Annotated in this window: 111 protein-coding genes, 2 tRNA genes, 5 pseudogenes and 1 riboswitch (2 of these 119 running past the window's edge); of the genes and pseudogenes, 60 read left to right on the top strand and 58 right to left on the bottom strand. The window is 58.1% G+C overall.

Features of this window, described 5'->3' with window-relative positions:
- From dapF to C816_RS07485, 3 genes are all read right to left on the bottom strand, one after another.
- Positions 1–604, bottom strand: partial view of a diaminopimelate epimerase gene (gene dapF / locus C816_RS07495; protein ID WP_016321790.1) — the 5' portion only. It extends 236 nt beyond the left edge of the window; 604 of the gene's 840 nt are visible here — the first part of the coding sequence; it begins with the start codon at positions 602–604; its stop codon lies beyond the left edge, outside the window.
- A gap of 678 nt (positions 605–1282) precedes the next feature.
- Entirely contained in the window at positions 1283–4552 is a 3270-nt protein-coding gene (locus tag C816_RS07490) for a M14 family metallopeptidase (protein WP_016321789.1), read from the bottom strand.
- A 636-nt stretch (positions 4553–5188) separates the two neighbouring features.
- Positions 5189–6169, bottom strand: a complete 981-nt coding sequence (locus C816_RS07485; protein ID WP_242832175.1) for a recombinase family protein — start codon at positions 6167–6169, stop codon at positions 5189–5191.
- Between C816_RS07485 and C816_RS24830 the strand changes: the two genes are divergently transcribed.
- The 8 genes and pseudogenes from C816_RS24830 to C816_RS22570 all read left to right on the top strand — a co-directional run bounded on the left by C816_RS24830 (position 6134) and on the right by C816_RS22570 (position 15068).
- Positions 6134–6436: a hypothetical protein gene (locus C816_RS24830; protein ID WP_051147064.1), complete on the top strand. Its 303-nt coding sequence runs from the start codon at positions 6134–6136 to the stop codon at positions 6434–6436. The genes C816_RS07485 and C816_RS24830 overlap by 36 nt on opposite strands.
- A 219-nt stretch (positions 6437–6655) precedes the next feature.
- A complete protein-coding gene (locus C816_RS07480; RefSeq protein WP_040655096.1) occupies positions 6656–7123 on the top strand; it encodes a recombinase family protein in 468 nt (155 codons plus the stop codon).
- 11 nt (positions 7124–7134) lie between these two features.
- Positions 7135–7863 (top strand): recombinase family protein, encoded by a 729-nt coding sequence (locus tag C816_RS22575; protein ID WP_016321787.1) that lies wholly within the window; start codon positions 7135–7137, stop codon positions 7861–7863.
- Between the two features lie 210 nt (positions 7864–8073).
- A pseudogene (locus C816_RS07470) lies at positions 8074–8607 on the top strand (IS1595 family transposase); the annotation flags it as partial.
- A gap of 212 nt (positions 8608–8819) precedes the next feature.
- Positions 8820–9152: pseudogene (locus tag C816_RS07465) on the top strand (transposase); the annotation flags it as partial.
- A 73-nt stretch (positions 9153–9225) separates the two neighbouring features.
- Positions 9226–11214: an NACHT domain-containing protein gene (locus tag C816_RS23555; protein WP_016321784.1), complete on the top strand. Its 1989-nt coding sequence runs from the start codon at positions 9226–9228 to the stop codon at positions 11212–11214.
- A 150-nt stretch (positions 11215–11364) separates the two neighbouring features.
- On the top strand, positions 11365–13710 hold the full coding sequence (locus tag C816_RS23550) for a hypothetical protein (protein WP_207636905.1): 2346 nt from the start codon (positions 11365–11367) through the stop codon (positions 13708–13710).
- A gap of 56 nt (positions 13711–13766) precedes the next feature.
- Positions 13767–15068, top strand: coding sequence for an FRG domain-containing protein (locus C816_RS22570; RefSeq protein ID WP_016321782.1), 1302 nt, complete (start codon positions 13767–13769; stop codon positions 15066–15068).
- A gap of 173 nt (positions 15069–15241) precedes the next feature.
- Here the strand turns inward: C816_RS22570 and C816_RS07450 are convergent, their stop codons facing one another.
- Together C816_RS07450 and C816_RS07445 are read right to left on the bottom strand one after the other, a co-directional pair.
- A complete protein-coding gene (locus C816_RS07450; RefSeq protein WP_371254366.1) occupies positions 15242–16183 on the bottom strand; it encodes a recombinase family protein in 942 nt (313 codons plus the stop codon).
- Complete coding sequence (locus tag C816_RS07445; RefSeq protein ID WP_016321780.1) at positions 16170–16373, bottom strand: hypothetical protein; 204 nt, start codon at positions 16371–16373, stop codon at positions 16170–16172. Before C816_RS07445 ends, C816_RS07450 begins: the two co-directional genes overlap by 14 nt.
- Before the next feature lie 403 nt (positions 16374–16776).
- Between C816_RS07445 and C816_RS07440 the strand changes: the two genes are divergently transcribed.
- The 4 genes and pseudogenes from C816_RS07440 to C816_RS07425 all read left to right on the top strand — a co-directional run bounded on the left by C816_RS07440 (position 16777) and on the right by C816_RS07425 (position 19978).
- Positions 16777–17634, top strand: coding sequence for a GNAT family N-acetyltransferase (locus C816_RS07440; RefSeq protein WP_016321779.1), 858 nt, complete (start codon positions 16777–16779; stop codon positions 17632–17634).
- Positions 17627–18952 carry an MATE family efflux transporter gene (locus C816_RS07435; protein WP_016321778.1) on the top strand — a complete coding sequence of 442 codons (1326 nt, stop codon included), beginning with the start codon at positions 17627–17629 and terminating at the stop codon, positions 18950–18952. The genes C816_RS07440 and C816_RS07435 overlap by 8 nt, the downstream gene beginning before the upstream one ends.
- 391 nt (positions 18953–19343) lie before the next feature.
- Positions 19344–19784, top strand: coding sequence for an RNA polymerase sigma factor (locus tag C816_RS07430; RefSeq protein ID WP_016321777.1), 441 nt, complete (start codon positions 19344–19346; stop codon positions 19782–19784).
- Positions 19774–19978 (top strand): annotated as a pseudogene (locus C816_RS07425) (helix-turn-helix domain-containing protein). The gene C816_RS07430 and the pseudogene C816_RS07425 overlap by 11 nt, the downstream one beginning before the upstream one ends.
- Positions 19979–20417: 439 nt before the next feature.
- On the opposite strand, the gene C816_RS07420 reads toward C816_RS07425, so the two are convergent.
- A complete protein-coding gene (locus tag C816_RS07420) occupies positions 20418–21050 on the bottom strand; it encodes a DJ-1/PfpI family protein (RefSeq protein WP_016321775.1) in 633 nt (210 codons plus the stop codon).
- 296 nt (positions 21051–21346) lie between these two features.
- On the bottom strand, positions 21347–21688 hold the full coding sequence (locus C816_RS23540) for a hypothetical protein (protein WP_051147062.1): 342 nt from the start codon (positions 21686–21688) through the stop codon (positions 21347–21349).
- Between the two features lie 134 nt (positions 21689–21822).
- On the opposite strand from C816_RS23540, the gene C816_RS07410 reads away from it, so the two are divergent.
- Both C816_RS07410 and C816_RS07405 read left to right on the top strand, forming a co-directional pair.
- Positions 21823–22755: a helix-turn-helix transcriptional regulator gene (locus C816_RS07410; RefSeq protein WP_016321774.1), complete on the top strand. Its 933-nt coding sequence runs from the start codon at positions 21823–21825 to the stop codon at positions 22753–22755.
- A 173-nt stretch (positions 22756–22928) separates the two neighbouring features.
- Positions 22929–23390: a transposase gene (locus tag C816_RS07405; RefSeq protein ID WP_155978946.1), complete on the top strand. Its 462-nt coding sequence runs from the start codon at positions 22929–22931 to the stop codon at positions 23388–23390.
- A 633-nt stretch (positions 23391–24023) separates the two neighbouring features.
- On the opposite strand, the gene C816_RS21705 is transcribed toward C816_RS07405, so the two are convergent.
- Entirely contained in the window at positions 24024–24320 is a 297-nt protein-coding gene (locus C816_RS21705) for an IS3 family transposase (RefSeq protein WP_051147061.1), read from the bottom strand.
- A gap of 741 nt (positions 24321–25061) precedes the next feature.
- On the opposite strand from C816_RS21705, the gene C816_RS23530 reads away from it, so the two are divergent.
- Positions 25062–25418: a hypothetical protein gene (locus C816_RS23530; RefSeq protein WP_155978945.1), complete on the top strand. Its 357-nt coding sequence runs from the start codon at positions 25062–25064 to the stop codon at positions 25416–25418.
- Here C816_RS23530 and C816_RS24825 read toward each other — a convergent pair.
- A pseudogene (locus tag C816_RS24825) lies at positions 25363–25668 on the bottom strand (transposase family protein); the annotation flags it as partial. The gene C816_RS23530 and the pseudogene C816_RS24825 overlap by 56 nt on opposite strands.
- Positions 25669–25815: 147 nt before the next feature.
- On the opposite strand from C816_RS24825, the gene ychF reads away from it, so the two are divergent.
- From ychF to C816_RS24820, 10 genes are all read left to right on the top strand, one after another.
- Positions 25816–26925: a redox-regulated ATPase YchF gene (gene ychF, locus C816_RS07395; RefSeq protein WP_016321773.1), complete on the top strand. Its 1110-nt coding sequence runs from the start codon at positions 25816–25818 to the stop codon at positions 26923–26925.
- Positions 26918–27130: a hypothetical protein gene (locus tag C816_RS07390; protein ID WP_016321772.1), complete on the top strand. Its 213-nt coding sequence runs from the start codon at positions 26918–26920 to the stop codon at positions 27128–27130. Before ychF ends, C816_RS07390 begins: the two co-directional genes overlap by 8 nt.
- Before the next feature lie 142 nt (positions 27131–27272).
- Positions 27273–27809 carry an RNA polymerase sigma factor gene (locus tag C816_RS07385; protein WP_016321771.1) on the top strand — a complete coding sequence of 179 codons (537 nt, stop codon included), beginning with the start codon at positions 27273–27275 and terminating at the stop codon, positions 27807–27809.
- Positions 27751–28683 carry a hypothetical protein gene (locus C816_RS07380; protein ID WP_016321770.1) on the top strand — a complete coding sequence of 311 codons (933 nt, stop codon included), beginning with the start codon at positions 27751–27753 and terminating at the stop codon, positions 28681–28683. The genes C816_RS07385 and C816_RS07380 overlap by 59 nt, the downstream gene beginning before the upstream one ends.
- A 166-nt stretch (positions 28684–28849) precedes the next feature.
- The gene (thrH, locus tag C816_RS07375; protein WP_016321769.1) at positions 28850–29449 is read left to right on the top strand and encodes a bifunctional phosphoserine phosphatase/homoserine phosphotransferase ThrH; all 600 of its coding nucleotides are present in this window, start codon (positions 28850–28852) and stop codon (positions 29447–29449) included.
- Between the two features lie 17 nt (positions 29450–29466).
- The gene (locus C816_RS25315) at positions 29467–29601 is read left to right on the top strand and encodes a hypothetical protein (protein WP_016321768.1); all 135 of its coding nucleotides are present in this window, start codon (positions 29467–29469) and stop codon (positions 29599–29601) included.
- Between the two features lie 18 nt (positions 29602–29619).
- Complete coding sequence (locus C816_RS07370) at positions 29620–30900, top strand: DUF1015 domain-containing protein (protein WP_016321767.1); 1281 nt, start codon at positions 29620–29622, stop codon at positions 30898–30900.
- 60 nt (positions 30901–30960) lie between these two features.
- Positions 30961–31842 carry a 4-(cytidine 5'-diphospho)-2-C-methyl-D-erythritol kinase gene (gene ispE, locus C816_RS07365; protein WP_016321766.1) on the top strand — a complete coding sequence of 294 codons (882 nt, stop codon included), beginning with the start codon at positions 30961–30963 and terminating at the stop codon, positions 31840–31842.
- A gap of 73 nt (positions 31843–31915) precedes the next feature.
- Entirely contained in the window at positions 31916–32557 is a 642-nt protein-coding gene (gene spoIIR / locus C816_RS07360) for a stage II sporulation protein R (RefSeq protein ID WP_016321765.1), read from the top strand.
- Between the two features lie 275 nt (positions 32558–32832).
- Positions 32833–33072, top strand: a complete 240-nt coding sequence (locus C816_RS24820; RefSeq protein WP_242832154.1) for a hypothetical protein — start codon at positions 32833–32835, stop codon at positions 33070–33072.
- Between the two features lie 61 nt (positions 33073–33133).
- Here the strand turns inward: C816_RS24820 and C816_RS21695 are convergent, their stop codons facing one another.
- The 9 genes from C816_RS21695 to C816_RS07320 all read right to left on the bottom strand — a co-directional run bounded on the left by C816_RS21695 (position 33134) and on the right by C816_RS07320 (position 37295).
- Positions 33134–33313, bottom strand: a complete 180-nt coding sequence (locus C816_RS21695) for a phage protein Gp27 family protein (protein ID WP_016321764.1) — start codon at positions 33311–33313, stop codon at positions 33134–33136.
- 257 nt (positions 33314–33570) lie between these two features.
- Positions 33571–33882 (bottom strand): hypothetical protein, encoded by a 312-nt coding sequence (locus C816_RS07350; protein WP_016321763.1) that lies wholly within the window; start codon positions 33880–33882, stop codon positions 33571–33573.
- Between the two features lie 12 nt (positions 33883–33894).
- Positions 33895–34611 (bottom strand): phage protease, encoded by a 717-nt coding sequence (locus C816_RS07345; protein WP_305809321.1) that lies wholly within the window; start codon positions 34609–34611, stop codon positions 33895–33897.
- 198 nt (positions 34612–34809) lie between these two features.
- Entirely contained in the window at positions 34810–35445 is a 636-nt protein-coding gene (locus C816_RS07340) for a Mu-like prophage major head subunit gpT family protein (RefSeq protein ID WP_016321760.1), read from the bottom strand.
- Positions 35446–35479: 34 nt separating this feature from the next.
- Positions 35480–35746, bottom strand: coding sequence for a Mu-like prophage major head subunit gpT family protein (locus tag C816_RS25580; protein ID WP_016321759.1), 267 nt, complete (start codon positions 35744–35746; stop codon positions 35480–35482).
- Positions 35747–36009: 263 nt separating this feature from the next.
- Entirely contained in the window at positions 36010–36264 is a 255-nt protein-coding gene (locus C816_RS07335; protein ID WP_016321758.1) for a hypothetical protein, read from the bottom strand.
- A gap of 13 nt (positions 36265–36277) precedes the next feature.
- Complete coding sequence (locus C816_RS07330; RefSeq protein ID WP_016321757.1) at positions 36278–36574, bottom strand: DUF6809 family protein; 297 nt, start codon at positions 36572–36574, stop codon at positions 36278–36280.
- Positions 36574–36840 carry a DNA-binding domain-containing protein gene (locus tag C816_RS22550; RefSeq protein ID WP_242832174.1) on the bottom strand — a complete coding sequence of 89 codons (267 nt, stop codon included), beginning with the start codon at positions 36838–36840 and terminating at the stop codon, positions 36574–36576. The genes C816_RS07330 and C816_RS22550 overlap by 1 nt, the downstream gene beginning before the upstream one ends.
- Positions 36841–36878: 38 nt before the next feature.
- A complete protein-coding gene (locus C816_RS07320) occupies positions 36879–37295 on the bottom strand; it encodes a hypothetical protein (RefSeq protein WP_016321756.1) in 417 nt (138 codons plus the stop codon).
- 358 nt (positions 37296–37653) lie between these two features.
- Here C816_RS07320 and C816_RS22545 point away from each other — a divergent pair.
- Positions 37654–38388: pseudogene (locus C816_RS22545) on the top strand (IS5 family transposase).
- A gap of 737 nt (positions 38389–39125) precedes the next feature.
- Here C816_RS22545 and C816_RS22540 read toward each other — a convergent pair.
- The 6 genes from C816_RS22540 to C816_RS07290 form a co-directional block, all read right to left on the bottom strand.
- Positions 39126–39761 carry a helix-turn-helix domain-containing protein gene (locus C816_RS22540; protein ID WP_016321755.1) on the bottom strand — a complete coding sequence of 212 codons (636 nt, stop codon included), beginning with the start codon at positions 39759–39761 and terminating at the stop codon, positions 39126–39128.
- Between the two features lie 274 nt (positions 39762–40035).
- A complete protein-coding gene (locus C816_RS07310) occupies positions 40036–40527 on the bottom strand; it encodes a recombinase family protein (protein WP_016321753.1) in 492 nt (163 codons plus the stop codon).
- A 117-nt stretch (positions 40528–40644) separates the two neighbouring features.
- Positions 40645–40720: transfer RNA gene (locus tag C816_RS07305), tRNA-Pro, on the bottom strand.
- A 615-nt stretch (positions 40721–41335) separates the two neighbouring features.
- Positions 41336–42862, bottom strand: a complete 1527-nt coding sequence (locus tag C816_RS07300) for an O-antigen ligase family protein (protein WP_016321752.1) — start codon at positions 42860–42862, stop codon at positions 41336–41338.
- Between the two features lie 23 nt (positions 42863–42885).
- Positions 42886–43902, bottom strand: a complete 1017-nt coding sequence (locus C816_RS07295; RefSeq protein ID WP_016321751.1) for a glycosyltransferase family 2 protein — start codon at positions 43900–43902, stop codon at positions 42886–42888.
- 344 nt (positions 43903–44246) lie between these two features.
- On the bottom strand, positions 44247–44702 hold the full coding sequence (locus C816_RS07290) for a GNAT family N-acetyltransferase (protein ID WP_016321750.1): 456 nt from the start codon (positions 44700–44702) through the stop codon (positions 44247–44249).
- 200 nt (positions 44703–44902) lie between these two features.
- On the opposite strand from C816_RS07290, the gene C816_RS07285 reads away from it, so the two are divergent.
- Entirely contained in the window at positions 44903–45712 is an 810-nt protein-coding gene (locus C816_RS07285; RefSeq protein ID WP_016321749.1) for a class I SAM-dependent methyltransferase, read from the top strand.
- A 51-nt stretch (positions 45713–45763) separates the two neighbouring features.
- Here C816_RS07285 and C816_RS07280 read toward each other — a convergent pair whose 3' ends face one another.
- The 3 genes from C816_RS07280 to C816_RS07270 all read right to left on the bottom strand — a co-directional run bounded on the left by C816_RS07280 (position 45764) and on the right by C816_RS07270 (position 48205).
- A complete protein-coding gene (locus tag C816_RS07280; protein ID WP_016321748.1) occupies positions 45764–46189 on the bottom strand; it encodes a hypothetical protein in 426 nt (141 codons plus the stop codon).
- Positions 46190–46215: 26 nt separating this feature from the next.
- On the bottom strand, positions 46216–46761 hold the full coding sequence (locus C816_RS07275; protein WP_016321747.1) for an SLOG family protein: 546 nt from the start codon (positions 46759–46761) through the stop codon (positions 46216–46218).
- A 367-nt stretch (positions 46762–47128) separates the two neighbouring features.
- Entirely contained in the window at positions 47129–48205 is a 1077-nt protein-coding gene (locus tag C816_RS07270; protein ID WP_016321746.1) for a DUF4397 domain-containing protein, read from the bottom strand.
- Between the two features lie 162 nt (positions 48206–48367).
- Between C816_RS07270 and C816_RS07265 the strand changes: the two genes are divergently transcribed.
- The 3 genes from C816_RS07265 to C816_RS07255 all read left to right on the top strand — a co-directional run bounded on the left by C816_RS07265 (position 48368) and on the right by C816_RS07255 (position 50915).
- Positions 48368–48895 (top strand): GNAT family N-acetyltransferase, encoded by a 528-nt coding sequence (locus tag C816_RS07265; protein ID WP_016321745.1) that lies wholly within the window; start codon positions 48368–48370, stop codon positions 48893–48895.
- The gene (locus C816_RS07260; RefSeq protein ID WP_016321744.1) at positions 48892–49419 is read left to right on the top strand and encodes a GNAT family N-acetyltransferase; all 528 of its coding nucleotides are present in this window, start codon (positions 48892–48894) and stop codon (positions 49417–49419) included. The genes C816_RS07265 and C816_RS07260 overlap by 4 nt, the downstream gene beginning before the upstream one ends.
- A 497-nt stretch (positions 49420–49916) precedes the next feature.
- Positions 49917–50915 carry a DUF4367 domain-containing protein gene (locus C816_RS07255; protein ID WP_016321743.1) on the top strand — a complete coding sequence of 333 codons (999 nt, stop codon included), beginning with the start codon at positions 49917–49919 and terminating at the stop codon, positions 50913–50915.
- 90 nt (positions 50916–51005) lie between these two features.
- Here C816_RS07255 and C816_RS07250 read toward each other — a convergent pair whose 3' ends face one another.
- The gene (locus C816_RS07250; RefSeq protein ID WP_016321742.1) at positions 51006–52211 is read right to left on the bottom strand and encodes an acetate/propionate family kinase; all 1206 of its coding nucleotides are present in this window, start codon (positions 52209–52211) and stop codon (positions 51006–51008) included.
- Positions 52212–52414: 203 nt separating this feature from the next.
- Here C816_RS07250 and C816_RS07245 point away from each other — a divergent pair, with 203 nt between their 5' ends.
- The 5 genes from C816_RS07245 (at position 52415) to C816_RS07225 (ending at position 56740) form a co-directional block, all read left to right on the top strand.
- A complete protein-coding gene (locus tag C816_RS07245) occupies positions 52415–53635 on the top strand; it encodes a tRNA(Met) cytidine acetate ligase (RefSeq protein ID WP_016321741.1) in 1221 nt (406 codons plus the stop codon).
- Between the two features lie 215 nt (positions 53636–53850).
- On the top strand, positions 53851–54726 hold the full coding sequence (locus tag C816_RS07240; protein ID WP_016321740.1) for a DUF3298 and DUF4163 domain-containing protein: 876 nt from the start codon (positions 53851–53853) through the stop codon (positions 54724–54726).
- A gap of 174 nt (positions 54727–54900) precedes the next feature.
- Entirely contained in the window at positions 54901–55239 is a 339-nt protein-coding gene (locus C816_RS07235) for a PadR family transcriptional regulator (RefSeq protein WP_016321739.1), read from the top strand.
- The gene (locus C816_RS07230; RefSeq protein ID WP_016321738.1) at positions 55239–56009 is read left to right on the top strand and encodes a permease prefix domain 1-containing protein; all 771 of its coding nucleotides are present in this window, start codon (positions 55239–55241) and stop codon (positions 56007–56009) included. The genes C816_RS07235 and C816_RS07230 overlap by 1 nt, the downstream gene beginning before the upstream one ends.
- Entirely contained in the window at positions 56006–56740 is a 735-nt protein-coding gene (locus tag C816_RS07225) for a hypothetical protein (RefSeq protein ID WP_016321737.1), read from the top strand. The genes C816_RS07230 and C816_RS07225 overlap by 4 nt, the downstream gene beginning before the upstream one ends.
- A gap of 37 nt (positions 56741–56777) precedes the next feature.
- Here the strand turns inward: C816_RS07225 and C816_RS07220 are convergent, their stop codons facing one another.
- The 3 genes from C816_RS07220 to C816_RS07210 form a co-directional block, all read right to left on the bottom strand.
- On the bottom strand, positions 56778–57830 hold the full coding sequence (locus C816_RS07220; RefSeq protein ID WP_016321736.1) for an NAD(P)H-dependent oxidoreductase: 1053 nt from the start codon (positions 57828–57830) through the stop codon (positions 56778–56780).
- 129 nt (positions 57831–57959) lie between these two features.
- Positions 57960–59210: a Rossmann-fold NAD(P)-binding domain-containing protein gene (locus tag C816_RS07215; protein WP_016321735.1), complete on the bottom strand. Its 1251-nt coding sequence runs from the start codon at positions 59208–59210 to the stop codon at positions 57960–57962.
- Between the two features lie 26 nt (positions 59211–59236).
- Positions 59237–64036, bottom strand: a complete 4800-nt coding sequence (locus C816_RS07210) for a nicotinate-nicotinamide nucleotide adenylyltransferase (RefSeq protein ID WP_016321734.1) — start codon at positions 64034–64036, stop codon at positions 59237–59239.
- 160 nt (positions 64037–64196) lie between these two features.
- On the opposite strand from C816_RS07210, the gene C816_RS07205 reads away from it, so the two are divergent.
- Positions 64197–64802: a DUF1349 domain-containing protein gene (locus tag C816_RS07205; RefSeq protein WP_016321733.1), complete on the top strand. Its 606-nt coding sequence runs from the start codon at positions 64197–64199 to the stop codon at positions 64800–64802.
- Between the two features lie 40 nt (positions 64803–64842).
- Here C816_RS07205 and C816_RS07200 read toward each other — a convergent pair whose 3' ends face one another.
- Positions 64843–65721: a hypothetical protein gene (locus tag C816_RS07200; RefSeq protein ID WP_016321732.1), complete on the bottom strand. Its 879-nt coding sequence runs from the start codon at positions 65719–65721 to the stop codon at positions 64843–64845.
- Positions 65722–65911: 190 nt separating this feature from the next.
- A riboswitch (SAM riboswitch) is annotated at positions 65912–66004 on the top strand.
- An 85-nt stretch (positions 66005–66089) separates the two neighbouring features.
- Between C816_RS07200 and metK the strand changes: the two genes are divergently transcribed.
- From metK to C816_RS23525, 4 genes are all read left to right on the top strand, one after another.
- The gene (gene metK, locus C816_RS07195) at positions 66090–67277 is read left to right on the top strand and encodes a methionine adenosyltransferase (protein ID WP_016321731.1); all 1188 of its coding nucleotides are present in this window, start codon (positions 66090–66092) and stop codon (positions 67275–67277) included.
- A 62-nt stretch (positions 67278–67339) separates the two neighbouring features.
- A complete protein-coding gene (locus C816_RS07190; RefSeq protein ID WP_016321730.1) occupies positions 67340–68581 on the top strand; it encodes a hypothetical protein in 1242 nt (413 codons plus the stop codon).
- 226 nt (positions 68582–68807) lie between these two features.
- Positions 68808–69137 (top strand): hypothetical protein, encoded by a 330-nt coding sequence (locus C816_RS24490; RefSeq protein ID WP_207636901.1) that lies wholly within the window; start codon positions 68808–68810, stop codon positions 69135–69137.
- Positions 69134–69445: a hypothetical protein gene (locus tag C816_RS23525; RefSeq protein ID WP_016321729.1), complete on the top strand. Its 312-nt coding sequence runs from the start codon at positions 69134–69136 to the stop codon at positions 69443–69445. Before C816_RS24490 ends, C816_RS23525 begins: the two co-directional genes overlap by 4 nt.
- Positions 69446–69935: 490 nt before the next feature.
- On the opposite strand, the gene C816_RS07185 is transcribed toward C816_RS23525, so the two are convergent.
- Positions 69936–70526, bottom strand: coding sequence for a TetR/AcrR family transcriptional regulator (locus C816_RS07185; RefSeq protein WP_016321728.1), 591 nt, complete (start codon positions 70524–70526; stop codon positions 69936–69938).
- Positions 70527–70739: 213 nt separating this feature from the next.
- On the opposite strand from C816_RS07185, the gene C816_RS07180 reads away from it, so the two are divergent.
- The 7 genes from C816_RS07180 to cdd all read left to right on the top strand — a co-directional run bounded on the left by C816_RS07180 (position 70740) and on the right by cdd (position 75063).
- Positions 70740–71324, top strand: coding sequence for a helix-turn-helix domain-containing protein (locus C816_RS07180; RefSeq protein ID WP_016321727.1), 585 nt, complete (start codon positions 70740–70742; stop codon positions 71322–71324).
- 145 nt (positions 71325–71469) lie between these two features.
- Positions 71470–72204 carry an elongation factor P 5-aminopentanone reductase gene (ymfI, locus tag C816_RS07175; protein WP_016321726.1) on the top strand — a complete coding sequence of 245 codons (735 nt, stop codon included), beginning with the start codon at positions 71470–71472 and terminating at the stop codon, positions 72202–72204.
- Positions 72205–72264: 60 nt separating this feature from the next.
- A complete protein-coding gene (gene spoVAE / locus C816_RS07170) occupies positions 72265–72621 on the top strand; it encodes a stage V sporulation protein AE (protein WP_016321725.1) in 357 nt (118 codons plus the stop codon).
- 168 nt (positions 72622–72789) lie between these two features.
- Complete coding sequence (locus C816_RS07165) at positions 72790–74028, top strand: polysaccharide deacetylase family protein (RefSeq protein WP_016321724.1); 1239 nt, start codon at positions 72790–72792, stop codon at positions 74026–74028.
- 11 nt (positions 74029–74039) lie between these two features.
- Positions 74040–74336, top strand: a complete 297-nt coding sequence (locus C816_RS07160) for a hypothetical protein (RefSeq protein ID WP_016321723.1) — start codon at positions 74040–74042, stop codon at positions 74334–74336.
- Positions 74333–74653, top strand: a complete 321-nt coding sequence (locus C816_RS07155) for a hypothetical protein (protein WP_016321722.1) — start codon at positions 74333–74335, stop codon at positions 74651–74653. The genes C816_RS07160 and C816_RS07155 overlap by 4 nt, the downstream gene beginning before the upstream one ends.
- Positions 74654–74670: 17 nt before the next feature.
- Positions 74671–75063 carry a cytidine deaminase gene (gene cdd, locus C816_RS07150; RefSeq protein WP_016321721.1) on the top strand — a complete coding sequence of 131 codons (393 nt, stop codon included), beginning with the start codon at positions 74671–74673 and terminating at the stop codon, positions 75061–75063.
- Positions 75064–75157: 94 nt separating this feature from the next.
- Here cdd and C816_RS07145 read toward each other — a convergent pair whose 3' ends face one another.
- The 5 genes from C816_RS07145 to thyX all read right to left on the bottom strand — a co-directional run bounded on the left by C816_RS07145 (position 75158) and on the right by thyX (position 80050).
- A complete protein-coding gene (locus C816_RS07145) occupies positions 75158–76015 on the bottom strand; it encodes a hypothetical protein (protein ID WP_207636900.1) in 858 nt (285 codons plus the stop codon).
- 266 nt (positions 76016–76281) lie between these two features.
- Positions 76282–76896: a metallophosphoesterase family protein gene (locus C816_RS07140; RefSeq protein WP_016321719.1), complete on the bottom strand. Its 615-nt coding sequence runs from the start codon at positions 76894–76896 to the stop codon at positions 76282–76284.
- Positions 76893–78785: a BMP family ABC transporter substrate-binding protein gene (locus C816_RS07135; protein WP_016321718.1), complete on the bottom strand. Its 1893-nt coding sequence runs from the start codon at positions 78783–78785 to the stop codon at positions 76893–76895. The genes C816_RS07140 and C816_RS07135 overlap by 4 nt, the downstream gene beginning before the upstream one ends.
- 193 nt (positions 78786–78978) lie before the next feature.
- Positions 78979–79227: a hypothetical protein gene (locus tag C816_RS07130; RefSeq protein WP_016321717.1), complete on the bottom strand. Its 249-nt coding sequence runs from the start codon at positions 79225–79227 to the stop codon at positions 78979–78981.
- Between the two features lie 169 nt (positions 79228–79396).
- On the bottom strand, positions 79397–80050 hold the full coding sequence (gene thyX / locus C816_RS07125) for an FAD-dependent thymidylate synthase (RefSeq protein WP_016321716.1): 654 nt from the start codon (positions 80048–80050) through the stop codon (positions 79397–79399).
- Positions 80051–80439: 389 nt separating this feature from the next.
- Between thyX and C816_RS07120 the strand changes: the two genes are divergently transcribed.
- The 6 genes from C816_RS07120 (at position 80440) to C816_RS07095 (ending at position 87357) form a co-directional block, all read left to right on the top strand.
- Positions 80440–81102, top strand: a complete 663-nt coding sequence (locus tag C816_RS07120; protein WP_016321715.1) for a hypothetical protein — start codon at positions 80440–80442, stop codon at positions 81100–81102.
- 477 nt (positions 81103–81579) lie between these two features.
- Positions 81580–82137: an RNA polymerase sigma factor gene (locus tag C816_RS07115; RefSeq protein ID WP_016321714.1), complete on the top strand. Its 558-nt coding sequence runs from the start codon at positions 81580–81582 to the stop codon at positions 82135–82137.
- On the top strand, positions 82134–82796 hold the full coding sequence (locus tag C816_RS07110; RefSeq protein ID WP_016321713.1) for a hypothetical protein: 663 nt from the start codon (positions 82134–82136) through the stop codon (positions 82794–82796). The genes C816_RS07115 and C816_RS07110 overlap by 4 nt, the downstream gene beginning before the upstream one ends.
- Before the next feature lie 142 nt (positions 82797–82938).
- Complete coding sequence (locus C816_RS21690) at positions 82939–83772, top strand: helix-turn-helix domain-containing protein (RefSeq protein ID WP_016321712.1); 834 nt, start codon at positions 82939–82941, stop codon at positions 83770–83772.
- 214 nt (positions 83773–83986) lie between these two features.
- A complete protein-coding gene (locus C816_RS07100) occupies positions 83987–84658 on the top strand; it encodes an ABC transporter ATP-binding protein (protein WP_016321711.1) in 672 nt (223 codons plus the stop codon).
- Positions 84659–84663: 5 nt separating this feature from the next.
- Complete coding sequence (locus C816_RS07095; RefSeq protein ID WP_371254365.1) at positions 84664–87357, top strand: ABC transporter permease; 2694 nt, start codon at positions 84664–84666, stop codon at positions 87355–87357.
- Between the two features lie 211 nt (positions 87358–87568).
- On the opposite strand, the gene yfbR is transcribed toward C816_RS07095, so the two are convergent.
- Genes yfbR through C816_RS07080 form a run of 3 tightly spaced genes read right to left on the bottom strand, consistent with a single transcriptional unit; the run spans position 87569 to position 89751 of the window.
- Complete coding sequence (gene yfbR, locus C816_RS07090) at positions 87569–88144, bottom strand: 5'-deoxynucleotidase (RefSeq protein WP_016321709.1); 576 nt, start codon at positions 88142–88144, stop codon at positions 87569–87571.
- Between the two features lie 3 nt (positions 88145–88147).
- Positions 88148–89443 carry a tRNA (N(6)-L-threonylcarbamoyladenosine(37)-C(2))-methylthiotransferase MtaB gene (gene mtaB / locus C816_RS07085; RefSeq protein ID WP_016321708.1) on the bottom strand — a complete coding sequence of 432 codons (1296 nt, stop codon included), beginning with the start codon at positions 89441–89443 and terminating at the stop codon, positions 88148–88150.
- Entirely contained in the window at positions 89440–89751 is a 312-nt protein-coding gene (locus C816_RS07080; protein ID WP_016321707.1) for a TfoX/Sxy family DNA transformation protein, read from the bottom strand. The genes mtaB and C816_RS07080 overlap by 4 nt, the downstream gene beginning before the upstream one ends.
- 116 nt (positions 89752–89867) lie before the next feature.
- Between C816_RS07080 and C816_RS07075 the strand changes: the two genes are divergently transcribed.
- The 3 genes from C816_RS07075 to C816_RS07065 are packed head-to-tail and all read left to right on the top strand — an operon-like array spanning position 89868 to position 93257.
- Positions 89868–90998, top strand: a complete 1131-nt coding sequence (locus C816_RS07075; RefSeq protein WP_016321706.1) for a cysteine desulfurase family protein — start codon at positions 89868–89870, stop codon at positions 90996–90998.
- 43 nt (positions 90999–91041) lie between these two features.
- Complete coding sequence (locus C816_RS07070; protein WP_016321705.1) at positions 91042–92430, top strand: MATE family efflux transporter; 1389 nt, start codon at positions 91042–91044, stop codon at positions 92428–92430.
- Positions 92427–93257: a putative RNA methyltransferase gene (locus C816_RS07065; RefSeq protein ID WP_016321704.1), complete on the top strand. Its 831-nt coding sequence runs from the start codon at positions 92427–92429 to the stop codon at positions 93255–93257. Before C816_RS07070 ends, C816_RS07065 begins: the two co-directional genes overlap by 4 nt.
- Before the next feature lie 16 nt (positions 93258–93273).
- Here the strand turns inward: C816_RS07065 and C816_RS07060 are convergent, their stop codons facing one another.
- On the bottom strand, positions 93274–94056 hold the full coding sequence (locus C816_RS07060) for a 4Fe-4S binding protein (RefSeq protein WP_016321703.1): 783 nt from the start codon (positions 94054–94056) through the stop codon (positions 93274–93276).
- A 123-nt stretch (positions 94057–94179) separates the two neighbouring features.
- Here C816_RS07060 and C816_RS07055 point away from each other — a divergent pair, with 123 nt between their 5' ends.
- Complete coding sequence (locus tag C816_RS07055) at positions 94180–94614, top strand: RrF2 family transcriptional regulator (protein WP_016321702.1); 435 nt, start codon at positions 94180–94182, stop codon at positions 94612–94614.
- A 190-nt stretch (positions 94615–94804) separates the two neighbouring features.
- On the opposite strand, the gene C816_RS07050 is transcribed toward C816_RS07055, so the two are convergent.
- From C816_RS07050 to C816_RS06985, 14 genes are all read right to left on the bottom strand, one after another.
- On the bottom strand, positions 94805–95848 hold the full coding sequence (locus C816_RS07050; RefSeq protein ID WP_016321701.1) for a glycosyltransferase family 4 protein: 1044 nt from the start codon (positions 95846–95848) through the stop codon (positions 94805–94807).
- 474 nt (positions 95849–96322) lie between these two features.
- On the bottom strand, positions 96323–96910 hold the full coding sequence (locus C816_RS07045) for a TVP38/TMEM64 family protein (protein ID WP_016321700.1): 588 nt from the start codon (positions 96908–96910) through the stop codon (positions 96323–96325).
- Complete coding sequence (locus tag C816_RS07040) at positions 96907–98091, bottom strand: glycosyltransferase family 4 protein (RefSeq protein ID WP_016321699.1); 1185 nt, start codon at positions 98089–98091, stop codon at positions 96907–96909. Before C816_RS07040 ends, C816_RS07045 begins: the two co-directional genes overlap by 4 nt.
- Before the next feature lie 366 nt (positions 98092–98457).
- Complete coding sequence (locus tag C816_RS07035; protein WP_016321698.1) at positions 98458–100494, bottom strand: FtsX-like permease family protein; 2037 nt, start codon at positions 100492–100494, stop codon at positions 98458–98460.
- A complete protein-coding gene (locus tag C816_RS07030) occupies positions 100487–101254 on the bottom strand; it encodes an ABC transporter ATP-binding protein (protein ID WP_016321697.1) in 768 nt (255 codons plus the stop codon). The genes C816_RS07035 and C816_RS07030 overlap by 8 nt, the downstream gene beginning before the upstream one ends.
- 352 nt (positions 101255–101606) lie before the next feature.
- Entirely contained in the window at positions 101607–102590 is a 984-nt protein-coding gene (locus C816_RS07025) for a sensor histidine kinase (RefSeq protein WP_016321696.1), read from the bottom strand.
- Entirely contained in the window at positions 102587–103267 is a 681-nt protein-coding gene (locus C816_RS07020; RefSeq protein WP_016321695.1) for a response regulator transcription factor, read from the bottom strand. The genes C816_RS07025 and C816_RS07020 overlap by 4 nt, the downstream gene beginning before the upstream one ends.
- Before the next feature lie 103 nt (positions 103268–103370).
- Complete coding sequence (locus C816_RS07015) at positions 103371–104303, bottom strand: hypothetical protein (protein WP_016321694.1); 933 nt, start codon at positions 104301–104303, stop codon at positions 103371–103373.
- Positions 104303–104779 carry an RNA polymerase sigma factor gene (locus C816_RS07010; RefSeq protein ID WP_016321693.1) on the bottom strand — a complete coding sequence of 159 codons (477 nt, stop codon included), beginning with the start codon at positions 104777–104779 and terminating at the stop codon, positions 104303–104305. The genes C816_RS07015 and C816_RS07010 overlap by 1 nt, the downstream gene beginning before the upstream one ends.
- A gap of 133 nt (positions 104780–104912) precedes the next feature.
- Entirely contained in the window at positions 104913–105929 is a 1017-nt protein-coding gene (gene spoVAD / locus C816_RS07005) for a stage V sporulation protein AD (RefSeq protein WP_016321692.1), read from the bottom strand.
- Between the two features lie 240 nt (positions 105930–106169).
- Positions 106170–107333, bottom strand: a complete 1164-nt coding sequence (locus tag C816_RS07000) for a cation diffusion facilitator family transporter (RefSeq protein WP_016321691.1) — start codon at positions 107331–107333, stop codon at positions 106170–106172.
- Positions 107334–107337: 4 nt separating this feature from the next.
- Positions 107338–107964: a hypothetical protein gene (locus C816_RS06995; RefSeq protein WP_016321690.1), complete on the bottom strand. Its 627-nt coding sequence runs from the start codon at positions 107962–107964 to the stop codon at positions 107338–107340.
- A gap of 103 nt (positions 107965–108067) precedes the next feature.
- Positions 108068–108748 carry a CPBP family intramembrane glutamic endopeptidase gene (locus C816_RS06990; protein ID WP_016321689.1) on the bottom strand — a complete coding sequence of 227 codons (681 nt, stop codon included), beginning with the start codon at positions 108746–108748 and terminating at the stop codon, positions 108068–108070.
- 106 nt (positions 108749–108854) lie between these two features.
- A complete protein-coding gene (locus tag C816_RS06985; protein ID WP_016321688.1) occupies positions 108855–109715 on the bottom strand; it encodes a pyridoxamine kinase in 861 nt (286 codons plus the stop codon).
- Positions 109716–110452: 737 nt separating this feature from the next.
- Here C816_RS06985 and C816_RS06980 point away from each other — a divergent pair.
- The 3 genes from C816_RS06980 (at position 110453) to C816_RS06970 (ending at position 112081) form a co-directional block, all read left to right on the top strand.
- Positions 110453–110537 (top strand) — tRNA-Leu (locus tag C816_RS06980).
- A 403-nt stretch (positions 110538–110940) separates the two neighbouring features.
- Positions 110941–111372 (top strand): hypothetical protein, encoded by a 432-nt coding sequence (locus C816_RS06975; RefSeq protein ID WP_016321687.1) that lies wholly within the window; start codon positions 110941–110943, stop codon positions 111370–111372.
- 160 nt (positions 111373–111532) lie between these two features.
- Entirely contained in the window at positions 111533–112081 is a 549-nt protein-coding gene (locus C816_RS06970) for a hypothetical protein (protein WP_155978944.1), read from the top strand.
- Positions 112082–112231: 150 nt separating this feature from the next.
- Here C816_RS06970 and C816_RS06965 read toward each other — a convergent pair whose 3' ends face one another.
- The gene (locus tag C816_RS06965; RefSeq protein WP_016321685.1) at positions 112232–112639 is read right to left on the bottom strand and encodes a hypothetical protein; all 408 of its coding nucleotides are present in this window, start codon (positions 112637–112639) and stop codon (positions 112232–112234) included.
- Positions 112639–113290, bottom strand: partial view of a Y-family DNA polymerase gene (locus C816_RS06960; protein WP_016321684.1) — the 3' portion only. Its footprint extends 860 nt past the window's final position; 652 of the gene's 1512 nt are visible here — the last part of the coding sequence; the start codon falls outside the window, past its right edge — the gene reads right to left on this strand; the stop codon is at positions 112639–112641. Before C816_RS06960 ends, C816_RS06965 begins: the two co-directional genes overlap by 1 nt.

Raw genomic sequence — 113290 nt, 5'->3', positions numbered from 1 at the left:
AGGTGTGCTCGCAGATCTGGTCCTCCCCGATGAGCTCGTAAAAATTCACATTGGCTCCCTTGGGGAAGGCGGGGTGCCAGCGGAGCTTGCGGCCCAGCTCCCGCAGCTTGTCCCGGTCTGCCTCCCGCAGGTCCTGGAAGGGCACTACCGCGTGGGGCAGGCCTGGATTTCCCAGCTCCACATAGGCGCAGGGATACGTGACGCCGTCCACCTCCACAGGGCAGTCCAGGCGGATGGTGGTGGGGTCGTTGAGACGGACCCGGTAGCGCCGCTGGTCGATCCGCTCTCCCGTCACCAGGCCGGCGGTGGTCTCTACCCGCTGGACCTCTCCGGCAAGACCGGCCTCGCAGCCGTAACGGCAGATGCAGCGGGCGCCGTTGCCGCACATCTCCCCCATGGTTCCGTCGGAGTTGAAAAACAGCATTTTGTAGTCGCCGCCCTGGGTGGGCGCCTCCACTACCATAAAGCCGTCGGCTCCGATGGAGAGGTGCCGCTCGCAGAGCGTCCGGGCCAGCCGGGGAAACGCCTCCTCCGGAATGTGCTCCTCCAGATTGTTCAGAATGAGAAAATCGTTGCCCGCACCGTTCATTTTCCAGAATTTCATAAAAGCCTCCGTGCGCCAGCGGCGCTCAAATTAAAATGAAAACCTCGCCGGTCCGTAGCGCGGAGGCTTTCCCCTTTCTCCGCGGCCGTTTCTTCCGCGGGTCCGGTGCTTTTATGATAACTTGATTCGCCACGGGATTCCACTGATTTCCACGCAATTTATTATAACAGCACTTAGATAGCTGCAAAACCATAGAATGTGCCAAAAACATTGCAAATAGTGCTGAACATCTGGAGGGGTAAAAAGAGGCGGCCTTTAGAAAAAATCTGCAGGCATAAGCTCCAGACGAGAACGGCGGCGAAAAGCGGTCCATGGTTTTGTGTTTCAGGAACAGGTCCTCTGGCAAATGGCGTTCCATGTGGAGTGCGCAGAAGGGGCTTTTGCAGCTGCCATCAAAATTCCCGGCAAACGGGCGGCGGCCCGGTGTCCGCAATTTTGGTGAGCGCTATAAAATACCGCAGCCAGGCTGCTGCGGTGAGTTTGCATATTTGTTGAATCAAAAGCTGCCGGGCCGCCCCCTGGCGGCCCGGCACAGAGATTTCAGCTTTGTGTTGAAGTGTTTGCGAAAACTTCTTTATTCTTAATAGAGGAAAGAAATCCCGCTGTATCAATGCTTTCCCAATATAATGAGTCCCGCTTTTCGGACGTTTGCCAAAAAGCGGGACTCGTTCAGTATCGTTAGCGTACCCAGCCGCTCATGGGCGTGTCGGCGAGTACCTTGGAGTAGATGGTGTTGCTGGCGTAGGTGTAATCGTCACGCTGGAACGCGCGGTTGGTCAGGCTGTTTCCGAACAGGGTCAGGTCCAGCTTGCCGTCATTGTAGGTGATGGCCTCCACTTTGCCGGACATCTGCTCAGCATTGGGGGCGCAGCCGGCGATCATATAGTCGGTAGTGTCGCCCTCAGCGCAGCGGATGAGGATGGAGGTGTTGGGATTCTGGAGAATCTCGCCATCGAAATACACGCCGTCCACAGCATAGATGATGTTGTCGCCGTCGGCTGCGTGGTTGGCGGTCAGCAGGCTGTCAGTGGGATAGGTGATGCGGTGGAGCATATCGCCGTCGGGACGGTTGGGCTCGAAGCCCACGTCAGACAGAAGGTTCTCCTTGATGTAGTTCATGGGACCCCAGCCGATGCCCAGATAGGGCGTGCCGGCCTTTACAGCGGCCAGGACAGCGGCCTCGGTACGGGGATTGGCGGTGGGAGCCACGTTGCCCACGATAATATCCGCCTTGGCAGGATTATTGGTGACCTTGAAGTTCATTTGCTCGGTGAGGGCCAGGCGGTTGACGTTGGCGGTTTCACTGTTGTGCATGATGTCGTAACGAGTGGAGCCGTATCCGTCGGAGAACCAGTTGGCATAATAGCCGCTGGAGATCTTCGCGTTCTGGAACTCGTCCAGCAGGCCGACCAGATAAATGGTGGGCTCACGCTGCAGGCGGCGGGCATCGGGAAGGGTGCTCACGCCGGTGCCGCTGAGTGTGAACTTATTCTTCACGGACTGGAAATCGGTATAGCTGACCACAAAGTCGCCCTTATAATCGCCGGATACGACCATGCCCACAGTCTTGCGGGAACCCAGCAGGGTGTTGACCGCGTTGACGGAGTGGATGCTGTCGTTGGAGATGATGACGTAGCCGCCGGTCTCACCGGTGAAGGTAGAGGCGCGGATCACGGAGGTGACGGCCCGCAGTTTGCCGGAGAACGCGCCCTCCACGGCCACGGGGATAGCGGTAAAGCCCCACTGTTCGGGATAGTTGGTCACGGCGTCGGAGTAGAGGGAGATGAAGCCGGAGTAGGAGGCGTCCACGCCGCTGTACAGCACACAGTTGGCGTAATTGCGCTTGGCCTGGTGCATATCCACCACGAAGGAGCCGGACTTATAGGTGGTGTCGTTCACGACGACGTCGGCGGTGAGCCTGCTCACCTGAATGTCGTTGCGGATCAGGAACTCAGCCATATCATAGGCCGCACCCACGCTGCGCTGGCTGTCCGCGTCCACGGGGATGACCCAGTACTCGCAGAAGAACTTGCCGTTGTCCTCAAAGAGGGGACGCATATCGGTGACGGGGATCTGCTTGTCGTGATAGTCCACATACCAGGGAGCGATGTTCGCGGAGGCGTCGGTGTTGTTCAAACCGCGCAGGAAGAACTCCATCTGGCGCAGGTAGACCTCCTCCTTGTGCTCCATATAGTACTGGAACATACCGTAGAAGCCGCACTCAAACAGACGGGTGGAGGCCTCGTTGGCGCGGGGAGTCTCAATGGTGTAGCCGGCGGCGTTGCAGTTGAGCATCGCGTAGCTGGGGGTGTAGTTGGTGCTCAGGTCGTCCCACGTATCCCACACGCCCTCTTTACGGTCGAAGTTGTCGCGCAGAGGCACATAGTACTGGGAGAACTTGTAGTCGTAGCCCTCTCCGGCGATGGTGCCCAGAGCGGAGTTGCCATAGGCCTCGGCGCCCTCAAAGAAGTGGGGGATCAAAATATCGTATTCCAGGTTGGGCTCATGAGGCGGGGTGCAGGGCTCGATGAGGAAGTCGGTCATGTAGCCGTGCAGCTCCACGAAAGCCACCGGATTCCAGTCGTTAATCAGCTGTGTGATGGCCCGGGTCTCAGACTGGGTCTGGAAAGTGGAGTCGCGGTTGTGGTCGATGCCGTTGTAGTTCCGGCGGGAGCCGTATGTACGGCCGTCGGGGTTCTCGGCCAGGGAAACCACCAGGATCAGGTTATCCAGCAGATCGTCTACATTGTAGGAGATGTCGCCGCTGATGGCGTAGATCTCTTCGGAGCCAAGCTCGCCGTCATTGTCGGACTGCTCGCCGTTGGGTTTGATGTCCAGATGGGGCGCGCCGCAGCCGGTGATGTCGAACTGATCCAGCTGATCCGACCAGTATTTGGGCACATCGGTGCCGTCTTTCAGCCCGGTGAGCTTCCGGTAGGTGAGGGTATCCTCCGTTACCAGCTCCCACAGAAGGTTGAGCTCTGCGTCCATATTGGGGTACTCGTCGGAGTGCTGGTTGTTAATCATGAAGGGAATGCGGTAATCCTTCAGCGAACCGCTCTTGATCCGGCTGATCACGTTCTGGGGCCTGGTGGTAACGGTATCATTGAGCGCCCGGAACGCATCCACAGAGGACTTGCTGTCGGAGAGGACCACGGCGTACATGGGGAAGCCGCCCTCGGACTCGCCGTACTCAATGATCTCCACATACCGGCCGGAACGGGCCGCGGCAGCAGCTTTCAGGGCGTTGAGTTCATTGAGAACCTCGTTGTAGCGGTGATAGCTGCGGTACACCTGGACTTCCAGCTCGCAAGAGCCAACTACCTTGCTGCCGGCGGAAGCGGTGAACAGGTAGGGGCCGTTAAAGCTGTTAAATACGTTGCGGATGCCGGGGCCGCCGTAGTCGGTGAAGCCCACCTTGCCGAAGAAGGGATTGGTGGAGAATTTCAGGGTGATTACGGTATTGGTATCGCCGGCGGCCACAGAAACGGCCTCGGCGGTAGTGGCTTTTTTAGCACCGGTGCTGTCTACGAAGTAGAACCAGGGGCTGTCCTTGATGCCGTCGCCGTACTTCCCGTTCTCACTGTCCCAAATCTGCCAGTTCTCCAGCTTGTCGCCGGTATAGACATGGGGATAGATCTCGGGGTCTTGGACAAACATGTCCTTGGTACGGGTCAGAGACCAGACCAGGCTGGACGCCCAGGCCTGCGCATCGCCCTTGATCGTGTCGTTGGGGACGGTTAAGGTTGCGGTGAGGTCCTGAACGGAGTTGAGCTCCAAAACATAGTCGCTGATGGTGATGTTGTCGCCCTCAACAGGGTGGCTTCTGTCCGCGTAGCTGTCGCCTGTGACGGCGGACGCGGGCAGGACCATCAGGGATACCAGTATTCCGATGGTCAGAAGCAGAGCCAGGGCACGTTTGGGGGCAGTGCTGGAATAGTGTCTCATGTTCCTTTCCTCCTTCAAAATGTGCCAAAATAGATTCGCCAGGTCCGGAAATCCGCCCTTTTTCCACCTCCTAATGAATAAAACTTAAAACGCCGGAAACGGTTCCCGCAGCGTTCCTGACATGGTGTATTGCCGCAGCATATAGCAGCAAAAACGTATCATATATTTTTATATTTTATGGAAATAATTATGATATTAAGATAGCACAGATAAGTTGAGTTGTCAATAATGTAAAAAACCATTTTATTCTGTATGCTTTTTTTGTATGGTCTGCCAAAACGCCATATTTCATTCGAAGAGATGGGCGGCGGAAATGAGAGGAAACGCTGTGAGGAGCAGTTGACGGAATCCAGCAATTGCAGTGATTACAGCCCTTTTCCTTCTGTAGAGAAAAAAGATGAAGGCCGGTAACCGTTGCGGCGCAACGGGTTTGAAGAAATGCTGCTCGACCTGCTGGAATTGTGGCTACAACAGAAAAGCGTCCGGCAGGGTGGGAACTAATTTTGTTCCCGCCCTGCCGGACACTTTTCACAGCTTCGGTCTGATGATCCGCTCGTACAGCAGAACATATTTCTTTTGGATGACCCTGTCCATGTGGTAATGTCCGAAGAAGTGGTATTTGAACTTGCACCGCTGTCAGTTCAGTTTTTTGTCAACCTCCAGCCCCGGATAGCGGAACTTGATGCGGATGGTTTCAGCGTCCAGGATAGTGATCTGCTCCACAAACTTGCGGGTGATGGCGTCATCGTATACCGCAAATTTCGTTTCCCGCTGTTCAACAAACTCCCGCAGGCTGTTCATCCGGGCCGCTTGGCCAGCCTGCCGTTCATCCGCCTGCTGGAGCGATCCAAGCTGGTACAGAATGCTCTCCCGCTCCTCTGCGATCTCTCTGAGTCGGGTGTTCAATTCTTTGTTTTCCATATTCTCTGGCAGCGCCAGCGCCTGTTCCATCAGCGCCGCCTGTTCCGCCGTCAGAACCGCCAGCCGCTGCAGGGCAAGGGGATCGCCCCCGCCGCCCTCCTGTCCTTGCTGGACGAGGCTGGCGATATCCAAGAACTCCTCCGTGATCTCCTGCCCGGTCTGGTCGAGGCCGTTGATGGCCTCCAGGATGGCCCGGTGCAGCTTGTCCTCGTCCAGCGTGGGAGAAGTATGGCAGTATTTCGTGCCGAACTCCAGCCGGGAGACGTACCGCCAGACGATCCGCTTTTTGCCGTTTCTGGCCCAGGTGCATCGCTTGTAGGGCGTCCCACACTCCCCGCACACCAGCAGCTCGGACAGGGCGTATTTAGCGGAGTATTTACCCTGTTCAGTCTTGGCCGTTCTCTGCATCACCTTCCGTTTGCTGGACCTGCGGGCCATCTCCTCCCGTACCTGATAGAAGATCTCTTTCGGAATGATGGGCGGGTGATTGTTCTCCACATACACCATGGGGCGCTCTCCCTGGTTTTTCTTTACCGTCTTGCTGATGCAGTCGGTGGTATAGGTCTTTTGCAGCAGGGCGTCGCCAATGTATTTTTCATAGACCAGGATGTTGTGGATCACCTGATATGTCCAGCCCTGGATTCCGCAGGCGGTAGGAACATGATTCGCCTCCAGCTCCGCTTTGATCTGGCCCAGGCTGTACCCGTCCAGGTAGCGGCGGAAGATACGCTTGACTGTCTCCGCCTCCGACCGGATGATCTCCGGCTGACCGTCAGCCCCTCGCCGGTAGCCCAGCAGCTTCTAGTACTGGAAGGGGACGTTCCCCGCCTCCCGGCTCTTTTGGATGCCTCAGATCACGTTTTTGCTGATGGACTCGCTCTCCGCCTGGGCAAAGCCGCTGAACAGGGTGATCAGGAACTCGCTGGACTCTGTCAACGTATTGATATTTTCCTTTTCAAATGATAAGTTGACGAAAATCCTGTCAAAAAGTGTTGAAACAGAAAGAAAAATGAAGTTTCTATGAACGTATTATCCTACTCCCCGAAGAGAGTAATGTAGTAAAAACACACCATTCTTTATAGAACGACTTGATCATGTACATCCATGCGCAACTTCCAAGTTGTGTATTTTTATATCTCACTTATATTGATTTGATTGAAATTATTGGAGGAATATGATACCATGGATACGACAAAAAGCGAGCAAATTAAAGCTGGCCTGCAAAAAAGTTTTCATAGCGGAAAATCCGCCAAAGCATCTACAGTATGCTATGGTTACAGAATAACCACAGAAGGTGACCTAATGGTCTATCCTGCAGAAGCCATTTATGTGTTCCACATTTTTGAGCGCTTTGCTGCCGGTGACAGCCTTGGGAAGATTTCTACTTCGTTAGCACAGATGAATGTACTTTCACCTACTGGAAAGGATATCTGGAGCAAGGAAACGATTTCTAAAATTCTCAAAAATGAGAAGTATCTTGGCGATGTTGTTTTGGGCAAGACACAAATCAGAGATGGTGTGCAAGTCGAAAACGTTGATGCAGATACTAAGATAGTCATGAGAGGTCATCATCCAGCGATTATTTCAACGGATTTGTTTGAGCTTGTTCAAAGGGAGAACCGGCGCAGATGTCGCTCTCATGAAAGATAAAAAGGAAACAAATGAGCGTTGCAAGGACAATTTTACCCAAGAGCAAAATTCTACTGAAACTAAAGGTAGCGGCATATTGTCGGATCAGTACCAGAGCAGATGGACAGCAATCCAGCTTAGTTGCACAAGAACACTATTATGAAGATCATATCAAACAGAATCCAAGTTGGATTTTCGTAGGTGCATATTCCGATATAGGCAGCGGAACACGGATAAAAGGACGAAGCAGGTTTAACTCATTGCTATCTGCTTGTAAACGCGGAAAGATTGATATGATCCTCACGAAATCTGCGCATTGCTTTGCCCGTAACACAGTGGATGCATTAAAGACCATTCGGATGTTAAGAAATAGAAATATCGACATCTATTTTGAACAGGAGGACATTCATTCCCTCTATGAAAGTTCCGAGTTCATGCTGTCATTGATTTGTGCCAGAGCGCAGGAAGAGAGCTTTTCTAAAAGCGAGGACATCAAATGGGGACTGCGTAAATCTTTCAAAAATCCAGATTCCAAGTATTATCAACGAATATGTTATGGATATACCCATGATCAGCAAGGGAAACTCATTGTTCATGAAGGACAAGCAAAGGGTGTCCGCTTGATTCATGAGATGGCCGTATCGAGGGCAAGTCTTGCGAGAATATCTTTGCAACTGGAAGATATGGGTATTCCTTCTCTGAGAGGCAAGAGAACTTGGAGCAAGAAAAAAACATGGGGCAAATTGATACATACCAGATAATCGGTAACCACGAACCGATTATTGATACTGAGGAAGAAACGAAATAGCGGAAGAATTCAGATAGCTTTAAATCAAAGCAATAAGATCAATATTAGAAGTAGTTTTATTATATATGATTATCCCTTTAGTTCAGCAAGAGAAAAAGCTGGAACAAGGGAGGAAAACTGTGATAAACTGGAGCCATGAAACCCGAAAGGGAGGGGAAGGGTCATGGCGAAGGGAAAAGGATTACCCTTGGGAGCATTTCTGAAACGATTCTCAACAGAAAGTGCGTGCCTGGACTATCTGGCAGCACAGCGGTGGGAAAAGGGGTACGTCTGCCCCAAATGTGGGAGTCGGCATGGATACCGGCTGAGCAATGGCCGATATCAGTGCGCCCAATGCCGTCACCAGGTTTCCGTGACGGCAGGGACGGTCCTGCACAAGACCCATCTGCCGCTGACGAAGTGGTTTCTTGCATTCTATCTGGTGTGCCAGGATAAGCGAGGGATCTCCGCAGTCCAACTGTCCAGGCAACTGGGGATGACCTACAAGAGCGCATGGTATCTGCTCAAGCGCATCCGCGCGGCCATGGGACAGCGAGATGAAAAACATCAGCTCAAAGGTGTGATCGAGTTTGACGATGCGTACTTTGGCGGGCCTGTAAGGGGCAAAAAGCGGGGACGTGGAACGGAAAAGGCGAAGGGTTTTGTGGCATTGTCTCTGGACAGTCAAGGCAATCCATGTCATCTCAAAATGCGTGTCAGGCCTAACATGAGAGGGCAGACAAACTTGTGTAATCGATAGGATGCAACAACAACTGACAATGTCATTTTCTCCCAAAAACAGATGAAATATCGAGAAAAGGTTGCTCATATTTCATCTGTTTCTGGAGAGCACTTGTGATTAAGGGGTTATTGGGTCAGTTGTTGTTGTAAATGCTGTACACAAACTTTCACGGCCAACCCCTAACCCCCATCAAACAGGCTCCTGTCAGAAAATTTGCCCAATCCGCCTTTGCAGAAAACAGTGTGATCCGCAGCGACGGTTATCGCAGCTATATTCCGGCGCTGAAAGAGTTTTCTCATGAACACAAGACCTACTATCCCGATTCTGGCCTGCTCCATTGGCTCCACATCATTGTCAGCAATGCCAAGGCGTTCATTTCGGGCACCTATCACGGCCTGCCGAAAGACAATCTACAGTCCTACCTGGACGAATTTTGTTTCCGTTTCTCCCGTCGTTCCTTTGGTCCTCTACTTCTTGACCGCCTTGTCCTCGCTATTGCTGGCTCTGTCAGGCTGAGCTAAAGGGATAATCATATATTATATTTTACAATAACACCGAATTTCTGTATTTCTGTATGAAGTGAGGTTACATCCTATGAGTCTTGAACGTGGTGGGCGTGGCGATAAAAGCGGAAACCGGTATGAAGATCGCTTTTTTGCCCAACTGGTATTGGAACTTCTTTTAGAGCGCCTTGTTTCTATAGAAGTAGAGCCTTTAGGTCGTGAGGGGGTTGGTGTTGAATATATTGCTACAGCACCAGACGGAGAACGAAGATATTATCAATGTAAAGGCTCGAATGGAATACAATTATCTTGGCGTCCCTGCGATTTAGATAATCATACCGTGTTCCAGAATGCGAAAGCACACATTTTAAGTGGTAAAAAGCATGCTTATTATTTTATTTCGCCAATACCATATGATGAACTTGACTCTTTATGTAACCGTGCTAGAACCTGCAATGGATCGGAAACAACATTCAGAGAACAAGTGACAAATTCGTCATTGCGCAAATGGCAAAAACATTGCGCAGAGAAGTTCCAGGAAACTGGAACACAATTAGTATACTTACTCTCTCACTGCTATTTTGAGTTAGAGCCAATAGGCGAAGAACATCGCCGGAGACTAGAGAGTTTAATCTCAATTATATTTGTAGAAAATGATTCTTGTTCTGCGTCGGCAATTCGCGTCTTATTGGAACGTTTTGCTAATGATCAATCATATTGGGGAAAGCCAATCTGTGAATCAAATATTGTCAATTGGTTAGAAAGTCAAGGGGTTCACCGACGGATTATGAGACAGGACCCTAGTTGTTTACACCGTATACTTGAGCTAAATCGTACATATGTAGAGCGTTTTCAGTCTATTGGTTCAATGCTGATTCATCGGATAGAAACGGATAAAGTATTAGAGCAAATTCGTAGTGGAAAGTCTGTCATTCTTCAGGGTAGTGCTGGAGCTGGGAAAAGCGGATGTATTCAAGAAGTTATCCAGGTATTGAAGGATAGTGAGATTCCATTTTTAGTGCTTTCCCTAGATAAAGACCAACCAGAGCGATCCCCCGATCAATATGGCCGTTTGCTGGATCTGCCAGACTCTCCAGTTGCAGCTTTGTATCGAATAGCAGGAGGGCAACGCTGTGTCTTGATTTTTGATCAACTGGATGCTTTGCGTTGGACGAACAGCCGTACTTCCACTATGTTGGATGTTTGCAAGGCAATGATTCGGCAAGTTCAAGAATTCAATCATCATGAAGGCGGACAAATCAGCTGTATTTTTGCAGTACGTACATTTGATTATGAAACTGACCCTGGCTTGCGGAATTTATTGAATCCGTCTAGAGATGACAAAACACAACAACTCCGATGGGAAACTATTACAATAGGACTATTGTCCAAGGCGAACGTTCAAAGTGTTACTGGAGATTCTTATCCGAAACTCTCCGTAAGGCTACAAACACTGCTTCAAACGCCATCAAATCTGTATATTTGGACCCAAATCAAAAGTGAAGTTAAAAATACAGTCACCACTTTATTCCAATTGATGGATGAATGGTGGCAACAGACTCTGACTGACTGCGAAAGCAAGGGGGTGGCTATCAACGCAACTACACAATGTTACAACCAACTGATTACCAGTATGCGAAGCAGAGAATCCCTTTTTGTACCACTATTGCAGATAACGGATCGGACAGCAATTGATGCGTTGGTTTCTTGTGGCGTATTGAAAAAAGTAGAGGGAAAGGTTTTCTTCTGTCACCAAAGCTTCTTGGACTATTTTTTGGCGGTGGATAATCTAAATCGGCTTTGCTCAGGGGAACAAATCACTGCATTTTTAGGAAGTATAGATAAGCAGACACCAGATGTACGCTACCAACTGCTGATGTTGCTGCAATACTTATCAAAAGTTGACCACAAAATGTTTTTGAGGGCATGTCAGGATCTTTTAGAGTCTCCAGATGTCCGTTACTACTTTCGTTGTTGTGCCTTTGAGGTTTTAGGACAGTCCGATTATCCAAACAGGAACGATTGGGAATTGCTGTCTGCCTATTATCAAAATCCGGAATGGCATTCCCAGATCGTGTGAGCGGTGTTTTGGGGCCATCCTGCATTTATACGCTTATTATTTGAATCGGCTCCTAATTACCCTTGGCACAAAACGGAAGGAAACAGGCTTTTGCGCTCTATTGTTCAGGAAGATCCAGAACTAGTGTGGACAATTCTTCAAAAACCTGAGATGGATGTTCTTCAACCTAATGAACTGTACGAAATTGTAGGCCAGTGCACGAGTCAGTCCTCCAATGTGTTTTCTATGCGGATTAATTTACTTTTGAATAACATTGGCCTTTTACAAGACGATTTTGCTTTATACGATTTAATTGCTCATGGGTGTGTCCAAGCAATCCCTGTCATAAAAGTCTGGATTTTATCCGGTCCTGATTATCGAAAAAATGTGCATTTTCTTGATGAAACAATCTCAAAATCTTATGTTGAACAAAACTGTGAGCAGATTGTCACAGAGCTGTTGCCTGCCGTACTAGAAGTAGCAGAGACAGAATCCAAGTCCCGTTATATGAGCGATTGGTCTTCGAAAGGTGCTCTTGTAACTGCTGAACGGCAAATCGTTCAATTTATACAGTTTGCCCTCAATCAATTGGCCGAAAAAGAACCAAAGCATTTTTTTCAATGTGTTTCTCTGTGGACACATATTGAATCTCCAATCAAACAGGAATTATTTCTCCATGCAATGGAGTACCTTCCACTTGATTCTTCCGATGAAGTATTGCAATGGTTATTATCTGATTTTGATAGAAATGCCTTTGAAGAAACTGGTATAGAGAAAAATCAGCTTTCCTGTTCCCAACGGATTATTCAGCGATTCTCTCCTTATTGTAGTGAAACCACATTTATTAAATTGGAACAAACTCTAATGCATTGGAGTCCCCCTGTAGAGGAAATGCGTGCTACATATCAATATCGAATGAGATGTCACAAAGCGGAAGGTGGAGGGAATTACTATAACTCGTTTTGGGGAGATTTACAGAGTATTCTTCTTTCTGCACTTTTCCCTGATAGAACAGCAAAAACAACTAAGGAACTAATTGAGGTCCTAAAACGAAAGTTTCCTGAGTCGTCTCATAAATTTGATATTTTTCGTATCGGGATGGCACATTATGTTTCTTCTCCAATTGAAGGACATCTTGACAGAATCAGTGACAAAAGCTGGTTAAGGATAATTTCCAATATGAGCGAATATCCGCCAGAGAGGAATGGAGAACGCCGGAATTCTGGAATTGAATCCACACCTCCTATGTTTGCCCGAAGCCTATCTACTGCAGCAAAAAAAGAGCCAGTCCGATTTGCTGCACTTTCTTTAAGCTTTCCTCAGAATGTATCTGAGGAATTTGTAGATGCTGTGGTGAATGCATTGGATTCGTCGGAAGTTCCTTTGCCCCTGACCTGCAAAGTCTTGAGACGTTTTTGTCAGAAGCCATCTGCACAACTGGACATCTCTTTTTCACATGTATTATCAAAACGAGCTACTGAGGATTGGCCAACTGATATCTTACAAAAACTCATTGAAATAGTAGATTGTTACAAAGATTCTGAGCCAGAATTTTATTCGTTTGATCTTCATAAAAAAAGTGACAAATTAAGCTGTGAAGATTTACTGCAAGGTTCAATAAATTGTGTTCGTGGATGTGCTTTCGAAGCGATAGGAGAACTTTTATGGAATCAAACAAACCTTGCTTTTCAGTTTGAAAAAGTCGTTAAAAGAGCAGTCGAAGATGAAAATCCTGCCATATTATTTGCGGTTATGGATTGTGCAGTACCTTGGTATAACATTGATAAAGCCTTCTCAAAGATTTTATTTGATCAGTTGTTGGAGAGAGACTTGCGAACGCTGGGAGCTAGACAAGCTTTTGATCTTTTATACCGTTTTTATGAAATTGACTCCAAATTCTATACCTCCAAATTAAAAAACGCATGTCAATCCTCCATAAATGATTTAAAAAAACGCGCTGCTGAAATGATTGCGGTTATGATTGTTACAAATCACTGGACAGTGGAAAACCTCATGGAACTACCGCTAAACGATCAGCAGGCAGACGCAATCTGCCGGCAAGCTGTAATCTATTTTAACAATGATGATAGCCATGCGTGTTGTAAGCGGCTTTTACTACACCTTGCAGATTGCAGCACAAAACTGCCGTCTCTTAGTCTGTTATTTATCAATGAACGCATACAAGTGCAACGTGATAAAAATTTTCTGATGAAACTGCTTAAAAAATCGACAAAGAACCGATTGGAAGTGGATATTTTACACTATTTAAAAGAGAATGATATTAATTCCATAGATTGTGCAGATGTACTTTTGGCGGTCTGTAAGTCGTTCCTTGACTCTCCAGAAAACAATTTTGGATATCATATGGAGGATATAATTTCCTGTGTAGCTCGCTTATTTCATGCTGGTAAGGAGAATCCAAGTATCTTAAGAACCTGTTTGGATATTTGGGATGCCATATATCACAGAAGCCCCTTGTCAGTACAGCCATTGTCCGATTTACTGGAGCAAGGCTAATGAATAACAGCAACTTGGACAAATAGCCATAATTATGAGGATAGAGTACAATAGCAATGGGTCATCAGTCATCAATTGTAGACAAAGATTTGTTGTACATCAAAGAAATAGCAAATTTCTCTTTTGTTTCGGAAATTTTATTCCAGACAGTATATATTAAGCTTTTTACAGATGGCTATGTATACTGTAAAGACGGACTTTTCCAGACCAATAAAGATAGTCTAAAGAAACAGCTACAAACCAGCATTTTCAAAACTGTTCTTGATGATAAAAAACCATCTTCATTTTCCGATGTTCTTGCTTGTTTTTCTAAAATCAATTTGACATCTGAAGGTCATGCACCATTCACCAACGTAGAATGTCAAAGTATCTTGTACATATTATTGGCACCTGCTTCTAAGGAATTGTATTCCACTGTGCTTTTAACTATTTTGCAACACCTTTATCCCCAATCTGATAAATATATTACGAAAGATGAATCGTTCATTGTTCGTAATGATATAGAGCTAATACAAATTTCATCAGTAGAACGTTTTATATCCGAAATCTCAAAAATATCTGAAACGCAAAACCATTTCTTTCGAGGTCATTCTAATATCAACTATATCTCAGTCCCATCGCTTTTTAGAGAAAGCCGCTTATACAAAAATGAATACATGATGTACCAAGAACTCGTCATACGATGCCCAGACTCATTTGTTCACTGCACGTCACACCTTGATTTTCTAGTCGAAATGCAGCACTACGGTTTACCAACAAGATTGCTAGACGTTACATCTAATCCATTAGTTGCCCTCTATTTTGCCTGTGAAAGAGGAAATATTCCTGGTGAGGTGCTTATGTATGAGGTTTGTAGTAGTGATCTCAAATATGAAAAGTGCGAGGAAGTAGCAATCTTATCAAGTCTCCCAATGCTTACTTTCTCAAAACAGCAGACTTTGTTGTCCATATTGAGGGGAGGAGTTCGTCTACTTTGCTCCGCTTATGAGGAATTTAGACATGAAGTTTTGTCCGAGTGTCCTTCGTTTTGTGGAGATATTTCATTTCAAGAGGTTGCAAATCCAGTATTTGTAAAACCAATTAGAAAAAATCAAAGAATTGCACATCAAGAAGGGGCGTTCATAATTTGGGGATTAGATGAATCTTTTTATAATAACCAGGAAGTTACATATGGTCAACAAAGCACTAAAGATTATAGGTATATCTGTAATGGGAAAAAGCTTGTATTTTATATTCCGGCAGATAAAAAAGGACGAATACTCGAAATTCTGAATCGAATTGGGATTAATAAGGCATATGTTTATCCAGAAATTGATGATGTTGCAGAGTATATAAAATCTAGAGTAACCGAAACGTAAATGTCGAGAACAACAAGTCCGTTTCTTATATCACTTTGTTCAATATAAGTAAAATATACAATTGCAAAAGTGCGGACTATTATAAAAATTATGATCTATTTCATTTTGGAAGAAAGTACAATTTTTTCTGAATTTGGCCGTAAGGATACGATATTGATGTGCATCTTTTTTATCTACACAAGAAACACAAGCTGCTTTTCCGCCGGATTGTAACATTTCTTTTTAGTCTTGTAAGACTGGACAAAAGTTTTGAAGTTTACTGTATGCCCTTGGTACTCTGGACGTTCCAAAATAAATGTTACCGTTTCGGCACTCCAACGGCAGGGGTTATTTTGCGGAGTGTTTCTTGTTGGGCATCCGTTCTGCATGAAATAGACTGTCGGAGTGACTATTTTTTCTTCTTTCAGAATACGGGCAATCTGTGTCGGTCCGTACCCCTCTAAGCATAAGCGGAAAATCCGGCGCACCACTTTGGCGGCTTCTTCATCTACAATCCAATGCTTTTTGTTGTCGGGGTCTTTCATGTAGCCGTAGGGCGGGTTACTGCAAAGATGTTCCCCCGCTTCCCCCTTTGACTTCATCACAGCGCGAATTTTCTTACTTGTGTCCTTTGCGTACCACTCGTTTATGATGCTCAAAAACAGAGTGAAGTCGCTGTCCTGCTGGTTCGCGCTGTCTATGCCGTTGTTAATGGCAATAAACCGCACGTCTTTCTCGGCAAAGAGGACTTCGGTGTAAAAGCCTACTTTCAGATAGTCACGCCCTAACCGTGACATATCCTTAACAATCAATGTTGACACTTCGCCGTTTTCAATCCGTTCCAGTAGTTCGCCCCAACTCGGACGGTTGAAATTCGTACCCGAATACCCGTCGTCCACGAAAAACAATGTGTTTGAAAAGTGGTTTTCTTTTGCGTATTTACTTAAAATCGCCTTTTGATTTACAATGCTGTTGCTGTCGCCCTGTAATTCGTCGTCGCGTGATAAGCGGCAATAGAGGGCGGTAATTTTGTCAGACTGCCTTAACATAATTTCTGCTCCTTTCGTCGGCGGGCAGTCTGCCAATACAGGATTGCTTGAAGCTATTATAGCGGCTTCCCGTTCATTCTTCAACATCTTTTTCTGCTTTTTCCTGTCCCATAAGGCGCAGAACCTTGTGGGGCAGGCTCCTTTCTCCGTCATAGCTTCCCGTAAAGCGGTAGAGCGTCCTGCCGGATTTTATCGCCACTTCCTGTTTTGGCATTTCTTGATATAGTGGATTTTTTACCACGATATGCCCGTCCTTGATTTTCCGTTTCCGTTCCATTCCTTTCCCGTCCTTTCTTTGTTTGTTAAAGTGATAAGTTTCGGAGCAAGCATAGGAAACGGGTACCCATTTCCGTAAATCTGCCCGTCTGCGCTATGGCTTGCCGGACAGATTTTGCTTGTTGGGAAGTATCCCAAACCCTCTTGAAAATCCTTTCATTACCTACAACATCACACAAGGCGTTTTTGACGGAGTTTTGAGAAAAATTCTTCAAAAAGTTTTCCTTGTTTCTTAATACGGGGAAGTTTGGGAAATGCCAATGTATCAGAAGAAAATTTCTAAAAATCTTTCTTATCGGGGTAGACTGTTGTATACTGGTAAATACTTGCCTTAAAACCGCAAGATATATGAAAAGCGGAATGAAATATCCTGCTATAATGCGGAGAGAAAGGAGGAAGTTGCAATGCCGGGGAATATCAAAAATGTAATGGCGGCAATCGACTATATCGAAAGCCACCTGCATGAAAGACTGGACTTGGAAACAGTTGCGGGGGCTGTACATTATTCAAAGTATCATCTGCACCGAATGTTCACAGGTACGGTAGGGTTGACAATCCATGATTATGTACAACGCCGCCAGTTGACCGAAGCCGCAAAACTGCTTGTACTTTCCGATAGACCAATCCTTGAAATTGCGCTTTCTGCCGGATATGAGAGTCAGCAGTCTTTTACGGATATTTTCAAAGCCATGTATAAAAAATCCCCTAATAGGTACAGGGAGGAGGAAGAATTTTATCCATTGCAGCTAAGACATGTCTTGAATGAAAATCCTACAGATTTAGAGGAAAAAGAATGGCAGGATAAAATCGTCTTTGCAACACAGGAAGATATACCCAAATGGATAGAACTGGTTCACCTTGTCATTGACGGTTTCCCGCACTTGGACGAAAAACAATATCTTGCACAGTTACAGGAGTATATCAAAAATAAGCGGGCATTGATTTTGAAAGACACTGATACGGCAATCGGGATTATGGCGTTTAATGAGGTGACGGGGAGCATTGATTTCTTTGGGGTACACCCACAGTATCGGAAAAGAGGGATAGCGAAAGTGTTTTGTGAAAAAGCATTATGTGAACTTGCACGTTCCGCACAGATTAGCGTGACAACTTTTCGGGAGGGCGACAAGGCAGACACAGGTTATCGGGAGGTATGGGGAAGTCTTGGTTTCACTGAAGCGGAACTGTTAATTGAATTTGGCTATCCGACACAGCGTTTTATACTTCACAGAGAAAAATCGGAGGGCGGGGACAATGAGTGACTTAAATCCACTATCACAGAACTTTACAATAAAATCGTTGCTGAAATTTGCATTTCCGACAATTTTGATGATGATATTCATGGGGCTGTATACAGTCGTTGACACAATTTTTGTAGCACGATTTGTAGATACAAATGCGCTTTCGGCATTGAATATCGTCTGCCCTGTTATCAATCTGATTGTCGGTCTTGGAACGATGCTTGCAACCGGAGGAAGTGCGATTGTAGCCTGCAAAATGGGAGCAGGAGAACATAAAAAGGCGGCACAGGATTTTACGCTGATTATATCAGCGGGCATTTTGTTAGGTGTATTGATTTCAGTGTTGGGAACGGTTTTTATTGACAGGATTGTATGGGGACTTGGAGCGAACAGTATTCTATTTCCATACTGTAAAGAATACCTTTTTATCCTGCTGTTATTCACGCCCGCAAGTATCCTGCAAGTGCTTTTTCAAAATCTTATCGTAACGGCGGGACGCCCCGGAATGGGTATGGTGCTTGGTGTAAGCGCAGGAATCGTAAATATTTTACTGGACTATATTTTTATGGTGCCGCTTCACATGGGCATTAAGGGGGCGGCATTTGGTACGGGCATTGGCTATATGATACCAGCGGTGATTGGATTGTGGTTCTTTTCCGCAAAGAGAGGCAGTCTGCATTTCAGGAAGCCAGTCTTAGATTTTTCCGTATTGGCTGAAAGCTGTACCAATGGTTTTTCGGAAATGGTAAGTCAGGCGGCAACAGCGGTTACAACATTCCTTTTTAACCGCATTATGATGAAACTGCATGGAGTTGCGGCAATCACAATCATTATCTATACACAGTTTTTTTTAAGTGCCCTTTACATAGGCTTTTCTATGGGAGTAGCCCCTGTTATCAGCTATAACTATGGGAAGCAGGAGGTCAAACAGCTAAAGAATGTATTTTCTATTTGTATGCGGTTCATTGTCTTTGTTTCGGTCACTGTTTTTGCAGTAGCTTTTATTTTTGGTTCGCCGTTGGTTGGTTTTTTTTCAGAAAAAGGAATGCCTGTTTATGAAATTGCACGAAACGGATTTTTGATTTTTCCCTTTAGCTTTTTGTTTTGCGGGCTGAACATTTTTACCTCTGCCACATTTACAGCATTATCAAACGGGAAGCTGTCAGCAATTTTGTCGTTCCTGCGGACTTTCGGACTGATTACAGTGCTGTTGCTTACATTGCCGAATATTTGGGGCGTAACAGGGGTATGGCTTGCAGTACCTATAGCAGAACTAATCACTATGGTTGTAGCATTGGTTTTTCTTCATCAGAACAGAGAGAAGTACCATTACGCATAAAAGAAGATGTTCATGCCGTCCGGCGGTTAATAAAAAAACCGTTGTGTGGCGGCAAAATCATCATGCGCCAAAACAGAATATAAGCGGCTGAACGGCGGTTTTGAAATAACAATCAAAGCCGCCGTTTTTATGTGGCAGGAAAGTTTTCATAGATATGGCGGTATTGTGAGGTACTGCTATGTCTGTTTTTTATTTCATGGGTAGTTTTGGCTATGGTGAATTATCAAAAAAATCCTGTCTTATGGAATGGGATTTTCTGCCTATGAGTATGAACACACATATCATTTAGTATGTCTTAATTACTCGTATTACCCCAATGCCTGTATTGCTTCATGCTGTGTGGGCGTTTGCTGTAATAGCCCCCTACTGGGAAGAAAGGGGGTGAGAGAAAATGAGATATTCTGAACAGTTCATGGAGCATATCGAATATGCGTTCAATGCGTTCTGCAAGGTTGTCCTGCGCCATGAAGCCATTAACGCATGGCGGGATTTGAAGCGGAAAGCGGAACGGGAAATATCCCTCGACTATCTGATGTCAGAACGATATTTTGAACCGTCTGCTATGGACAGTTACTTTGAAAAGCAGGACAAACCGACTGTATTTCTTGTGTTGGGAAAGGAAGTAATAGTTGACGATGAACGGTTGGCGACAGCATTGTCAAGATTGCCGCAATTAAGGCGGGAAGTTCTGTTGCTTTATTACTTCATTGGCTATCGTGATGAAGCAATCGGAAGATTGTACAGATGTTGCAGAAGTACAATAAACCACAGGAGAAATGTTGCACTGAAACAGTTACGGAAAGAATGGGAGAGAATGGAACATGAGGAATAAAAAGCTGATACCTTTTGAGATAATCCAAAAAGCTGTTGCCGGAGAGCCGGAAGCGATAGACGCAGTATTGCGGTATTACAACGCACATATTAAATACCTGTCTATATATTAAGGGGCATATCAATGACGATATGCAGGACAGGCTAAAGGCGAAACTGGTTGAAGCTATATTGAAATTCCGTTTCGACCGATAGGGAGTAGCAAAGACAGGAAAAGCTGTCAAGGGTAAACTTCGCGCTACGCGCCCTTGACAGCTTTTCCCACCTTTGCTTGTGGGTAGTCAAGAGGGCGAAATCAGTAGACTGCTTTCGCCCTCGATTTATTATGGGGATTGTTACGCAGTAGGAGGTGTTTTACCCTTGATTTATGCGGCTTTGCGGGCGTTAAAATGACGGGGTAAGGGTTTTATATGTCTGCCCTCAAAAATAGCGTTCTATTGCGTAACAAAGTGAAAAAGACAGGCAAGAAACGGTTTGCTTCTTACTTGTCTTTTTCTGCACCCTGTATGGCAGTTACCCTATTTCAGTTTGTTGGTTGATACTGTTTTATGAGTAGCTATCATACGACGGCTTTTTTCTTTTGCCATCGCGCGGCAGTTTTATGTATTGTGTTCTTATCTGTAAAAAGGGCAGGTCATTTGCTGGTTGGTAAGGTCTGCGTGAGAGCAAAGAAATGTTGCTTCTTGCCACTGCTGAAATAGTTATACCACGCTTCCAGCGTATCAGGCTGAAAGACTTCCAAACGCTCAATGATTTGTTTTGACCATAACAAAGCCCCAGTGGAGCTTGCGGTAATCAAGTTGTGGTCTGCAACAGAGGGGTTATCAACATAGAAGTGCTGTCCTTTGTAATGGGGACAACACATTTCAAGGTATCCCATTCCATTGCTGGTGTGCGGGCGGTGATCCAGCAGGTCAGCATTTGCCAATGCAACAGTGGCACCGCAGATGGCACATACCGTACCACCTGCCAAAAGAAGGTCTCCTGCTTTTTCAATAATAGCACCATGCTTCAGGTCGTCCCAGGTGTTTGCTCCTGGTAGCAGTAATACACTCTTTTCGTTCACCGCAATATCGCTGATGGAGCAGTCAGGAATGATAGTGAAGCCGCCCATTGTCTTGACAGGCCCTTTTGAGATACCGGCTGTTTTGATCGATATATTCGGCGCATCCTTTTTGAAAAAGCGTTTAGAATTTAGTTCTGCGGTCACATACCCCAGTTCCCAATCTGCCAGGGTATCAAGGGTATAAACATAGACTGTAATCATGCCTTTCCTCCGTTTTCATTTTATATTTGCTGTTAGGATCTGTTCACATAAGGGCATCGATAATGAGAGCAAAATGAACAAAGGGTAAGAAAATAATATCCAGTTTATCATAGCGAGTGAAAATACGACGAAACCGTTTGATGCGGCGAAAAAGCCTTTCAAGCTGATTGCGCTGTTTGTACAATTGCTTATTATAGTTCCAAGGATTTTTCGATTGTGTTTTGGCGCAACAACTGGTATATAACCAAACTCCACTGCCAAAGCCCTCGTCTCATCCCCTTCATAGGCCCGATCCATCAGAAGAGAAACCGGATAGGCAGCCGAACCGAGCCGCCGCAAAAGAGCACGACCTTCTGAACCATCGCCGCAGTTTCCGGCAGACAACGAAAAGATTGCCCCGTCTCGATCAGATGCGGCGGCCATATGAAGTTTGGTATTCCATCCGCCCCGCGTTCTCCCGATGGACTGGGTGCCGCTTTTTTCAAAGCCCCCATCCCGTCAGGATGAACCTTGATGAAGGTGGAATCCAGCCTGATTATATTTATTTGGGTTTGGATGATTCCCAACTGTTGTAAGCGCAGAGATACTGCGTGTAAAACGCCCTTCTTCGCCCAGCGGTTTACCCGGACATAGATCACATGCCAATCTCCGTATTCTTTGGGCAGGCTCCGCCTGTGAACAGACCCTGGTTTTTTCATTGTACCAATCAATCGTTGACAGCAGTATGGCAACAATCTATAATGAAAGAGAATTTTGGAAAGGCGGCTATGAAATGAAAGTTGACAGGCTTGTTAGCATTATTATGACGCTCCTCGATAAAAAGCGTATAGGCGCACAGGAGCTGGCAGATATGTTTGAAGTTTCGCCCCGTACAATCTATCGTGACATAGATGCAATCAATATGGCGGGTATTCCCATTCGCTCAATTTCGGGAGTTGGAGGCGGCTTTGAAATTATGCCAGAGTACAAGATTGATAAAAATGTTTTTTCGACTGCCGATCTTTCCGCAATCTTGACGGGACTTTCCAATCTTTCCAATATGGTACGAGGTGATGAACTTGTAAACGCTCTTGCAAAAGTCAAGAGTTTCATCCCTGCCGATAAAGCGAATGATATTGAAATAAAGATAAATCAAATCTGTGTAGATTTAAGCCCATGGTCGGGCAACAAAAATATCCAACCATACTTGCAAATGATTAAAGTAGCTTTAGAGGGTTACAAACTACTTTCCTTTGAATACATAGCTCACCATGGAAATAAAACTGTGAGAACGGTTGAGCCATACCAGCTCGTATTAAAAAGCGGCCACTGGTATTTTTATGGGTATTGTTATAGCAGGAGCGACTATCGCCTATTCAGACTATCCAGAATGTCGAATTTGCAGATAAAGCAGGAAACTTTTGCCCCACGGGGTTATCAAAAACCGATTTTGGATTTTGAGGAAATTATAGAAACGATGCAGACAGAAATTAAAATACGCATCCACAAATCTGTGCTGGATAGGGTGCTTGAATTTTGCACCTATGACCACTTTTTTCCAGATGGTGACGAACATTACGTTGTAAATTTTCCGTTCATTGAAAACGAATATTACTATGATATTCTCTTTAGCTTTAGCGATAAATGCGAGTGCCTTGAGCCTCTACATATCCGTGCAAAGATGAAGCAAAAAATATACGATATAGCTGCGATATATAGTAAATAACACCACAAACAGCAAAAAAGCAATCAGCAATAATAATGCTGATTGCTTTTTGCTCCATAGCATATTTGAATTTGTTGTCAGCAACTCCGCATAGATTTTTTGTGGTCTTGTCCATATCAGCGATTTCAGGGTCTGTTCACATGAGTAGAATTGTGTTATGATGAAAAAAAGGAATTACAAAAACAGAGGAAACCGGCAAAATTAGTAACCTGGATGTGTTAAACGCAGTGCTATACGTAGTGGAAAATAAGTGCAAATGGCGGAGCCTGCCCAAAGAATACGGAGATTGGCATGTGATCTATGTCCGGGTAAACCGCTGGGCGAAGAAGGGCGTTTTACACGCGGTATCTCTGCGCTTACAACAGTTGGGAATCATCCAAATCCAAATAAATATAATCAGGCTGGATTCCACCTTCATCAAGGTTCATCCTGACGGGATGGGGGCTTTGAAAAAAGCGGCACCCAGTCCATCGGGAGAACGCGGGGCGGATGGAATACCAAACTTCATATGGCCGCCGCATCTGATCGAGACGGGGCAATCTTTTCGTTGTCTGCCGGAAACTGCGGCGATGGTTCAGAAGGTCGTGCTCTTTTGCGGCGGCTCGGTTCGGCTGCCTATCCGGTTTCTCTTCTGATGGATCGGGCCTATGAAGGGGATGAGACGAGGGCTTTGGCGGTGGAGTTTGGTTATATATCAGTCGTTGCGCCAAAACGCAATCGAAAAATCCTTGGAACTATGATAAGCAATTGTACGAACAGCGCAATCAGCTTGAAAGGATTTTTCGCCGCATCAAACGGTTTCGCCGTATTTTCACTCGCTATGATAAACTGGATGTTATTTTCTTACCCTTTGTTCATTTTGCTCTCATGTTCGACGCGCTTATGTGAACAGACCCTAGAATACCCCAGAACTCTTCCATCGGAGCATGAGCAAGACGCTTGCCAGGACGGGACATGCTCTGGCAAATGTGCTTCTCCTCCATTCTTTTCCTGAAAGCGTGGCCCGTATATTGTGCGCCTCGATCGCTAAGAACCAAGAGCTTGTCAACGGAAAATTGCAGGAATGCTCTGTCAACGGTCTACAGAACCAAGGCGGTATTATTTTTCGGCCCACAGAAAAAGAAACGCTATTCCGCCCATATAGATCCAGAACAGCGTTCAATTATGCTTTGTGTCCGTTCCCATATTTGAAATCAGTTGTGTCTGTCAGCCATTTTTCGTTTTGATGGTAAACTATAAATTCTCTGTTCAGGATATTTTCAGCAATATTAAGAGTGCAGGCCAAGGATGCGTATGATGCAATAAACACGTTTAAGATTACGCTTGATCCCATACCGCCGTTCCATGATCAGCTTCATCTGACGGTAATCGGCGATGCCGTGCCGGCTCTGGTATATCCCGGAAATCAAAGCTGCCAGTTTCTCAGTATCAGACTGCTTTTGGCTGACAACCCGTTTCTCCCACTTATAATAGGCGGCTCGGCTGACATCGACTGCTTCGCAAAGCTTATATAAAGGCCAGCCCTGTTCCTCATGCAGCTGTTGGATGATTTGATATTCTATCAAACTCCGGATTCCGCTGGAAGCCGCTTCTCCGCCCCTTTGAAATTGGTATTGCTGAAGCTTGCACCGGACAGCCAATTTCAGTTCTAAAGCAGCGTTTTTTCTTTCAGTTTCTTATTTTCTGTTATGACCTTAGAAATCTTCTTTTTTCGCTTGCCGAGCAATCTTGTCAGACCGCCCTCGTGATACACTTTTACCCAGCGATAAATCGTTGATAAGTACAATCGAATTTGGCTGCCGTCTCTTTACTGCCGCTTTGATGTTCCCGGATAACGCTGATGTTGCATTCGATGCCGCAATCTTGTTAAGGCGCCCGTTTCCACAAGATATTCCCTTACTGCGCACAGTTCTCATTCAGCTTTTACTTGACTGCTTATAGCCATATAAAAACGCCTCTCATCGCGTAATTTTTACAAAATTTCTCTTCTGCTTGTCTAGGCCCTGTTTGAAAAGAGTCAAAACGCCCAAACGGTGGATCTTTATCCGGCACTCTGCGTTAAATGTTCTTGCCGGGTGTCAGCCCGCCTGCAAAAATTTGCCTTGATTGGCGAAAAATCTCTCGCCGTTGGGCATTCCGCCTTTTTTCAAACAAGGCCTACCCTATGGGGAGCATACCAGAGGCTTTTCTCAGCGAAAAACTGATGATTTGAGCGTTGGTAGCTATTGAGAAATGAGGAACATTATGCTAAAATACGAAGTCGTTGCAATAGCTGTTCTCCTTCTGTAGTGGAAGGGGTGCGGTAAATGGGTAAAAACCCCAGAGGCAAAGAAATCGGAAAAGGAATTTCTCAAAGAAAGGATGGTTTATACTGCGCAAGATTTGTCAATAAGCGTGGAAAACGTCAGGAAAGGTGCTTTTCTGCTCTTCCAAGAGCACGAAACTGGTTGGATGATGCCAAGCATACCGATAAATATGGGAACGCTTTTACCCCGTCAATCATGACTGTTGATATAGTGTTGGGCATCTGGCTCCCAACACCTGCTGGCACTGCCAGGAATGATATATCAATAATATCCAACCTGTGCCAGATAGCATCTGCACGAATCAAGAACGAACGGCAGCGCAAACAGCGATACAACGAACCTGCGCCGCAGCAATAAACGCATTAATGTTTTGGCATAACGAGCAGCGATACGCCTCCAGCGTTTCAGGCTCAGGAAACAGTTTTCTACCAGATGACGCAGTTTGATAGAGATACTTGTCGTATTCGCGCTGTTCCCTGCGATTCCTTTTGGGAGGAATTGCGGTCTCCATACCTGCTGAGACTGCATAGACCAGGATGTCATTTGTGTCATAGCCCCGGTCTGCCGGCAGAACTTGCGCAGAAATACCCTCGGTCAGGCGGACGGCCTCTTTCTGTAATTATGTCTATGTGACAGATAATTCGTTGTGCAATGCCGTGTATCAGTTTGAGAAACGCAGCGGAGCGTAAAATGGCGCAGCAGCCATCGATCAAACATGGGAAACCCCTTGAAAATAAAGGAGATGTAGAGTGATATGAAATTAGGCATCGTGGGACTGCCCAACGTGGGCAAGTCCACTCTGTTCAACGCCATTACCAACGCCGGCGCCGAGAGCGCCAACTACCCCTTCTGCACCATCGACCCCAATGTGGGCATGGTGGCCGTGCCGGACGAGCGGCTGGACAAGCTGGCGGAGATGTACGAGCCGGACAAGAAGACCCCGGCGGTCATCGAGTTCGTGGACATCGCGGGCCTTGTGAAGGGGGCCAGCCAGGGGGCGGGCCTGGGCAACAAATTCCTGGCCAACATCCGGGAGACGGACGCCATCGTCCACGTGGTACGCTGCTTTGACGACGAGAACATCATGCACGTGGTGGCCGACGCCGGCACCAACGTCCCCGTGGATCCCCTGGGGGACATTGAGACCATTGACCTGGAGCTCATCATGGCGGACCTGGAGATGGTGACCCGCCGGGTGGAGAAGGCCCAGAAGGCCGCCAAGGGGGACAAGAAGTTCCTCCGTGAGGCGGAGGTCTTCAAGGCCTTGGCGGAGCACCTGAACGCGGGAAAATCCGCCCGGACCTACCAGTGCGGCGAGGAGGACATGGCCCTGATCGAGACCTGCGACCTTCTGAGCCTCAAGCCCATTATCTACGCCGCCAACACCGACGAGGACGGCTTCACAGACCTGGACGGCAACCAGTACTACCAGCAGGTGAAATCTCTGGCGGAGAAGGAGGGCGCCCAGGTGCTGCCCATCTGCGCCAAGCTGGAGCAGGACATCGCCGAGCTGGAGGGCGAGGAGCGGCAGATGTTTCTGGAGGAGCTGGGGGTGCGGGAATCCGGCCTGGACCGGCTCATCAAGTGCTCCTACACCCTGCTGGGCCTTATCTCCTTCTTAACCTACGGCAAGGACGAGTGCCGGGCCTGGACCGTCAAAAAGGGCACCAAGGCCCCCAAGGCCGCCGGCAAGATCCACACCGACATTGAGCGGGGCTTTATCCGGGCGGAGGTCATCGCCTACGGGGACATGATGAAGTGCGGCAGCGTCAACGCCGCCAAGGAAAAGGGCCTTCTCCGCAGCGAGGGCAAGGAGTACGTGGTCCAGGACGGCGACATGATCTACTTCCGCTTCAATGTGTAAGATGACGGATCAGGAGCGGCTGGCGGCCTATGAGCGGATGTACGAAGACCTCCTGCGGGAGCAGGCGGGCGTGCTGGAGAAGCTGGAGGCGCTGCGGAGCGCCGGAAAGCAGCGGGGCGCCGCCTTCCAGCAGCTGCTGGCCCAGAAGCTGACGCTTCAAAACCTCATCGGCAGGTTCGAAACCTACGGCATCAGACCGGAATAGGGATTGGAGGGCGGACGCATCGGCGTCCGCCCTTTCCGCGTGGAAAAAATTTTTTCTTCGGCTGAAACAATCCGGCCCCACCGGACGTATTATCAGTGAAAGGCGCTTTTCAACCGAAATATTGACAAAAGGAGGCATTGTTATGAAAGACCGGGAAGGTTTTCTCCGCAATGCCATGGAGGCCCACGGCGGGGCGGTGTACCGCCTGGCCCTGTGCCGCCTCCAAAATGCGGCGGACGCGGAGGACGTCTACCAGGACGTGTTCCTCCGCCTGCTGGGGGAGGAGGCCCGGGACTGGGACGGCGAGTATTTGAAGGCCTGGCTCCTCCGGACGGCGCTGAACCGCTGTGTGGATGTCCAGCGGTTCCGTCTGCGGCGGACGGCGCTGTCCCTGGACGAGGTGCCGGAGCTGGCCCGCCCCGCGGACGACGAGGCGGCGGAGCTCTGGGAGGCGGTGTCCCGCCTGCCGGAGGGGGAGCGGACGGCGGTACACCTGCACTATGCGGAAGGGTACCGCACAGAGGAGATCGCCGCCATGCAGCATGTCCCCGCGGCCACGGTGCGCACCCGGCTCCGCCGGGCGAGAATGAGACTGAAGGACTTGTTAGGAGGTACGGACGATGAGCAGGAACAAGTATCAGAATGTAGTGGAGAACATCTGCGTGCCCACAGGGCTTGAGGAGCGGGTCCTGGCCGCCGCCCGGCGGCAGGGAACGGAGAACAAACGCATGGCAAAGGGATGGTTCCGCCCCGCGGCCCGCATCGCGGTCTGCGCCATGTGCGCCCTGACCCTGGTGCTGGGGAGCGTACGCCTGCGGACCCCCGCCGCTCCCGCGGACGCCGCCCCGGAGGGCGGAAATGTGGAGAGCGTCCGGCGTGAGGAAGGCCCCCAGGTGTTCCCCCTGTCGCTGTCCTTCGGCCTGACGGCCTATGCCGCCGACACCGGGGATGCCTTCCCTGCCCGGGAGGACGGCGCCATCGCCTTTTCCGCAGGCGAAGGGATGATCAATCCCGGGGAGGGGGACTTCACCGGATGCCTCTTCCAGGTCACCGGGGAGGATATCGCCTCCGTGTCCCTCTCCATTGACCGGGGCGGGCTGTACCGCTACCGGCTGCTGGAGAACCTGACGGAGGAGGAGCTGGCCTACTACCGCGAGCACATGGGCACGCCGGAGCTGGCCACCGCCTCCATCAGCCAGACTGACGACGGCGTGTGGTACATGCCGGAGATGTCGGCTCTGGGGAGCAGCGTTCAGGAGGACTACGACCCCGACACCCGCTACGGCTTCTGGGTCGCCCCGGAGGACATGGCCTGGAACACGGGACTCGGCATCTCCGCCGAGGCGCAGAGGGACGCCGACTACTTTGACGGCGCGGTCCTCACCGTCACCGCCGTGTTTGAAAACGGCGGGGAGCACACCCAGACCTACCGCCTCCACAGCGGCAATCTGAAGGTGGAGTGGACGGAGGACAATGTTCTCACCGTCCTGCCGGAGCTGGCGGGGGACGATGACCTCTGGGTCTACGGCATCTACGCCGTGCCGGAGGAATAAGGATTTTTCCGGAGCGGGCCGCCATTGGCGGCCCGCTCATTGGTCCGTCCGCCGCCCAAAGCGCAAAAGAAGATTGCAAATCATCCGCCGGTATGATATGGTTACTACAGAGCAAAGAATACAGCACACAAGACGCGGCGCACAGCTGCGGAATGGGAGGAACAGCATGAATATCGTATGTTTGGATATGGAGGGCGTCCTGGTGCCCGAGATTTGGATCGCCTTCTCCGAGGCCAGCGGCATTCCTGAGCTGCGGCGCACCACCCGGGATGAGCCCGACTATGATAAGCTGATGAAATTCCGCCTGGGAATCTTGAAGGAGCACGGCCTGGGCCTGAAGGAAATTCAGGCCGCCATTGCTAAAATCGACCCTCTGCCCGGCGCGAAGGAGTTTATGGACGAGCTGCGGACCCTGACCCAGGTCATCATCCTCAGCGACACCTTCGAGGAGTTTGCCAAGCCCCTGATGGAAAAGCTCAACTGGCCCACTATCTTCTGCAACTCCCTGGAGGTGGCGGAGAGCGGAGAGATCACGGGGTACAAAATGCGCTGCGAGAAGTCCAAGCTCACCACCGTCAAGGCACTCCAGTCCATCGGCTACGACACCATCGCCGCCGGGGACAGCTTCAACGATTTGGGCATGATCCAGGCCAGCAAGGCCGGATTTTTGTTCAAGAGCACGGAGCAGATCAAAAAGGACTATCCCCAGCTGCCCGCTTATGAGGAGTTCGCCGATCTGCTGAGCGCCATCAAGGCGGCGCTCTGACCGGCGGAGAAGCGACCATGGAGTTTGTAACGATCTGCTGGGAGGTGTTCAAGGGGCCGCTGGCGGTTTTGGCCGCCCCCGCTGCCCCCCTGCTGCTGATCTGCCTTGCAGGCATTGCCGTTATGACCATTCGGGAGTTTCGGAAAAAATAAGAGAAGAGGAGACGCGACATGAACGAGAAATTCAAGGCCCTGGGCTTCTATCCCGCCGACATCCTGCTGCCAAAGGACGCGGACATGACGAAGTGGGCCGTGGTGGCCTGCGACCAGTTCACCTCTCAGCCGGAGTACTGGCAGGCGGTGGAGGAGACCGTGGGAGACGCCCCCTCCACCCTTCGCCTGATCCTGCCGGAGGCGCGGCTGAACGACCCGGAGGTGGACAGCCATATCCGAAGCATCAACGGCTCCATGCAAAACTACCTGGACGAGGGCGTGTTCAAAGCACTGCCGGATTCCCTCATCTACATTGAGCGCACCCAGTCCGACGGCAGGGTCCGCCGGGGGCTCATCGGCATGGTGGATCTGGAGCAGTACGACTTCACCCCTGGCTCCGGCGCCCTGATCCGGGCCACCGAGGGCACGGTGCTCTCCCGCATCCCGCCCCGGGTGCGGGTCCGGCAGGACGCGCCCATTGAGCTGCCCCACGTGATGCTCCTCATCGACGACCCGGAGCGGACCGTCATCGAGCCTCTGGCGTCCGCCGGCGGGGAGATGGAGAAGCTCTATGACTTTGACCTCCAACAGGGCGGCGGCCATCTCGCCGGTTGGCGGCTGACGGCGGCCCAGACGGACGCCGCGGCGGAGGCCCTGGCGGCCCTGTGCACGGAGGCGGAGACGGAGAAGAAGTACGGCTTGAAGGGCGCGGCCCCGCTGCTCTTCGCCGTGGGCGACGGCAACCACTCCCTGGCCACCGCCAAGCAGTGCTACGAGAACCTGAAAAAGGTCACCCCCGAGAGTGAGCGGGCCGCCCTCCCCGCCCGGTATGCCCTGGTAGAGGTTGTGAACAACCACGACGATGCCCTGACCTTCGAGCCCATCCATCGGGTGGTCTTCGGCGTGGAGCCGGAAGCGCTGCTGGAGGCCTTCAAGGCCTATTACCCCGGCGCCCACGAGGGCCGGGGGGAGGGCCATACCATCGCCTACACCTGCGCCGGCCGCACCGGCTTTGTCACCGTGCCCCAGCCCAAGGTTCAGCTGGCGGTGGGCACCCTCCAGGCCTTCCTGGACAGCTACGTGCAGGATCACGGCGGCGAGATCGACTATATCCACGGCGATGAGGTCACCGACGAGCTGGGAAGCAAGCCCGGCAACATCGGCTTCAAGCTCCCCGCCATGGGCAAGGAGCAGCTGTTCAAGACCGTCATGGCCGACGGCGTGCTGCCCCGCAAGACCTTCTCCATGGGCCACGCCCAGGATAAGCGCTATTACGTGGAGGCCCGGAAGATCAAATAATGTACCGCCCCGCGCCGCCGGAAACGCGGCGCGGGGTGTCTTACAGAAAGAAGAGATTGTATGAAGGCCATAAAAAGGTCCGCTCCGGCGAAGATCAACCTGGCCCTGGACATCCTAGGCCCCAGGCCGGACGGCTATCACGAGATGCGGATGGTGATGCAGACCGTGTCCCTGTGCGACACGGTGACACTGGCGGAGGGGGCGGCGGGCTTCTCCCTGGATGCGGACGGGGACTTTCTCCCGGCGGAGGGGAAGACGCTGGAGCAGCGGGCGGCGGAGGCCTTCTTCCGGGAGCTGGACCGCCCCTGCCCGCCCCTGGCCGTCAGTCTGGAAAAACAAACCCCGGCCTACGCCGGCCTGGGCGGCGGCAGCGCCGACGTGGCGGCCCTCCTGCGCCTTCTGCGGCAGTGGTACGCCCCGGAGCTGCCCACAGAGACCCTGGAGCGGATCGGCCTGACGGTGGGCAGTGACATGCCCTTTTGTGTCCGTGGCGGCACCGCCCTGGCGGAGGGCCGGGGGGAGGTCCTGACGGATCTGCCGCCCCTGCCGCCCTGCCGGATCGTGATCTGCAAGCCGGACTTTGACCTCCCCACGGCGGAGCTCTTCGCCCGGGTCCGGGGAAGGGTGTTCCAGGGCCGACCGGATATTGACGGCATGGTGAATGCCCTGGGGACAGGGTGCCTTGAGGGTGTCGCAAAGCGGCTTTACAACGTGTTCGAGGAGGTCCTGCCGGAGGAGGCGCGGCAGGAGGTCCGGGGAATCAAGACGGCGCTGCTGCGATGCGGGGCGCTGGGTGCGGCAATGAGCGGCTCCGGCCCCGCGGTATTCGGCCTCTTTCAAACGGAGGAGGAGGCGCTTCCCGCCCTGGAATCCATGCGGATGTGGTATGCCCAGACCTTCCTGGTTCAGCCGGTGGGGCGGCTGGACGGCCCTGTGGTTTAGAAACGAAAATTCCTGTCCATACTTATGAAGGACGCCGGGAGACCGGCATACATAAGTAAAGGACGGAATCGGTATGAAAACCTCTGTTGGCCCCAAGAATAAGCTGAAACTGATTGAAATTGCCCTGCTGATCGGCCTTGCGGTGTTCCTGGCCTCCGGAGGCCTTGCCCTGCGGGCCCAGAGCCAGCTGGCGGAGCGGGTGGTGCGGCTCCATGTGCTGGCCAACTCCGACGGCGAGGAGGACCAGGCACTGAAGCTGCTGGTGCGGGACCGGGTGCTGGCCCGGGCCACGGAGCTTTTGACCCAGGCGAAGGACCGAACAGAAGCGGAAGCGCTCCTCCGGGCGGAGCTGCCGGAGCTGGAGGCCCTGGCGGTTCGGGAGCTGCGGGCCAACGGCTGCGCCTACCCGGTGACGGCGAAGCTGACAGACACGGAGTTTCCCACCCGGGAGTACGACGGCTTTACCCTGCCCGCCGGGGAGTACCTGGCGCTGCGTGTGGTGATCGGCGAGGGAGCGGGACGGAACTGGTGGTGCGTGGTGTTCCCGCCCCTTTGCACCGCCGCCTCCGCCGACGTCCCCGCCGCCGCCTTGGCGGCAGGTCTCACAGAGGACCAGGTGGGCCTTATCACGGAGGAGGACCGGGGCTATGTGCTGAAATTCAAGGCCGTGGAGTGGTGGGAGGAGCTGCGGGCGCGCCTGGAGGGCGCCGAATAGTGCGGAGCTGTACCAATCTGCGCACGGCGCCTATTGAGATGTGATGTATAAAGGGTCCTTAAAATGATACGGCAAACTAAGACGATCCCTATATTAGTGCTATTGTAAAGAGACACACAAAATGTAATTGAAGAACGTTGATAAAGATTGAAATATCCGAAATTAAACGGTGCTTAAATGAAACCACCTGAGAGGAAACTGAATAAGTATGCACAACGGCAACGCGAACGGCCCGCCCCAAACGATTCGGGACGGGCCGCTAACTGCTTTACCTGGTGGAATTAGACATCGGCATCAACGACTACTTTTTCGCGAGCCCGGTCCAAGACGCTACGAAGTTCCTCCGCAAGCTCCGGGTGTTGCTTGATTGCCTCCAAAAGCTCAACCTCCATTTGGTCAAAAGCAAGTTCCGCCTTTCGGTTTATGGCGGCGGTGCGCTTTCGATTGGCCTCGGCTCTGGAGAGCTGGACAAACAACCGTCCCGCCTTCTCAATTCTCAATGGGCATGTCGTTGAACTCTTCCTCGGCGGAGGAAATTTTCTGCAGCAAGCCGCTCTTGAGGATGGCGCTGGTGGCCTAGGTGGTGTCCAGGTCGGGATTCCTGCCGATGAAATCGACATCGGCCTTGGTCTTCTCCAGGTCGTCAGCGATGCGCTGGGCCGCTTCAAATACGTTGAAGGCATACCGGGACAAAGACGCCTGGCTGACCTTATAGCCTTTCTCAGAAAGCCACGCAAGAATATTGGCGTAGCTCATATTGTAGTTGCCTAGGCCATGTTTGAAAAAAGTCAAAACGCCCAAACGGTGGATCTTTATCCGCCACTCTAAGTTAAATGTTCTTGCCGGGCGTCAGCCCGCCTGCAAAAATTTGCCTTGATTGGCGAAAAAATCTCTCGCCGTTGGGCATTCTGCCATTTTTCAAACAAGGCCTAAGCGCTCATCGACACCTTGCAGGATATCCTTGGGGAGTTGGTACATTTTTGCGTCGGAGTGCGGCTTTCTAGGCTTTCCCATTACAGGTCAATCCCCGATTCCGTATCGCCACCGTTTTCAATGAAACGGACGCCTTTCGTTGTGAGCCGTGCCACGCCGTCACGGGTGTAGGCTTTATCAGGCGTGACGCTTTTGTCGGTGAACTCAATGAACCCCATGTCATAGAGATACTTCAAAGGCTCCCAAATGTCCGGGTCGGTAACCATGCTGTTCCGCACAAGGTCATTGGAGATACGGCGGACAGCCAAGGCACCGCGATAACCTCTCACCAGCATGCGGAGGATATAACCTCTAACAGCGGCATTGTGACGGGCGGCATTCTCAAAACTCATGTTGAACCCTCCTTAAATATTTCCGTACTTCTTGATGTCTTCAGCGGACAGGCCCATCAGCTCGTGCGCTCTGGAACGAGGGCGCGGACTTGCGGGAAGCGGGCCGTAGTCAAGCTTACCCATCGGGACCACCTGTGGTGCGGTCTTGAGCCAACGGGCAAATCCATCCGGGTCGTTCAGCGCCTGGGCAAACGCCGTATCGTGCTGCCAAGCCATGAGCTTCCCTTCTTTCAAGGCTTCCGTTACGATACTGTCAGCCTTCATTTTGACAATCTCAAACTGGCACGCGCCTGCTTTCAGCTGCATAGAATCTCGTTCCTCCAGCAGGGCGGAAACGGCTTTGCAGGTATCCTCCATAGTTGTGGAGGGGTCGAGCTGCAAAAGCTTCGCCAGAGCCGCCAGTGTGCTGCCGCTGCCGTCTTCCGATTCTTCCGAGGACACCTCGTCCAGGCCCGGCTTGTCGCTGTTCGCGATAGCTTCCATAGTGTCAATTGCGAGGGTATTGGTGAGGGCGGCGGAATGCAGCTCCATAACCTTGCGGTCTTCTTTTCGGATATTGATAACCGGAGAAATGTAGCGGTATTCTTTGTTCTCCAGATATTCGGCGGCACGCTTCGTCCAGTCCACCGCTCTATAAAAGCCGTCGTCTTTGAGAACAAAGTCCTTAATCCAGCCCGCCGCCGGGACTTGCATGTCCTTTAAAGTCTGGTGCTCATAATCAATAGAGATTTCCAGCTTTCTCTAGAGGAACTTGTTTCGAATGCTCTGAAACGACTCGTTGTCTACCAGAAAATCCCCCTTTGTACTATGCACCACTCCCAGGGGAAGAAGTTTTACCAGCTTATGGCGAATGGGAGTCGGGCGATGATCTTCTTCATAAGGAAGGGAATTGCTCAAATAGATATAATCAGTATTCATGGGACCTCCTTATGCCTTGGCAGAGGAAGCGTTAGCGGCGGGCATGTCCGCTTCGCCGGTGGACCCAAAAGCAAACTGCCAAAGGCCATATCCGGCGTTGCAGCGAGAGTCCACGCCGTAGATATATTCCTTTTTGAAAAAGACATTATCGTCGCTGGGGGTGTCCTTGGCGACCAGCTGCGGGTTGCGGCGGTTCTGGAAAATGAAAGGCTTCACCGGGCGCTTGGTGCAAAGCAGGAACCACTGCTCCGGGTTTGCCGCCAGCTGCGGAACTACCAGCAGTTCGGTGGTATCTTTGTAAATGTTGACCTCCTGATGAATCTCACTTGCCATAAGGATGGTTCGGCCCACGGCCTCTTTTTGCGGAGACACGACCAGTAAATCCGGGACAACAAACATAACCTCGCCCTGGTCATCCACAAGGCACATCATTTGCGAACGGGCGGCACCGTAGCTTTCCGGCGTCAGCTTGTAAGTGCCCTTGTTGCTTTGGGGCTTGGCGTTCTCCCCCTCGACGGCGGGGGCGTGGCTTTCGCTGAAGAAGGGTTTGCCGTCAAAGCACTTCTCCGTAAAGCCACGGGGAAACAGGCTGAACACCAGCTTGTCCGAATGACACCGGGCGTTATAGGCCAAGTCCTGGAACATGGGCTTATAGACGCCAATGCAATCATCTTCCAGGTCATTCCGGGGGAACGGAGACCGTCAGCTCAAAGTCCTTGTTTTTGATGGTGTAACCGTAGGCGGAGAGGTTCTTGGCCTCGCGCTCGCCAATCCACTCCCGCATAGAGGGGACAGCGCCCAGGCAAGCATAGGTTTCATCCCGGGTCTCACTGGGGACCTCCATAGCCACGCGGGGATACTGGTTCTCCATCTCCTGGAACGCCTTGTTGAAGACGGTATTGAAGCTCTGGAAAGCCTCTTTGATAGTAGCGTTGTTGATAATCATTTCAATGAAGCTCCTTACCTTTCATAATTTATGGATATCTCTGATGCACTGTTGGACCGCTACAACATATCAACCACCGCCTTTCTGATTCCATCTGACTTTCCGGCGTTTCTGGGTCGTATATAAGCGGCTTTTGCCGGGGCCTGATGGTTTCCTGCCCCTTTGCCAAAGGGCCCGTTATCACGCGTGATAACGGGCCTGTAGGGCGGTTTTATTCCTCCAAATCCCCGAGCATCTCCAGGACCCTCTCCGGGAACTTAGAATCAGAAATATTTCGCTCCATGTCGGCCCCGGTCTTGAGGCCGATATAGAAGCCCAGCAGAGAAGAAGAGGTAACAAATATCTGTGATAGCGTCCTCTATGTCAGTCTCCAGCCGCCTGTCGTTGGGTGCCATGCGGCCAATCAGCGCGAAGGCGTCGGCCTTCATGCGCTGTATGTAGCCGTCCCGCTCGCTCAATTCCCCGAAGTCCTCGTGGAACTGTTCCCGCAAGGCGTCCAATACTCTTTTGCTCATCATTTCGCATTCCTCCTTACTTCATGCTTTCCAGCGCCAGCCGCATAGCGGTCCTGAAACCGCAGACAAAGCGCCGCTGTTCCGCCAGCCACAATTCGTCTGTAACCATCTTCTGATACTCTTCAAACCATTTCTTTTGTTTGGGGTTGAAGCTGTCCACCAGAGCGTCAACGCTTTCGCGGTACTTTTCGGCGATAGCCAGGTCTTCTTTACAGTGAACAAAAGTGAAGTGCCAAAGGACCTCGCCCAGCTCCGCAATGGTTTCATTGCTTGCCCTGGTAATGTCAAGGCTCTCAAAACTGAATTGCTCCATTAAAAACACTCGGAGAACCAGACATCGTTTGAGGCGATACCAAGTTTGGTCCGCTGCATGCAAGGAAGAGCGTCCTTGAAAGCCTTTGGCCCTTCCCGATAATAAAGGATGGCATAGTAGGGAATTGTGCTGGCTTTGCGCTCAAAAGCCTTACATGAAGGAATTTCAGGATATTCCATCCTGGTAACGTCATAGCAGAGCTGGATGCCGCGCTTTTGCTGGGTCATGTAAAGGGAATAGAACAGCTCCCAGGTTTCCGGCGGGATGGTGTCCTTTCCCAGGCTGTGCCCGCCGCGCCGGTCGATCAGGGCGGCAACGTCTTTTTCCTGGTATTTCTTCTGCCAGCAGAACAGCTTGCTTTCGCCAGCTTGCTTTCGCTGATGGCGTCCTCTGGCGGGTTGCTAGCGTTAAACCAGGAAACAAACTCAGCCGGGGACAAATTGGACTGATGGTATTGCTCCACGGCCCAGGCTTTGGCGTCTGCTTTTTCCCGCTGCTTGCCTGTGTACTGCAAAATGTCCTCGTGCGGTGGTTTTTCGCCGCGATACCGGGCTTGCGCTTCCTCTGGAAGTGATTCTAAGGCGATGCGGAGCTGCTTGCCGCCCTGGCCCTGGCCCTTGACATAGCGGGACTGGTATCTATTCTGTTGTGCGGCTAATTGAACCATTCTTTCACTTGCACAGAGAACTTGCGCTGGTTCTTTTGCTGAAAGCCATGTCAAAGGGTATCACCTCTTATCGAACTGATTTTTTTATATGCAAAGGGGAGATTGGTTATCAGCCGACGTTAGAAAAGTCAGGATTCCTCATCAAAGAGAGCCGCTAGGAGGTTAAAAGGGTCCATACCTAAGGGCCCTGCAATTCGTCTAAGCATTGTCAGCTTTGGTACTACATGTCCGTTCATGATGGAACAAAGGTATACTTTTGACATTTGAGCCTCTTGTGTCAGCCATTTCTGCTGCTTGTTCATTTCTTTTAGACGCTTTCCTATTAGACGGTGTCGTCAATAAAAATATGATAAAATAGTCCTCAAAGAAATAGGAGGGCTGAAAAATGGGAAAGGAATAGCGGCGACACGGTATAAGCGATAGAGGTTGGGAGAAAATCGAGCCATACACGATAGGCGAAAAGGGAAACGAAGCGGGAATGCTCGAGACACCCGGCAGTTTATCGACGGAGTATTCTGGATTCTGCGCACCGGAGCGCCTTGGCGGAACTTGCCAGAAACCTATGGAAACTGGAAGAATGTACACCGACGGTTTTGCCGATGGCGAGATAAGGGAATTTGGGAAAGGATTCTGGAAGCGCTGGTGGATGACACAGACTTTGAGTGGTTGATGATGGATACCAGCCATGTCAAAGCGCATCCGGACGCTGCTGGCGCACGGGGCGGCAATCAGGCGATGGACCGCACAAAAGGGGGATTAACACCAAGTTACATTTGGCCGTGGATGCGCATGGTATGCCGGTGCGATTCTTTATCACTTCTGGTACCAAAGCGGATTGCACAATTACAGCGCAACTGATGGAGGGTTTCCGGGCGAAATATCTTTTGGCAGACCGGGGCTATGACACAGACGCAATCCTTCTCAAAGCCACCGAGGGGGGATGATACCGGTCATTCCGCCGAGAAAAAACCGGAAACACCAGTGAGAATACGATGAATATCTCTACAAACTCCGTCATCTCGTCGAGAATGCTTTTCTGCTTCTCAAGAGATGGCGCGGTACTGCTACACGTTATGCAAAAAATCTTGCTTCTTTCGTTGCGGCTGTCCAAATTCGTTGTATTGCCATTTGGCTCCTCATTTATTGACGACACCATCTAAGACAAGGACAATTTCATTTGTTGCTTGTTGCACTTCTTCCCACCAATACATGCACACCACGCTCCTTTCGGAGACCAGTATGCACCACTCAGGTCTTTTTGAAATACAAATATAAAATGGTGAGTGATTTCAGCATAATCCCGCTTGTCCTCACGCTATTGAAATATTACTCACCATTTTATTTTCCTCACCATAAAGCACAAAGATTACGAGTCACTGGCATAGTGTCATTCTCCTTTCGCCTGATTGCAAGGCAAGTATATCCGAAAGGCATGGAGAAAGCTATTACCAATACCAGCAAAGAAGCATAGACAAAGCAAGCATAATCACCAATGTGAATAGGGGGAACGAAAAAAGCCGTCCACTGGCCTGCCTTAAAATTGGCAGACTGTGGACAGCCTTTTCGTTGTTTTGAGTGCTGGAGAGTTCGAGTCATGCGTATCCCCAAAAACTCCCAAATCAGGCGAATTTGCATCTCCGGTGCGTTATTTTTATTTTACGCTCCCTGATTTTTTGGATGCGAGAAATTGCTCTCAATTTCTTTGGATTTTTGCCTGCATCTTTTTCGATGCAAGTTGGAGTAAGCGATCAAAATCGATTTTTCAGCATCAAGGCCCCGTATCCCTCGCCCTCTCTTCACCGCAAATCCAGTGAAGCGAGTTGCGGTGAGAATTTCCAAGCTGGTGTATGTGCACGCTTTTGGATTTTGCCTAAAACGAAAATATCAATATTCCATTATATCAGTAAGTTTTTCAACTTCGCTAAGATCAGAAATAATCCGATTAAATACTTGTTGAGCACGGTAGACTAAATATTGAGCATATTGAGCAGAGGTAATAACGGTCCACCGAGTCCCTTCAAGATCATCTGATGCTTCTATTGCAAGTTGCTCACCTGATGCTTCCGTCTCACCACATGAGTGGGCCATAAATGCTTCGCTGCAACGGCCAAATGCGGAATCAAGTGTTTCCAGAAGTTCCTCAAAATCATCATGAGAAATAACCATATCTAATGAAGAGAGTTTGCGAACTCGACCACAAATTCTGCTTTTGCCATAAGCCATCAATTTATATGCTGAATTTTCTGACAATCCTAATTCGTCTGTGGCAGTCGGATGTTTTTTCCTATCAGCCGTTAATCCTAATAGCCAATCTGTTGTTACACCAAAGTGTTGCCCTATTAGTGCAAGAGTACTAATATCAGGACGGATTTGTCTATTCGTATATAGACTTACAGTTTGACGTTGGACACCCAAGATATCTGCAAGTTCTTGATGTGTAGTATTGGTTTCGGATAATATTTGTTTAAGACGTTCAGAAAATTTTACATTTTCAATTGTACTGCTTTTCTTACGAGTCATTTTTCATACCCCTGCATGCAATAATTAATTGCATGCAGTATATCATAGCAATCAGTTATTGTCAACAGGATATTGACAATAAAAATTATCTCTTTAATTTCAGCCTGAGTCAAGCCACGGTAGACGGTCAAAAGGATTTGTATCTTCTGAGCATTCAACTACATATTCTCCTGCCTAAAATAGACTCCTACATCTAAGATTCACATTTTGAGAACAAGTGTAGCATATTCGGTGTTTTCTGACAAGGATGTCTCAAGATTAATGGTAAATTGTATCAAAATGTGAGCCTCATGGTAACTTGGTTTTGCGGCTTCTTAGAGCGACTGAGCTTCTCCTGCTGTACCGCCGTGAACATCTCATCCGAAATAATGGCCTCATGGGTGTCGGTGTAAAGAAACCGATCCAAGAGGCCATCATTTTCGATTTGGACAGCGCCAGTGCTTACCGTTTTTTGAAGCAGCACCCGTCCGGTATATTTTTCGTTGGAGAGCAGTTTGTCAATCGCCTCCCGGTTCCATTTGGGCCTGCCAGTGGGTGAGGGGATGCCCTGTCTTTCCAGACCAGCAATCTTCCCCAGGCTGTTACCAACAAGATATTGCTCAAATATCCAGCACACTACTTTCGCCTCGTCAGGATTGACCACCAGCTCACCATCCGAGCAGACTCCATATCCATAGCATTTGCGGTGGGCCATTTTGGCGCTGCCATCCTGAAACCCCTTCCGGAGACCTTTCTTGATTGCTTCACTTTTTTGAATTGAGTTCATTGTGATCCTCCTTTAATAATAAAAATACCGCAGTGAAATCACTGCGGCGCAATAGGTTTGATATATTCAATATAAAAAGTTGACAGGCCACCCCCTTGGCGGTCTGTCAACTTATCATGGTCCGAGATGGGAGACTCGAACTCCCGACCTGATGGTCCCAAACCACCCGCGCTACCAACTGCGCTAATCCCGGATATGAAATTTTTAACTGTGGTCAAACATGTGGTCAACGCCAGTTTTTGACCAGTTACCGGTGAAAAAAGAAAGCCCGCTCTGCTTAGTGTCACAAGGAGGTGCGGCATTGTGGGCAGTGCGTCATGGATGAGGAGCCTATACTCCCAAGCCAAGTGCCTAACCGATAGGCTACACCCGGAGATATTAACTTGCTTTTATCATAATATAACAGAAAAAAGCAAAAAGATTTCCGGTCAATGACCAGAGAGGATCTTGGAACGGAAGATTTGAGATTAAAGGTCTTGATGCGCATCACCCTCCATAGGCTTCCGGGCATCTCGCTCAGGCCAGCTAACCTAAAGACTGCCATCTGTACAAATCCAAGCTATTTGATTTTTTCTGCGGGCCAAAGGGAGAGAACTGGAATCTGTTTTCAGACCGCCCAAACGCCGCCAAGGCATCTTTTCCCGCCAGAGCTGCGTTGATTTGACTTGAAATCCGTCAGGATTCCTGCGTCAAACCGCCGGCGAAAAAACGCCTCGATCCGGCACTCCGCCGGTTTGAAAACAGACTCCGGGGATATACCTCAGCCCTCTTATTTTACAGCGTTTTTACGCAAAGGTCAAGTCTGTTGTCAAACTCTTTCCGTCGCCTCTTTGCGGCAGACCTTCACCCCCGCCAGGGCCACGGCGAAGACAAACCAGAAGATGACCATCACCCGAGGATAGTGCCACAGATAGTCCGCCAGGCCGCAGACCATAGCTCCGCACAGGGCCGAAGCCGCAGCGCAGGTGATGGTACGGGCTGCGGAGGGAGTGCAGCGCCGCACCGTGCGGGCCGCCTGCTTGATGTTCCACAACAGAGCGCCAACGAAGCTGACCACTCCCAGAAGGCCCGTCTGGAGCCAGACCTCCAGGTAGAAATTGTGAGAGTGGACATAGGGAAAATTGGCGTGGTAGAGATTCCAGTCGGCGGCGTAGGTCTTTGGCACCACGGCCCCCAGGCCGATGCCACGGAGGGGGCGGCTGCGGATCATCTCCAGAGCCGCCAAGAGCGTTGGAATGCGGTTGAGGGTGGAGGAGTCCGAAAAGTTGCCGATGGTGAGGATGCGGTTCCAGATGGTGTCGGGCAGAATGGGAATGCACAGCACGCACAGCGCCGCGAACAGCGGAATCAGCCGGGGCCGCCACAAAAACACAAACACCGCCATGGCGCAGGCAAGCCCCACCCAGCTGGCCCGGGAGTAGGTCATGCCCGCGGCGGCGGCGCCCACAATCAGAATACCGCCGGCCATCAGTCTGCTGTATAAATGTTTAGAGCAGAGAATCAATGCGGCCACCAGGGGCAGTAGCAGCAGCAGCACCTCGCAGAAGGTGTTGGCGTTGTCAAAAAAGGATTCCACCCGGCCGGGCATCCCGGCGTTGACCTTCAAATCCACATAGGAGCGGTTGACCTCTACGCCCTGGATGCGCTGATATACACCGTACAGGGAGGACACCAGCACGCATACCGCGCCGCCGGAGAGCAGCCGTTTCAAATCCTCCGTGCTGCGGACGGCGCTGACCGTCACCAGCACGCAGAGGGCGGCGGAGACATGGTAAAACAAAAACCGCAGGGACAGGGAGGGCGCGTAGGAAAGGGCCACGCCCAGAAAAGCCGCGCCCAGCAGCACCACTGGATAAAAGCCCACTGCCGCTATGTCCAGCCGGAAGTCCGCCCGGCCCATGGACCCAGCGTAAAACAGCACCAGCAGCAGCGTGAAGCCCATGAGGCTGTACGCGTTGTTCCAGCGGCTGAAAGGAATAATCCACAGCAGCATGATGAGCCAGGACTGGGCCACGGCGGTCTCCTCTCCCATAGCGAAGGCCAGACGGGCGAAGAAACTGTCCTCGAAAGTCAGAGGCAGCGCCTCGTACAGCCTGCGCAGCAGCCAGCCGGGCAGGTTGACAAGAGCGGTGAGCAGGCGGCAGAGAAGGCTCCCCTCCCAGGCCCGGGATACAACACCCTCCCGGCACAGCGGGCGCAAGACGGCGCTCTCATCGATCTGGCGATTGCACCAGCGGCCCAGGGCCGCCAGTATGCGGTGGAGACCGCTGTCCTCATAGACGGCCGCCAGGGCCAGACACAGGCGGTAAATACAGCTCTCCTGGATCAGGGTCATAGAAATATCCTCATTTCTTGAAATCAGGTGCGGTTTTTCAGGCGGTACAGCAGCGTCAGCAGAAAGAAGTGCCCGTCCCGCACCAGCCGGGCCGCCAGCTGCTTGTTGCGGCTCATGCCCGCGGGGGTCACGGCGCGGATGGCCTCCGCCATCTCCGGCAAGGCGCAAAGCGTCTCCACCGCCTGCCGTTTCTGGGTCCACGTCTTGGGATTGCCCCTGGCGTACTCGTTGCTGACGGCGATCAGCAGCCCCGCCCAGTTGGAGTTCTCCCGCCACTGGGGGCGGGCGGCCTCCAGGCCGTACTTCTCCGCCAGGGCCGCCTTGCGCTCCATGAAGCGGGCGAACACCTGCCGGAAGTCCGACATGTACTTGTGCGTGGCGGAGGCGGGGTTCAGCACATAGCGGTACAGGGGCTCCTCCGTCACCGCCAGTTTTTGGGCGTTGCAGAAGTACTCCATTAAAAAGATCTCGTCCTCCAGATAGGCCCCCTCAAAGGTGATTCCGGCATCCCGGAGGATCTGGGCGGAGAAGAGGTAGCGCCAGATGAACCCGTTGAAGATCGGCTGCGCCAGCCGGTCCCCCAGCAGGGGGTAGACGATTCCGTCCAGAATGCCCTGCCGGTCATAGATCCCGGCAGGCAGGACCAGCTCCACCGAGGTGCCGCCTCCGGGGTACAGGTTTTGATGGGCGCAGGCGGCGGTATCCGCCCCGGCCTGGGCCCGCAGGTTCCACAGGATCTCCAGGGTCTGGGGTTCAAAGGCGTCGTCGGCGTCCAGGAAGGCGATGTACTCCCCCCGGGCCTCCCGGAGTCCCCGGTTGCGGGCCTCGCTGACGCCGGCGTTTTTGGGCTGGTGGAGAGCCCGGACCCGGCTGTCCGCCGCGGCCAGCGCATCGCAGACGGCGCCGGAGCCGTCGGTGCAGCCGTCGTCCACCAGCAGCAGCTCCCAGTCGGAAAAGGTCTGATTGGTCACGCTCTCCGCACACGCGGGCAGGAATTTCTCCGCCTGATAGACGGGGACGATCACGGAAATGCCGGGCATGCCATCCCTCCTTATTAAGACGCTGTCTCCAGCGGCAGCCTGTCCCCCAACCGAGGGCGGGGCAGATTACAGGGATATTTTACCCCATTCCGGAGGGAAGGTCAAGGATCTTCCTTTAGAGGAAGTGTCCGGCCGCGTATTTTATCCTCCAAGATTCTGGTTTTGCGGCTTTGTAGGGGCGGGGCTCTGTCCCCGCCCGTTTTCCCAAAAACGCTGGGTTTCCCCAAAAGGCCAGATTTCAGGCGGACAGGCCGGGACGGAGCCCCGCCCCCGCATCTTTTTCCTCTCGCGCCGCCGGTGTCCGCTTCATCAAATCCTCCGGCAGCATATCCAAACGGAGATGATCAGCTTCTGTGAATATACATTCTTGCCATGCGGGGTTCGCCGTCTCCCTGCACCATACATAAAAACTCCCATCCGTACCGCTCATAAAAGGAGGTGTGGTCGGTCATAAGATAAAGAGTAGAAATCCCCCGGCTCTTCATGTCGGCGCACGCATAATCCAACAGACTGCCGGCAACGCCATGGCGGCGTTTTTCCTTTTCCGTATATACCGCGCAGACATTGGGAGCCAGGTCCTTTCTATCATGGAAGTCATTCTCAATCACGCCCAATCCGCCAATGATTCTCCCCTTTTCCATTGCTGCATACCATTGGGGAACAGGATTTCCGCCGGCCAGACACGCTTCCATGCTCTCCAAATAAGCCTGCAATGGAATTCCCCATTTTTCATGAAACCACCGCGCGGCCTGCTCTTTTATCTCAGGATGGTCTATGAGCCGTACTATTTTATAATTCATCTGCATCATCCCCCCTTGATCGCTCTGATCTTATCACAGCCGGTTTCAATCGTCAACGCGGGGGGCGGCAAAATTGCCGGTATCCCGCCCTGAGCGCATAAAAAAACGGACCGTAAGACGGCTCGTTGACGGCGCCGGGGCCCCTATGATAAAATCAAAAGCATGAATTTTTCTGTGGCGCGGAAGAGAGGAGCGGAGACATGGATCGTTCCAAGCTGAGAGAGACCTGGAGAGCGGAGGAGGCCCGGGCTCAAATCCGCGGGTGGGACTTCTCCCCCATCCGGGGCAGGTTTGAGGAGGAGCACGACCTGCCCTGGTCCTATGAGGAGATCGTCCGGGAGCATCTTCGCCCGGACGCCATGCTCCTGGACTATGACACCGGAGGCGGCGAATTTCTGCTCTCCCTCTGCCATCCCTTTGACCGGACCGCCGCCACGGAGGGCTATCCTCCCAACGCACGGCTGTGCGGGGAGCGGCTTGTGCCTCTGGGAATCGACTTCAAGCCCTGCGCCGATCCCGCGGCGGTCCCCTGGCAGGACGGCACCTTTGACATCGTCCTCAACCGCCACGGCTCCTTCTGCACCCCGGAGTTGTTCCGGCTGCTGAAAAAGGGCGGCCTGTTCATCACGGAGCAGGTGGGCGGCGACAATGACCGGGACCTGGTGGAGCGGGTGCTGCCGGGGACGGAGAAGCCCTTCCCCCATATGAATCTGGCGAAGCAGCGGGCGGTGTTTGAGGAGGCGGGGTTCCGAATCCTGCGGGCGGAGGAGGTCTACCGGCCCATTTTCTTCTACGATGTGGGGGCCTTTGTCTGGTTTGCAAAGATCATCCAGTGGGAGTTCCCGGGCTTTTCCGTGGACCGGTGCTTTGGGGCGCTGCTGGCCATGCAGGAGGAGATAGAGCGGAACGGAGAGATTCGGGGAACCATCCACCGCTATCTGATCGTCGCAGAGAAGCGCGGCCTGCAGCAACCTGCCAAATTACGGACGGCGGTCCCCACAGATGTATGAAGCGTTATGTGCCCGCAGGGGCCGCCTCCCTGGGCGGCCCCCCTTTAATACTCAGCTGTCCTTCCAGCGCTTGAATATGACGATCTGGACGTCGTCTCCATAGCCGCCGTACTCAGACACCATTAAATATGTTTCATCGGCGGCGACGCCGTAGCAGCGTTCGCTGCCCTCTTTGCGCAGCTGATTGCCCAGATAGATCCGGTCGTCCTCCCACACCCTGACGGTCTGCCCGTTGGACAGGGTGTACTCCAGGTTGATGAGGGACCCTCGAAGGGCGTTGAGCTCCGTTACCTCTTCCATGTCCGGGATGTTCAGCGCACGGAACGCCGCGATCAGCTTTTCCTTCAGTTCGGCCAGGGTCGTGCCGCCCTTTTTGCTGCACTCCGCCGTGACGCATGTCCCCCCAAAGGGGCGGCTGCCGGTCTCTGTACAGCCCTTGCAGCCGCCGCTGAACGGACAGGTGGTAGTCGACTCCACAGATTGATTTCACAGCCGTTCCTCCATCATCGGTTTGTATTCCCGCCCCCGCCGTCCCTCCTGCTCTCCGGCACAATGGGCAGGTCCACCACGGAGACGCCACGCCCCATGGCGTACTCCACTGTGTACCGGGTGCCGCCGGGGGTGCCGTCAAAGGCGGCGATCAGAAGCGAGGCGTGGTCCACCATGTACCGGTCCCGCCGGTGCATACAGGCGGGGGTGTATTGGGCGGAGACCATGGTCTCATAGTCGCAGGCCGCTACCAGCCGGGCATACCGCTCCCGCTGGGCCGGGGGCCAGGCGTCGGCCTGGGTGGGACAGGGGATAGCGGCCTCCAGAGTCACCTCCGGGCGGACCTCCCGCAGGCGGAGGACGGCCTCGCAAAAGTAGAGGTCGCACCCCAGGGCCATGCCGCAGAGAAAATGGCGGTAGCCCTCCTGGTAGGCGGCCTCCAGCACGTCCGCGATGCGCCGCTTCAGGTCCCCGCACCGGGGGTCCGCCTCCCGGTATCCCCAGGGGAGCTTCGCCGGCCGGTGTCCGGTAAAGCAGCAGGAGATCTGCCTCGCCCGCATAGAACAGCCTCCTCTCCGTTTGATCTCACCCGTAGTATAGAACATTTGTTTCTTCTTGTAAAGAGTTTTTTGAAAAAGGAGGCGTTCAACCGCACATTCTATCATCTGCAGTTTTGGTTTGAGGCTTGGCAGGGGCGGGGCTCTGTCCCTGCCCGCTTTCCCGAAAACACTGGGTTTCCGGCGGCCAGGACAGCGCCCGCCTCGCGCGGGATCGAACGTTTGCGGAGCGGAGCGACAGATCTTTCAATCTCCGGGTGATTGGAAAATTGAGCCATCAGCAGACTTGCCGAAAAAGCCCGTCGGGACTTTCTCGACAGCCTGAGGGGAGAGGCATATGCCTCTCCCCTGCGGTTTCCGGAGGACCGGATCACCGGTCCATCAGGATCAGATTCTGAATGTTGTTCCGTCCGGTGCCGCTCTGGAGCAGATAGACGGAGTAGATGGCGTTGCTGACCACGTTCAGGTACAAAGAGCCGAAGGTCTCGTGGGGCGGGTAGACGCCCAGCCACGCGGAGTCCATGGTCTCGATGTCCAGGGAGGCGGGCATGGGCACCAGGTCCGTGTCCGCGTAGAAGAACTGGTAGGTACCGGGCATGATCCGCTTGAAGGCCCCCACCTCCTTGTACCGCAGGTCGCCGTAGACCACCCGGCCGTCGCTCATAATCACGTCCAGGGGCCCGGTGTTGATGGCGAGGTTCCCCACCCGGAAGCTGGAGTAGCCGTTGGCGGGCGGGCAGCAGCTGTCGGTGATCTGGAGCAGATCCAGGCCGCCGGCGGTGTTGATGATGGCAATGGTGGTGATGCCGTTGGCCTGGAAGGGCATGGTCTTCTGAATGTAGATGTAGCCGTCGGTGCCGGTGACGGTCACTGTCTGGTAGCCGGCGCCCACCCGGCCGTAGTTGGTGGCGGAGGCGTAGTTCAGGAAATTCACGGCCCTGGTGTTGCCCACAAAGATCCGGAAGGCCTGATAGCCGTAGGCGGCGTTCAGGAAACGGACCTTGGAGGCGCTGGGCCACACGGCGCCGATGATGCCCGGCAGGATGGTCACTCCGCCGCAGAAGCCGCTGGGACAGACCCAGTTGCTGTTATTGCCGCCGCTGTTGCCGGGATAGACGGGGCCGCCCTCGCCGGGATTGGGCAGAGGGATGACGGGCTCCACGATGCCGCTGCCGCCATTGCCGGGGTAGACAGGGCCGCCCTCGCCGGGATTGGGCAGGGGCGTCACAGGCACCTGGCCGGGGTCCGTGACATCGGTGTCCATATTGCCGGGGTAAACGGGGCCGCCCTCACCGGGGTTTGGCAGGGGAACGACGGGCTCGGCGCCGCCGGAGTAGACGGGCCCGCCCTCACCCACGTTGGGCAGGGGGACCACAGGCTCGGCGGCCATGCTTCGGGCCGTCTGCCGCGTCTGAGGGATGTAGCTGTTATAACCGTTACGATCCATAGTATCGCAAGCCGGAACGATGGTTCCGGCCTCCTCCTTTCAGATGGTGCTGAGCCATTTTATGCGGCGGCGGCCGCGGCTGTGCCCCCGGTGGTTTCGCTCTTGCGCCCGGGGGCCGGGGGTGGTAAAATATATGTAAGAAGCTGTGACAGGAGGCGGAGTATGATCCTGGAGACGGAGCGGCTGTATCTGCGGGAGCTGAACCAGGGCGACTTTGACGCCCTGTGCCGGATGCTGAAGGACCCGGAGGTCATGTATGCCTACGAAGGGGCTTTCAGCGACGGGGAGGCCCACGCATGGCTGGACCGGCAGATCCGGCGCTATCGGATGTGGGGCTTCGGCCTGTGGGCCGTCATTGAAAAGGAGACGGGCGCACTGATCGGCCAGTGCGGGCTGACCATGCAGCCCTGGCGGGATACGGAGGTCCTGGAGATCGGCTATCTCCTCTGCCGGGCGTACTGGCGCCGGGGGTACGCGGCGGAGGCCGCGGAGGCCTGCAGGCAGTATGCCTTTGAGACCCTGGGGGCCGGCGAGGTGTGCTCCATCATCCGGGATACCAACACGGCCTCCCAGCGGGTGGCGCTGCGGATCGGGATGGAGCGCCGGGACAGCTGGACAAAGCGTTACCGGGGGGTGGACATGCCCCACTACCGCTATGTGGTCCGCCGTGACAGGGAGGAGACGCCATGAGAGAAATCCGGAGAGGGACCCGGGAGGACATTTTGGAGATCGGGGCCGTCTATGACCGCATTCTGACGGAGGAGGAGGCGGGCCGGGCCAGCGTGGGCTGGGTCCGGGGGGTGTACCCGACGGAGTCCACCGCTCTGGAGGCCCTGGAGGCGGGGGAGCTGTTCGTGATGACGGAGGGCGGCGTTCTCACCGCCGCCGCCCGGATCAACCGGACGCAGGTGCCGGTGTACACCCGGGTTCCCTGGCGGTGGCAGGCCCCGGCGGAGCGGGTGATGGTGCTGCACACCCTGGTGGTGGACCCGCTCTATCAGGGCGGGGGCCGGGGCGCCGCCTTTGTGGCGTTCTACGAGGACTACGCCTGGGAGCGGGGGTGCCCTTTTCTGCGGATGGACACCAACGAGAAAAACGCAGCCGCCCGGGCGCTGTACGCCCGCCTGGGCTACCGGGAGGCGGGGATTGTCCCCTGTGAGTTCAACGGCATCCCCGGCGTGGGGCTGGTGTGCCTGGAGAAGAGACTGGAGTGAATAGACCTCTTGCGAAAATAAAAAGTTCTGAATAGGCCTTGTTTGATAAATGGCAAAATGTGCAGCGGCGAGAGATTTTTTTGCCGGTCAAGGCGATTTGACGACGCCATACTTTGTGTATTGCAAGGAAAATCAACGCGGAACGGCGGAAAAAGATCCGTCGCTTGGGCGTTTTGACATTTTCAAACATGGGCTAAACGGGCAGATAAAACCAAGCGAATCGGCAGTCAAACATCCCTGTTTTGGACGCAAAAAACTACAGCAAAATCAATTTCACAAGAGGTCTAACGAAAGACGGCGGCCCCTCTCCCTGCGGCTGGGAGGGGGCGCTTATGCTGTGGATTTGGACATTTTATATAGAGGGTGCCGCCGGCGGTGCAGGAGAGGGAGAGCGGTTTTGTGTTCCGGGCCGGTCTGTGGTATGATGGAAAAATTTTTTTCGAACGGCGGGAGAGCTCTCCTCTCCGCCGGAAAAGAAAGAATACTATGAAAAAACCATGACATCCATCCTGGCAGGGCTCACTACGGCGGCGCTGGCGCTGAGCCTCTGTACCACCGCTCTGGCGGCCCCCGCCGGAAAAAAAGCGGCGGACGAGACGGGCAAGACGGCGTCCCAGGTCTCCAAGACCGTGCCGGGCCGCACCTGGCAGCGGGAGTATCTGGAGGGCGATCTCTATTACACCGGCCCCGCTCCCGCCAAGGTCCCGGAGGGAGAGCAGCCCCCCGCCTTCCGTCCCTCCTGGCTGCCGGAGGGCTACGCCCTCAGCAGCGCCTCCACCGGCGGGGTCCCGCAGAAGGGGGAGGTGAAGGCCGACTGGAGCTATGAGAACGGCGGGGACCGGCTGAACTTCTCCTGTTTCCTCCGTCCCACCGGAAGTCTCGGCGCCGCGGCCGGGGCCGCTGTGAGCGGCGACAGCATCCTGCACAAGACCAAGATCCAAGGCTGTGACGCGGATTTCTACCAGGGAGTTCCCGCCCACGGGTATCTGACCAACGACCTGGTCTGGGAGAACAAACAGGGTAATCTCTTCTGGCTGTCCGGCAGTCTGGATCAGGCCGCAATGGAGAAGATCGCCGAGAGCGTGGCGGAGGTCAAATCGGAGCCCCTGCCGGAGTACGCGCTCACCGCCTTACCCGCCGGCGCCAGCCTCTTTTCCCGCGATGCCCTGCCGGAGGTGGTGAAGGAGCAGTGGACTGTGGAGGGGGCCGGCGGTTTCACCTGGACGTACAGCTCCCTGCCTCTGCACGCCGGCGGGACCGGCACGGCGGAGACGGTGAAGATGAACGGCTCGGAGGGGCGGTTCTGGCAGGAGAAGACACAGGCCCTCACAGTTGTGACGAAGACGGAAGACAGTGAGACCACCTCGACACTGGGGGGCTCCACCTTCAGCGCCCTCCTCTGGACGGACCCGGAGACGAAGATCAATTTCCTCCTCCAGGGCCACCTGGACAGGGATGTCCTGATCTTTATGGCGGAGCACATCACACGGAAGTGACGTGAGCCGCGGCGCATCATAGAAACCAGGCAGCGGCGGCAGGGAAACTCCCTGCCGCCGCTGTGACGCGTCTATTCGTTTTTTGGCCGCTTACTTGCCGGACACAATGGAGGCGGTGTCCATGGCGATCATCAGTTCCTCGTTGGTGGGGATCAGCAGAACCTTCACCTTGGAAGCGGCGGCGGAGATCACCGTCTCCTTGCCCCGCACGTCGTTGGCGGCCTCATCCAGCTCCACGCCCATGTACTCCAGCCCCTGGCAGACCATGCGGCGGATGGCCTTGTCGTTCTCGCCCACGCCGGCGGTGAAGATGACGGCGTCCACCCCGCCCATGGCGGCGGCGTAAGCGCCCACGTACTTCTTTACCTCATAGGCGAACTTCTCCTGGGCCAGCTCCGCCTTTTTGTCCCCCTTGGCGGCGGCGTTCTCCAGGTCCCGGAAGTCGGAGCTGACGCAGCTCAGACCCTCCACGCCGGACTTCTTGTTCAGCACGTTCAGCATCTCGTCAATGCTCAGGCCGTGCTTGTTCATCACGTACTGCAGAATGCCGGCGTCCAGGTCGCCGGAGCGGGTGCCCATGGGCAGGCCCGCCAGGGGGGTGAAGCCCATGGAGGTGTCCACGGACTTGCCGCCGTCCACCGCGGCGATGGAGGAGCCGTTGCCCAGGTGGCAGGAGATCAGCTTGACCTCCTCGGGGGCCTTGCCCAGCATGGCGGCGGCCCGGCCCGCCACGTACTTGTGGCTGGTGCCGTGGAAGCCGTAGCGGCGGACCTTGTCCTGCTCATAGTAGGCGTAGGGCAGGGCGTACATATAGGCCTTGGGAGGCATGGTCTGGTGGAAGGCGGTGTCGAACACGGCCACCATGGGCACGCCGGGCATTACCTTCTGGCAGGCGCGGATGCCGGTGAGGTTGGCGGGGTTGTGGAGAGGGGCCAGGGGGATGCAGTCCTCAATGGCTTTGAGCACCTCGTCGGTGATGAGCACGGACTTGTTGAACGCCTCGCCGCCGTGGACCACCCGGTGTCCCACGGCCTCGATCTCCTTCATGGAGCTCACCACGCCGTTTTTGCCGTCCACCAGGGCGTCCAGCACGGCCTGAATGGCCTCGGAGTGGGTGGGCATGGCCACATCCACGGCGTCCAGGGCCGCTTTGCCCTCCACCTGGGGCTTGTAAGTAAACTTGCCGTCGATGCCGATGCGCTCGCACAGGCCCTTGGCCAGCAGGTCGCCGGTCTCCGGATTCAGCAGCTGATATTTCAGAGAAGAGCTGCCCGCGTTGATTACCAGAATGTTCATTGTTCCTCGACTCCCTTTTGATCTTTTTTGTGGAAGCTCTGATTCAATCCGCGTGCGGGGATTTATTCGGAGCTTCCAAAAATACTTGCAGGATCTTCCGCATTTGGTATAATACACATATATACGACTTTATTATAGCAGGTTTTTTTTCAGTTACAACCTCTATTTTTACCGAACTGTCATTTTTTTGTCATCGTTTTGAGGTGATTTTTCTGCGGGTAACTGGTATCATTACGGAGTACAACCCCCTGCACATGGGCCATGTCCACCTCCTGCGGGAGGTCCGCCGCCTGCTGGGGCAGGACACCGCCGTGGTCTGCGCCATGAGCGGGGATTTCGTCCAGAGGGGGGACTTCGCCGTCCTCCGGCGGCAGGCCCGGGCCATGGCCGCCGTCCGCAGCGGGGCGGACCTGGTGCTGGAGCTGCCCCTGCCCTGGGCGGCGGCCCCGGCGGAGCGGTTCGCCGCCGGAGGCGTCCAGGTCCTGCTGGGCGCCGGCGTGGCGGATACCCTGGCCTTCGGCAGCGAGTGCGGCGACGGGGCGGCCCTGATGCGCCTGGCTGCGGCATTGCTGTCGGAGGAATTCCCCGCCCTGTTGAAAGCGGAGCTCCGGCAGGGGGACTCCTTCGCAGCCGCCCGCCAGCGGGCGGCGGGACGGCTGACCTCCCCGGAGGAGGCGGCTCTGCTGGCCCAGCCCAACAACACCCTGGGAGTGGAGTACTGCAAGGCTCTCCTGCGCCGCAACGCCTCCCTGGAGGTGCTGACGGTTCCCCGCCGGGGGGCCGCCCACGACCAGGAGGGCACACCGCCGGATCAGAACGCCTCCGCCGCCGCCATCCGGGCGCTGCTGCGGCAGGGGCGGCGGGAGGAGGCCCTGGGCCGCATGGCCCCCGCCATGGCGGAGGCCTACGAGGCGGAGGAGGCCGCGGGCCGGGCTCCGGTGTTTCTGGAGAACTGTGAGCGGGCCGTCCTGGCCCGGCTGCGGTCCATGGAGGAGGCGGACTTCGCCGCCCTGGACCAGGGCCGGGAGGGACTGTACCGGCGGCTGTACGGCGCAGGCCGCGCCGCCGTGTCGGTGGAGGCGCTGCTGGCGGCGGCCAAGACGAAGCGGTATCCCTACGCACGCCTGCGGCGAATGGCCCTGTGGGCCTACCTGGGCCTGCGGCCGGGGGAGTTTTTGGAGACCGTGCCCTACCTGCGGGTGCTGGCGGCCAATGAGACGGGCCGCGCCCTGCTGGCCCGGATGCGGAAGACGGCCTCCGTCCCCATCCTCACCAAGCCCGCCGCTGTGAACCGGCTGGGAAAGGAGGCCCGGGAGCTCTTCGCCCTGGAGGCACGGGCGGCGGACCTGTACGCCCTGGCCTATACGGACCTCTCCGCCGCCGGCGGCGGCAGTCTCTGGCTGGAGGGGCCTGTAATGATCTGATATAGCTGAAGCACTTGAACATCCGCAAATTGCGGATGTTCAACCAGCGGGTCTTTGGCCCGCTGGACGGGCTTTGTCCGTGTGCTTCACCCATGAAGTCAAACACACGACCGTTTACACGGTCTCCGGCGGCAGTTTTACTGCCGCCGGGCTGAAAAGAATCATTCTGATTCTTTTCAAGTGTGTTGACTATACCTCGGAAAGGGGAATGACCAATGAAAAAATGGAGTATTCTGCTGTTGATCTTCTGTCTGCTGGCAGGCTGTACCGCCGCCCCGGCGGGCCGGGAACCCGCTGAGAACGCCCCGCCCCCGGCGGCGGCGCCCGCGCCGGAGGAGGAGCCCTGCGGGTACACCGTGGAGATGGTGGAGCGGGAGGACAGCGCCGTGGACGAGGACGGCACCCTTCTGGCAACGTACCGCGTTTACATGCCGGAGCTGACCGCCTGCCGGGCCGGCGGTGCCGCCATTGAGACCGCGGAGACGGAGGCCGAGGCCCGGGCTCTGGCGGCGGCGGCGACCTTCAATGCCCAATTCGCGTCCTGGACGCTGGACGAGGGGTTCCAGGAGCTGGTGAATATGGCGCGGGAGGAGCGTGTCTGGCGGCAGGAGAGCGGCATCGACTGGGGCCATGCCTTTTTTACGGAGATGACCAGTGAGACCTACCGGACGGAGCGGCTGGTCAGCGTGGCGGGGAACTACTACAGCTACACCGGCGGCGCCCACCCCAACACTGTGCTGATGGCCTGGAACTTCGACCTGGAGACCGGGGAGTTCTTCGCCCCGGAGCAGCTGGCGGAGGACGGAGAGATCTTCTCCCAAGCGGTGTGGGAGGAGATTGTCCGCCAGATCCGCGAGAGGGCGGCGGAATATGACCTGAAGGCGGAGGAGATGTTCTGGGAGAATTACGAGGAGATTGCCGCGGGGTGGAGCAGCTACGCCGTCAGCTTTGACGAAGAGGGCATGACCGTGGCATTCTCCCCCTACGAGCTGGCGGCCTACGCCGCCGGCCCCCAGGGATTCCGCCTGTCCTATGACCTCCTGGCCCCCTATCTCAGCGATTACGGCCGGGCGATGCTGGAGCTTGAATAACGCAAAAAATCGTAGGGACAGGCCTCTGGCCCGTTGGTCCCGCCGGGAGCGCCCAGGCACCGGCAGGCGGACGGAGACAGAGACTTGTCCCCACATTTTTCTTGACATACCTTGTATCGCTATGTATAATAGACATAGAGATGCTAGGTATTGTTTCGGAGAGGAGCGAGGAAGATGCGAAAAAAACAGCAGATCGAGCACACGCCGCTGCTGGTGCTGTCATTGCTGGCGGTGGAGGATATGTACGGCTACCAGATGATCCTGGAGCTGGCCCGCCGGTCCAACCGCACCTTTGACATGAAGGAGGGCACGCTGTACCCGGTGCTCCACGGCCTGGAGCAGCAGGGCTATGTGGAGGCCTACCGCCAGGAGGCCCCCACGGGCCGGGTGCGGAAGTATTACCACCTGACGAAAAAGGGCGGCGAGGCATTGCGGACGGAGAGTGAGAGCTGGCGGCGGTACAGCGGGGCCGTGGACGCGGTGCTGCGGTCCTCCGCCCTGGGACTGGCGTGATGGACCGCTCGGAGTACTGCGCCCAGGTGCTCTCCCACCTTCGCCGCCTGTCCCGGCGGGAGCGGGAGGCCGTCCGGGCGGAGCTGGAGGAGCACATGGAGGACCACATCTGCGCCCTGCTGGACCTGGGGTATGACGCGCAGCTGGCGGAGGAGCGGACCATGGCCGCCATGGGCGACCCGGCGGAGGTGGGCCGGGAGATGGAGAAGCAGTATCCCCGGGGCTGGAATGTGGCCGCCGGCGCGGCCCTAATTCTCAGTATTTTTGTGATTTTCTCCGCCCTCTCCAGCAGTTATAACAGAAGGATGATCGGGTACGCCTGGGAGAGCGTTGTCTGCCGCGTCTCCCCGCCGGAGCCTGAGGAGATCGCCGCTGGGATGTTCTACCGCCAGGAGCCCTATATCCCTGTCTCCGGCGTCAGGGAGAAGGTGGACATCCAGCGGAACATCGGGAACGACGTGCTGTGGATCTACCGGATTACTGTGGGCGATCAGGACGGAGTGCAGACGGCGGAGGCGGCGGCCTGTATCTATGATAAAATCCCCGGCGGCCTGGTTTCGTTCCCGGCTTTCAACGAGCTCTTGGTAGAGAGCCAGCGGGGGGAGCAGCAGGTGCTTTGCCGTCAGGGCGCGCTCGCCAATCCCATGATGTGGAATCTTCTTCTGCGGGCTCCTGTCCGGCCAGGGGATGATCACATTACGCTGCGGTATGATTGGCTGGGGGAGACCGTCACCGTCGACATTCCCCTGCCAAAGGAGGGGGTGCCATGAGACGGAAAAAGAGACTGCTGACCCGGCGGCGGAGGGCCCTGCGCTGTGCCGCGGCCGCTCTGGTACTCCTGATTCTGGCGCAGACCTTTCTGCACACGGCGCTGCTGCTGCCCATCCAGGTCATCCGGCGGGTGGAGGATCAGCAGGGCGTCCAGGGGGCCCGAGTGGTCCGGCGGCAGTGGGAGCCAAAGGTCTACAACTGGACCAACCTGTTCTATCTGACGGCCAATGACGAGACCGTGCTTTTCACGAATGCTTATATAACGGCCCGTACCTGGGGCTGGGGAGGCGGACACACGGTCCTGCTGGACTGCACCGCCGAAAAGCCCATCCACGCCGCGCAGAAGCTCATCTCCGAGGACACCGGTCCAGGCAAGGATTACCACTGCTACGGTATCCACTATTTCTTCTTTGGCCGGGTAGATGATCCCTCCATTGAGACGGCGGAGATCCGGCTCCAGGTAAATCCCGGTTATGAGGGAGCGGCAGTGGAGAATGTCAGTCTGGGGTATCTCCAGCTCACGGTCCCCATCTTTCAGAGGAATGGCTGCCGGTACTTCCTTGCACACCACTATGTGGCGGAAGTGGGCCTTCTCCGGGACGGCGGGAACCACGTGATTGGAAAAGACCGGGAGGGAAACACGGTGACAACCCTCCAGATCGAAGAGACCAGCTACGCCAGTACCAGCGTTGTGAAGGGACCTCCCAAGACGGCAGAAGAGCGTACATAGCGACACCCCCGCGCCCACCGGGCGCGGGGGTGTTTTGTCAGTGTTTCTCCAGCAGCTGACGAAGAATGTTCCGACTGAACGATTCCAGCCGCTCCTCAATCCCCGGCAGCTTTACCGCCGTTCCAGCGTCGTTGGCGGTCTCCAGCAGGGCAAACCGGGGCGGCAGCCAGAAGCCCTTGTTCATATTCATGGCGGACACCACCTGGCTGGCCACGATGTCCCCTCCGGAGTACCCCGAGACCACGACGGCAAACACCGCTGTGTCCGCAAAGGGCGCGGCCCGGTACAGGGCCGTCAGGCGGTTGATCGCCGCGGAGAGGTTGGCGGGCAGGGCGTCGTTGTAGTTGGGGCAGAGCAGCACCACGCCGTCCGCCGCCCGGATGGCGGGGTACACCTCCTCCACCATGACGCCGCCGTAGAAGCAGTCCCCCCGCTCCCCGAAGTGGAGGCAAGCGGTGTAGGGGCACCCGGCGCAGTCCGCCAGGGCACCGTTGCGAAGGCCGATCTCCGTGATCTCACAGGCCCCCTCCAGCCGCTCCCGGCACCGGCTCCACAGGGCCAGGGTGTTGGAGGTGCGGCGGCTGGAGGCATGGAGCACCAGGATTTTCGGCCGCTGCCGCCGGGGCGGGGCGAAGTCCAGCACCCGCGCCGCCAGGTTCGCCGCCGCCCGCCGGTAGGCCTCCTCCAGGGAGCACCCGGCGTTTTTTGCCTGAACGGTGAAGTTTTGCAGGTCCCCCGCGGCCTCCACCAGGGGACGGCCCGGGAAGGCGCACCCCGCGAGATTCGCCGCCAGCGCCAGCTCCCGCCCGGCGGACTTGGTGTATAGGTCCCCTGCCCCGTCGATGAGCACGCCGCCCACGCACCCCCGGAGGCAGTCCGGATGGGTGCGGAGATGGGCCAGCAGGCTGTAAAACTCACGGTTCACGCCGCTGCCGTCCAGGGGCGCGGCGAAGAGGACCCGGCGGTTTTCCAGGGGTCCTTCCAGCCGGGACCGCACCTGGACCCGGCGGCCCTCCCGGGCGGCGGACAGCGCCGCGCCCAGCCGTCCGCCAGGGCGGCCCGCGTGGAGGATCAGCAGCTCGCCCTCCATGAAGACACCTCCTCCCGGCTCAGCCGGGGACATAGTACGAGCAGCACACCGGCGCATCCCACAGGGCCCGGCAGAGAAACGATACCGCCAGGGTTGGCAGCAGCCAATACCCGGTTTTCCGCCTCCGGCTCACGACGCCGCCTCCGGCGAGAGGGCCCGCAGCGCCGCCTCTGTCTCCCGCAGGCGGGCAAAGAGCGGGTCCGGCATCTCCAGCGTCTCAATCTCCAGCCCCCGGGCCGTAAAGCGGTTCTTACAGCCGAACCACACGCCCCCCAGGGGCACGGAGCCGCAGTGCCACTCCCCCCGCAGGCTCAGCAGCAGCTGCATGGCCCCGGAGGACACGGCGGGGGCCACGTAGGGCTTAAACCCCAGCTCCCGGATGCGGAGATTGGCCTCCAGGGTCAGGCGGGTCAGCTCCCGGGAGAGCTTATCATCGTAGCGCTCCAGGCCGTTGGCGATCACCAGCCCCTTGCCGTGGGGGCCGAAGCTGCGGCCCTCAGTGAGGAAGGCGGCAAACCGGGGGTCCTTTTTCGCGAAGTACGCCGTCCGGGCGTTCATCACCCCCAGGCCAAAGCCCTGCACCTGCTCGGGGAGAAGGCCCAGGCCGTCCCAATTGCCGCCTTCATCCCGGTTGGAGGCCCGCCAGGCCGCCACACACAGCTGGTCCACCGGGTCGCTGAGGACGATGAAGAGCCCCCAGAAGTCCGCCGCCCGGGCCTGCCGGGCAAACCGCTCCGCAAGGGGCCGGTTGGCCTCCAGCTGGGCCATGCGCACGTCCTGTACGCCGCTGTCCACCGGCGGGATGGCCCTGGCGGCGGCGAAGATGAATACGTCGCAGTCAAAGAGCCGCTCCGGCGGCACGGACTCCACCTCTGGCAGCGCGTCATAGTCCCAGGGCCAGGAAATCTGGCCCATCTCCGTGACCCACCGGGCCACGGTGTTCTCGCTGAGGTCGCAGATGCCGACGGAGGAGACCACATCGCCGCCCAGCAGTTTCAGCGCCGTCAGCAGCGTGCCCCCCACGTCCCCCACCGCCAGCAGGTGGACCCGCTTTTTTTCGGGCCTGGGGGCGGTAAAGTCCAGGGCCCGCCGCCAGCGGGGATGCCGGAGGTTCACGCCGGTGAGGCGGCCTGCCGCAATGGCGGCGGAGACGGCCTCCGGCAGCTCCGGCCTGTCCCCCATCCGCCGGGGGTCCAGCCAGGTCACATCCGCGCGCTCCGCCGTCAGCTGGCGGGGGTCCGTCACGCGCCAGGCGGCGGGGCGCAGAGCGGGGTCCCCGCGGACCAAAAACAGCTCTGGCGCCCCCGGCTCCGCCGGGGGAAGGGGCAGCTCCGGCGCATACGAGGCGGCCGTTTTTTCGTTGACGGTGTACCAGTACATAGCTCTTTAATCTCCCATCTTTGCCCTTATTCCAGCAGCTCCCGCATCCGCAGCAGCATCTTCAAATCGTTTTGCAGGCACATGGAGGCCGGCAGGCTGGCGTCGTAGAGCAGGCAGTTCCCCTTGTCCGGACTCAGGGGCAGGATCACCGCCTCGCTGAGGCGGGAGAGGGTCAGGTTCCTTGCGTACCGCTCCCGGTAGGCCGACTCCAGCGCCAGCAGAATGTCCCGGCTGTTGGTCAGGCAGGCCATGGAGAAGGCGAACACCGCCTCCCGGCCGCACTCCTTGTAAAATTTCGGGAAGGCGTAGGGCAGAATCAGGTTCACTGCCGGGGTCAGCCCCGGCACGGATGCCCGGGCCCCGCCCACGGTGTCGCCGCCGATGAAGGGGTACATGGTGGACTCCACAAACCAGGCCCGCATGTTGGGGATGTAATAGACGCTGTCCACCTCCCGGCCCCGGGCGGCCATCAGGTCACGGCCCCGGCCGGAGAGGAGACCCACCACACAGCACTCGACGTCCACGCCCTCCCGTCGGAACAGGGGGTCCAGGACCTGGATGCGGTTGCCGGAGTGAATCAGATCGTCCACCAGCATCACGGGCCGGCGGAAGGAGCGGATGGTGCGGATCTGGCTCTCCAGCGGCGCGTAGCCAGGGAATGCCTCAATGGTGAAGGACTTGAGATCCGGGGCGAAGACCTTGTCGGTGTGGACGGTCTTGGTGACGGTATTGGGCACGGCGCTGCCCCGCAGGATCTTGCCGAAGGGCACGCACATCTTGGGTCCCAGCACCCGGGGCGACGTGGGCTCGGCGGGCACGCCGTTGAGCTCCGTCAGCTTCCCCACCAGCCGGTGGTAGATGACCTCGGCGTTGAGGGACAGCACCAGCGCCCCGGGATACAGCCCGCAGATGGCCCGCTGAAGCTGGTGGTGGGCCTTTCGGATGGCCGTGAGCACCTGGGGATCGGAGGAAAAGGGCTCTTTCAGCGTAGTGGGAATGTTCTGGAGCAGTACCGCCGGGGAGCGCATGTCCACCAGCAGCAGCGGCCGCTCCGCCGTGCCGGCGATGGGGACAAATCCCTGCCGGGCCAGCAGGTCCAGCAGCTCCTCCCCGGCGGCGGGGCCGTACCAGGCGGCGTAGCCGCAGTCCTCGCCCATGGCCTGGGACAGGGCCTCCGTCAAGAGAAGCTGGCCTGCGTCGTAGCTGCGGCCGGGAATTCGGGCCAGGCACAGGCCCGTCAGCAGGCGGACCCGCCCTGCCGCACGGCAGCGCACCGCGTCAGCCAGGTCCTCGTCGCCGAAGGCGCCGTACAGGTCCCGGTCGCTGACAGTCCGCAGGGTCAAAAAGCCCAGAATCCGCGCTCCGGAGTCCATGCGGCGCAGGAGGAGAACGCTGTCCCGGGGGTCCGGCTCCGGGAGGGGACGGCGCTCCGCCGCGGCCATGGCGCGGAGCTCCTCCCACAAGGCGGCGTCCGGGCATTCCGCTTGCTCTATGCGCAGGAAGCCTGCCCGGATGATCTGCTTGTACTGGGGCTCCCGCAGGTACAGGCTGTTGCGGTAGATATAGTCCTGCACCGAGGGCTCGATGAGGTTGGAGATGTCCCGCCCCAGGTCGATGTTCTCCCGGATGCGGGTGGAGCTGATGTCCTCCAGATGGGTGGGCAGCTGGAGCTGCAACACATCCCCCAGGATGCAGGAGAGGTCCGCGTCGATCTCCCGGCCCTCGGCGTCGCTGGAGCGGCGGAAGACAATGTGGTTCAAATGGTGGACGGAGCCGGGAGCGGGCGGGGCCTTGTAGGAGGAGGCGCCCGCCACCACGTCGGACCCCACCGCCAGGTACAGCGCCTGCCCGGCGAACACCTGCCGCAGCCGCTCCAGGTCGGCGGGGGTGGCCAGGTTCACCGGGATGTCATGGGGGAAGAGGTACACGTCGAACTCGTCCGCCACGGACATACTGACGATCTGCCGCCGGATCAGGGAGGGCTGGGCCTTCTTGGACCAGGAGAACTCGTCCACCGCCAGATACACCTCGAATCCCAGGTCCCGAATGGCCTGAACAATGCCCTTGTGGCTGAGGGAGAAGGGGTCGAAGGTGCCGGGGAAGAAGGCGGCCTTGTCCGGGATCTCAAATTGGAAGGGCCCGCTCTGGATCTTGTGGAGAACGATGAAGCGGTAGATGTGGGAGAGGGACGCCGCGGTGTAGAAGAAGGTCAGCTCCTCCTCCGGCTGTTCGCCGATGAGGAACAGCAGCTTTTTGCTGATTAAGGTGAAAAGAGCGGTCTTCTCGTCGTAGCCCAGGGCCCGGGAGGCGAACAGGCTGCCCAGGATGTGGAGGGCCTCCTGCCGCACCGCCTCCCGCCGGTCCGCCAGGCCCTTGAGGAGGAGCCCCGCCATCCGCCGGCGGCGGGCGCTGTCCCCCTCGCCGAAGCGGCCGGCGTAGACGGTGTAGTGCTCCAGCATGGCACCCACGGTGGACAGGGCCGCCGCCACCACGTCGGTGTTGGGGGAGGAGAGGAGGGCGGCCATCTGAACCACCACCTCGTCCAGCTCCCGGGGCGTCAGCCACAGGACAAACTGGCCCAGGTACTCCGGGATGTACTTGGAGATCTCCGCCTGCCCTGTCTCCAGTGCCTTGGACATCTCCACGGCGATCTCGTTGCGCCGGTCCGGCGTCAGCACCGGGGCGATGGACAGCAGGGCCGCCCCCGCCATCCGCCGCACCACCACGTGCTCGCTGACCTTGATGAGGTTGGAGAAATGGGTGGCGATGTGAAGGGCGTTGGTCCCGCCGTCCCGCTCCACCTGGTCCAGCAGGTACTCCACGCCGGCAGCCTTTAAGATCCAGGGCGTGGCGGTCTTGAGATTGTCCAGGGATACGGCGCTGGCGGTGCCGGGACGGCCCAGCAGGGCCTTTTTGGAGGAGAGGTCCAGTCCCAGCCGCGTTCCCAGCTGGACCTGGAGGAACAGCAGCGGCGCGCTGGCGGCGCAGTCCGCCGCCTCCACGGCGGCGGCAATGACCTGCCGCTCCTCCGCCGTCTCCGGCAGGAAGCTCAAAAGGTGCCGGAACAGCCGCAGGGCGGCGGCCTTCTGGGGCGCCTCGCCCCGGTCCAGCCACCAGGCGGCAAAGGCGGTCAGGGTGCCATAGGCCCCGGGGTCCGCCCGCTCCAGGGGGGCGTTCATCACGGCGTCCATTAGAACAAAGGCCTCGTCCGGCTCCGCCGCGGCGGGGTCCTGGTACTGGCGCAGCAGCTCCGCGGCAAAGCGGGGGGCGTCCTTGTCGGAGCACTCCCCCAGCAGCGCGTCCACGGCGGTCTTGGCCTGGTAGCGGATCATGCTGGTCTGGCGGGGGGTCAGGCGGCGGTCCGGGTGAATCAGTTTTTCCAGATACTCCGCCCACAGCTGGAAGGGCCGCTCCTCCAGGGGGTCCGGGGCTGCCCCGGCGGGCAGCTCCTTTTTATAGCCGGAGAGGAAGCCCGCCAGCACTTTTCCGATGAGGGCGGCGGCGTGCCGGCGGATGTCGCCGTCCGCCGACAGCAGCAGCTCATAGAGGAAGTCCAGGGTCTGCTCCTTCTGGCCCACGCTCCAGTAGGTGAAATACTCTTCGAAGATGGACACATAGGCCCGCAGCCGTCCGGCGTCCTTTTCGCTGCGGGCGGCCTCCAGCGTGGCCAGGAACAGGTGCTCCCGGCTCAGGCGGTGCATCAGGCGGATATTGTGGTCCACGGCGGTGTAGCGCAGGTAGTACACCACCTCGTCCGGGGAGGCCAGGGCCGCGTCCCGCCGGAGGACCGGGGGCACGCCGGGGGTCTCCAGGGTGGTGTCCACGCCGAAGTAGGTCAGGTACTCCTCAAAGTCCCGCAGCTTTGCGTAGACGAACTGGTACCGCCGCCGCTTGGCGTCGTCCACGTTGTCCAGCTTGTCTAAAATCACGTCAAAGGCGTCCTTTAAGGAGAAGAGCTCCGCGATCTCCCCGCCGTCCGCCCCCCGGGACTGCTTCACCCGAAAGTCGGCGTACACCAGCACCAGCGATTCCGAGGACAGGTTCTCGATCTCCAGGTCCCACACGGAGTGGTTGGCGGCGATGTGGCCGATGGAGGCGAGGCCCCGCCGGGTACACCACTGGTCGGTGTAGTAGTAGTGAAGGTAGGGCACCCGCTCCCCGGGCCTGCAGCCGAACTTGCCGATGTCGTGGGCGGCGGCGGCGCCGCTCATGAGCCCCAGGTCGATCCGTCCGCCCCCGGCCTTGAAGGCCCGGGCCACGGTCATGGCGGCGTGGTGGACGCCGGCGATGTGCTCCAGGGTCTTGAAGGGCGTCGCCTCCCGGCCCAGGCGCAGCAGCTCGTAGACGTACTCCATCCGCAGGCGCTTTTGGAAGAGGCGGTACTCCGCCGCGACGGCGCTGCCGGAGAGCTCCTCCTCCGTGCAGAAGGCGAAGTCCAGCCAGGGGTCGAAGGGCAGGGCCTGCCGCTCGGCGTCAAAGAGCACCTGGAGGAACTGGAGGAAGCACAGCGCCCCGTCCCACTGGGCGGAGGTGTGAGCCCCGTCCGCCCGGGGGTAGAGCAGGGACAGCGCCACCTGGTAGGCGCAGCGGAGCCAGCCCTCCTCCGGCTCCGGAGCCAGGGCGTCCAGCACCGGGCGGAAGGAGGCCAGCGCCTGGGCGCAGGTCAGCCGCTCCCGGATGGGGAGCAGGGGGGCGAGCATGGCCTTCCAGTCGGCGGCGCCGAAGATCCGGCGGATGTCCTTGCGGGTGAACCCCAGTTTTTTCAAAAACGCCCGGTCGTTGAAGGTCTCGACGAGCCGGATGCGCAGGGCCTTGTCCTGATCCATCGTGTTTGCTCCTTTCCGCCCGCGGGGAGGTGGATTGATGGTTCCCATTATACCGCATCCGGCGGCGGGAGGGAAGCGGAAATTTTGGCGGCTGGCTTGAAACAAAGATGAAAGCTATGTTAAAATTGGGACTGTCATTCATCGGAGGAGGTATCGGGGAATGGATATGACGGAGTTTCAATGGACAAGACAGCCGCAGAGCTGGAAAATCGAAAACGGCAGGGTGGAAATCGTCACCAGGCCGCATACCGATCTGTGGCAGCGGACATATTATCATTTTCAAAATGACAACGCGCCAGTGTTTCAAGCGGAGACGGATAATCCGTATTTCAGCTTTGTTGTAAAGACAGAATTTGCGGACAGCTGCCATCGGTTTGACCAGTGCGGCATTGTGATGTATCTTGACAGTGAAAATTGGCTGAAGGCATCCGTGGAGTATGAAAACGGGGACTATCAGCACCTGGGCAGCGTTGTGACCAACGAGGGGTATTCTGACTGGGCGACCACTGTGATGGATGCCTCCATAAAATCCATGTGGTATCGTTTTAGCCGCCGGGGCGATGATTACCGTGTGGAATGCTCTCTGGACGGCATGCAGTTTGACCAGATGCGGGTCTGCCATATGCGGAAAGGGGCCGGGAAAATCCGGTTCGGCATTTATGCCTGCTCGCCGGAAGCGTCTTCTTTCAAAGCGGTATTTTCCAATATGCAGATGATGGAATGCCAATGGAAGGCCCACGACGGACAGCCGCCGGATTCAAACTGAACATACAAAAGGCCGCCCCAAGGGGCGGCCTTTTGTATGTTCACTCATTAAAATGTACGTGGTTGAAGATGTGCTCCTGGCAGAAGCAGTGGTACCCCTGGCAGCGGGAGCAGTACCGGAACTCCAGGTCCGGCCACTCCGTGTCGGTCCGTCCGCAGACGGCGCACTTGTGGCGGTAGCCCCGCTCCTCCTCCCGCTTTTTCTGCTGCCGGGCGGCGGCCTTGAACTGGATGGTCTGGTGGGAGGTCTGGTGTTTCGCCCACCCCCGCCGCCAGGCGATCTCGTCGGTGATGTTGGTCCAGAAAAATACGATGAAGTTCAAAATGGCGATGACGGGAAGCAGGGCGCCCAGGAGGTTCCCGCCCAGCAGGCTCAGCAGGACCTGGAGGGCGAAGTAGGCCGCGTCGATCCAGGCCAGCCACTTCACCTTCACCGGGATGATGAAGAAGATCAGGAACCGGGTGTCCGGATACAGCATGGCAAAGGCGAAAAACATGGAGAGGTTGATGTAATGCGCCCCGGCGATGCGGGCGCTGCCGGAGACCAGTCCCATGACGGCGCCGACGACGACTGTCAAAACCACGCCGGAGATGTAGTACAGGCTGAACTTTGCCGTGCCCCACTCCCGCTCCAGCGTGGTGCCGATCATGTAGTAGAGGTGGAGAAAGAACACCAGCCAGATGGCCTGGTTCAGGCTGTAGTAGCCCGGAAAGAAGATGAAGGTCACAAGCCGCCAGATCTCCCCGCGGGTGACGGCGTGCCAGTCAAAGGTCAGGAAGCTGACGGCCCCGTACCCGGCGAACACGGTCAGCAGGTACACGATCACATTGCCGACGACCACGTACATCATCAGATTGGGGATGCCGAAATTGGGGTGGCTGTACGCAAAGCGGTCCACCGCGCGGTTGAGCTTTTTCAAAGGGAATCCCTCCAGAAGGTAAAATTCGGAAAAGCACACAGAGTAATAAATTATTATACCCCATTTCCGGCGAAAAGTCATGTATAATTTTTGAACGTTGTCAAAAAGCGGTTTTTTCTAAAAAATCCAGAAAAGGGTCCTTGACAAATCCCCGGGAGCTGACTACAATGAGTAATGACAATTTCATAATCCCTTATCAAGAGTGGCGGAGGGACCGGCCCTGCGAAGCCACGGCAACCTGTTCTTCAAGGTGCCAAATCCGGCGGATACCGACAGATGAGGAGCGGAAAGATTTTTTCGCGCGTTTCGCCTGTCGAAACGCGCGTTTTTTCTGCCTCCGCGACAAATCAGAAAAGGAGACGAACACAATGGCAAGACACTACTTATTCACTTCCGAGTCCGTGACCGAGGGACATCCCGACAAGATCTGCGACCAGATCTCCGACGCCGTGCTGGACGCCATCCTGGCACAGGACCCCCAGGGCCGCGTGGCCTGCGAGACCACGGCCTGCACCGGTCTCATCCACGTCATGGGCGAGATTACCACCAAGTGCTTTGTGGACATCGACAAAATCGCCCGGGAGGTGGTCCGGGACATCGGCTACGACCGGGGCAAGTACGGCTTTGACTGCGACACCTGCGCCGTCATCACCTCCGTGGACGAGCAGTCCCCGGACATCGCCATGGGCGTGGACAAGTCCCTGGAGAACAAGAACGGCGAGGACAGCGAGCTGGGCCACGGCGCCGGCGACCAGGGCATGATGTTCGGCTACGCCTGTGACGAGACGCCGGAGCTGATGCCCCTGCCCCTGTCCCTGTCCCAGAAGCTTTGCAAGCAGATGACCCTGGTGCGCAAGACCGGGATTCTCCCCTACATGCGGCCCGACGGCAAGAGCCAGGTGACCGTGGAGTACGATGAGAACAACCGCCCCGTCCGGGTGGACACCGTGGTCATCTCCACCCAGCACAACCCCGACGTCACCCTGGAGCAGATCCGCCGGGATATGATCGAGCAGGTGGTGAAGGTGGTCATCCCCGCCGATATGCTGGACGAGAACACCAAGTACTATGTCAACCCCACCGGCCGCTTCGTCAAGGGCGGCCCGGCGGCGGACGCCGGCCTCACGGGCCGGAAGATCATCGTAGATACCTACGGCGGCAGCGCCCCCCACGGCGGCGGCTGCTTCTCCGGCAAGGACCCCACCAAGGTGGACCGCTCCGCGGCCTATGCCGCCCGGTGGGTGGCCAAGAACATCGTGGCCGCCGGCCTCGCCCGCCGCTGCCAGGTGGAGCTGGCCTACGCCATCGGCGTGGCGCAGCCGGTGAGCATCCTGGTGGATACCTTCGGCACCGGCGCCGTGGACGACGGCAAACTGGAGGAGGCCGTCCGCAAGGTGTTTGACCTGCGGCCCACCGCCATCATCCGGGACCTGGACCTGCGCAGGCCCATCTACCGCAAGCTGGCGGCCTACGGCCACATGGGCCGAGAGGACCTGGGCGTGACCTGGGAGAAGACTGACCGGGCCGAGGCCCTGAAGGCCGCCGCGGGCGTGTAAAAAACACGCAGGGCGCTCTGTAAGACACAGAGCGCCCTCTTTCCAAATCAGGAGGTCCTGTTATGAAGAAGCGCCTGCAGACCCTGGGGAGAGCGTTGGCTCTCTTCTGCGGCGGTGCGGCGGGGCTTTTGGGCCTGCTGGCGGTGAAGGCGGCGCTGGCCATCCTTCTCTGCGGGGCGCTGCTTCTGGGGCTTCTCCACGGCTGCCTGTATGACCACGGCCTGCCCCACAGCCGCCGGGAGGTTCTGGCCTACCTCCAGACCCTCTGCCCCGGGGAGGACGTCTCCGCGGCCCGGAAACACTACGAGGCGCCGGACCCGGACCACACCGCCCCCCTCCGGGTCTGGGACTGCTGGTTTGACGATATGCCGGAGATGGTATTCCAGGTGACAAGCGGCTGGTACGCCCCCTCCGCCATACCCATCCCGGCGGGCTATGAGCTCTCCGACAACCTCAACGCCTCCCTCTGGGCCTACTACGCGCCCCGGTACCAGGGTCCTCTGGACACCTGGGACGATGATCTTGAAATGACCTTTTCCGACATGGAGGAGGTCCGCCGGGCAGCAAAACAGCTGGAGGACTTCTGCGCCTGGTACGGCGCGCAGCCCCATACCCGGTACTTCCCTGCGGTGGCCTGCGGCTTCACCGGCGGTCCCCTGCCCCTGGGCTCCATGGAGGACCGGGCCTGGATTCGCTGTACTACGGCGGAGGGACTGGCGGACCCCGGCGAGGTTTACCGGAACATAGTGGGCCGGTGCGGCTATATGCTGGCATATTACTATGCCTTTTACAACCTCCCCTGCCCCGGCTATACCCCGGAGGAGCAGGAGGCCTTTGCCGAAAAGACCTGGCTCTGGTATGAAAACCGCAGGACGCACTACCCCTATGCCGTGGTTCTGCGGAACGACTCCCCGGAGAACGCCGCCCTCTACCCCGACCTGCCCCGGACGGAGAAGTCCGAGACCACCCGCCTGGGAGAGGGGCTGCCCATCTACCTGGACTTTCGCTCCTGGCAGATCCGCTTCCAGGGCATCGGAATGCACTATGGCAAGCTCAGTTACGGCGGTCTCTACCAGCTCCTCTCCCGCCTGGGCCGGGACCCGGAGGGAACGCCGGAGCACTTCACCGCCGAAAGCGTCTTCGGCCAGCGGCGCTATGAATTCTCCTATGACTTCCAGGACGAAGCAGGCTGGTACTATCTCCTGGATGGCCAGGCCTGTTATCTGGATGAGAAGCTCCCAGCGCTCCGGGTCAACGCCAGACTCATCGAGGATCTGACAGGGCTTTGGTTTCAATATTCATGAGGCTTATAGTCAACACATTCGAAAAGAATCAGAACGATTCTTTCAACCTGGCGGCAGTTCCGCTGCCACCAGGGACCTTGTAAGCGGTTGTGTGTTTGACTTTATAGGTGAAGCACACGGACAAAGCCCGTCCAGCGGGTCAACGACCCGCTGGTTGAACATCCGCATCAAGTGCTTCAACTATATCATTGATGAACGGGGCCCCGGATTTCCGGGGCCCCGCCCTTTGTACGCAGGAAATGGCGAGGGCGCTCCCGCTGCAGAAGGCGCGGGGCCTCGTGAAAAAGGTTTGACGCAAAACGTTCTTCCTTTTACCCTCCGTGCCGATAAACGCCTATCAATTTCTCGCTCCGCTAAAATAACGAATGGGCGGTTATTCACCGCGGATGACCGGCAGGCAGGTGCAAATTGTTCTCTTTCCTTTTTTGGAATATACGGCCCTTTTGCCTTTTGCGTTGATGGAGCCGGGCATTGGCAATTTCACGAGTCGCAGCTTGAAACGAAAGATTGGTTTCGCTGCAAGAATCATAAATTAAGATTTGCGGAGGACTTATGAAAAATGTATTATTAAGTGCAGATAGTGGGATAAGTGTATTCAGTGTTCCAGATAAAGTGGCAGATAACCTTGAAAAATACTGCATAGAGTTCTGTTGTCATTGGTTGCATGAAAGTCCCGATGCTGCAGGATATCGTGTTAAAATGGGCAGCACGGTGGGTGTATGTTATTCTGAAAAAGATTTTATAGATTATTTGAATCAGTACATTTGTGATGAACAGTCAATGCTGATTGCGACACTTGCCGATGTGTTTGGAGAAGATAGCCTGCCTAAAGAATATATCGGGCTGCCATATTTCAATTTCTAACGACCTCCCATTTTTCGGGTGGTTACTCATTATGGATAACTGTTCTCAGTCATTTTGATGAAAAAAATTTATATGCCTTGATCAACACGAAAGGTAAAAGGGAAGAATATACCGTTGTACTGATTGAGACGCTTAATATTAGGCCTTGTTTGAAAAAAGTCAAAACGCCCAAACGGCGGATCTTTATCCGCCACTCTGCGTTAAATTTTCTTGCCGGGCGTCAGCCCGCCTGCAAAAATTTGCCTGGATTGACGGAAAAATCTCTTGCCGTTGGGCATTCCGCCATTTTTCAAACAAGGCCTAGAGCAGTTTCCCAAAACACCGGGAAAAGTTCAGCGGTCCGGGAATTGCATGACTGCGTTGCCGTCCTCGCTTCCTTTTTTCTCATTATTTTCGGGAACTGCTCTAGGATATGCAATAGAGATAAACTATACCGCAAACCACATCGCAGACATACGGCGGCAAACCGCCTGCCACAAGGCCAGAACTCTTATCTGTCCGTCCGGTAGCTCTCCAGAAACATGGGCGTCACGCTGTCGGTGTAGGCCACCAGGGAGTACTCCCCGCCGCAGAGGCACCAGTCGTATAAGAGGGCCCGCTCCCACAGGGCGTAGGCCTTTACAATGTCGTTCACGGTCCGGTCTGTCCGCAGCTGCCCCGCCTGCTGGCCCTCGGCGATGATCCGCCGCAGCAGCTTGAAATAGGTGCGGTTCCGGTCCAGCAGGTGCTTCTCCCCCCGGGCCAGCAGCTGTGTGGACAGCAGCCGGGCCAGCAGGTCCATGGACACGCCGCCGTCGATCATGGCGAAGAGCTCGTGATTCAGGTACGCCAGCTTCTCCATGGCGTCCAGAGCGGGGTCCATGACCTGCATCAGCTGCTCGTACTTCTCGTCAAACACGTTGGCCAGCGTCCCCAAAAGAGCGTCCTTGCCGTCGAAATAGTGGTAGAAAGACCCCTTGGAGGTCTCCGACTCAAAGACGATGTCCTCCACGGTGGTCTCCTCGTAGCCCTGCTCGTAGAACAGCTTCCAGGCCGCGGAGATGATCCGCCCCTTGGTGTTCCTGGTATTTTTTCTCGGCATAGGCGCGCCCCCCTCTCTTTGCTCCAGCATACCACATCCCGGAGCAATGCGCAAATCAAAATACTCTACGGAGCGTAGATTGCTTTTTCATAGAGGCATCCTGTATAATAGCTCCGCCGGACAGATCCCGCCGCCGTGCCGCCGATGCCCTTGCAGGGCCGGGAGCGCAAAAGCGGGGAGAGCGGATTGGGAAATCAAAAGGAGGCGCGGCATATGGACCACACCAAGATCGGAGGACTGATCCGCCGCCTGCGGCAGGAGCGGGGAATGACCCAGCGCCAGCTGGCGGAGCGGATGGGCATCAGCGACAAGACTGTCAGCAAATGGGAGCGGGGCATGGGCTGTCCCGACCTGTCCCTCCTGCCGGATCTGTCCGATATTTTTCACGTCGGCCTGGACCAGCTCCTCACCGGGGAGCTGGACGCCCGGGAGGCGTTAGGAGGAAACATGAAAAGAACAGCGTTCTATATCTGCCCGGACTGCGGCAACGTGGTCGCCGCCATGGCGGACGCCGCCGTCTCCTGCTGCGGCAAGCGGCTGGAGGCGTCCCAGCCCCAAAAGGCAGAGGGAGAGGACCGCCTCACCGTGGAGACGGTGGAAAACGACCTCTTCATCACATCCGACCACCCCATGTCCAAGGACCACTACATCACCTTCGCGGCCCTGCTGACCGGGGACAGCCTCATACTCCGCAAGCAGTACCCGGAGTGGGGCCTCCAGGTACGGCTCCCCGCCGTCGGCCATGGCCGTCTGCTGTGGTACTGCTCCCGGCACGGCCTCTTCTGCCAGCCGGTTTAACTGAAGGACCAGACGAAATTTACGCCGCTCCGCCCGCTCTCCATTCATTGAACGGCCGGGAGCGAGGCATCCAAACTCCCTGTTCCCATCCGCGGAAAAAGCTGGTATAATGCAGAGGAAATCCCATCACGAAAGGACTGTTTTTATGAACCGTTCCGCACTGGTCACCGGCTCCTCCCGGGGCATCGGCCGGGCCGTCGTTCTGGAACTGGCCCGGCAGGGCTGGTCCGTCTGCGTCAACTATCTGGAGCACCGGGAGGCCGCGGAGGAGACCGTGTCCCTCCTCCGCACTGAGGGCCGGACGGCCATGGCCTTCCGGGCCGACGTCGCAAACCGCGCCGCCGTGAGCGAGATGGTTCGCGCCGCCTCGGAGACCCTGGGCCCCGTGGAGCTGCTGGTGAACAACGCCGGCGTGGCGGGCCAGTGCCTGTTCCAGGACATCACGGACGAGCTGTGGGAGCGGTACCTGGACGTAAACCTGGGGGGCGCCCGGAACGCCATTCAGGCCGTCCTGCCCCACATGATCTCGGAGAAGCGGGGGTGCATTGTCAACATCTCCTCCATCTGGGGTCTCCGGGGAGCCTCCTGCGAGACGGCCTACGCCTGCACCAAGGCGGCCCTCATCGGCCTGACCCGCTCCCTGGCCCTGGAGCTGGCCCCCTCCGGCATCCGGGTGAACTGCGTGGCCCCCGGCGTCATCGACACGGACATGGTGCAGGTCCTGGGGCGGGAGACCCTGCGGGATCTGGCGGAGCAGACGCCCCTGGGCCGCCTGGGCACGCCGGAGGACGTGGCCCACGCCGTGGCTTTTTTCGCCTCGGAGGGCGCCTCCTTCGTCACGGGACAGGTGCTCTCCGCCGACGGCGGCTTCATTGTCTGAGCGTGCATAGTTCCGCCCTCCTGGGAAACACTGAGGAAAAATCCCATGGGAGGCAGAAATATGGAATATCTCAACGCGTTTCTCTGCGGCGGCATCCTCTGCGCCATCGGCCAGATTCTGATCGACAAGACCCAGCTTACCCCCGCCCGCATCCTGACGGGCTATGTGGTGGTTGGGGTGCTGGTCAGCGCCCTGGGGCTCTACCAGCCTCTGGCGGACTGGGGCGGCGCCGGGGCCACGGTGCCCCTCACCGGCTTCGGCCATGCCCTGGCTAAGGGTGTGAAAAAGGCCGTGGGCGAACAGGGCTGGCTGGGGATTCTCACCGGGGGCCTCAGCGCCACGGCCGGCGGCATTACCATGGCGGTGACGGCCGGCGTGGTCATGGCGCTGATCTTCAAACCGGGGGACAAGCGGTAGCTGCGGACATTGGCCGCCGGAGGGGGCGCTCCCCTCCGGCGGCCTTTCGCAATTGTAACAATTCACCCAGATTTTGTCTTTATTTTGTCACTTTTTTGTGATTCTTTTTTTCGCCATTTCTGTCATACTGTATCTGTCAGAAAATTCGACAGAAAGGACGTTTTTTCGATGCCCCGTTTTACTGCCCTTTTCCTCCTGCTGGCCCTTCTACTGTCCCTGAGCGCCTGCGGCCAGACGCCTCCCGCCGCGTCTCCGGAGGAGGACTCTGCGCCCCCCGTCCAGAACGAGACCCCCGAACCGGAGCCGGAACCTGAGCCCGAGCCCTACGAGATTCTGGACCCCACGGTAATGCCGGAGGGCGGCAGCCGGGACGGCGTGCCCTACGCCGCCTGGGACGGGATCGTGGAGCATCTGTTCTTCCATCCGGTGGTGGCGTACCCGGAGCTGGCCTTCGACGGGGACGCCCAGGCCGACGGCATTGACGACTACATGGTCACGGCGGACGAGTTCACCAAGATCCTCCAAAGCGTCTACGACAAGGGGTACGTGCTGGTGGACATCGGCGACGTATGGAGCGAGACCACGGGAGAGGACGGCCAGCCCAAAATGGTCCGCAACACCCTCTACCTCCCCGAGGGGAAAAAGCCTGTGATCTTCTCCTACGACGATACCAACTACTACCCCTACATGCTGGAAAACGGCTTTACTTACAAGCTCATCATCGGCGACGACGGCAAAATCACCTCCTGGGGCAAAAACCCCGAGGGCGGCGAGGTGGTCAGCCGGGATCTGGACGCCATTCCCATGCTGGACAAATTTGTGGAGGAGCATCCGGATTTCTCCCCCTTCGGCGCCAAGGCCAGCCTGAGCCTGACGGGGTACTGCGGCATCCTGGGCTACCGCACTCAGACGGAGCGGGAGGACCAGTCCGCCGAGCACGAGGCCAACCGCCAGCGGGAGCGGGAGGCGGTGAAGCCCATCATCGCCGAGCTCAAGCGCACCGGCTGGACCTTCGGGAGCCACACCTGGGGCCACATCAACCTGGCCAAAAAGCCCCTGGAGACCGTCGAGACGGATACGCAGAAGTGGCTTGACGAGGTGGGCTCCCTGGTGGGGGAGACGCCGATCCTGTACTATCCCCACGGCGCGCGGCCCGACGGCAACGACTGGACCGAGACCGGCCCCATCTTCCAGTATCTCCAGAGCCAGGGGTTCCGGGTGTTCTGCTCCGTGGGCACCGAGAGCTTCAGCTTTATCAAGAAGGACATCTGCGCCGTGATCTGCGACCGCCTCCACCCCGACGGCACCACCCTCCGCCGCTCCCGGGAGCGGTACTTACAGTTCTACGACGCCAAGGACATCATGGATGTGGACGCGCGGCCCCAGAGGGAGATCCTCTGGGAGTGAAAGGAGCCCGTATGAGAGCGTTTTTCAGAGGACGGACCCCTCCCGCCGCGGCGCTGGCGGCGGTGACGGCGGCGGCGATCCTGCTGGCCGGGAGTCCCGCCCCGGCGGGGCTGCCCGGCCCGGAGGAGCTGCCCATCATGGGCTGGGAGGCGGCGGAGGCCGCCCTGCTGGGACTTCCCCGAAAGGACATTTTGAATGCCTGGGGAGAGCCGGACGGGTCTCTCTCCGGCTTCTTCGGCGACATCTACCAGCTGGAAAGCGGCATGTGCATCACCGTATACTATGACCCGGAACCCATGAACCCATGAACCGGGGATTGGCCGATTCCTACACCGTCCCGGTACAGTATATCTCCTGCCCGGTCAAGGAGATCCCCCCTCTGGAGGAGGCCGGCCTGTCTCCCAGGCTTTCCCTTGCTCTGGAGGGCCATACCCGTGAGGAGGTCCACGCCGCCTGGGGCGATCCCCACAGAGAGGTGACCACCAAATGGGACGGCCTCTGCGATGTCTACTGGCCGGACCGGCTCCACGGCATCACGATATATTATGATACGGAGTCCATGGACGCGGGAACTGCGGATGAACGCACAGTCACCGTCCTGTATGTCTCCCGAAGCGAAGAATGACAAGGAGGAAGATCACCGTGACAAGAGAGGAACTGAAAGCCGCCGCCATGTCCATGCTGGACCGGGCCTACTGCCCCTACTCCCATTTCCCCGTGGGGGCGGCGCTGGAGTGCGAGGACGGAACGGTATTTACCGGCTGCAACGTGGAGAACGCCGCCTACCCCGCCGGCATCTGTGCCGAGCGCAACGCCATCTCCCACGCCGTGGCGGAGGGGCACACCCATTTCCGCTGCATCGTCATCGCCGGGCGGGGAGAGGACTTCTGCGCCCCCTGCGGCATCTGCCGCCAGGTGATGCGGGAGTTTGCCCCGGATCTGGAGGTCGTCTGTCTCAACGGCGCGGGGGAGGAGACGGTCTTTACCCTGCCGGACCTGCTGCCGTACAGCTTCGGTCCGGAGTCTTTGGACTGAACCGCTGCAAAAGGCGAACCAGCGGCATGGAGCTCAGCTCCATGCCGCTGGTTTTTTCGTCAGGTACAAGCGCCTCGCCGGCAGGGCGGACCGCTTACACCGCTGCGCAGCTCCCGTCGCAGAAGCCGCCGCTATGATGGAGACCGCAGTAGACCGTGCCGCTGTGGCTGTGCTGTCCGTCGACGGCGCAGCCCGCCACCGGGCAGAGGGCGCGGCAGTCTCCGTCGCAAAAGCCCTCCTCATGGGCATAGCCGCAGTACGCCGTGCCGCTGTGGGTATGCTGCCCGCTGACGGCGCAGCTCTCCACCGGGCAGAGGGCGCGGCAGTCTCCGTCGCAAAAGCCCTCCTCATGGGCGTAGCCGCAGTACGCCGTGCCGCTGTGGGTATGCTGCCCGCTGACGGCGCAGCTCTCCACCGGGCAGAGGGCGCGGCAGTCTCCGTCGCAAAAGCCCTCCTCATGGGCGTAACCGCAGTACGCCGCGCCGCTGTGGGTATGCCGCCCGCTGACGGCACAGCTCTCCACCGGGCAGAGGGCGCGGCAGTCTCCGTCGCAAAAGCCCTCCTCATGGGCGTAACCGCAGTACGCCGCGCCGCTGTGGGTATGCCGCCCGCTGACGGCACAGCTCTCCACCGGGCAGAGGGCGCGGCAGTCTCCGTCGCAAAAGCCCTCCTCATGGGCGTAACCGCAATAGACCGCGCCGCTGTGGGTGTGCCGCCCGGTGAGCGCGCAGTCCTCCACCGGACAGAGGGCGCGGCAGTTCCCGTCGCAGACTCCGCCTGCGTGGGCATAGCCGCAGTAGACCGTGCCGCCGTGGCTGTGCCGGCCGGCGGCGGTGCAGCCCCCCGCCGGGCAGACGGTTATGACGGCAGGCTGGACAGCAACAGTATTTTGGCCATGGTGCCCGCCATGGCGCCCGCAGCCATGGGCGGAGGCCGGAAAAACCAATGACACAGCAGTCAGAACACAGAGCAGGCAAGCCGCAAGTTTCCTCTTGATCCGCATGACACGCAGTCCTCCTATTTCCTTTGCAGATGGATAAAATACAGGTGTTTCCAATTATAGCACAGCCCGCCAGCCCGGTCAAGACACTCCTGGGCGAAGGAAGTGTCCAACCACGCATTTTATCATCCGCGATTTTGCTTTTCGGCTGCGCCCCTGCATAAAATCTGCGAAGAGGACACTTCCCGGGCAGATCTGAGCTGGCTCCGGAAGACGCCTCAAAGGTCTGGCTGGGGCGGGTTGTCCGTGTCCAGCAGAAACCGCTCGTAGGCGTTGATGATAGTGGTCTCCCCCCGCCGCAAAACCCGGGGCAGGTCGGCTCCGTAGTTGGCGTGGACGTGGCCGTGGATCAGGTATTTCGGCTGGTACTTGTCCACCAGCTGCAGGAGGGAGGAAAACCCCTGGTGGGCGTAGTCCTCCCCGTCGCCGTAGCCCCGTATGGGGGAGTGGGCCAGCACGATGTCCACGCCGCCGCTGCGCCACAGCTGGAACCGCAGCCGCTGGATTCGGGCCTCCATCTGCCGCTCGGTGTACTGGTGGGGGCCGCCGCTGTACAGGTAACTCCCCCCCAGCCCCAGAATCCGCAGCCCCTTGACCCGGAGAATGCGGTCCTCCGCGCAGTCGCACCCCTCCGGCGGGTTGCGGTCATAGGTCTTGTCGTGGTTGCCGTGGACGTAGACCAGGGGCATCCCGCCCATGGTCACGAGAAACGAGAGGTATTTGGCGTTCAGGTCCCCGCAGGAGAGGATCATGTCCACACCTTTGAGCCGCCCTGGCTGGTAGAAGTCCCAGAGAGCGGGACACTCCTTGTCGGAGATCAGCAGCAGCTTCACAGGATGGGGTCCTCCTTCTCCGGAGGAATGCCCTCCCGATAGACGCCCTGGAGCCGGACGATGGACCGGGCCATGGGCAGCAGGTCCTCATAGGCGGGGATGCTGCCCTCCACACAGCCGCTGAGCCGGTCCATGTGGAGAATCTCCTCCGTCGTGGCCCCCTGGAAGGGCTGGATGGACCCGTCGATGATTCCCCGGCGGAGAATCTCCGCCAGCTGCCGGATGCCTGCCGGCAGGCTCTCCCCCAGCAAAATGTCAATGGCGCGGCTGTTCATGCCCCACCAGTAATTCACCGCCTGGTTCCCCCTGGGGCCCAGGACCTCCCAGCCGCCGTTGAAGACGCTGCGCACCAGGTTGGTGTAGACGTTGCCCCAGTGCCAGTAGGGAGAGGCCAGGGCGTGGAATTTTCCGCCCTCCACCCGGCACAAGCCCCAGGGCTCCCGGATGCGGTCCGGGGTGGGGATGTCCCGGTTGGAGATCAGGGTGACCCCCTGCCGGGCCAGCTCCTCCATGGCGTTCTCCTCCACGCAGGACCAGCGCAGGAGGATGCGCACGCCGGGGTTGGTCAGCTGGGCCCCCTGGGCGAAGGCATTGATGCTGGCGGGCACGCCGAAGATGGGACTGGAGGCCACGTACCCGATGCGCCCGTCCCGGCTCATGGCCCCGGCGATCGCCCCGGCGATGAACTTCCCCTCGTAGATCCGGCTGTAATAGGTCTGCACGCCGGCGTAGGGCATGGAGACCGAGCAGTTCAGAATCCGCACGTCCGGGTGCCGGGCCGCCGTCTTGCGGCAGGCCCCGATCAGCGGCGGCGTGACGGCGAAGATCAGCTGGGCCCCGTTCTCAATGGCGGCCTCCATGGCGGCCTCGGCCTCGCCGTCGGGACGGACGCCGTCGAAGACCTGGGTGGTCACCCTCTCCCCCATGACGGCCTCCAGGTACTGCCGTCCCAGGTCGTGGGCCCGGGCCCAGTCACTGTGCTTTGGCAGCTGGTCGCTGACAAAGGCCACGTTGAGGTGGGCGGGCTTGAAGAGGCGGCCCAGGAGGCCGCTGTCCTTGGGCTCCGGCGCGTCGGTCTTGACCTCGATGGGCTCCGTCAGGGCCCTGATGTCCGCCCAGACGGCCTTGATGCTCTTTGTGAGCTCTGCGGTGGAGAGGGACACCAGCTGATCGAACTCATAGACCTTCAGCCACACCAGCAGGGCGTCCGCCGTGGTGATATTGAGCTCCCCACCCCCCAGCTTGCGGAAGGGCTCCTGGAAGTAGGTATACCCGGCGGTGAAGCGCCGCCGCTCGTCGTCGGTCCACACGTGGTCCGGTTCGTAGCCCAGGGCCTTCTGGAGCTTCTGGAAGCTGCCCGCCCGGCTGAACCGCACCCGGTAGAGCTTCGTCCGGGGGTAGGACTCCATAAAATCGTAATAGGCCAGGATCTCCGGGGCCTCGGACCACACGGGCACCATCCGGGTCACGTAGCCGGGGATCACCGGCGCGCCGTAGCTTCTGAGCACGCTGACCCGCTTGTTGCCCTCCTGGACATAGAAGCGGCCCAGGTACTCAAAGCAGCGGATGGGCTCCCGGATGCCCTCGTCCCCCAGGTGGGCCGCGCAGAGGTCCATCCACTTGGTGCCAAACTCTGTGTCCGGGTCCAGCAGCGGCATGAAGTCCGCCGCGAAGGCGGTGCGCCGTCCCGCCGTCTTGGTGCCCTTGATCTGGTCGATGGGGATCTCCACCACACCCAGGTCCACCTGCCCGGCCACCATGGTCTCGCTGATAATCTCGTCCAGTACCTGGGGATAGGGGTACCGCCCCCGGAGCACGCAGTCGTGATAGGTCTTGCGGCCCTGTTTCAGCGCGGCGGCGTACTGTACCGCGGCCTCCTGCCGGCTCATAGGATCGCCTCCTGTTTAATCGTTTACTTCCCCATGATTCTATCGGATTTTCCGGTGGAATACAAGGATTCTTTGACGTTTTTCAGTCCAAATTTCGCGGGGCGGCGGAGGGAAAATCCAGCTGTTTTGACGGAGGGAGAGTCGAAAAGGGGCCGCGCCCACGGCGCGGCCCCTGGGGACTCCAGGTAACATCTCACTTGCCAAAGCGGTACTGCTCGGCGGCCAGCTCAATGTCCTGATGGGTAAATGTGACGGCCTGTAAAGTGAGCTGGCTTTCCAGAGACTGATTTTCATCGATTCGGAAGGCCCGCGCCGGCTTCTTCCCCGCGGGAACACGGATGAAGCTGAACGTATCGCCGATGCTTGGCCCAAAGCCCCAGAGACTGCGGCAGACTGTGCTCCGCCGGACTGAGGAAGGCCATATGCACCGCGCCCTGTTCATTGTCCGGTCCTCGGGACTGTCCAAAGCCTGCAAGCAAATCAGCTTGTTACCGTCTCTCCCTGGACACTGTGACGTTCTGTTCTGCCAAAATGTGACATGGGGCGAAAAAAATTTCCGCCCTCCGGTTTCCCGGAGGGCGGCGAATCTGTTCTGCCCGATATGCCTGCCGTTATCCCTCCGCCTCCAGGAGGTCTGCAAAGAACACGGGGTACTCCCTCGCAAACCGCTCCAGCAGCATGCACGCCACCTCCCGGCACTGGGGATGGGCCGCCGCGTCCGCCCGCAGGCGGAAGAAGTGCCGCCACTCCCGCAGATCCATGGTGGCCACCAGCTCCGTTTTCAGGGAGTTGGGCAGGACGGACCGGGCCTCCTGGGGGGTGGCCCCCAGCTCGATCATCTGGAAATAGCTGCGCTCGGCGTTCTCCATGGCCTCTTGCCACACGTCGTATTTCTTCCGGTCGGTCTCGTCGTTCAGGTCGTAGCGAAAGCCGGTGGCCAGGTCGATGCAGGTGATCTGGCTGCCGAATTTCTCCTTGACGTAATTGCAGTACCGAGTGCTCTCCTGGGAGTAGCTGGCGATGCGGTGGCGGACGATCTCATGGGTCACGCCCCGGTCGCAGATGAACTTCACGGTGATGCTCCCGTGCTCAATGACGGACTCGTGGCCCCGGCGGATGATCCCCCGGATAAATTTCTCCGCCGACCCCTCCTCGATCCGGTCCTCGCTTTTATAGCAGACGCGGCCGATGCGCTCGATGCGCCGGAGCATGTCCTCGTAGCTCTCTGTGCTGAGCACCTCCACCGCCGGTTTCTGGATAATCATGTAAATTCTCTCCTTGCGCCTGTATTTTTCTCTATTATAATAAAAATTCCGGCTATTCGCAATAGGCCGTGCTTGAAAAATGTCAGAACGCCCAAGCGGCGGATATTTTCCCGCTGTCCGTTCCGACCTTTACCAAACAAGGCCCATAGTACTCCGCAAAATTGCGGACAACGGGCCGCCGAGAGCGGCGGCCTCTGCGGTTTGCATGATTGCAGGTGCGCCCCGTCTCCCAGTCATCAGCAATTTTGAATCCTGCTGTAGACGTTTTTAGTTGTTTTTCGACGCCCGCTGTGTTATACTACCCCCAGTGTGGTTATTTGCCAGAAACGGCAATTTTTTGTAAGTCACGCTCGCCGGTCCGTGCCGGCGCTCTTTAGGAGGTTTATTCTATGCTGGTACCAAACCGCTTAAAATCCCTGTACGAGGGCCCTATGCCCCCTATGGGGCTGACGGACTACGAGTCCCTGTCCAAGTTCTTAAACGCCGGCGCCCAGCGGTGCAAGACATCGGGGCGGAATTTCGACCTGTTTTTAGACTGGGTGATCCACGCGCTGCTGGCCAGCCTGACATCGGACAGCGCTGCCCGGATCTTCCTGCCCAAGACCAAGACCGCTCCTTTCGTGCTGGACGACCTGATCCCCCTCTCCGGCATCAGTCCCGTGGGGAAAAAACGCATCCAGCTCAGCGAGACGCACCTCATCGCCCCGGTGTGGAACAACACGGACCTGGGGCTGGCACTGGAGGCCTTCTACGACAGCGGCTTTGAGGATGTGAAAATCGAACAGCGCTTCGGCGGCGCCTATATTGAGGAGCTGCGGCTGGCCATCATCGACTCCCCGTCGGACGTGGACATCCCCAACGTGCTGCGGGTGTGGAACCGGGGCAGTCTCCAGCTGGACACATACACCCTGAAAGCCCTGGAACCGGTGCTGCGCACCAACGGCGACGCCTGGTACCTCCAGGAGGGGGAGAGCGAGCGGGCAGAGCCCGTGCGGGAGCCCCGGATGGCGGCGCTCTATAACTGCGGCCTGCGGCGCTACTGCGGAAAGTGACCGCTCCGCACGTCCCCCGGCTGTCTCGATCTCAGGAACCGGGCCCTCGGAAAGAGGGTCCGGTTTTTTTCTTTCGAAAATTTTTCCGGGACCGCCGCGACCTGCGCCCCGGGAATGCGTACATACATCAGTGAAGGGCGCGCTTCAAAAAGAGTGTTTTCACATTTTTGAATACAGGCCGGCAGAGGGATTTTTTCATAGACCAAGGCGGATTTTGCGGAAATATGCTGCGCATTTCAAAACATTCGTGCGATACTATGGAAAAGGACCCGGCCGGACGGCTGCTTAAAATTGTGAATATGAATCCCAGAGTCTGTTCACAGAGGACAAACACGCGGCTTTCCGGGCAAATTCGCCGGATGTGAGGCGAAAATCTGCAGGCGCATGTCAGACATTTTTAGGCCTTGTTTGAAAAATTTTCGGGCGGCCTATCCGTTTGAGCGTTTGTGAACAGGTTTTGAAGAGAGGAGGCAGAAAATGGAGGATCAGGAGATCATCGCGCTGTACTGGGCCCGGGAGGAGGACGCCATCCGGGAGACGTCCGCCAAATACGGCAGGCTGTGCCGGTCCATCGTGGGCAGAATTCTCGCCAGCCCCGAGGACGGCGAGGAGTGCCTCAATGACACCTGGCTGGGACTGTGGAACGCCATCCCGCCCCGGCGGCCCAGCCGCCTCGCCGCCTTCGCGGGCCGCGTGGCCCGGAATCTGGCGCTGAAACGGTACGACTACATCACCGCCGACCGGCGGAACCCGGAGGCCGTCCGCTCCCTGGAGGAGCTGGGGGACTGCGTCTCCGGCCGGGAGACCGTGGAGACAGAGGCGGAAAACCGCCGGATCGAGGAGGCCATCGGCGGCTTCCTCTGGCGGCTGGAGGAGGAAAAGCGAAACGTCTTCCTCCTGCGGTACTGGTACTTCATGTCCATTGAGAATATCTGCAGACGCACGGGGTTTGGCGAGAGCAAGGTGAAGTCCATGCTCAGCCGCACCCGGCAGAAGCTGCGGGAACACTTGGAACAGGAGGGAATCGAGCTATGACAGAGCGGCAGTTTTCAGACCGCATCGGAAACGTGGAGGAGAGATTGGTCCATCAGGCAGGGCAGGCACCCAACTACGGCGTCCGCCGCAGGAGGACCGCCCTGCGCCGCCTGGCGGCCCTGGCGGCGGTCATCGCCCTGATGGCCGCCAGCTTTACCACCGGGGCCCTGGCTTTCAGCCGGGAGACCGTGGTGGAGGTGCCGGCGGAGCGGGAGACGCTGGTTCTGGAGGAGCTGGGCCTGACGCTGATCCTGCCGGACAGCTGGAAGGGGCTTTATGAGCTGGTGGAGTGGGAGGGGCAGTACGTGGTGGTCTGCCCCCAGGTCCGGGAGGCCTCCCTGGCCCAGGCCCGGGCGGAGTGGGCCGCGGGCGGCATGGAGTGGCCGGAGGAGCTGGACCGAAACCCATTCAGCGGCGGGATGCTCTTCTACATCTTCAGCATCCCCCAGGCCCTGACGGCGGAGCAGCTTCCGGACAGCGACTGGGGCGCATTCACTGAGTTTACCGAGGTCCGGTACCTGCTGGCCACGGAGGAGCGGACCTATCTCCTCTTCGAGGCCAGCGACGTGCAGTTTACAGAGGAGACCCGAGCCCTCTATGAGCAGTTGGAGGGCAGCGTCCGGGACATCCGGGTCGTGGTGGACCATATTCTCTCGTGACAGGCGGCCGCCCCGCGGGGCGGCCCTTTTTTACTCTACCGCCGGTTGACTTTTCCCCGTTCCCCTGTCCGTGGATTGCAAATCCCTTGAAAATCCCTTACAATCAGGCCATGACATTCCAATCCGCAAGGGAGGAACCACCATGGAAAACGAAAAGATCGGCCCCTTCATCCGCCAGCTGCGCAAGGACCGCCATATGACCCAGAAGGAGCTGGCCGGCCTGCTGAACGTCACGGACAAGGCCGTCAGCAAGTGGGAGCTGGGCGCCAGCCTGCCGGACGTGGCGCTGCTGCTGCCCCTGGCGGAGGCGCTGGACGTCTCCGTCACGGAGCTGCTGGGGGGAATGCAGACCCCGGAAGCCCCGCCACAGGAGCAGCAGGTCCCGTCCCGGGACATGGCGGGGGACATTTTGTCCTACACCCAGAAAACCGCCTCCCAGCGGCGGGAGAGGCTGCGGCTGTGGCTCTTCGCGGGGGTCAGCGGCACGTTTCTGGTGGCGGCGGCGGTGTGCTGGATCTGCGACACCGCCCTGAACGGGGCTTTGTCCTGGTCCCTGATTGTGGACATCTCCCTGCTGCTGGCCTGGGCGGTGCTCCTGCCCCTGCTGACCGCCCGGCGCCGCGCCCTGGCCCTGGCTCTGGGCGTACTGTCCGCCGCCATCCTGCCCTACCTCTATCTGCTGGGCCGGCTGCTGGGGGAGCCCCGGGTGTTCCGCTTCGGCCTGGCCATCGTCCCGGCGGCGGCGCTGTACCTCTGGGCCGCCTGGGCGGTGTGGCGGAGGCTCCGGAGCCGCAGGCTGCCCGCCGCAGGAACCGTCCTGCTGCTGACGGCGGCTCTGAGCCTGTTTGTCAACGCCGTCACCGGCGCACTCACCGGCGGCAGGGCCCTCTATGGAGACAGCCTGTTCACCCTGGTCCTGGCCGCGGTCTGCTTCCTGGCGGACTATGTGCTGCGGCAAAGGGACGCCCAGGGATAGCGAAAAAATGGCTTGCACAGGGGTGCAGGCCCTACAGAGCAGCGCGGATTTTCTCGATCAATTGTACCTCTGGGAAACAAGCCGCAGCAGAGTGCCCGGCTTCACAGATCTTTCAAAACTGTTAGATTTGAGAAAGATTGTGGAAAGATTCTTGTGTTATAAACCTGTATTGTCGAAAGGCATACAAACTTTTTCCCAATGGAGGTAATTTCACATGAGCGTTTTAGAGACAAAGAACCTGCGGAAGATCTACGGCGCCGGGGACACGGAGGTCCGGGCACTGGACGGCGTGGACCTCACCGTGGAGCAGGGGGAGTTCGCGGCGGTGGTGGGCACCTCCGGCTCCGGCAAGTCCACCCTGCTGCATATGCTGGGCGGCCTGGACCGCCCCACCAGCGGCACAGTCTCCGTGGACGGACGGGACATCTTCTCGCTGAAAGACGAGGAGCTGACCATCTTTCGCCGCCGGAAGATCGGCTTTGTCTTCCAGAACTACAACCTGGTGCCGGTTTTGAATGTATATGAGAACATCGTTTTGCCGATCCAGCTGGACGGCGGACGCCCCGACAAGAGGTATGTGGGCGAGATCATTGAGACATTGGGCCTGGAGAGCAAGCTGCGAAGCCTGCCCAACAACCTCTCCGGCGGCCAGCAGCAGCGGGTGGCCATTGCCCGGGCCCTGGCGGCCAAGCCCGCCATCATCCTGGCCGACGAGCCCACCGGCAATCTGGACAGCGCCACCAGCCTGGACGTCATGAGCCTGCTGAAAACCACCAGCCAGAAGTTCAGCCAGACCATCGTCATGATTACCCACAACGAGGACATCGCCCAGATGACCGGCCGGATCATCCGTATTGAAGACGGCCGCATTGTGGTGCGGGGGTGAGGGCCATGATGAAGGTATCCAACGGCGGGTGCGTCCGCCATCTTGGCATCCGGTCCATGGCAGCGGCCCGTACCCGGAACATCGTGGCCGTGCTGGCCATCGCCCTGACCACCCTTTTGTTCACCTTCCTTTTTACCATCGCCGCCTCTATCAACTACTCCTTTCAGCAGGAGAACTTCCGCCAGGCGGGAGGCGACTTCCACGGCACCATCAAGGAGCTCACCTGGGAGCAGGTGGAGGAAATGCGGACGGACCCGCTGATTCGGGAGGACTTCGCCCGGATGTTTGTAGGGATGCCCGCAGACCCGCCCTTCAACAAATCCCACGTGGAGGTCTCCTATCTGGAGCCCGCCGCCGCGCCCCACTACTTCTGCCAGCCTGCCGAGGGATTTCTTCCCCAGGAGGGCACCGACGAGGCCGCCACAGACACCCGCGTCCTGGCCCTTCTGGGGGTGGAGCCGAAGGTGGGCGCGAAATTCACCCTCTCCTTCTACCTTGACGAAAACACCCCCAGCCGGAAGCTGGTCACCCGGACCTTCACCCTCTCGGGATGGTGGGAGTACGACAGCGCCATCGTTGCCAGCAACGTGCTCCTGCCCCGCTCCGCCGCCGAGGAGCTCTGCGCCCTGAGCAGCGACGACCCCTACTCCATGACCGGAGTGTGGAACCTGGACATGATGTTCCAAAACGACCTCCATATCGAGGAGAACGTCCTTCAGGTTCTGGAGAACCACGGCTATCAGCACGACGACCTCCTGGCGGAGAACTACCTGAGAATCGGCGTCAACTGGGGCTATTCCGGGGCGCAGCTCTCCAATGCCTTTGACGTCACAACGCTGATGGCCATCGTGGTTTTGCTGCTGCTGATTATCTTCACCGGATACCTGATTATCTACAACGTCTTCCAGATTTCCGTCACCAACGACATTCGGTTCTACGGCCTCCTGAAGACCATCGGCACCACCGGGAAGCAGCTCAAACGCATCATCCGCCAGCAGGCCCTGCTCCTCAGCCTCATCGGCATCCCCATTGGCCTGCTCCTGGGCTTTATCATTGGCAACAAGCTCACCCCGGTCATTATGTCCCAGCTGAGCTACAAGAACACCTTCGTCTCCTTTAACCCCCTGATCTTCATCGGGGCGGCGCTGTTCGCCCTGCTGACCGTGTTCCTCTCCTGCGCCCGGCCCGGCCGCATGGCGGCGAAGGTCTCCCCGGTGGAGGCCGTGCGCTACACCGAGGGCGGCGCGCCGAAAAAGACGGGGAAGCGGGCGGCGGCCCGAAGCGGAGAGAGCGGCGCCTCCCTGCCGAAAATGGCCTGGGCCAACCTGGGCCGGAGCCGGGGGAAAACCGTGGTGACGGTCCTCTCCCTGACCCTGGCGGTGGTGCTGGCCACGATTACCTACACCTTCTCCACCGGCTTCGACATGAACAAGTACCTGGCCCATATGGCCGACGTGGACTTTATCCTGGGGGACGCGGCCTACTTTCAGACCAGCGGCGGCTTCCGCACCATGGACGAGGCGGTGCCGGAGGAGATCATCTCTGACGTCAACGCCCGGAGCGGAATTGAGGAAAGCGGCCGGATCTATGGCGGAGTCTCCGCCATGAAGCAGTTCGTCACCGAGGACTGGCTTCGGATGGGCTATGGAATGTATAACTCCCCGGAGACGGTGGATGAGATCATTGCGGGAACCTCCCGGCTGCCCAGCGGGCTTTTGGAGGCCGGCGTGCAGATGTACGGCATGGAGGACTTCCCCCTGAGCCTGCTGGATGTGCTGGAAGGAGACCTGGCCCCCTTGTCGGACCCCAGCCAAAAGGCCATCGCCGCCGTGTACCTGTCTGACGACTACAACTCCACCCAATGGGACAGCAACTGGGCCAAGCTGGGAGACACTGTGACCATTCGCCATGTCACCGAGATGGAGTATTTCTACCGGGACACCGGGGAGATAATCGAGGACCTGGACGCCGCCATCGAGGGAACCCGCACCTGGGGGGAGCGAGCCAAGGTCTACGAGGACGTGGACTACACCGTCTGCGCCCTGGTGCGGATTCCCAGCTCCATCTCCTACCGTTACCGGGTTCTGGGCTGTGACGACTTTATCCTGGGAGCGGAGCGGTTCCGGCAGGACACCGGCACCGACAGCGTCATGACCTATCTCTTCAACACCACCGACGAGGCGGAGCCGGACATGGAAGCCTTCCTGGCAGAGTACACGGAGAGCGTCCAGCCCCTCTACGACTACGAGAGCCGGGCCACATATGTGGCCGAGTTTGAGAGCTTCCGGAGCATGTTTCTGACCATGGGCGGCGCGCTGAGCTTCATCATCGGCCTGGTGGGCGTGCTGAACTTCGTCAACGCGGTCCTCACAGGCATCCTCACCCGGAAACGGGAGCTGGCGGTGCTCCAGTCCGTGGGCATGACGGGAAAGCAGCTGAAAACCATGCTGGTTTTTGAGGGGCTGTACTACACCCTGCTGTCCTTGCTGGTGTCCCTGGTGATGACGGTGGTCCTGGGCCCCCTGGTGGGCAGCGCCGCGGGAGACATCTTCTGGTTCTTCACCTACCGCCTGACGGTGACGCCCATTCTGCTGGTGCTGCCGGTGTTCCTGGCGCTTGGCATTGTGGTGCCTCTGCTGGTCTACCGGTCCGTGGCAAGGCACACCATCGTGGAGCGCCTGCGGGAGGCGGAGACCTGACCCGCATAAAGCTGAGAGAGATTTTCAACAGCGCAGGAAACCCCTCTTGGGTTATCTCCGGCCTGAGAGCCGCCCTACAGGCGGGGCCTCCGAAACGTGCCTGCGGGCACAGCCCGCACACACCCTTCCTTTCCGTTGACGAAATCTCCGGCCTTTTTTGACAGTTTGAGAGACACGGCCCCTTGGGCCGTGTCTCTCTTTTGCAAAAACGCTATTTCAGCTGGTCCAGCGTCAGGGAGAAGCTGTCCATAAAGACCTCCAGGAAGTACGCCACCTCCGGCAGGCCGTAGGATTCCAGCGCCCTGCGGGTCTGGGCGGCGGCCTCCCGAAACTCCGTGTTCCCGGCCTTCAGCTCCTCCACGCACTTGATGTAGGCGGAGAGCTTATCCGCCGCCTTCACCAGCTCCTCCGTCTCGGCGGGGACCTCCGTCAGCAGAGGGGCGTAGGCGCGGCGCAGCTCCTCCGGCAGCATGGTCAGCAGCTTCCGGTTTGCCACGGCCTCCACGTCCTTGTAGGCGCCGCGGATGGCGGGGTTGTCATACTTGATAGGGGTGGGCATATCCCCGGTGAGGATCTCGCTGGCGTCGTGGTACAGCGCCGCCGCCGCCACGGCCCCGGCGTCCACATGGCCGCCGAATTTTTCGTTGCGGATCACCGCCAGGGCGTGGGCCAGCGCCGCCGCCTGGTGGCTGTGCTCCTGGACGTTCTCCGGCGCGGTGTTGCGCATCAGCGCCCAGCGCTGGATAAAGCGCATCCGGGAGATGTAGGCAAAAAAGTGGCTCTTCATCGCTCAGTCCTCCAGTATCTCTCCTGTGAGAATCTCCCCGTCCGTGCCGGTGATCCGCACGTTTCGCAGCTGATTGTGCAGCGCCGCCTCCGCCGTTCCCGCCAGCACCTCCATGTAGTTGGGGGCATGACCGGAGAACCGGCCCTCCTTCGGCTGTTCAAAGAGGACGGAATAAGTCTCTCCCACACAGCCCTGGAGATACGATGCCCGCATCTCCTCCGCGGCGGCGGAGGCCCGCCGGGCCCGCTCCGCCTTGACGGCCTTGGGCACCTGGGCCATCTTCGCCGCCGGGGTGCCGGGACGGACGGAGTAGGGGAAGATGTGCATTCTGGCAAAGCCGCACTTACGGATAAAGTCCAGGGTTTCTGCAAACTCCTCCTCCGTCTCCTCCGGGAATCCGGCGATGAGGTCGGTGGTGAGGGCGGGGCGGCCGAAGTATCGGTTCAGCAGCTCCACGGATTGGAGATACCGAGTGGCGCCGTATTTCCGGTTCATGCGGCGCAGGGTCTCGTCGCAGCCGCTCTGGAGGGACAGGTGAAACTGGGGGCACAGGTCCGGCAGGGCGGCACAGCGGCGGCAGAAATCCTCTGTGACGGTCCGGGGCTCCAGACTGCCCAGCCTGATACGGACGCCGGGAGCCGCGGCGCAGACGGTCTCGATCAGGTCCACAAGGCGCAAACCGTTTTTCAGATCCGCCCCCCAGGAGGAGATCTCAATGCCCGTCAGCACGATCTCCCGGTAGCCCGCCGCCGCCAGAGCCGCCGCCTGCTCCGCCGCCCGCTCCGGAGGCAGAGAGCGCACCGGCCCCCGGGCGTAGGGGATGATGCAGTAGGAGCAGAAGTTGACGCAGCCGTCCTCCACCTTGAGCATGGCCCGGGTGCGCTCCTCCAGCCCGCCGGCGGGCAGGACCTCAAATTCCCGGCGGTCAAAGGCCCGGTCGATGGCGGTCACTCTGGCGCGCTCCTCCGCCGCCTTCTCCAGCAGGGCGATGAAGCCCATCCGGTCCCCGGTGCCGGCGACGAGGTCTACGTCCAGTCCCTCCATGTCCTCCGGATGGGTCTGGGCGTAGCAGCCGCACAGGGCCAGCGCCGCGCCGGGGCGTTCCCGGCGGATCTTGTGCAGGGCCTGCCGGGACTTCTGATCGCTGACCGCCGTGACGGAGCAGCTGTTGACCACGTAGGCGTCCGCCGCAGCGGAAAAGTCCACGATCTCATGGCCCCGGGCCCGCAGAAGGCGCTCCATGGCCTGGGTCTCGTATTGGTTCACCTTGCAGCCCAAGGTGTAAATGGCAATCTTCATAGGCGGTCCTCGTTTTCAGATGGATTTGCCGCTTTGGGCGGAGGGGGCGTCCTCCCCTTCAAACAGTCGCTGAAAGCCCTCAAATCCCGCTTCTGATCTCTGGAGAGGCTGTTGAACTCCACATTTTGAACGGCGCCCTCCAGGGTGTAGAGGTGGACCAGGCAGACCTGGGGATACAGCGTTTTCAGCCGGAAAAACGCCTCCTTGGAGCCTGTCTCCATCAGCTCCTCCGCCGAGTGGATGCCGACGGCTCTCAGCTTTCTCGCCATCTCCGCGCCGATGTTCGTCATGGATGTCAATTCCGTCATAGGTTCTCCTTTTTCTTGCGCTTTCGGAAAATCTCCTGTATAATAAAATATTAGACTTATTATAACGGTTTTTCCCCCGCTGGGCAAGCCCCAATCGGGGGGCAGGAGATGTTATCATGATTTATCTGGATTACGCCGCCACCGCGCCGGTGCCCCAGGCCGTGGCGGACGCCATGTACGAGGTGCTGGCGGGCCAATTCGGCAACCCCAGCAGCCAGTACCCCCTGGGCCTGGAGATGAAGAAGCGGGTGGAGCTCTGGCGGAGGACCGTGGCGGAGGCATTGGGGTGTGAGCCGAAGCAGCTGTTCTTCACCTCCTGCGGCACCGAGGCGGACAACTGGGCCATTCGGGCCGCCCTCTGGCAGAACCGCCATCTGGGGCGGCACGTCGTCACCACCGCCGTGGAGCACAGCGCCGTGCTGGAGAGCTGCAAATGGCTGGAGCGGGAGGGATACGAGCTCACCTATCTCGCCCCGGACCAAAACGGGGACATCCAGGCGGAGCAGGTTCTCGCCGCCGTCCGGCCGGACACGGCCCTGGTCTCCATGATGCTTGTGAACAACGAGCTGGGAAACCTCTATCCCGTTCGGCCCGTAGCCCAGGGGCTGGCGGAAAAAAATCCGAGGACCCTCCTCCACACCGATGCGGTTCAGGGCTTTGGTCTCTTCTCCGTCAAGCGCCTGGGGGCGGACCTGGTAACCGTCTCCGCCCATAAGATCGGCGGGCCCAAGGGCATCGGGGCCCTGTACGCCGGCCCCCGTGTGAAGAGCCCCAAGCCTCTGCTGGCCGGAGGCGGCCAGGAGAGCGGCTTCCGGTCCGGCACTGAGGCCACCGCCCAGATCGCCGGCTTCGCCAAGGCGGCGGAGCTGCGGATGGGGCGGCAGATGGACATTGCGGACCATCTGGCGGGACTGCGGACCTACGCCATCCAGCGTCTGCTGGAGATTCCGGACCTGCAGATCCTGAACGGCGCCGCCCAGGCCTCCCACATTCTCGCCGTGTCCCTCCCCGGCTGGCCCAGCCAGAACATTGTCAACGACCTGGGGGGCCAGGGAATCTGCATCTCCGCCGGCTCCGCCTGCCACCAGGGGAAGCCCAGCCACGTTGTCGCCGCGCTGAGGCTGCCGAAGCGGACCGCTTCCGGCGTCATCCGCCTGAGCTTTGGCCCGGAGACTACCCGGGAGGAGATCGACGATTGCGCGGGGGCCCTGCGCCGTCACCACGACCAGCGGATGCCCATGCTGTGACCCGCTGCCGGAACTCACACAGTATCGAAAAGGGGGATCGGATATGCTTCGCTTTCTCCGCCGGGAGCCCGGCTTTTACCGGCACACCTGGATGCTGGCCCTGCCCATCATCCTGCAGAATCTCGTCACCACGTCCCTGGGGTTTGTGGACACCTTCATGGTGGGCCTGCTGGGGCAGTCGGAGCTGTCCGCCGTCACCGCCGCCAACACCCCCATTTTTCTGGTGCAGATCATCATCTTCGGCCTTCTCAGCGGCTTGGCGGTGCTGGTGAGCCAGTACTGGGGCAAGCACGACACGGAGGCCATCAACCGCTGTATGGGCATCGCCCTTTATACCGGCGTGTCTCTGGCCGCCCTGATCGCCCTGGCGCTGTTCCTGGCCCCCCGCCAGGTCATGGCGCTGGTGACGGACAACGCCCTGCTGATCCAGCTGGGGGCCCCGTATCTCAGGATCGTGGGCATCAGCTACATCTTCAACACCGCCAGCTCCGTCTATGTGGGAGTGCAGCGCAGCACGGAGAACCCCGCCATGGGCCTCACCGTGTTCACCGTCTCCATGGTGCTGAATACATTTTTGAACTACGTCCTGATCTTCGGCAAATTCGGCGCCCCGGCCCTGGGCATCACTGGCGCCGCCGCCGCCACACTGATCTCCCGGGCGGTGGAGTTTATTCTCACCTTCGGCTACGCCCTGCGAAACCGCCGCATCCCCCTGATGCCTGCCGCCCTCCTCCATCCGGGGACCGCCTTTGTGGGGGATTTTCTGAAATACTCCACCCCCGTGCTGGTCAACGACTCCCTGTGGGGCCTGGGCACCACGCTCATCACCGCCGTCATCGGCCACATGGCCATCTCCGAGGAGATGCTGGCGGCCTACGCCATCATGGGCAATATCGAGAAGTTCTCCACCGTGGCCTGCTACGGCATCTCCGGCGCGTCGGCGGTGATCGTGGGCAAGCGCATCGGCGAGGGGGCCTCCCGGGAGGAGGTCTATGAGGTGAGCTGGTGCATGCTGCTGCTGACGGTGCTGATCGGTCTCATGGTGTCGCTGTCCCTTGCGGTGCTGCTGCCCACGGTGTTCATTCCCCGGCTCTACCCCCTGTTCCACCTGGAGGGGCTGTCCCTGGAGATTGCCGCCACCATGTGCGTGGTCTTCATCTTCATGATGCCCACCAAGGCCTTTGACATCACCAACATCTCCGGCGTCCTCCGGGCCGGCGGGGATGTGCGGGTGTCCGCGGTTATCGACGTGGGCTCCGTGTGGCTGGTGGCCCTGCCCATCACCGTCCTGTCGGCCCTGGTGTTTGAGGCGCCGGTGGCCCTGGTGTGCCTGGGCATCCAGGCAGAGGGCCTCAGCAAGGTGCCCCTGGGCATCTGGCGGCTCCGGAGCCGGAAGTGGATCAACAACGTGACCCGGGAGGGAACGTCATGAACCTGTTTCGCTGTCCCGTATGCGGAGAGCCTCTGGCGCGGGGAGAGCGGGCCTATGCCTGCCCCAATCGCCACAGCTACGATCTGGCAAAGGAGGGCTACGCCTATCTCCTGCCCCCCAATCAGAAGCGCTCCGCCGCTCCCGGCGACGACCGGCAGATGGCCCTAGCCCGGCGGGAGTTCCTGTCCAGAGGGTATTATGAGCTGCTTTTGAATACGCTCTGTTGTGAGATTTTGGCTCTCTGCGGGGAATCTCCCGTGATCCTGGACGCCGGCTGCGGCGAGGGCTACTACACCGCCGGCATCTTCCAGGCCCTGCGGGCCGCCGGGAGGAGGCCCCGGATGGCGGGGACGGACATCTCCAAGTTCATCCTCCGCTCCGCCGCCAGACGGGAGAAGGGAATAGAGTTTGCCGTGGCCTCCTCCTACCGCCTGCCCCTGGCGGACAGCTCTCTGGACCTTCTGCTGGACTGCTTTTCTCCCCTGGCTCTGGAGGAGTTCCGCCGGGTGCTGCGTCCCGGCGGCGTGTTTTTGTACGTGGTCCCCGGAGAGCGGCACCTGTGGGAGCTGAAACAGGTGCTGTACGACCATCCCTACCTCAACGAGGAGAAGGAGACACCCTACGAGGGCTTCATCTATGAGAGGGTCGTCCCTGTAGACGGCGTCATCACTCTGCCCGGCCAGGAGGACATTCAGAACCTGTTCCGCATGACCCCCTACTATTGGAAGACGCCCAGATCCGGCGGGGAGCGGCTGGCGGCGCTGGACACCCTGGAGACCGCCGTCTCCTTCCGCATCCATATCTTCCGGAAGCTGTGGCCGGCTTGAAAGGAGGACGCACAGCCTAGCTGTGCGTCCTCCCTTCAGTCGCGATAAATAACTCGGGTTCCTTCCTCTCGGAGCATGCCTTTTTAAGGGCCAGCGCCGCGGCGGACACCATTGCTCCGTTCACCCTTCTGGCCTGATGGGGACACTGCACGGCACACCGCATACAGGAGATGCATCTGCTTTTATCGCATGATTTCACATTGGAGGCGTCAATCGCTCCGGCGGGGCAGTTTTTCACGCACAGGCCGCAGTTCACGCAGTTTTTGTCCGCCTTCGGGGTCAGTCCCGCGCCGCCCGCCTTTTTATAGGGCCGGTTTCCCGGAATCTCCGGCTTTTGGGAAATCCCGGGAAGGGCCAACTGAATCCGCTTTGCAAATGCCGCAAGCGTCTCCAAATCCTTCGTGTCGGGACGCCCCGCGGCATACTGGTGTATGATGGAGTGCTCGGCGACGGCTGAAACCGCGGCAGCCACACGAAAGCCGCAGCTCTCGGCGATGTCCTCCAGCTCCGCCAGGGTATCCTCATACGCGCGGTTTCCGTACACGCATACGAGGACGCACTTTGCGGAGCCGCCCTTGATTTTCGCCAGACGCTCGGCCGCCAATTTGGGAACACGTCCTCCAAAAGACGGCACCGCGATCAGCGCGGTATCGCCGTCCCCAAAGGCGTATGTTGAAAAATCGCTTTCGGCGTTGGAAAGATCAATGGTTTCCGCAGGCTGGCTCCATGCCTGGGCGATTGCGGCGGCCACTTTCGCCGTACCGCCTGTGGGACTGAAAATCAGTTTGTAAACGCTCATTTTTCCGCCTCCAATATGTAATATTTAGAATTACACTGACAGTATACTGCTCCCTGGGTGTAATGTCAAGATTTACATCAGCCGCATTTTGTGGTATGCTCGTGTTGTCTGGAGGTGGAAGCCGTGCATATCAGTACAAAGTGCTCCATCGCGGTTCACTGCCTGCTCTTTATCAATGAGTACGGCGGCGGCAGACGGGTGACCAGTGAGTTGCTGTCATTGTCGACAGGGTGCAACCCCGTCGTGATCCGCAATATTATGAGCGCCCTGAAAAAGGCGGGCATCATATCGGTCAAATCCGGGAGGGGCGGAGCGGCAATCAGCTGTCCCCTTGAGCAGATCAGCCTGTATCGGATCTGCATGGCGGTTGAGCCCGATGCGCTGGATAAGTTGATGGGGATTCACTCCGCGCCGTCGCCCTTCTGTCCGGTTGGCAGGAATATCCACGGAGTTCTTGATGCGTCCTACGAAAAGATTCGGGGGGATTTGCGGGCAAGCCTGCAGTCCGCAACCTTAAAGGAGATTGTGGAGGATTACCGCCGCAGGACTCCCAAATAGGCGAGCGGCTGTGCCGCTGCGCAGCCGCCTGCGCAGCCAGCATTTGTAACCATTTGATCCAGCATAGGGCGGAGGCTGTCCTCCCGTGCTCCCCGGCATCAACCAGACCTGCTTTCTATTTGTCAGTTTGTCAATAAGCCGGCGGGAGGCACAATTCTGTGCCTCCCGCCCTGTGTATTCATTTCTGTATTTACGCCCGGGCGTGCCGCTGCCGCACAGGGGCAGGCAGGGGCGGCAGAATCCGCTCCCGGCAGTAAATCTCCCGGAGTCTGGCTCCTACGGCCTCCAGGCTGCGGCTCTCTGCCGTGGCCCGGCCCGCGGAGGTCAGATCCGGCAGAGAGCCTGCGAGAAGACCCTCAACGCTCTGTTGAAATTCGCCGGTATTTGCCGCTTTGTATACATTTTTGCCGTCCTCCAGCCACCCGCCGTACACGGGGATGTCCCGCACCACCGTGGGAATCCCGCAGGCCAGGGCCTCCAGCACCACGATGCCCTCGGTCTCCTCATGGCTCATAAAGGCGAACACGTCTGCGCCGCAGTAGGCTTCCCGCAGCCGTTCCCGGTCCACAAAGCCGGGGAAACGGACGTTGGCGGGGGCGTTTTCAATGGCCCGGACGATCTCCTGGGGAATCAGGCGGGGGTCTGTCCAACCGAACCACAAAAAGCGGGCGGAGGGAATCCGCCGGGCCAGATCCAGAAACTCCGTCAGTCCCTTGCGGGCGATGGTGTGGCCCACAGAGATCACCGTCCGCGCGTCCTCCTCCAGGCCGTACCGCCGCCGGAAAGCGGAGCGGGCGGCGGGGTCCGGGCGGAAGTAATCCGTGTCCACGCCGTTGGAGATGCTGTACACCGGGCGCTTGAGACCGTAGCCCTCCAGCAGCTGCCGGGAGTACTCCGTGGGGGTCAGCACCACGTCCCCCAGGCCGTAGCAGAACCTGATCCACTGCCGGAACAGGGGGGCCAGGGCGTCGGAGCCCTTGAAGGAGCCGCGGAAATCCTCCATGGTGGAGTGGCCGTACCACACCACCTTCCTCCCCCGCAGGCGGGCGCCCAGGGCCGCCAGCACGGAGTCCGGGAGGACGGTGTTCACATGGACGGCGGCGGCGTCCTTCGTCCAGCGGGAGGAAGTCTCGATCTCCGCCCGCCGCAGGCACTCCCGCTGGTGGCGGATGGCCTGTCCCACGCCGCTGCGGCCCACCAGCTTCTCTCCGCCGCTGTAAATGTAGATTTTCATGGCGTCCTCTCCTTACCGCGCCCCGGAAATCCGTTTTTGGGCGCACAAATCCAGGCGGGCGTCTCCGTCCGCTTTTTTTGATCCAAAATCAGTTTTTACAGTAACTGTCGATTTATGACAGAAAAATCTTCAAATCCTCAAAACGTTTCATGTTTTCAAATGGCGGGGGGCGAAGGCGCTCTCGGTTTCGGGGGTTTAGGCCTTGTTTGAAAAATGGCGGAATGCCCAACGGCGAGAGATTTTTTCGCCGATCAAGGCAAATTTTTACGGGCGGGCTGACGTCCGGCAAGAAAATTTAACGCAGAGTGGCGGAAAAAGATCCACTGTTTGGGCGTTTTGACTTTTTTCAAACAAGGCCTAGAGTATAAGGCCCGAGATAAGAGTTCTGCGCCTTGCGAGGCGCGGCCCGGGGCTTTGCCCCGGACCCCACAGCCTTTGAAAAGGCTGGCGGAATTTTTATCTGCTGATTCGCCCTCAGTGGATCATCATCTGCCAAATTGCCGTCAGCCCCAGGCTGTACAGTGCGATGGCAAAGGGCTTGCCCAGGAGAATGATGGCAGTGTACCGCCGCCAGCTCATGTCCGTGGTGCCCGCCAGATAGCACAGGAAATCGTCCGGCGCCACCGGCAGGAAGATGGCCAGGGCAAAGAGCCGGGCGAAGCGGTTCCGCTCCTCCGCCCACCGGCTGTACTTTTGGATGGTCTTCTCCGAGAACAGCAGGGACAGCAGAGGCTTGCCGCAGTTTCGGGCCACGGCGAAGGCCATGAGGGAGCCGATACAGATGCCTACATAGTTGTAGACAAAGCCCCAAACCGGGCCGAACAGAATCACGCCCACCAGGCACCCCAGTCCCCCCGGCAGAACGGGCACCACCACCTGTACCGCCTGAAAGACGGTGAACAGCAGCGCCCCGGCGATCCCCAGGCTGGCGACCAGCGCCTCCAGCCGTTCCTGGGAGGTCAGTACGCCGGTCTGCCACCCCCACAGGGCCACTGCCACGCACAGGAGAAACCCGATGGCGGACACGGCCTGGAGGACGGTTCTCTCCACAGGCCGGCTCATGCGGAGACCCCCTGACAGCGGCTTTCGACAGCGTGGCGGGCGATCTGTTCAACATAGATGGCCTCCGCCCGCTCCGCAAAGCGCTGGGCGGAGAACTCCTCTGCCGAGGCCCGGGCACCCCGGGACAGCCGCTCCCGGCGGTGGGGCTGGGAGAGGAACTCCGAGAGCCTTGCCTGGAAGTCCGCCTCGTCCCGGTACTGCCAGCCGTTCTCCCCGTTCCGGACAACGCCGGTAAGGCAGGGGTCCGCCCGGCACAGAGCCGGGACGCCGGCGGCCAGCGCCTCGATGTAGGTCAGGCCCTGGGTCTCGCTGGTGGAGGCGCTGACGAACAGGTCCCCCAGCTGGTACCAGTCCGACACCTGCTCCGGGGGCACCATGCCGGCGAACACCACGTCCGGAGCCGTCAGGCCCAGGGCGGCGGCCTCCCGCTCCAGCCGCGGACGGTCGGGGCCGTCTCCCACGATCAGGAGCGTCACCGGCACGTCTCCCAGGGCGGCGCGGCTGCGCAGCAGCTCGTCGATGTTTTTCTCCTCCGCCAGCCGGCCCACGGAGACCAGAATGGTCCGCTCCTCCGGGATCTCCAGGCTGGCTCGCAGCACCGCCGACCGCCAGGGGTCCGCCTCACGGCTGAAGGGAGTGAGGTCGATGCCGGAGGGCACCACGAACACCGGGCAGCGGACGCCGTATTTCTGTAGCAGCATCCGCACCTTGCCGGTGGGGGCGATGAGGCAGTCTGTCCGGGCCGCCACCCACCGGGAGAACACCGCCGCCGCCCGCCGCCCGAACCGGACGCTGGGGGAGAAGTAGTGGGTGTAGTCCTCGTACACCGTGTGGTAGGTGTGGACCAGGGGGATGTCCAGCTCCTCCGCGATGCGCCGGGCCAGGAAGAAGGTGGAGAACTCGCACTGGGAGTGGACCACGTCCGGCCCCCAGGCAATCAACTCCCGCACCCACTTTCCAGCCAGAGCCGTGCGCAGCCGGGCGCCGGGATACACCAGTCCCGCAGCGATGGAGCCCAGGTATGTCACGCCGTCCTTTTCCCAGGAGCGGCGGCTCTGGGAGAGGGTCAGCACCCGGACCTCATGGCCCCGCCGCTCCAGCTCTCTCCGGAGATTTTTCACCGACGTGACCACCCCGTTGACGGCGGGGCTGTACCAGTCGGAGGTGATGAGAATTTTCATGTAAGGTCCCTCATTTCGCGTTGTTCTATCCATCCATACGAGATGGCAGTCTGGTTTTCTTCAAAAAGCGGAAATATTTTTATGTCTACTCTGTATCATTGTACTAGTGTATTAGATATGATAATACAGTTAATACAGCTTGTCAAGTCCTAATTTGCAATTTCGCGGTCCCTGATAGAAGGCGAAAAGACAGCGGCTTTTCAGGGGCGGGGCTCTGTCCCTGGATAAAATACGGGAAGAGAACGCTCCTGGACACCCCCCGCTTTTACAATAGCACCGGAATCTGTCCACAATCTTTCTGAAATCTGACAGTTTTGAAAGAACCGCGGCCCCGGCGGCCTGAGAAGCCGCCGGGGCTGCGGAAAGTCAGCGCTCCGCCTCGCCGCCCACGATGCGGTCGTAGGCGGAGGCCGTGAGGCCGTAGACCAGGGCGTAGATGGCGCAGAAGGCCAGCAGGGTCCCTGCGGTGCAGAGGGCGAACAGCTTCACGTCATAGAGGTTGAACAGCGTCAGCATGCAGGAGAGCATGGGGAAGGCCGCCGCCGCATGGACGCCCGCTGTCCCCAGGGGCAGGAAGAACACCAGCAGAATCTGGCTGTGGATGGAGGCCCTGACCTCCTTTTCCGTCATGCCCACTTGGCGGCAGATGTGGTAGCGCCGCTGGTCCTCGTACCCTTCGGAGATCTGCTTGTAGTAGATGATGAGGACGGTGGTCATAAGGAAGAGGATGCCAAGGAACACCCCCAGGAATAAAAACCCGCCGTACATGGCGTAGAACTCCTGGGCATTGTCCTGCTTGCTGGTAAAGCCGATACCGCCCTCCCGCAGGCTCAGACGGTGCACCAGGTCCTCGGTCTGGGCCAGCTTTTCCGCGTAGTCCTTTCCGGTCAGGTTCAGCTGGATGCGGAACTGGCGGGCGGTGCGCTCCCGGTCCAGGGCCATGAGATTCTCCGCCGTCTCCCGATCCGCGACCACCAGGAACAGCTCCGCCTCCTCGCTGCCAAGCAGCGTGGTGGTGGCGTGGCGGATGGGCTCCGTGATCTCGCCCTGGACACGGAAGGCGTATCCCTCCAGGTCAAAGGGGGATTCGATATACGAGGCGGGGTGCTCGTCGTTGTACCGGGCGATGCGGAACTCCGCAGGGAAGTTCTCCAGGCCGGCGGCGTGGACCAGCACCTCGTCCGGGGCCAGGCTGACGGCCCGGCCCGTCAGGCGGGCGTAGTCCTCCGCCGTCACCACCTCCAACAGCGTCCGCTGGGTGCTGGGGCTCATGTTCAAAGACAGCACGCCGCTGCGCCACCCGCAGTACACCCAGTAGCGGTTATAATACCGAAGATCCTGGAGCTCACCTACAGAGGCGGCCTCCCGCCGCACCTCCTCCAGGTACTCCATGGAGTCCCCGCTCTGGCGGTCCAGGTCCTGGAGAAACTCGATGTCATAGGGGAACATCTCGTCCAGGGCCCGGTCCAGGCCGATATACATACAGATGGTGGTGGACACCGTCACCAGCACCATAGTGGAGAGAATGCAGATGTTGGCAAGGCCCACGGCGTTTTGCTTCATGCGGTAGAGGAGGCCGGAGACGGCGGTGAAGTGGTTGGTCTTATAGTAAAAGTTTTTGTTGGCCCGCAGCCGTTTCAGCAGGGCGATGGACCCGGCGGTGAACAGGCAGTAGGTGCCGATCATCACCAGCGCCACCGCCAGGATGAAGAAGAGCATGGCCTCCACCGGGTTCTTTATCGTGAAGGAGAGGCCGTAGCCCCCCAGCAGCGTCACAAGGCCGATGAGCACCAGCAGCCATTTGGTCCGGGGCTCCCGCTCCCCGGCGTGCTCGCCGTGCAGAAGCTCCACCGGCTTGGACCGATACAGCCGGAAGAGGTTGCGCAGCAGCGTCAGGGCCATCAGCACGGCGAAGAGGACGGCCGTCTCGCAGATTCCCGGCAGGCTGACGGAAAAGCCGAACAGCACCGGCAGATGGGACATTTTCAGCACCACCAGCAGCATCAGCTTGGACAGGAGAATGCCCGCCAGAATCCCTCCGGCGATCACCGCCGCGGCGCTGAGAACCGTCTCCCAGCACATCACCAGGGCGATGTGCCGCTTCTCCAGGCCCAGGATGTTGTAAAGGCCCAGCTCCTTCTGCCGCCGCTTCATGACGAAGCTGTTGGCGTAGAGCAGGATGACGGCGGCGAAGAGCGCCACCACAAAGCACCCCACGCTGGTCAGGGACTGGAGGTACACGGCTCCCCGGACGGATTTCAGGGTCTCGTGGCCGGAGAGAAAGCGGAGGATGTAGTACATGGCCGCCACGCCGCCGCAGGAGAGGAGATAGGGGCCGTAATACCGCCCGTTCCGGGCCAGATTCACCAGGGCCAGCCGGGGGAAAAAGCCGGATTTACGCATGGGACTCACCGCCTTGCGAGAGCACCGTCAGCGTGTCGGAGATGCGGCGGAACTGGGCCTCCTGGGTCTCCCCGCCCCGGTAGAGCTGGTGGTACACCTGCCCGTCCCGCAGGAAGAGCACCCGTCCGGCGTGACTGGCGGCCTTGACGGAGTGGGTCACCATCAAAATGGTCTGGCCGTCCCGGTTGATCTCCCCGAAGAGCTCCAGCAGGTTGTCGGAGGCCCGGGAGTCCAGGGCGCCGGTGGGCTCGTCCGCCAGGACGATCTGGGGATCGGTGATGAGGGCCCGGGCGGCGGCGCAGCGCTGCTTCTGCCCGCCGGAGACCTCGTAGGGGTACTTCTCCAGGATGTCGGAGATCCCCAGCTGCTTTGCCAGGGGGCGGAGCTTGGCTTCCATGGCCTCGTAATCCTTTCCCGCCAGCACCAGGGGGAGGAAGATGTTGTCCCGCAGGGAGAAGGTGTCCAGCAGGTTGAAGTCCTGGAACACAAAGCCCAGGTGGGACCGGCGGAAGGCCGCCAGATCCCGCTCCCGGATGTCGGAGAGGGCCTTGCCGTTGAGATAGACCTCCCCGGCGGTGGGGCGGTCCAGGGCCGCCAGGATGTTCAGAAGCGTGGTCTTACCGGAGCCGGACTCGCCCATGATGGCCACATACTCCCCGGACTCCACGGAAAAGCTCACGCTGCGCAATGCCTCCACCTGGTTCCCGCCGAAGCGGGTGGTGTAGACCTTTTGTAAATGCTGTACTTCCAGCAATGCCATGAAAAAGACCTCCTTGGGTTTGATGGACCCAGTATACCAGACGCGCCGGACCGCCAGCCATCGATTTGGCTTACAGTCCGGCGCGGTATCTTACAGTTTTGTAAGGTTGGGAAAATGGGCGGGCGCTGGGAGAAAGCCGGGCAGTTGAGGGGGATGGTCTATTGAGGGAGCCGGGCAATTGAGGGAAGAATGGCCCGCTGAGGGCAGCGGGCCCCACAAAGAAACGCCTGCCCCACTTTCAGCCTGGACCACTGCGAGGAGAAGAATATATAAACTGCCTGGGGCTGGAGCGCAAACCATGTGGGGCCTGCACCCCTGTGCAGGCCATTCCCCCGATGACCTCTGCACCTTTTTACTCCGCCACCCGCTTCCCCCGGCTCAGGTCCAGGCGCACCAGGGTGCCCTGACCGGGGCGGGAGGTGACGGTGATGCCATGGTACAGCCGCTCCATCACCATCTTGCTGAGGTACAGCCCAATGCCGGTGGACTTCCGCTCTGTCCGGCCGTTGTATCCGGTGAAGCCCTTCTCAAAGACCCGGGGCAGGTCCTCAGGCCGGATGCCGATGCCGTCGTCGGCAATGACCACCGTGTCCCGGTCGCCGTAAATGCGGATGGTGCCGCCCTCCGGCGTGTACTTCAGGGCGTTGGAGAGCACCTGCTCCACCACAAAGCCCAGCCACTTGCCGTCCGTCAGCACGGTCTTTCCCGTCTCCTGAAAATCCAGGGTGATTTTTTTCAATATGAACATCTTGGCCAGTTTCCGCACCGCGCCCCGGAGGATTCCGTCCAGGTCACAGTCCTGGAGGACGTAGTCCGTGGAGCTGCTGTCCAGCCGCAGGTAGGACAGGACCATCTCCACATACTGCTCGATCTTCAAAAGCTCCACCTCCAGGGCGCCGCTGTCCTCCCGCTCCTGGAGCAGAAGGCCCAGGGCGGCGATGGGGGTCTTGATCTGGTGGGCCCAGAAGGTGTAATAGTCCGTCATGTCCCGCAGGCGGTTCTCGTTCTCCACGGCCAGCCGGGCCCGGTTCTGGCAGAGGGCCTGGACCAGAGCCTGGTAGTCCTCCTCCAAAAGGCCCCTGGGAGGCGGCAGGGGCAGAACCTTCTCCCGGACCTGCCGCAGCAGCAGCCGCAGTTCCCGGTGCCGGGCGAGAAAGCGGCTGTACCCCACGGCAAAGAGGGCCAGCCCCAGGGCCAGACACAGCGCGGCGGCGTAGGCCACCGCCTCCGACGGCAGATCATAGAGGGAGAATACCGCCGCGAAAATCACGAAAAATCCCAGCAGCAGCAACAGCAGCTTGTACTGCCGCCGCAGATACGCGCTCAGCAGGCTCATAGGCTGTCCTCCACCAGATAGCCCGCCCCCCGGCAGGTACGGATGAAGCTGCGGAGGCCTGCGCCGTCCAGCTTCTTCCGCAGGCGGTTGACGTTGACGGAGAGGGTGTTCTCGTCCACAAAGCTGTCCGAGGCCCACAGGGCGGCCATGATGGCCTCCCGGGTGACGATCTGGCCCTTGTGCTCCAGCAGGAGCTGGAGGATTTTGTGCTCGTTTTTCGTCAGCTCCACCCGCTGCCCCGCGGCGGTCAGGGTGCCGTGGTCCAGGTTCAGCACCGCGCCGCCGCAGGAGAGCAGCCGGGCTGCGGGGCCGAAGTCGTAGGCCCGGCGCAGGGCCGCCTGGACCTTGGCGGAGAGGACCTGGAGGTCAAAGGGCTTGGGCAGCAGATCGTCCCCGCCCATCTGCATGGCGGTCACCATGCTCACGTTGTCCGAGGCGGAGGAAACGAAGATGATGGGCACCTTGGAGACCCGGCGAATCTCCGCGCACCAGTGGTAGCCGTTGAAAAAAGGCAGGGAGATGTCCAGCAGCACCAGCTGGGGATCAAAGGCGGCGAACTCGGAGAGCACGCTGTCAAACCGCTCCGCCCGGGCCACCTGATAGCCCCAGCCCTCCAGATGACGCTGCATGGCCCCGGCGATGACGGGGTCGTCCTCCACGATGAAAATCCGGTACATGGTTGTCCGCCTCCCAAATAAACTCGTTTGAAGCATACCACCGCCGGGGGGAAAAGTCAAATGAGAGAGGAGCCGCCAAAGGCGGCTCCTCTCCTCGATGGGTTCACTCCACCTCCTGGGAGACGGGGGTGAAGACCACCTTTGTCTCCGGGCTGTCCGCAGGCCGGATGGTGATGAGACTGCCGTCCGGGGTTTCCTCCTCGGTGGTCACATAGTCCTCCATGGGCGTACGCTCATTGGTCCAGCCCATGTCGTTCTCCTCCAGGAAGGCCTCCACCGCGGCGGGGTCCGCCTTGGCGGGGTCCAGAGGCAGCTCAAAGAGAGCGTGAGGACCGGTGTAGTCGTCACAAAAGGCAATGGTGCCGTCGTCGTTCACGGTGAAAATGGTGTTGTTGGGTACGAAGCCCTCATAGAAGGCCATGTACACCGTGCGGTCCGCGAACATCTCAATGCTCTCGGTGTCCAGCAGATAGTAGTAGATGCCGTTTTCCGCAAAGCCGCTGGCACCCGCGCCCAGGGTCCAGTTGTTCACCGCCGCGGGGGAGCAGCCTGCCGCCAGGGGCGTCATGGTGTAGCGTGTGAGCTCGAAGGTCTGGGTCTCCAGGGGCTCCCCGTCCAGGCGGCGCAGGGACAGCACGGCGTAGGTGCGGGCGCTGTCCACGTCCGAACTGTATTTGTCCAGGTCCGCGCCGGACACCAGCCCCATGAGGGTTACGGCAAAGTCCCCGGTCTCCACGGTCTCGTTGATCTCAATGGCGTCCGGGCCCTCAAAGGCCTCCGACAGCAGGGTGTTGCCGAAGCGCTCCGCCACCTGGGCGGGAGTCAGCCACACCAGGGCGGCGGACACGGACACGATCAGAAGGGCCACGGCGGCGGCGGCCGTCACCGCCAGCTTTTTTGTCTTGCTGAAATTCACGATCTTGTTCTCCTTTTCCAATTCTCGGGCGCGCTGGCGCAGCAGGTTCGCCGTCCGCTCCTGAAAATCGGCGGAAAAGGGGATCTGGTCAAAGGCTTCACGGTATGTTTTCCGGTCCATCACATATCCTCCTTCAGCATCTGCCGCAGCCGCTCCCGGCCGCGGGCCAGGCGGGTGCCCACCGTGGCGGCGGGCAGGCCCAGCGTCTTTGCGATCTCTTTGATGGAATATCCCTCGTAATAGTAGAGGTGGATGACAGCGCTGTACTTGTCCGGCAGCGCCCGGACAGCGGAGAGGAGATCGAGGGTGTCCTCCTGGGCCGCAGGCTCTCCCGCCTCCTCCAGGGGGAGGTTCCGGTGCTCCGCGCTGCGGCGGATGTCGCTGGAGCGGTGGAGGGTGGCCCGGATGAGCCACGCCTTCTCATGCCCGGCGTCTCGGAACATGGGGCGGGCGGTCAGCAGCTTTAGGAACACCTCCTGCACAGCATCCTCCGCGTCGGCAGGGGAGTCCAGCCGGGAGGCGGCCAGGTGCAGCAGCATGGAGCCGTACTGCTCCACGATGCGGGAGATGATTTCATCGGTACCAAATGAAACCACATTCTCAACTCCTTTCACCCATAACACGGGCGGGGACAGGGATATTTTTCAGCCTGGGAGGAAATCTGCGAAAAAATATCCCGCCTGCCGGACAGTATACCATAACTGTCCGGCAGGCGGGGCGTTGTTCCATTTATTTTTCCGCCGAGATGCACACGGCGTGGCAGATGCCCGGAATGGACTCCCCCTGAAAACTGGAGGTAGGGGAGAGCAGAGCCCCGGTGGGGGCGAAGACGATCTTTTTCCACTTCCCCCGCCGCATCTCCGTCAGAAGATACCCGTTGAGCACAGAGGCGGAACAGCCGCAGCCGGAGGCCCCGGCGTGCATATCCTGACCGTCCCGGTCGTAGAGCAGCAGTCCGCAGTCCTGGAAGTTGTCCCCCAGCTCCACGCCGTCCCGGGAGAAGAAGTCCCGGACAATGCCGTGGCCCAGGTCCCCCAGATCGCCGGTGATGATGAGGTCGTAGTCTTCGGGGCCGGTGCCGGTGTCCCGGAAGAAGGCGGAGAGGGTGTCGTAGGCGGCGGGGGCCATGGCCGCGCCCATGTTGTTGGGGTCGGAGATTCCCTTGTCCACGATCTTGCCGCAGGTGACGTGGGTGATATAGGGCCCGGGGCCCTCCCGGCCCAGGATGGTGCAGCCGGAGGCAGTGGCGGTCCACTGGGCGGTGGGAGGCCGCTGGCTGCCGTAAGGGACCGGCATCCGGTACTGGCGCTCGGCGGTGCAGAAGTGGGAGGAGGTGACGGCGGCGGTGCGCTCCGCAAATCCCCCGTCGATCAGCATGGCCGCAAGGGACAGCGACTCCCCCATGGTGGAGCAGGCGCCGTACAGCCCGTAGAAGGGGATACCCAGCTCCCGCAGGCCGAAGGAGGAGCCGATGCACTGATTCAGCAGGTCCCCCGCCAGAATATAGTGGATGTCCTTGGGTTTCAGCCGGGCCTGGTCCAGCGCCCGCTGGACCACCTTTTTCTGCATGGTGGACTCCGCCTTCTCCCATGTCTTCTCCCCGAAGAAGGAGTCCTGGCTCAGCTCGTCGAAGTACCCGGACAGCGGCCCCTGGGCCTCAAACTTGCCGCCGATGTTGGCGAAGGAGAGCACGGAGGGCGGCACGCCCAGGGCAATGGTCCGCTGGCCGGTTCGTTTTTCATTCATGGAAAGCCACCTCGGTCTGATGGATTTTCCATAGGGTGCCCGAAACGGGGAAAATTAGTCATTCGCCTGCAAGCCCGGCGGCTTTGGAAAGACGCGCAGAGGGGAAGCGCTGCCCCGAAGATGCACCTCCTCACACTCCCGCATTAAGATGCAGATCCATTTCTTGGCGGTTTGCCATAAGCTCTTTTTCTCTGCAAAACATAACACGGGCGGCTGTGCCGCCCGTGTTATGTTTTGCAGTCACGTATAGGACCGCTCCACCTGGACCACGGCGTAGAAGCTCCCGTCCAGCGCCCGGACGGCGCAGCGGATCTTCTCCTCCACCTGGCGGTCGCTGAGGCGGAAGTCGTAGGGCACCACCGCGTCAAAGATCACATTGGTGTGGGTGGGGCCGGAGACCATGCGGAAATCATGGATGGTGATGTCGTCATCAATGCAGCGGACCAGCTCCGCCACACGGCGGCGGGTCTCCTCCGTGACGCCGTCGTCGGTGACTACCGGGTCCATATGGATGACGGCCTCACAGCCCAGATGCTCCCGCAGCTCCCGCTCCACATTGTCGATCTCGTCGTGGAGGGCCAGCACGTCCTGGCTGGCGGGGACCTCGGCGTGAAGGGAGATCATCACCCGTCCGGGACCGTAGTCGTGGACGATCAGATCGTGGATGCCGATGATCTTGCTGTGGGCCATGACCAGGTCCCGGATGCGGGCGACAAACTCGCGGGTGGGGGGCGTGCCCAGCAGGGGGTCAACGGTCTCCTTGGCGGCCTTCACGCCGGACCAGAGGATAAACGCCGCCACCAAAAGGCCCGCCCAGCCGTCGATCATCTTTCCGGTGAGATGGCCCGCCAGCGTGGCCGCCAGCACCGCGGCAGTGGCGGCGCTGTCGCAGAGGGAGTCCACGGCGGTGGCCCGCATGGCGGAGGAATCCAGCTTTTTTCCCAGCCGCCAGTTGTAAAAGGCCATGTAGAGCTTCACCCCCACGGAGACGCACAAGATGGCGGTCACCAGAGGGGTGGCCGTCACCGGCGCGGGGTGAAAGATCTTGGCGAGGGAGGATTGGAGCAGCTCCCAGCCCATCAGCAGGATCAGCACCGCCACCCCCAGGCCGGAGAGGTACTCGATCCGCCCGTGGCCAAAGGGGTGGTGGGCGTCCGGCTTCTGCCCCGCCAGGTAGAAGCCCAGCAGGGTGATGGCGGAGGAGCCGGCGTCGGAGAGGTTATTGAAGGCGTCGGCGGTGATGGCCACGGAGCCGGCCAGAGAGCCCGCCAGCAGTTTTCCCGAAAACAGCAGCACGTTCAGAAGAATGCCCACCGCGCCGCAGAGGATGCCGTAGGCCTTGCGGAGGGCGGCGGGGTCCCGGCCGCCGGGGCGGAGAAAGAGCCGGGAGAGCAGGGAGATCATGGAATCAGGTCCTTTCCGTAGAGGTGGGCGTCCCGGGGATAACCAGCTTCATGTGACAGCACAGGTCGTCCAGGTCCCGGTCCGTAGCGGCGGGAACGCGCAGCTTGGCGCCGCAGCGGCGGCAGATGAGGTCCACGGCGGAGCGGCGGATCTCCATGCCGTATTGTACGCCGCCGCAGCCGCAGGTGATTCCATTTTCCCGGGAGGCGATGTCCTTGAGCTCGGAGAGGACCTCGTACATGATGACGCTGTCCAGAAACGCCTCGCCGCCCTCCGATTCCTGCCGCTTTTCCTTTTCGGCCAGAATCTCCAGCTCCCGCAGATTTTTCTCCACCGTGCCCTCCGGGCCGATGAAGCAGCAAAACTGCTTTGACTTCGCACAGCCCAGGGCGGTGGCGCCCCGCAGGACCCGCTCCGGCGGGCACGCCGCCGTGTGGGTCTCGCCGCAGAGGCCACAGGGGACGTAGAACCGGTATCGCTCCCCGTCGAACTCCGCCCGCAGGGCGGATTCCCCGCAGCCGCACTCGATCTCCGCGTTGGAGGCCTCCAGCGCAAAGACAGACCGGGCGGCCGTCACCGTCTTGCCGCACTTGGGGCAGAGGTAGCCGAAGGTGCGCATCTCACCGCTCATGGTGTTTCCCTCATTTCCAGAAAAATTCAAGTTGATAGATTATAGCACAGCGCCGCGGGGATGTACAGCGTTTTCCGCCGGAGGGGCCGTGATTTTACACATTTTACAGGATGCCAAATAAAATAAATCCCACCGTGTTGATGGCAAAGTTGGCGAACATATGGACAAACCAGGAGGGGTAGATCGTGCCGGTCAGCTCGTTCAGGTAATTGAATATACAGCCCCCCGCCATCAGTCCCAGGAGCAGCAGGCACAGAGCCCCCGCGCGGAACATTCCGGCCAGCATCCCAACGTGATAGACTGCGAAGATCAGAGCGCTGAAGCCATAGGCAAATTTCCGGCTTGTATAGTTTTTCAGGGTGATAAAGCCGTAGCCCCTGAAAAAGAACTCCTCCAAAAACGAATTCATCAGGGAGATATACAGGGATACATAGATAAAGTTGTTGGCCGTGATCCCCATACTCTTTGTCAAATTGGAGGTGACATTGGAGAAGTCTATGAGATCTCTCGTCAAAAAATACCCCAGTACGATCACAGCATAAATCGCGGCCCCCAATAGGAGCGGCTTGAGAATCCCGCCCTTTTTGAACGCGAATAATCGTCTGAATTCCCGGAACTCCGCCTTGTTGGCCAGAAAAAACACCATGGGGAGACCCAGAAAAAAGAGGATCTTAATGGGAATTTTGAGGAAATAATCCGGGTGTACAACGGCATCGACCAGGTTGACGAAAACGGAAAATATCACAATGGACATCATGATATAGGCACTCCGCCGGTTAATCATGTTCATTCCTCCAAATAGGCCAATTGGGCCGCGGAACATTTTGCGGGAAAACCGTCCCCTGAGCCGCCCCTTTCGACGCGGACCCCGCCGCGGCCTGCGGGCGCGGTCAGGACAGCCCATCCAGGGGAGAGGCCACCGGCCTTGCCAGCAGGCCCAGCAAGGGCTCGAAGTCCACACCCTCCCGCATGGGCAGGTCCTGCGCCGCCGTCCGCTCCGCACAGGCCCGGACGAACTCCACCGCCGCCCGGGCGGCCTCCACCAGGGATGACCCCCGCACCAGCGCCCCGGTGAGAACGCTGGAGAACACGTCGCCGGTGCCGTGGAATTCCCGGTCCACCCGCCGGGTCTGGACAGCCTCCGTCCGCCCGGTGGAGGCGTCGAAGCACATGGCCCCGGTGCTGCCCGGCTCCAGACTGGCCCCGGTGAGCACCACGGAGCGCCGCCCCTCCAGGCTCAGCCGCTCCACAATGGCCCGGCAGCCGTCCTCCCCGGAGGGAAGCTCCGCATAGGGGATGCCCAGCAGCAGAGCGGCCTCTGTCAGGTTGGGAGTGATGACGTCGGCCTGCTCCGCCAGGCGGGCCATCCCGGCGCACATCTCCGGCGTATAGGTCTGGTAGACCGCGCCGCCGTCCCCCATCACCGGGTCCACAACTACAACGCCGTCTCCCCGGAAGTCCCGGATGAAGTCCTCCACTACGCCGATCTGCCGCCCGCTGCCGAGAAACCCGCTGTACACGGCGTCAAACCGCAGCCCCAGGGACTTCCAGTGACGGGCGGTTTTGGGCATCTCGTCGGTCATGTCCAGAAAGGTGAACCCCTCAAAGCCGCCGGTGTGGGTGGAGAGGAAGGCGGTTGGCAGAGGACAGCACTGAACCCCCATGGCGGAGAGAATGGGAAGGGCCACAGTCAGGGAGCAGCGGCCGAAGCCGGAGAGATCGTGGATAGCGGTAACACAGGGTGTAGACATGATGGGATTCCTCTTTTCTGTGGAATAAAGGATTTTGCTGTTGTCTTGCCGGAAAAGCCGTGGTATAATAAATTCCAGATTATCATATCATACGCGGCTTTCCGGCGCAACCCCGCCGCTTGTATAAGCGGCGGGGTTGGAGTTGGCAGGCATGTGAGATTGAGATCGTGTCGGCACAAGTCCAAAGGAAAGTGAAAAAGTAGAATTGCCCAGAGAACGAAGGGGGAGGAGAAATAGAAGCTTCCGATCAACGACTGACATAAGTGATGAGATGTGGGCGCTGATGGAGCCGCATTTACCGGGATAGCGGGACCAATGGGGAGAAATCGCCCAGGATAAGCGGCGTTTTATCAACACAGTGTTCTGAGGCTGTTGTGCCGGAGCGCCTTTGCGTGATCTGCTTTCAGATTGCGGAGAATGGGGCAGCGTGCATCAGAGGTTTATCCGATGTGGAGGAAAAGTATCGGCGAACAACTGTTTGAAATTCTGATTGGTGGGTCAGACTGTGAATGGCGGATGATTGATGCGAACCATATCAGACTTACATCCCCACGCGGCAGGATCAAAGGGCGGCAATTGGAATCAGTCCAGAACTGAGCGGTATAGGTTCGTTGTATCGCCGTTTGGACTGCTATCTGCGCGTAATTCCTGTAGACATTATCTAGGAGATGTCACTTTAGTGAAAGCTTTTATTAAATAAGATAGAATAAAATAATCTGCAAATGTAAAATAGATACGCACCCGTGGTGAAACTGGTATACACGATGGATTTAGGTTCCATTTCGGCGACGAGTAGGGGTTCGAGTCCCCTCGGGTGCACCAAGTTTCGTTGACAAACGAGATGCACGCAAAAATCCCGCACTTCGGTGCGGGATTTTTGCGTGCAAAGAGCGGATTTTGCTAAAAACGAAAATTATCAGAAGCGATTGGTGGAATTTGGTATCGTAAAATAAAAATAACGCACCAGAGATGCAAAATGAGCTGTTTTGGCAGTTTTTAGCAGCCTGCTCGACTCGAACTCTCCGCCTCTCTCTAAAAAAGAAAAACACACCTCCCCTGGAGCTCCCAAGCCGCTCCGAGGGAGGTTTTCCATTTCAGAACGGCCCTTCCCGCCATTGTTGCTTATGCTTCATGTGTTCAGCGTTCTTCGGTGGTGTTGGTAATAGCTTTCTCAATGCTTTCCGGCTATACTGTCGTTACAACAAACGGGAAGGAGAACGGCAGCATGGAACAGAAAAAGAACCTCTGCGCTCAGGTGCCCCTCAGCCTCCACGCGCAAGTCAGCGAGGCCAGAGAGGCGGCGGGCCAGACCACCAGCGAATACATCACGAACCTGCTGATCGAATACTACAATCTGAAGAAAAACGGAGGTACGACGACTATGAGCGGCAATACGAGAACGATGGCCTTCCAGATCCCCGAGGAGCTCTTCCAGCGGATCAAGGCCCACCTGGAGCGGGAAACCCAGCGGACCGGCAGGAAGCTGACCCAGCGGGAGTTCGTGCTGAACCTGATCGAGGAAGCGCTGATCGAAGCTGAGGAGGATGCCGCTGAGGAAGCCGAGCGGGTCAACGCCTCCATGGCCAGCGCCAGCCCCACCGGGACCACCACCGAGGAGGATGATCCCGAGGAGGACCTGCCTCCCGAGAAGCCCTGAATCACCACATCGCCGCCGCGTCCCCGCCCTGCGGGGGCGCGGTGCTTCTCTTTGATGGCAGTAGAGAAGATTCCACCGTCCATCGGCTTTCCCGGATGGTCAAAAATGGCACAGATATTTCGTTGCTCTTGATGAATGGATATTCCGGCAGAGGTGTGACATGGTGTTGCCACGCCCCAAAAAATCGAGGAAAGAAAGGAATTTCACAATGAACAACGACAACAGAACGCCCCTCACGATCCTAGAAGCCTGTACCCTGCTGGCCCGCGAAACCGTGTCCATGCTGGAGGGCCTCGATCAGCTCCCGGCCAGTGCCGTCACCCTCCGCGGTGCCTTGGCACTGGCCGGCGAAGACCTGGGTGATGGCGGCGCACTTCTGGCATGGGTCGACTCGGAAATGGAGATGGTCAGGCACTTCGCTGAAACAAATGAGCAAACCACGCCCCTGGTGGAACTGGAGGTTCCCTGCGCAATACCGGACCCCATCATGCAGCTGGACGCCTCCTGCATCCTCCTCAAGGCCGCGGCACAACGGCAGCCAACAGAAGCCCAATGGCAGACCACGCTGGAAGCCGTCCGGCTGCTCATGGAGATCGACGGCCTGGATGATATGGTCCTGACCGCCAAGGCCCCCAGCGGCGGGTTCCTGCGGGTCCAGGATCTACGGAGCCAGCTGGAGCGCGTCCAGGCAGCGTTTCGGGGTAACTAACAGGAAGCCAGTGTCAGCCCCCGTGAGGCCGCCTTCTCCGAGGTGGAGTCCCCGCCCCTGAAGAAGGCTTAACGGGCCACAGCGGCCCCGTGTGGCCCAGCAAAACGCCCCCGGCATCCTCTGGTTGGGATGCCGGGGGCGTTTCACGAATCACGCCTCTGCCGCCTGAACCGACAGGATGTTCTCAATTAAAATGCGCTCTCCGCCCAATAAAAGCAGCTCGCCTTCATATTCATCGAATTTCTTGAGCCGCCCTGTAATGGTGACGCAGACGCCTCCGGCCTTCCTTTTATCCGGCTGGAAATAGGTCAGCGTTACCTTGGGATGCTCCGTGATTCTGTCCGCCAGCTCTTGCAGCCGCAAATCTAAGAGGGACTTCTCATCTTCCGTCAGCTCAGCCTTCGAATCTGTCGGCCGGGCTGTCTCGTGGACGGCGGCCTCATAGCCAGTCAAAGCCCGGAAGGGCATAAACTGCGCCGCCCGGTCCCGCATGGGCATATGGGGATGGGCGCTGGAGACGTGGTGCGGCAGGTTGATGATATCGTCATATTTCCCCATTACGCCTGATGCCCTCCAATCGTATCGTTGCGGTCCTTCCCGGTAGCTCCCTCCACCAGATTCATGCCTTTCAAAATCGCGTTTTTCCCAAACCGCCTCTTGATGTCCAGCATGGTTCGCTGGACCTTCTTCTCCCGCTCCAGCTTCGCAGCCTCCCGGACCTGCTGTTCCTGAACGGTGTGGTAGTCCGTGAACAGATCCAGCTGTTCAAAGGCCATTTTCTCCGAAACCTCCGTCTCGTTTGCCACACAAGTGGCGGTGAGGTACAGACGGCGTACCAGCAGATTTCTGTCGATGATGCGGTCAAATAACTCCAGAGCAGCGGAGATCATGCGCTTCGTGGAGGCGGTATAATCCCCCAGATTCGCGGTGCCGTGGGCGTGTTTGGGTACGGCCCGCCCATAGCGGTCCGCCGTTACCTCCCCTTTATAGCCCCGTCCATTCAGACTTTCCCGGTCATAGCCCACCGTCAGCACCAGCTGGCTGGTGACCAGTCCCTTGTCCACCAGGTCCAGAGATAGCTGATCCGCCATCTCCCGTACCACCAGCCGGGTTTTCTCATAGCTGTAGGGATGCTGGAGAACCTGCCCGGAGCCGATGCTCTTGCTCTCCGGCTGGTACGCCTTAACGTCCGCCATGGCACAGGGCTCC

Source organism: Oscillibacter sp. 1-3, from assembly GCF_000403435.2.
GTDB lineage: Bacteria > Bacillota > Clostridia > Oscillospirales > Oscillospiraceae > Oscillibacter.
This window is presented reverse-complemented; position numbering and strand designations above follow the sequence as displayed.

Excerpts from the sequence above, each read along its gene's own strand:
- C816_RS07110 (WP_016321713.1), top strand. The coding sequence starts at position 82,134 with ATGACAGAGCGGCAGTTTTCAGACCGCATCGGAAACGTGGAGGAGAGA.
- C816_RS23555 (WP_016321784.1), top strand. The coding sequence starts at position 9,226 with ATGAGTCTTGAACGTGGTGGGCGTGGCGATAAAAGCGGAAACCGGTAT.
- C816_RS07255 (WP_016321743.1), top strand. The coding sequence starts at position 49,917 with ATGACATCCATCCTGGCAGGGCTCACTACGGCGGCGCTGGCGCTGAGC.
- C816_RS07115 (WP_016321714.1), top strand. The coding sequence starts at position 81,580 with ATGGAGGATCAGGAGATCATCGCGCTGTACTGGGCCCGGGAGGAGGAC.
- C816_RS07225 (WP_016321737.1), top strand. The coding sequence starts at position 56,006 with ATGAGACGGAAAAAGAGACTGCTGACCCGGCGGCGGAGGGCCCTGCGC.
- C816_RS07445 (WP_016321780.1), bottom strand. The coding sequence starts at position 16,373 with ATGGAACGGAAACGGAAAATCAAGGACGGGCATATCGTGGTAAAAAAT.
- C816_RS07410 (WP_016321774.1), top strand. The coding sequence starts at position 21,823 with ATGAAAGTTGACAGGCTTGTTAGCATTATTATGACGCTCCTCGATAAA.
- C816_RS07260 (WP_016321744.1), top strand. The coding sequence starts at position 48,892 with ATGAGAGAAATCCGGAGAGGGACCCGGGAGGACATTTTGGAGATCGGG.
- C816_RS07035 (WP_016321698.1), bottom strand. The coding sequence starts at position 100,494 with ATGCGTAAATCCGGCTTTTTCCCCCGGCTGGCCCTGGTGAATCTGGCC.
- C816_RS23550 (WP_207636905.1), top strand. The coding sequence starts at position 11,365 with ATGGATGTTCTTCAACCTAATGAACTGTACGAAATTGTAGGCCAGTGC.
- C816_RS06970 (WP_155978944.1), top strand. The coding sequence starts at position 111,533 with ATGGTGTTGCCACGCCCCAAAAAATCGAGGAAAGAAAGGAATTTCACA.
- C816_RS07270 (WP_016321746.1), bottom strand. The coding sequence starts at position 48,205 with ATGGATCGTAACGGTTATAACAGCTACATCCCTCAGACGCGGCAGACG.
- C816_RS07095 (WP_371254365.1), top strand. The coding sequence starts at position 84,664 with ATGATGAAGGTATCCAACGGCGGGTGCGTCCGCCATCTTGGCATCCGG.
- C816_RS23525 (WP_016321729.1), top strand. The coding sequence starts at position 69,134 with ATGAAAAATGTATTATTAAGTGCAGATAGTGGGATAAGTGTATTCAGT.
- C816_RS07450 (WP_371254366.1), bottom strand. The coding sequence starts at position 16,183 with ATGTTGAAGAATGAACGGGAAGCCGCTATAATAGCTTCAAGCAATCCT.
- C816_RS07210 (WP_016321734.1), bottom strand. The coding sequence starts at position 64,036 with ATGGATCAGGACAAGGCCCTGCGCATCCGGCTCGTCGAGACCTTCAAC.
- C816_RS07385 (WP_016321771.1), top strand. The coding sequence starts at position 27,273 with ATGAAAGACCGGGAAGGTTTTCTCCGCAATGCCATGGAGGCCCACGGC.
- C816_RS07130 (WP_016321717.1), bottom strand. The coding sequence starts at position 79,227 with ATGAACAGGGCGCGGTGCATATGGCCTTCCTCAGTCCGGCGGAGCACA.
- C816_RS07430 (WP_016321777.1), top strand. The coding sequence starts at position 19,344 with ATGAGATATTCTGAACAGTTCATGGAGCATATCGAATATGCGTTCAAT.
- C816_RS07250 (WP_016321742.1), bottom strand. The coding sequence starts at position 52,211 with ATGAACATTCTGGTAATCAACGCGGGCAGCTCTTCTCTGAAATATCAG.
- C816_RS07205 (WP_016321733.1), top strand. The coding sequence starts at position 64,197 with ATGGATATGACGGAGTTTCAATGGACAAGACAGCCGCAGAGCTGGAAA.
- C816_RS07185 (WP_016321728.1), bottom strand. The coding sequence starts at position 70,526 with ATGCCGAGAAAAAATACCAGGAACACCAAGGGGCGGATCATCTCCGCG.
- C816_RS06965 (WP_016321685.1), bottom strand. The coding sequence starts at position 112,639 with ATGGGGAAATATGACGATATCATCAACCTGCCGCACCACGTCTCCAGC.
- C816_RS07135 (WP_016321718.1), bottom strand. The coding sequence starts at position 78,785 with ATGAGCCGGCAGGAGGCCGCGGTACAGTACGCCGCCGCGCTGAAACAG.
- C816_RS06975 (WP_016321687.1), top strand. The coding sequence starts at position 110,941 with ATGGAACAGAAAAAGAACCTCTGCGCTCAGGTGCCCCTCAGCCTCCAC.
- C816_RS07390 (WP_016321772.1), top strand. The coding sequence starts at position 26,918 with ATGTGTAAGATGACGGATCAGGAGCGGCTGGCGGCCTATGAGCGGATG.
- C816_RS07050 (WP_016321701.1), bottom strand. The coding sequence starts at position 95,848 with ATGAAAATCTACATTTACAGCGGCGGAGAGAAGCTGGTGGGCCGCAGC.
- C816_RS07290 (WP_016321750.1), bottom strand. The coding sequence starts at position 44,702 with ATGAATTATAAAATAGTACGGCTCATAGACCATCCTGAGATAAAAGAG.
- C816_RS07490 (WP_016321789.1), bottom strand. The coding sequence starts at position 4,552 with ATGAGACACTATTCCAGCACTGCCCCCAAACGTGCCCTGGCTCTGCTT.
- C816_RS07350 (WP_016321763.1), bottom strand. The coding sequence starts at position 33,882 with ATGAGTTTTGAGAATGCCGCCCGTCACAATGCCGCTGTTAGAGGTTAT.
- thyX (WP_016321716.1), bottom strand. The coding sequence starts at position 80,050 with ATGATTATCCAGAAACCGGCGGTGGAGGTGCTCAGCACAGAGAGCTAC.
- C816_RS07215 (WP_016321735.1), bottom strand. The coding sequence starts at position 59,210 with ATGTACTGGTACACCGTCAACGAAAAAACGGCCGCCTCGTATGCGCCG.
- C816_RS07295 (WP_016321751.1), bottom strand. The coding sequence starts at position 43,902 with ATGCCCGGCATTTCCGTGATCGTCCCCGTCTATCAGGCGGAGAAATTC.
- C816_RS07300 (WP_016321752.1), bottom strand. The coding sequence starts at position 42,862 with ATGACCCTGATCCAGGAGAGCTGTATTTACCGCCTGTGTCTGGCCCTG.
- C816_RS07265 (WP_016321745.1), top strand. The coding sequence starts at position 48,368 with ATGATCCTGGAGACGGAGCGGCTGTATCTGCGGGAGCTGAACCAGGGC.
- C816_RS07440 (WP_016321779.1), top strand. The coding sequence starts at position 16,777 with ATGCCGGGGAATATCAAAAATGTAATGGCGGCAATCGACTATATCGAA.
- C816_RS06995 (WP_016321690.1), bottom strand. The coding sequence starts at position 107,964 with ATGAGCGGTGAGATGCGCACCTTCGGCTACCTCTGCCCCAAGTGCGGC.
- C816_RS22570 (WP_016321782.1), top strand. The coding sequence starts at position 13,767 with ATGGGTCATCAGTCATCAATTGTAGACAAAGATTTGTTGTACATCAAA.
- C816_RS23530 (WP_155978945.1), top strand. The coding sequence starts at position 25,062 with ATGGGTAAAAACCCCAGAGGCAAAGAAATCGGAAAAGGAATTTCTCAA.
- ymfI (WP_016321726.1), top strand. The coding sequence starts at position 71,470 with ATGAACCGTTCCGCACTGGTCACCGGCTCCTCCCGGGGCATCGGCCGG.
- C816_RS07420 (WP_016321775.1), bottom strand. The coding sequence starts at position 21,050 with ATGATTACAGTCTATGTTTATACCCTTGATACCCTGGCAGATTGGGAA.
- C816_RS07370 (WP_016321767.1), top strand. The coding sequence starts at position 29,620 with ATGAACGAGAAATTCAAGGCCCTGGGCTTCTATCCCGCCGACATCCTG.
- ychF (WP_016321773.1), top strand. The coding sequence starts at position 25,816 with ATGAAATTAGGCATCGTGGGACTGCCCAACGTGGGCAAGTCCACTCTG.
- C816_RS07435 (WP_016321778.1), top strand. The coding sequence starts at position 17,627 with ATGAGTGACTTAAATCCACTATCACAGAACTTTACAATAAAATCGTTG.
- C816_RS07180 (WP_016321727.1), top strand. The coding sequence starts at position 70,740 with ATGGACCACACCAAGATCGGAGGACTGATCCGCCGCCTGCGGCAGGAG.
- C816_RS07275 (WP_016321747.1), bottom strand. The coding sequence starts at position 46,761 with ATGCGGGCGAGGCAGATCTCCTGCTGCTTTACCGGACACCGGCCGGCG.
- metK (WP_016321731.1), top strand. The coding sequence starts at position 66,090 with ATGGCAAGACACTACTTATTCACTTCCGAGTCCGTGACCGAGGGACAT.
- C816_RS07310 (WP_016321753.1), bottom strand. The coding sequence starts at position 40,527 with ATGAACTCAATTCAAAAAAGTGAAGCAATCAAGAAAGGTCTCCGGAAG.
- C816_RS22540 (WP_016321755.1), bottom strand. The coding sequence starts at position 39,761 with ATGACTCGTAAGAAAAGCAGTACAATTGAAAATGTAAAATTTTCTGAA.
- C816_RS07155 (WP_016321722.1), top strand. The coding sequence starts at position 74,333 with ATGAACCGGGGATTGGCCGATTCCTACACCGTCCCGGTACAGTATATC.
- C816_RS25580 (WP_016321759.1), bottom strand. The coding sequence starts at position 35,746 with ATGATTATCAACAACGCTACTATCAAAGAGGCTTTCCAGAGCTTCAAT.
- ispE (WP_016321766.1), top strand. The coding sequence starts at position 30,961 with ATGAAGGCCATAAAAAGGTCCGCTCCGGCGAAGATCAACCTGGCCCTG.
- C816_RS07025 (WP_016321696.1), bottom strand. The coding sequence starts at position 102,590 with ATGAGCCTGCTGAGCGCGTATCTGCGGCGGCAGTACAAGCTGCTGTTG.
- C816_RS07220 (WP_016321736.1), bottom strand. The coding sequence starts at position 57,830 with ATGGAGGGCGAGCTGCTGATCCTCCACGCGGGCCGCCCTGGCGGACGG.
- C816_RS25315 (WP_016321768.1), top strand. The coding sequence starts at position 29,467 with ATGGAGTTTGTAACGATCTGCTGGGAGGTGTTCAAGGGGCCGCTGGCG.
- C816_RS07015 (WP_016321694.1), bottom strand. The coding sequence starts at position 104,303 with ATGGACCGGAAAACATACCGTGAAGCCTTTGACCAGATCCCCTTTTCC.
- mtaB (WP_016321708.1), bottom strand. The coding sequence starts at position 89,443 with ATGAAGATTGCCATTTACACCTTGGGCTGCAAGGTGAACCAATACGAG.
- C816_RS07380 (WP_016321770.1), top strand. The coding sequence starts at position 27,751 with ATGAGCAGGAACAAGTATCAGAATGTAGTGGAGAACATCTGCGTGCCC.
- C816_RS07060 (WP_016321703.1), bottom strand. The coding sequence starts at position 94,056 with ATGAGCGTTTACAAACTGATTTTCAGTCCCACAGGCGGTACGGCGAAA.
- C816_RS07070 (WP_016321705.1), top strand. The coding sequence starts at position 91,042 with ATGCTTCGCTTTCTCCGCCGGGAGCCCGGCTTTTACCGGCACACCTGG.
- C816_RS07165 (WP_016321724.1), top strand. The coding sequence starts at position 72,790 with ATGCCCCGTTTTACTGCCCTTTTCCTCCTGCTGGCCCTTCTACTGTCC.
- C816_RS06990 (WP_016321689.1), bottom strand. The coding sequence starts at position 108,748 with ATGATTAACCGGCGGAGTGCCTATATCATGATGTCCATTGTGATATTT.
- C816_RS07020 (WP_016321695.1), bottom strand. The coding sequence starts at position 103,267 with ATGTACCGGATTTTCATCGTGGAGGACGACCCCGTCATCGCCGGGGCC.
- C816_RS07080 (WP_016321707.1), bottom strand. The coding sequence starts at position 89,751 with ATGACGGAATTGACATCCATGACGAACATCGGCGCGGAGATGGCGAGA.
- spoVAE (WP_016321725.1), top strand. The coding sequence starts at position 72,265 with ATGGAATATCTCAACGCGTTTCTCTGCGGCGGCATCCTCTGCGCCATC.
- C816_RS07000 (WP_016321691.1), bottom strand. The coding sequence starts at position 107,333 with ATGATCTCCCTGCTCTCCCGGCTCTTTCTCCGCCCCGGCGGCCGGGAC.
- C816_RS07075 (WP_016321706.1), top strand. The coding sequence starts at position 89,868 with ATGATTTATCTGGATTACGCCGCCACCGCGCCGGTGCCCCAGGCCGTG.
- C816_RS07230 (WP_016321738.1), top strand. The coding sequence starts at position 55,239 with ATGGACCGCTCGGAGTACTGCGCCCAGGTGCTCTCCCACCTTCGCCGC.
- C816_RS07240 (WP_016321740.1), top strand. The coding sequence starts at position 53,851 with ATGAAAAAATGGAGTATTCTGCTGTTGATCTTCTGTCTGCTGGCAGGC.
- yfbR (WP_016321709.1), bottom strand. The coding sequence starts at position 88,144 with ATGAAGAGCCACTTTTTTGCCTACATCTCCCGGATGCGCTTTATCCAG.
- C816_RS21695 (WP_016321764.1), bottom strand. The coding sequence starts at position 33,313 with ATGAGCTACGCCAATATTCTTGCGTGGCTTTCTGAGAAAGGCTATAAG.
- C816_RS07120 (WP_016321715.1), top strand. The coding sequence starts at position 80,440 with ATGCTGGTACCAAACCGCTTAAAATCCCTGTACGAGGGCCCTATGCCC.
- C816_RS07235 (WP_016321739.1), top strand. The coding sequence starts at position 54,901 with ATGCGAAAAAAACAGCAGATCGAGCACACGCCGCTGCTGGTGCTGTCA.
- C816_RS07065 (WP_016321704.1), top strand. The coding sequence starts at position 92,427 with ATGAACCTGTTTCGCTGTCCCGTATGCGGAGAGCCTCTGGCGCGGGGA.
- C816_RS07480 (WP_040655096.1), top strand. The coding sequence starts at position 6,656 with ATGGATACGACAAAAAGCGAGCAAATTAAAGCTGGCCTGCAAAAAAGT.
- spoVAD (WP_016321692.1), bottom strand. The coding sequence starts at position 105,929 with ATGAATGAAAAACGAACCGGCCAGCGGACCATTGCCCTGGGCGTGCCG.
- C816_RS24830 (WP_051147064.1), top strand. The coding sequence starts at position 6,134 with ATGATTCGCCTCCAGCTCCGCTTTGATCTGGCCCAGGCTGTACCCGTC.
- C816_RS06985 (WP_016321688.1), bottom strand. The coding sequence starts at position 109,715 with ATGTCTACACCCTGTGTTACCGCTATCCACGATCTCTCCGGCTTCGGC.
- C816_RS07045 (WP_016321700.1), bottom strand. The coding sequence starts at position 96,910 with ATGAGCCGGCCTGTGGAGAGAACCGTCCTCCAGGCCGTGTCCGCCATC.
- C816_RS21690 (WP_016321712.1), top strand. The coding sequence starts at position 82,939 with ATGGAAAACGAAAAGATCGGCCCCTTCATCCGCCAGCTGCGCAAGGAC.
- C816_RS07285 (WP_016321749.1), top strand. The coding sequence starts at position 44,903 with ATGGATCGTTCCAAGCTGAGAGAGACCTGGAGAGCGGAGGAGGCCCGG.
- C816_RS07335 (WP_016321758.1), bottom strand. The coding sequence starts at position 36,264 with ATGATGAGCAAAAGAGTATTGGACGCCTTGCGGGAACAGTTCCACGAG.
- C816_RS07040 (WP_016321699.1), bottom strand. The coding sequence starts at position 98,091 with ATGAAAATTCTCATCACCTCCGACTGGTACAGCCCCGCCGTCAACGGG.
- C816_RS07160 (WP_016321723.1), top strand. The coding sequence starts at position 74,040 with ATGAGAGCGTTTTTCAGAGGACGGACCCCTCCCGCCGCGGCGCTGGCG.
- spoIIR (WP_016321765.1), top strand. The coding sequence starts at position 31,916 with ATGAAAACCTCTGTTGGCCCCAAGAATAAGCTGAAACTGATTGAAATT.
- C816_RS07100 (WP_016321711.1), top strand. The coding sequence starts at position 83,987 with ATGAGCGTTTTAGAGACAAAGAACCTGCGGAAGATCTACGGCGCCGGG.
- C816_RS07030 (WP_016321697.1), bottom strand. The coding sequence starts at position 101,254 with ATGGCATTGCTGGAAGTACAGCATTTACAAAAGGTCTACACCACCCGC.
- C816_RS07340 (WP_016321760.1), bottom strand. The coding sequence starts at position 35,445 with ATGTTCCAGGACTTGGCCTATAACGCCCGGTGTCATTCGGACAAGCTG.
- C816_RS07190 (WP_016321730.1), top strand. The coding sequence starts at position 67,340 with ATGAAGAAGCGCCTGCAGACCCTGGGGAGAGCGTTGGCTCTCTTCTGC.
- C816_RS22575 (WP_016321787.1), top strand. The coding sequence starts at position 7,135 with ATGAGCGTTGCAAGGACAATTTTACCCAAGAGCAAAATTCTACTGAAA.
- C816_RS07330 (WP_016321757.1), bottom strand. The coding sequence starts at position 36,574 with ATGGAGCAATTCAGTTTTGAGAGCCTTGACATTACCAGGGCAAGCAAT.
- thrH (WP_016321769.1), top strand. The coding sequence starts at position 28,850 with ATGAATATCGTATGTTTGGATATGGAGGGCGTCCTGGTGCCCGAGATT.